Genomic DNA, 106,945 nt, shown 5'->3' with positions numbered 1-106,945 from the left:
GGCCCGCCCCGGCGACCCACCGACCGAGCGGCCCAGCCACCCCGGTAACCCAGCCGCCCCAGCGACCCACCGACCGAGCCACCCAGCCACCCCGGTAACCCGGCCCGCCCCGGCGACCCACCGACCGAGCGGCCCAGCCACCCCGGTAACCCAGCCGCCCCGGCGACCCGCCGGCCGAGGACCCGGCCTCCTCAGCGTTCCGCCCGCCTCAGTGATCCGCCCGTCGGAGCGACCAGCCCGCCTCCGCCGCGCACACGCCCCAGTGACCCGCCCGTATCAGCGTTCCGGCCGCCTCAGCACCCCGCTCGCCCCAACAGCCCCGCCATCCCCACGGCCCCGTCCACCTCAGCGTTCCGCCCGGCGGGCCTCGCGGACGCGGCGCAGGCGGTTCACCGTCACCGGGTCCGCCGCCAGGGCCCGGGGGTCGTCCAGGAGGGCGTTGAGGAGCTGGTAGTAGCGGACGGGGGCGAGGCCCAGCTCCTCGCGGATCACGCGCTCCTTAGCGCCGGGGCCGGAAAACCCGCGGCGCTCCAGCGCGAGGACGCGCCGCTCCCGCTCCCCCAGCGGCTGCTGCTCGCCTTCATCCATGTCCGCACCGTAACGCCGGGCGCCGACAGCGGGCGACGGCGCCGTCCCGCGCTACCCGGCGCTCTCGGCCTGGTTCGCGGTGGTCTCCAGCAGCCGGAGCACCGCCTCCGGGTCCCCGTCGGAGGTGACCGCCTTGCCGATGTTCTTCTTGATCTGCGCGCTGACCGTGGCCCAGGAGGTCTCGCCGACCGGGTACAGCTCGGAGGTCAGCAGCTCGTCGAGGAAGGGCTTCAGGTGCTCGTCCTCGTCGGCCGCGGCCATCGTCTCGGAGGCGGAGGCGGTGACCGGCAGCAGGTCGTAGCGGCGGGAGAAGTCGAGGACGTTGTCGTCGTCGTAGACGAAGTCGAGGAAGTCGCCGACCTCCTCCTGGTGGCCGTTCTTCTTGAACGCGGTCATCCAGTCGGTGACGCCCAGCGTGCTCCCGCTCTCCCCGTCGACGCCGGGGGTGGGCACCATGCCGTACTTCACGCCGTTCTTCTCGGCCATCGCCATCAGCGACGGGTGGCCGTTGAGCATGCCGACCTCGCCCTTGGCGAACGCGGCGAAGGCGTCCGCCCGGTTGAGCTTGCCGGGCGCGACCGGGCCGGTCAGGTCCTTGCCGACCAGCTCGTCCTTGAGCCAGGTGAAGGTGGCGACGTTCTGCGCGGAGTCGATGGTGTAGGTGCCGACGGTGTCGGTGTAGCCGCCTCCGCCGCTGAGCAGCCACTGCATGGTCTCCGCCTGCGCCTCCTCGGGCCCGAGCGGCAGCGCGTACGGGTACGTCACCCCCTGCGCCTTCAGCGCCTCGGCGGCCTCGGCGAGGTCGTCCCAGCTCTTGGGCGCGGAGAGGCCGGCTTTGGCGAAGAGGGTCTTGTTGTAGAAGAGCACGCGCGTGGAGGCCGCGAACGGCAGTCCGTACTGCACTCCCCTGACCTGGCCCGCGGCGGCGAGCTGGGAGACGAAGTTGGCCTGGGTGGGGATGGAGAGCAGGTCGTCGGCCCGGTAGAGCAGGCCCTCGTCCGCGTAGTCGGCGTAGGCGCCGATCTGGGCCAGGTCGGGCGCCTTGCCGGCGTCGACCATCTCGCGGACCTTCCGGTCGACGTCGTTCCACGAGTAGACGGTGACCTCGACGTTCACGTCGGAGTGGCCGGCCTCGTAGGCCTCGGCCAGTTCGTCCCAGTACCGCTGGGAGCTGGTGGAGTCGCTGTCGCCGTAGTCGGCGGCGACCAGGCGGAGGGTCACCTCGTCCGACCCGCCCGAGCCGCAGCCGCCGAGGACCACGGCCATGCCCAGTGCGGACACCACCGCGATCGTCCCTTTTCCACGCCGCTGCACTGTTCGCTCCCCGCTTCGCCGACCGGATAGCGCCGATCGTTGTCCGTTTAACGGATCAAGGTCTACACCACCCCAGTGGACTAGACCTCTCGCGGGTCAGCGGGCCACACTGTTCCCCGTGAGACATGTCATCGCCCTGGACGTGGGCGGCACCGGGATGAAGGCCGCCCTGGCCGGGCCGGCCGGCGAGCCGCTGCACCGGGCCCGCCGGCCCACCGGCCGCGACCGCGGGCCCGAGGCGGTCGTCGAGGCCGTCCTGGAGTTCGCCGCCGAACTGAGCGTCCTGGGGGCGGAACGGTTCGGCACGCCGCCCGCGGCGGCCGGCGTCGCCGTCCCGGGCATCGTCGACGACGCGCACGGCACCGCCGTCTACGCCGCCAACCTCGGCTGGCGCGACGTCCCGCTGCGCGCCCTGCTGAGCGAGCGGCTCGGCGGCATCCCGGTCGCCCTCGGCCACGACGTGCGCACCGGCGGCCTCGCCGAGGGCCGCGTCGGCGCGGGCCGGGGCGCCGACCGCTTCCTCTTCGTCCCCCTCGGCACCGGCATCGCGGGCGCCATCGGCATCGACGGCCGGGTGGAGGGCGGCGCGCACGGCTTCGCGGGCGAGATCGGCCACGTCGTCGTACGCCCCGGCGGCACCCCCTGCCCGTGCGGGCAGCGCGGCTGCCTGGAGCGGTACGCCTCCGCGAGCGCCGTCGGCCAGGCGTGGGCGGCGGCCTCGGGCGACCCCGGCGCGGACGCCGCCGACTGCGCCAAGGCCGTCGTCTCCGGGGACGTACGGGCCGCGCGGGTGTGGCAGGAGGCGGTGGACGCCCTGGCCGACGGCCTGATCACCGCGCTCACCCTGCTGGACCCCCGGACCCTGATCATCGGTGGCGGCCTGGCGGAGGCGGGGGAAACCTTGTTCACACCGCTGCGGGAGGCCGTCGCGCGCCGGATCACCTTCCAGACCCAGCCGTCCATCGTCCCCGCGGCCTTGGGCGACACGGCGGGATGCCTCGGCGCGGGGCTCCTGGCCTGGGATCTCCTGAACACCACCGACGGTACGGAGGAAACGTCCTGATGGCAGCCGACCCAGGGGCGCGGGACAGCGCCGGCACGCGACTCCGTCGCGGGGCACGACCAGCCACCACGAACCCGCACCCCGTGCCGGACAAGACCCCCCTGGTGCTGTCCGGCGCCGACGTCGTCCTCCCCACCGGAACCGTCCGGGGCGGGCAGGTGGCCGTCGACGGTACCCGCATCACCGCCGACGTTCCGGAGAACGCCCAGGTCATCGATGTGAAGGCGCACTGGATCGTCCCCGGCTTCGTGGACCTCCACAACCACGGCGGCGGCGGAGCCTCCTTCGCCGGCGGCACCGCCGAGGACGTCCTCAAGGGCGTCGAGACCCACCGCCGCCACGGCACCACCACCCTCGTCGCCTCCGCCGTCACCGGCGACCTGGACTTCCTCGCCCGGCACGCCGGGATGCTCGCCGAACTGGCCCAGCAGGGCGACATCGCCGGCATCCACTTCGAGGGCCCGTTCATCTCCCCGTGCCGCAAGGGCGCCCACGACGAGCAGCTGCTGCGCGACCCCGACCCGGCCGAGGTCCGCAAGCTCGTCGACGCGGCCCACGGCCACGCCCGGATGATGACGCTCGCCACCGAACTGCCGGGCGGCCTGGACTCCGTACGCCTGCTCACCGAGCACGGCGTGATCGCGGCGGTCGGGCACACGGACGCCACCTACGAGCAGACGCGCCAGGCCATCGACGCGGGCGCGACCGTCGCCACCCACCTGTTCAACGCGATGCCGCCGATCGGCCACCGGGCCCCCGGTCCGATCACGGCCCTGCTGGAGGACGAGCGGGTCACCGTCGAGCTGATCAACGACGGTGTCCACCTGCACCCGGCCGCGCTCCGGCTCGCCTTCCACCACGCGGGGGCCGGCCGCGTCGCCTTCATCACGGACGCGATGGACGCGGCCGGTTTCGGCGACGGCCGCTATCTGCTCGGTCCGCTGGAGGTGAAGGTCGAGGACGGCGTGGCCCGGCTGGTCGAGGGCGACTCGATCGCGGGCTCCACGCTCACCCTGGACCGCGCCTTCAAGCGGGCGGTGACGGTGGACGGGCTGCCGGTCGAGGACGTGGTCGCGGCGATCTCCGCCAACCCGGCGCGGCTGCTCGGCCTCGACGACCGGGTGGGCTCGCTGGAGCCGGGCAAGGACGCCGATCTGGTGGTGCTGGACGCGGACTTCACCCTCAGGGGCGTCATGCGGCGGGGGGAGTGGGTGGTAGATCCCCGACTGGGCTGATCCGTCCCGCCGTCACCGGACGGTGGCCGGTCCGAGGGGTGGGCCGACCGCCGTCCGTTTGGCATGATCGTGACCACGGGTTCCACGGCAGGCGCAGCCACAAAGGGGGAGGTCGGTCCGGTGATCCTCACGGTCACGCTGAACACCGCTCTCGACATCACCTATCGCGTACCGTCCCTTCGGCCGGGGACCTCCCACCGGGTCGCCGAGGTGACGGAACGCCCCGGTGGCAAGGGCGTCAACGTGGCCCGGGTGCTCGCCGCCCTCGGTCACGAGGTCACCGTCACCGGCTTCTCGGGCGGCACGACGGGCCGGATCCTGCGGGACCGGCTCACCGGGGTCCCGCGCCTGGCGGACGCTCTGGTCCCGGTCTCCGGCACGACCCGGCGCACCGTCGCGGTCGTCGACGAGCACTCCGGCACCACGCAGCTCAACGAGCCCGGCCCGGTGATCACCCATGCCGAGTGGTCCGCCTTCCAGGAGGTGTACGAGGGCCTGCTGGCCGGCGCCTCGGCGGTGGCCCTGTGCGGCAGCCTGCCCCCGGGCGTCCCGGTGGGCGCGTACGCGGGACTGATCCGCACGGCACGCGCGGCCGGGGTCCCCGCCCTCCTCGACACCAGTGGCGCGGCACTGCGCCGAGGGGTCGCCGGACGGCCCGACGTCCTCAAGCCGAACGCCGAGGAACTGGCCGGACTCACCGGTTCCCACGAGCCGCTGCGCGCCACTCAGGAGGCCCGTCGGCGCGGCGCGGGCGCGGTGGTCGCCTCCCTGGGCCCGGAGGGCCTGCTCGCGGTGACCCCCGAGGGCCGCTGGCGCGCGGCCCCTCCGCGGCAGCTGCGCGGCAACCCGACCGGCGCCGGTGACGCGGCCGTCGCGGGCCTGCTGTCCGCCCTGGTGGAACGCCGTCCCTGGCCCGACCGCCTCGCCCGGGCGGCGGCCCTCTCGGCGGCGACGGTCCTGTCCCCGACCGCCGGCGACTTCGACCGGGCGGCCTACGAGGAGCTGCTCGGGCGCGTGACGATCACAGGGGAGGCCAGCGCGGCCTGAGGCAATGCGGTGCGCAGTCGGCAAGGAGCGACCGTCGGGCAGCCCCGGCCGCCGGGAGCGCTTGGCGGCCGGAGCACCTGTACGGCTCCGGGGCCCCTGCCGCACGACGTGAGGACGGCTGGAACCGTCTTCCCGTGGACGCCGGTCGACGTTCACGGTATACAGGCGTGTCTGGCCCCGAGAGGCTTACTTCGCGTAAACGGCGATTCCGTCAATGATGCCGGGGTTGTCCGAGTATGTGCCTGGCTGCAGAGTGACCCGCTTGGTGCCGGCACCGCAGCCGGTGGTGATGTCCCAGAACTCTATCTTGTAGGACGTCTGGTTCGAGACAGACCGAGCGGTCTTGAAGGGGTAGCAGCCAGGTGTTACTGACATGGCGGTCCTGGTTCCGGTCCTGTCCTTCCCCGACCATCCGCACACCTTCCCCTTCGGGCAGGTGTTGGGATCAGCCGCCGCGGCCGGCGTGACGAAGACGCCGCCCAGCAGCGCACCGGCCACAGCCACCGTCGTCAGGCTCTTCTTGAGTATGCTCACAGGAAGCTCCCTACGTTCCGTGATCAACAGACATCGGAACGGTGACCAAGAGGGCACGGCGTCACCAGCGACCAAGGCGCCATCAACTGGCTTGTTCTGTCCTGGCCTGTCTTCGAGGCGCCCGCCGCCTTGCTGTCACCGGCAGGGGCCGACCACCGTTGTCCCCGCGGTCAGCTCGGCGGCTCCTCCGTCAGCCAGAACTGGTCGAGGACGGCGTTGCACTGGTTGCCCTCGTTGCAAGCCAGCTCGATGATGTTCGTGCCGTCGTTCAGGTTCACGTTGGCCCAGGAGGTCTGCCAGCCCTTTTCCCAGTCCCCCTCGGGCGTTCCGCCGAAGTTCTTCATGTTCAGGGGACGGGTCGCGGACTTGCCGTTGACCACCACGGTCGCGTTGGCGTCCTCACCTGGGATGCCGTAGCCCACGTAGAACCGGTAGGTGCCTTCCTTCATGCCGTTGACGGTCCAGGTGACCTTCGCCCCGACCTTGTTGAAGCCCGTCACATAGACGCCGCCGTCGGCCTTCGCGCCCTCGAACTCGGAGGCCGTGACCGCGCCCCCGCTCAGGCTGAGCGTCTGCGCGTCGACGGTCGGCAGCTCCGCGTCGCTCTGCGCGCTGCCGCTGGCGGACGGGCTGGGCTCGCCGCTGCTCTGGGACTGGGTCGGGCCGGCCCCGCCGGCCTGGTCGGTGCTCTTGTCCTCGTCGTCGCCGCCGGTCATGGCGATGCCGATGCCGATGACGACGGCGGCGACCACCGCGATGGCGCCGATCAGCAGGCCCTTGGTGTTGGGACCGCGACGCCCGCCGCCGTGTCCGCCCCCGTGCCCGCCGCCGTGTCCCGGCTGCTGGTGGGGGGCGGTGGGGGCGCCGCCGGGGAGCGTCTCCGGGGCGGCGTAGTGCGGGTTCTGGCCGTAGGGCGGGGTCTGGGCACCGGAGGGGGCGTTCGGCCGGCCGTAGGCGCCCTGCTGGGGCGGGGCGGCTTGCTGGCCGCCGTACTGGCGGGTACCGACCGGGCGCACGCGGTTGACCGAGTGGGGGTAGCCGTAGCCACCGGACGGCGGCTGGGCCCCGTTGGCCTGCCCGTCGGCGTACAGGTAGCCGAAGGGGTCGTCGTCCTCGGGCGTGCTCGCGCCGTTGTTGCCGGGCGTCATCCCTAGGTCTCCTAACCAGGTGCGGTGCGGGTGCGGTGTGCGTGGTGAGAGGCCGAGCCTACCCGGTGCCGGTGACCCGAACGGGTGACGCGGACCGCATCAACTCGCTGACCTGGGGATCAACCCGCCCGCCGATGTTGTTTGGGACGAGATCGTTTCTCGATGTACATCCGCTCGTCCGCGGACTTCAGCACTTCGTCGGCGGTCATGCCGCAGTGCGCCCACCCGATGCCGAAGCTGGCGCCCACCCGCACGGCCCGTCCCTCGGCCCGGATCGGCTGGATGATCTCGTTGCGCAGCCGTACGGCGAGGTCGGCGGCGTCGGCCCGGCCGAGGCCGTCGGCGAGGATGACGAACTCGTCGCCGCCGAGCCGGGCCACCGTGTCGCCGTCCCGGACGCCGCCGGAGAGCCGCCGGGCGACCTCGATGAGCACGGCGTCACCCGCGTTGTGCCCGAACCGGTCGTTGATCGACTTGAACCCGTCGAGGTCGCAGAAGAGCACCGCGAGCCCTTTGGTGCCGTCGTCCCGGTCGCCCTCGGGGGTGACCGCGTGCTCGTGGTGGTCGTGCCCGCCGTACGGGTCCGGGTGGGGCGGGAAGTCGAAGTAGTGGCCGCCGGAGTCGAAGACGGGGTCGGCGGCCGGGGCGTCCCCGTAGGCGGCGTCCATGGCGTCGACCGCGGGGTGCGCCGACTGGGGGCGGGTGCACAGCCGGGCGGAGAGGCGGGAGCGCAGTTCGGCGGAGTTCGGCAGGCCGGTGAGGGAGTCGTGGGAGGCGCGGTGGGCGAGGGCCAGCTCGCGGCGCTTGCGCTCCTCGATGTCCTCGACGTGGGTGAGCAGGAAGCGGGGCCCGTCGGCGGCGTCGGCGACGACGCTGTTGCGCAGCGAGGTCCAGACGTAGGAGCCGTCCCGGCGGCGCAGCCGCAGCTCGGCCCGGCCGCCCTCGGCCGAGGTGCGCAGCAGGGTGCCTATGTCCTCGGGGTGGACGAGGTCGGAGAAGGAGTACCGGCGCATCGCGGAGGCGGGGCGGCCGAGCAGGCGGCACAGCGCGTCGTTGGTCCGCAGGATGCGGCCGTGCTGGTCGCCGCCCATCTCGGCGATGGCCATGCCGGAGGGGGCGTACTCGAAGGCCTGCCGGAAGCTCTCCTCGCTGGCGCGCAGGGCCTGCTGCTCGCGCTCCAGGCGGACCAGGGCGCGCTGCATGTTGGAGCGGAGCCGGGCGTTGCTGATCGCTATGGCGGCCTGGAACGCGTACATCTGCAAAGCCTCGCGGCCCCAGGCGCCGGGCCGGCGGCCGTTGCGCGGGCGGTCCACGGAGAGGACGCCGATCAGCTCGCCGCTGGTGCCGCCGCCCTGCGGGCCGGGGGCGTACATGGGGGCGAAGAGGCGGTCCGAGGGGTGCCACTCGTCCTCGAAGCGGGGCGCGGGCCCGTCGGTGTACCACTGCGGTACGTCGTCGTCGTCGAGGATCCAGCCCTCGGTGTGCGGGATGAAGATCAGGTCGCCCCAGCGCTCGCCCATGTTCAGGCGGCGCTCCCAGGAGGCGCGGGGGCCGACGCGGCCGGTGATGAGGGCCTCGGCGGCCGAGTTCCCGGCGAAGGCGGCGACGACGAGGTCGCCGTCGGGGCGGACGAGGTTGACGCACGCCATCTCGTAGCCGAGGGCGTGGACCACGCCGTCCGCGACGGTCTGCAGGGTGTCCGCCAGGCTGCGGGCCGTGTTCATGTCGGCCATGGCCTGGTGCAGTTGCCGAAGGGACGCAAGGCGGACGTACGGCTCCGACTCGGTCTCCATGCTCGCCCTCCCCCCGAGACCTCGCAGCGAATCAAGGGTCATCTTCGGCGCCATTGCCGGATCATGCGGTTCGATGCTCGTCGTGCTCGGTGACGCGCCGTCCCGGCGGTGCGATCTCGATGGCGCGTCGATGATGCTCTTGCAGCTTCCCGCCACTGAATCACAGCGCGCTGCCCACTCGGTACACAGGGTCAACAATTCCTAGCTCTTGTGACTCAAGTCACAGCGGAAGATGAACAATTGCGTGACGTTTCCGCACTTTCCGCGTGCGTTTCCTGAACGCAAATCTCGTGTAGTGCGCCTCTCCCCTGGTCCTAGGTCTCCCGTCCGGGACCGGAGCCCGATGCGGGCGCCGCGGGGCGGCCGTTAGCGTGGCGGCGTGTCCCACACCAGCCCCGCCACCGTGTCCTCTCCCTCCCCCGCCGCCGCCGTGCATGCTGAGGGAGTGAGCAACGACGAGTTCCGTGCCGCCATGTCCCGGCTGGCCTCGGGCGTGGTCCTGGTGACCGCGCAGGAGCCGCCCCTGGACCCGGACGATCCCGGCGCCCCGGCCGGGGAGGACGCGGGGATGACGGCGACGGCCTTCCTCTCCGTCTCCCTCGACCCGCCCCTGGTCATGGTGAGCGTGCGGGAGGGCTCCCGCATGGACGACCTGCTGGCGGAACAGCCCCTGTGGGCGGTCTCGGTCCTCTCGGAGAGCCAGCGGCACATCGCGGGCCGCTTCGCGATGAAGGGCCGCCTCAGCGACCGCCTCCTCTTCGAGGACATCCCCTACGTGCGCGGCGAGCAGTCGGGCGCGCCGCTGGTCGGCGGGGCGCTGGCGACCCTGGAGTGCCGCACCGAGCAGCGGGTGAGCGCCGGGGACCACACGCTGGTCATCGGCCGGGTGCTCACCGCGCGGGTACCGAGCGCGGAGGGCGGTCCGCTGACGTACTTCCGGGGGCGGTACCGGCAGTTGGGCTGAGCGCCGGCCCCTTCCCCCGCCGGGCTACTCCCAGCCCTTCCCGGAGCGCCCCCGCTTGGTCTGCGCGCGCTGCTTCTTCTCCCGCAGCCGGCGCTCGTTGATGCCGCGCGGGACGCGGGTCGGGCGGCGCGGCCGGGGCGGCGGCGCGGTGGCCTCGGCCAGCAGGGCGGCCAGGCGTACGGCGGCGGCCTCGCGGTTGCGCCACTGGGAGCGGTGCTCGGAGGCGCGGACGGTGACGACGCCGTCGGTCAGCCGCCCGGCCAGCCGCTCCAGCGCCCGCCGCTTCCACACCTCGGGCAGCGCCTCGGTGCGGGCCAGGTCGAAGCGCAGCTCGACCTGGGTGTCGGTGGTGTTGACGTGCTGCCCGCCGGGCCCGGAAGAGCGCGAGAAACGCCACATCAGCTCGGCCTCCGGGACGGACACGGAGCCTCTGACGACCAGGGGTGCGGACATGTCCCCCATGGTCCCGCGCCTGTCCGGTCCACGTCACCCGAATATCCGAGGTAAAGAAAGTAAAGCGAGCTGGAACCTTGTGTACCCCCCTCGTCGTTCCTGGGGGTAGCTGTAGCTTTCTTGCCGTACTGCCGTACGCACACGAGGGAAGGGACTCCCAACAATGGCTGTAAGCCTGTCCAAGGGTGGCAACGTCTCGCTCACCAAGGAGGCTCCGGGCCTGACCGCCGTCACCGTGGGCCTCGGCTGGGACGTCCGTACCACCACCGGCACCGACTTCGACCTGGACGCCTCCGCGATCGCGGTCAACACCCAGGGCAAGGTCTACTCGGACGCCCACTTCGTCTTCTTCAACAACAAGCAGACGCCGGACCAGTCCATCGTCCACACCGGCGACAACCGCACCGGTGAGGGCCAGGGCGACGACGAGGCGATCAACGTCAACCTGGCCGCCCTCCCGGCCGACATCGACAAGATCGTCTTCCCGGTCTCGATCTACGACGCGGAGAACCGCTCGCAGAACTTCGGCCAGGTCCGCAACGCCTACATCCGCATCGTCAACCAGGCCGGCGGCGCGGAGATCGCCCGCTACGACCTGTCGGAGGACGCGGCCACCGAGACCGCCATGGTCTTCGGCGAGCTGTACCGCAACGGTGCGGAGTGGAAGTTCCGCGCGGTCGGCCAGGGCTACGCCTCCGGCCTGGTGGGCATCGCCCAGGACTTCGGCGTGAACGTCTGACGCCGGTTGCCTTCTTGCCCCTCGGCCCCGTGGAGCTTCGGCTCGGCGGGGCCGAGGGCTGTGTCATTCCGGCACCGGCCGGGCCACTGCCCCCACCTCGCACCAGAGCACCTTCCCGGCGCCACGCCGGCCGGGCAGCGCCTCGCCCAGCGACCACGCACCCCATGTCCCGGCGCACTCCTGCACGAGGTGCAGCCCGCGTCCGCCGGTGGCACCGGGAACGGCGCGGACCAGGGGGGAACCCGGCTCGGCGAAGGGTGGGGGAACGTACGGGTGACTGTCCCGGACACCGACCCGCAGCCGCCCGTCACCGAGTGCGCTGATCCGCACCGAGCAGGGCCCGCCCGCATGCCGGTAGGCGTTGGTGACCAGCTCGGACGCCATCAGCTCGACGTCATCGACGAGTTCATGCCGCCCGTGCCCGGCGAGAGCGGCCCGCACGGTCATACGTGCGACGCGTGCGGCTCTGGGGTCATGGGGGAGGCGGAGGGCGTAGGACCAGGTGTGGGGTGGGGATACGGTGCGCAGCCACCACGGCAACCCTGCGCCAGCAACGCCTCGGGGCGGAGCTGCGAAAGCTCCGCGAGCGTGCCGGGCTCACAACAGTTGACGGACTACCAGCGCCACCAGTTTGCTTGGGGGATTCCCGGCAACATCGGCGCGGGGGAGGACGTCCGCGTCCTGGACGTGACCCAGGACGACTACGGACTTCCACTGTCAGGTCCTGACTGGTGGATGTTCGACGAGTCGAAGGTGGTCCTTCTGCGCTTTCGGCCGGACGGCACGCAGATCAACCGGGAGTTGTCCGCAGGCGACATCACTTCCTTCCTGGAGTGGAAGCGCATCGCCCTGGCACATTCCGTACCGTTCGCCGATTACGCGCGAGTAGCCGGGTGATGTCCGGGGCAGCCGGCCCGTGGTTTCCAGAAGTGGAAACCACGGGTCCTTGCGATGGGCGCGGCTCCGACGCGACGATCGATCCTGACGCTGTCCCTGGCAGGAAGGACTGGTCGGTGGTGCAACTGACACGGCTGGTGGGTGAGTGCGAGGACGGTGAATGCCCGACCTTGTACGCCAGCGACCGGGGGTCCCTCGTCGTCCAGGGCGGTCTCCTCATGGACCGCCCCAGCAACGTTCCCGCGCACGAGGGTCTCGTCGAGATCCCTGTCGATCTGATCCGGAAGGCCGTTCGTGGCAACTTCATCTAGTCGGTCGCTCGGCGAGTGGTTCACGGTGTTCGAACGAGAGGCGTTTCGGCTGGAGACGCTGGACGACTATGGCCAGTCCGGCGGGGTGGACGCCTATCAGGCTTTCCTGGCCGGGGAGGAGCAGCCGGAGTCGTACCAGAAGGCCGCGTGCTGACGACAGTGGGAGACGCCACGAGGTCCGGCAAGCGTGCATACCGCGTGCACATCCTGTCCCGGCCGCTGACCGACTACCTGCGGTTCGAGTTGTCCTGGGGGTATCACCGGAACATGACCGCCGGTGAGGAGTTCTTCATCCTCGACACCACGGAGCAACCCAACCCGATCCCGCAGGCACCCGACTTCTGGATGTTCGACGACCGGGTGACGGGAGTAATGGCGTACGACGACTCCGGGAAATACCTCGGAAGCGAGTTCCCGGCAGACGACCGGGTGGCCGAATTCCAGGCGTGCCGGGACACGGCCCTCGCTCATGCCGTTCCGTTCACGGAGTGGTGGGCGCTGCACGGCGAGTGAACAGAGCTGAGATCGGGGCGGCGCTGCGGGCACTGCGGCAGGCATCCGGGAAAGAGGCCAAGGTCGTTGCCCGCGGCGCCGCCATGTCCGCGTCGAAACTGTCGAAGATCGAGAACGGCAGTGTCATACCGAGCGTCGTGGACGTAGAACACATCCTCGCCACCTTGGGCGTCTCCGCCGAGGTCAAGAGTCAGTACATGTCGGTCGCTCGGGCAGCAGCGACGGAGGCGACGGCCTGGCGCCTGTACCGAAGGCTCGGTTATCACCGGAAACAGCAGCAGATTCAGGCCATCGAAGCACGTACGAAACAGTTGCGCCTGTTTCAGCCTGCCCTCATCCCTGGCCTGCTACAGACTCCCGAGTACGTGCGGGCCGTACTCGGCCGGAAACAACTCGGTGAGGACCAGCTTGCGCGCACCATGGGTGCGAGGCTGGCACGGCAGCACATTATTCACGAGTCGGGCCGAAGGCTTCATTTCATACTGACCGAACAGGTACTGCGTTGGAGAATCCTGCCGTCGTTGATGATGGCAGGCCAGCTCGACAAGCTCGTCACTGTGTCACAGCTACCGAGTGTCGATCTCCGTATTGTTCTCTTTTCGGCCCGGCAGGATGACATCGCCAGCCATTCCTTCTCGATCAAAGATGACCGAATGGTGACGGTGGAGGGATGCGGCTGCTCCTGGACCGTGCCGGGCTGGTCGTCGAACCGTCGGCCGCACTGGGTGTCGCGGCGGTCCTGGAGGACCGGGGGCGGTTCGCCGGGCGGCACGTCGTCACCGTGGTGTGCGGCGGGAACGTGGACATGGCAGCGTGCCGGCAGTGGGTCGGCCTGGGATGACGCCGTGGCCGTGGCTCACCGCAGCAGTCGCTGCTCCTTGGCGACCGCGACGGCGCCCGCGCGGGTGTCGACGCCGAGTTTGCCGTAGATCCGGCGCAGATGGGTCTTGACGGTGGCCTCGCTGATGAACAGGGCGCGGGCGATCTCGCGGTTGCCCAGGCCCCGGGCGAGCTGGGCGAGGATGTCGCGTTCGCGGTCGGTGAGGGTGGGGCGGGGGCTGCGCAGACGGGCCATGACGCGGTCGGCGACCGGCTCGGAGAGGGCCGTGCGGCCCTGCGCGGCGGCGTGCACAGCGGCGAACAGCTCCTCGGGGCGTTCGGCCTTGAGGAGGTAGCCGGTGGCGCCCGCCTCGATGGCGCGGGTGATGTCGGCGTCCGTGTCGTAGGTGGTCAGGACCAGGACGCGGGGGTGCGGGGCGGGGGCGGTGGTGAGGCGGCGGGTGGTTTCGACGCCGTCGATGCCCGCGCCGAGCTGGAGGTCCATCAGGACCACGTCCGGGGCGAGTTTCGCGGCCAGGGCGAGCGCCTCCTCGCCGGTGCCGGCCTCGCCCGCGACCTCGATGCCGGGGGCGCTGTCCAGCAGGGCGAGCAGTCCGGCGCGGACGACCACGTGGTCGTCGCAGACCAGGACGCGGACCGGGGAGGGGGGATGGGTCATCGGCGGTGCTCCAGGGGGACGGCGGCGGAGACGACGGTGCCTTCGCCAGGGGCGGACTCCACCGTCAGCGTGCCGCCGAGCTGCCGGAGGCGGGCGCGCATCGCGGGCAGGCCGTGGCCCCGGGTCCCCGTGGGGGCGGTGGACGCCGGGTCGAAGCCGTGGCCGTCGTCGGTGATGTCCAGGACGGCTTCGTCGTCCAGGAGGGTCAGGGTGAGGGTGACCTCGGTGGCGTCCGCGTGTTCGCGGACGTTGGCCAGGGCGCCCTGCGCGACGCGGAGCAGGGACGACTGGACGCGGTCGGGGAGGTGGGGGGAGCGTCCGCCGCCGTCCACCCGCACCCGCACGGTGAGGAAATCGTCCGCCTCCCGTCCGGCCAGTGCGCGCAGGGCGGCCGGGAGGTCACCGCCCCGGGCCAGGTCGGCGGGGGCGAGGTCGTGGACGAAGCGGCGGGCCTCGGTGAGGTTGTGCTCGGCGACGGACCCGGCGGAACGCACGTGGGTACGGGCCTTGCCCGGGTCGCTCTCCCAGATCCGGTCGGCGGCCTGGAGCAGCATCCGCTGGCTGGACAGGCCCTGGGCCAGGGTGTCGTGGATCTCCATGGAGAGGCGCTGGCGTTCGGCGAGGGTGCCCGCGCGGCGCTCGGAGGCGGCCAGTTCCCGGCGGGTGCGGACCAGGTCGTCGATGAGGGCGCGCTGGCGGTCCGACTGCCGCTCGGCGCGCAGGAACACGGCGGTGGCCAGGGCGGCGACGGCGGGCGGGGCGAGCAGCAGGTTGGGATCGACGGCGGCGGCCAGCCGGAGCTGGGCAGCGACCACGAACGCGGTCAGTACGGCGACCAGGGCGAGGGCGGCACGGGTGGGCAGGGTGCGCAGGCCGGTGTAGAGGAGCGGGACCGCGCACCAGGCGAAGCTGGGGGCGAGGACGACCAGGACCATCCAGACGGCGACGACGGCGGCCAGGCGTACTCCGCCACGGTCACGGTCGTCGCGCGTGCCGGTACGGCCCAGCAGGTGCAGCGCGGCCAGGGTGATCGACAGGGCGATGATCCAGGGGGTGCGGGGTTCGCCCGGGTGGCGGAGCAGGAAGCGGGCCAGCGCGCCGCCCAGCAGGAGGAGGAACGCCGCGTGCACGACGGCGCCGAAGCGGCGGGCGTCCGGGTCCACGGGTCCTCCTGACAGCAGGTACGGGTTCAGGTTCATTGTCGCCGCGCTCGGCGGCCCGGGGGTCAGCCGATCGGATGACCCCCGGGTCGTCCGTCCCGCACGTCCTGAGCAGCCGGAACGGCGACCGGGCGGGGCGGGGTGCGGGCGGAGGGTGGAGATCACAAGGCGCCGGGCCGCAGCAGGCCGCCCGGCCCCGGACCGAGGAGCCAGCCCCCATGTCCCACGCGAAGAAGTCCCTCTCCCGTCGTGCCCGGATCGCCACCGGTGCCACCGTGCTCGCCGCAGTCGCCGCCACCGCCTTCGGGGCGGTCGCCGCGAACGCCGCCGCGCCGGCCGCCGCGCCCGCCGCGAGTGCCGTGAAGTCCGGGACGACCACCACCGTCACCCGGCTGACCGTGGACGCCGCCGCCGAGGCCGCGCAGGCCGCGCTTGACGCCGCCGAGAAGGAGGGCCAGAAGGTGACCGTCGCCGTCGTCGACCGGGACGGCGACACCGTGGTCACCCTGCGCGGCGACGGCGCCGGCCCGCAGTCCTACGAGTCGGCCGAGCGCAAGGCGTACACCGCCGTCTCCTGGAACGCGGCCACCTCCGAGCTGGTCAAGCGCCTGGAGTCGGCGCCGAACCTGAAGGACATCCCGGGCACCCTGTTCCTGGCCGGCGGTGTCCCGGTCACCGCGAAGAGCGCGCCGGTCGCGGGCATCGGCGTGGCGGGCGCCCCCTCCGGCGACCTGGACGAGAAGTACGCCCGAGCGGGCGCCGCGGCGCTCGGCCGCTGACACCCGCCCGGGACGGTCTCCGTCCGGTGGTCCCTCCGGTGGTCCCTCCGGTGGTCCCTCACCTCGGGTCGCCGTTGAACCTGGCGGCCGACCAGAAGTAGCCGAGGACCGCCAGGCCCAGGCACCAGCCCAGTGCCAGCCAGCCGTTGTGCCCGATCTCCGTGCCCAGGAGCAGGCCGCGCAGGGTCTCGATGGCCGGGGTGAACGGCTGGTACTCGGCGATCGGGCGGAACCAGCCCGGCATCGACTCCAGCGGGACGAAGGCGCTGGAGAGGAGGGGCAGCAGGATCAGCGGCATCGCGTTGTTGCTCGCCGCCTCGGCGTTGGGGCTGACCAGGCCCATGCCGACCGCGATCCAGGTCAGCGCCAGGGCGAAGAGGACGAGCAGGCCGAGGGCGGCCAGCCACTCCAGGGCGGTGGCGTCGGTGGCGCGGAAGCCGATGGCCACGGCGACCGCGCCGACCAGCACCACGCTGGCCACCGACTGGAGCACGCTGCCGACGACGTGCCCGACGAGGACCGAGCCGCGGTGGATGGCCATGGTGCGGAAGCGGGCGATGATGCCCTCGGTCATGTCGTTGGAGACGGAGACCGCCGTGCCGATCGTGGTGGAGCCGATGGTCATCAGCAGCAGGCCGGGGACCAGGTAGGCGATGTAGGCGGAGCGGTCCGCCTGCCCGCCGCCGATGCCGGCGCTCATCACGTCGCCGAAGACGTAGACGAAGAGCAGCAGCAGCATGATCGGGGTGAGGAGGAGGTTCAGGGTGAGGGAGGGGTAGCGGCGGGCGTGCAGCAGGTTGCGGCGCAGCATCGTGGACGAGTCGCGCAGGACCAGGCTCAGGGGGGTGCTCATCGGACGGTCTCCTTGGCCGCGTCGGTGGTGGTGCCGGTGAGGGCGAAGAACACGTCGTCGAGGTCGGGGGTGTGCACGGTGAGTTCGTCGGCCTCGATGCCGGCCGTGTCCAGCCGGCCGAGGATCGCGCGCAGCTCCCGCTGGCTGCCGTCACTGGCCAGCCGCAGCGCCAGCGCGTCGTCGTCGCGGGTGCTGTCGCGCAGGGTGCCGGCGGCCCGGCCGTAGGCGACCGGGTCGGAGAAGCGGAGCCGTACGTGGCCGCCGGGGATCTGTCGTTTCAGTTCGTCGGCGGTGCCCTCGGCGGCGATCCGGCCGTTGTTCAGCACCGCGATGCGGTCGGCGAGCTGGTCGGCCTCCTCCAGGTACTGGGTGGTGAGGAAGACGGTGACGCCGCCGGTGACGAGTTCGCGGATGATCTGCCACATGCCGTGCCGGGCGCGCGGGTCGAGGCCGGTGGTGGGCTCGTCGAGGAAGATGATCCGCGGGTTCCCGACGAGGGTCATGGCGATGTCCAGGCGGCGCTTCATGCCGCCGGAGTAGGTCGAGGCGGGCTTCTTCGCCGCGTCCGTCAGGTCGAACCGTTCCAGCAGTTCCCCCGCGACCCGTCGGCCCTCCGCCTTCGGCAGGTGGTGCAGGTCGGCCATGAGGAGCATGTTCTCCTCGCCGGTGATCAGCCCGTCCACGGCGGAGAACTGTCCGGTGACCCCGATCGCGGCCCGCACCGCCTGCGGCTCGGCGGCCAGATCGTGCCCGCCGACCCGCAGCTCGCCGGCGTCGGCGGTGACGAGGGTGGAGAGGATCTTGACGGCGGTGGTCTTGCCGGCGCCGTTCGGGCCGAGCAGGGCGAAGACGGTGCCCTCGGCGACGGTGAGGTCGATGCCGTCGAGGACGGTCTGGTCTCCGTAGGACTTGCGCAGTCCACGGGCCTGGATGGCCATGCTGGTCATGTCGGGGTCCCCCCAGTGGTGAGTCGGCCGGATCAGAGGCTGGTGGCGGTGATGTCGCCGTGGCCGGTGGTGGCGTGGATGGTCAGGCCGGCGGCGGCGCCGTCGGTGTTGCGCAGGGCGTTGTGGACGCGGCCGTAGCCGGTGCCGGCGTCCAGCGAGGCGGAGACGTCCCGGGCGGCGCCCACCTCGATGGCGCCCGACCCGGTGTGCAGCGTGACCGTGCCGCGCACGGCCTCGGTGACGCGGAGGTCGCCCCGCTGGGTGCTGATCTCGGCGGGACCGCCGAGGCGGCCGACGGTGACGTCGCCGTCGAGGACGGTGAGGCGGGCGCTCGCGGTCTCGTCGAGCTTGACCGGGCCCCGCGCGCCCTCGATGGTGACGTCGCCGAGCCGTCCGACGCCCCGGAACTCGGCGGCGGCGGCCGTCGCCTCGACGTGGGAGCCGGTGGGCAGCCGGACGGTCACCTCGACGGCGCCGGAGGGGCCGAGGACGCGGTTCGCCCGGTTCTTCGCCGGGGCGGCCGCGATGCGCAGGACACCGTCGCCGTACTCGACCGTGGTCTCCTCGGCCGCCTTCACGTCGCGGCCCTTCGAGGCGTCCGCCGGGAGGACCTCGACCGTGGTGTCGGCGCGGTCGGCGGCGATGAAGCGGATGCGGCCCGCGGGGATGTCCAGGACGGCGGAGACCGGGGCGGGGGTGGCGAACGTCTGCATGGTGCTCTCCTTCGGTGCGTTCCTTGTTTCCGACATGAGAAAAGCTACGTTGCGTTCATGGATCGCGCAATCGATTCGTTGCACATGTCCGCTGTTTGCGCTGGTCATAGCAGCTATTTCATTGCAACGAGTGCGCTAGTAACGCAACGACAGCCCTCCCTGGTCGTTGCAATGGGGTGCAGGTGAAGCTATGGTGGGGCGCACCACGGAGCACGAAGGAGACGCCCGATGCCGGGAGGCAGGCTCACTCAGCAGGAACGCCAGCAGATCGCGCTGGGGCTGGCCGACGGCCTCGCCTACGCCGAGATCGCCCGGCGTCTGGACCGGCCGACCTCGACCGTCACCCGTGAGGTGATGCGCAACGGCGGCCCCACCGGCTACCGCGCCGACCTGGCCCACCGCGCCACCGAGCACCGCACCCAGCGGCGCCGGCGGGCCGCGCCCCGGGGGACGGAGGCGGCGCCGCAGCCGCACGGGCGGGACGGCGAGGCGGTGCGCGCGTACGAGGAGATGTTCACCACCGTCCTCATGCAGGCGGGCACGCCCAAGATGATGGCGCGGGTGCAGGCCGCCCTCTACATGACCGACACCGGCAGCCTCACCGCGGCCGAGCTGGTCCAGCGGCTCGGGGTCAGCCCGGCGTCCGTCTCCAAGGCGATCACGTTCCTGGAGAGCCAGGGCCTGGTGCGCCGGGAGAAGGACGAGCGGCGCCGGGACCGTTATGTCGTGGACGACGACATCTGGTATCAGGCGATGATCGCCAGCGCCCGGTCGCTCGTCCAGGTCATCGAGGTCTCACGGCAGGGCGTCGGCGTCCTGGGCCCCGGCACCCCGGCCGCCGTGCGCCTGGAGAACATCGCCCGCTTCCTCGACTTCGTCGGCGAGAGCATCACCCGCGCCGCCGAGCAGGGCCGGGAGGTGCTCCACACCAAGCCCGCCGGCACCCCCTGACCGGCCGATTCCCGCGAGCCGTCCACCCGCCTGCTCCCCATAGGCTCACGACGTGCGCACACCCCGCCCCCGCCCCCTCGTGGCCGCCGTCCTCTCCCTCACCGCGCTCACCGCGTGCGGCGGGGTGGACGGCGGGCCCGGCGGCAGCGGTGTGCGCGACCCGTATTTCCCCAAGGCGGGCAACGGCGGCTACGACGTCACCCACTACGGCCTCGACCTCGCCTACGCCCCCGACGACCACCGCCTCACCGGTACCGCGACGGTCACCGCGCGGGCGACCGGGGACCTGTCGGCGTTCAACCTCGACCTCGACGGGCTGCGGGTCGGCACGGTCGAGGTCGACGGCCGGGACGCCCGCTTCCAGCGCGCCGGGCAGGAGCTGACCGTCCGGCCGCCGGAGGAACTGGACGACGGCGACACCTTCCGGGTGACCGTGCGCTACGACGGCGAGCCGGAGACGATCACCGACCCCGACGGTTCGAAGGAGGGCTGGCTGCGCACCGCCGACGGCGCGCTGGCGCTGGGCCAGCCCGTGGGGTCGATGGCGTGGTTCCCGGGCAACCACCACCCCTCGGACAAGGCGGCCTACGACATCACGGTGACCGTGCCCGAGGGGCTGCGCGCCGTCTCCAACGGCGAACCGGCCGGCGAGCGGACCGCGAACGGGCGGACCACCTCCACCTGGCGGACCACCGAGCCGATGGCGAGCTACCTCGCCACCGTGGCCATCGGCGAGTGGCGCGTCGACCGCTCCCGCACCGAGGACGGACTGCCGGTGTTGACGGCCGTCGACCCGACGCAGGCGGCGGCGAGCGAGGACGTGCTGAAGCGGGTCCCCGAGGTCCTCGACTGGGCCGGCGACCTCTTCGGCCCGTACCCGTTCTCCTCCGCCGGCGCGATCGTCGACCGTCCGTCCGACGTCACCTACGCCCTGGAGACCCAGAACCGGCCCGTCTTCCCCGGCGCCCCCGGCATCGTCCTGCTCGTCCACGAACTCGCCCACCAGTGGTACGGCGACTCCGTCACCCCGAAGACCTGGCGGGACATGTGGCTCAACGAGGGTTTCGCGACGTACGCGGAGTGGCTGTGGCAGGAGGACCACGGCGGCGACACGGCGCAGGAGACCTTCGACGCGCTGTACACCGGGCGCTACTTCGCCGGTACGGAGGCCGATGCCGCGATCTGGGCGTTCCCGCCCGCCGATCCGCCGGACGCGGCGCGCGTCTCCGGCGCCCCCGTCTACCAGCGCGGCGCGATGGTCCTGCACAAGATCCGGCAGCGGGCCGGCGACACCGCCTTCCGCGCCCTGCTGCGCGGCTGGGCATCGGCGTACCGGCACGGCAACGCGGACACCGACGACTTCACGGCGTACGTGGGGCGACGGCTGCCGGACGAGGACTTCACGGAGATCTGGGAGGAGTGGCTGTACGGGGACGGGAAGCCGGAACGGCCGTGACCGGCGACGCCGCGCGCCGTGACACCATCAGGGCGTGCTCGACATCGGCTACGCCCTCTCCCCCCGCTTCCCCGACCCGCCGCAGACCGACTACCGGCGGGCGGATGTGCGCGCGCTGCGGCACGACCTGTTCAGCGGGGACGTGTACCTCGCCGACACCGAGGCCGACCGGGAGATCTCCACAGCCTGGGGATGGGTGCCGGTGCTGGACTTCGCCTGGGCGCTGTGCGACATCGTGGAGCGGATCGACCGGGACCCGGCGGGCTCCCGGGCGGCCCGGCCGCAGCGGGCGGAGCTGGACTTCACCGAGTCCAGCGACCGACTGCTGTTCGAACGCCGGTTCGGCTGGGTCGACATCGAGGCGGAGTGGCTGCCGGTGAGCGAACCCCCGCTGTCCTTCTCCCACGCCGCACTGCGCCGGGAGGCCCGGGACTTCCTGCACGACCTGATCGCCGACCTGACCGACATGCACGAGGACCTGGCGGACAATCCGGCCGTCTGGACCCTTCAGGCCCGCTTCCCCCGTATCTAGGGGCCGGTGGACGCCCAGGGCCGCCGGTCCCCCCTTCCCCCCCTCGCACGCCCCTACGCCACCACCCGCACCCCCAGTTCCGCCGCCAGCACCGGCGCCAGGTCCAGCAGCTGGGCGGGGCTGATCACCGCGCCGGAGAGCCGGTCCACGCCCCGGGCGATCTCCAGCGGCTCGGCGCCGCGCAGGTCGACGTCGACGAGGACGGCGGCGCTGAAGTCGGCCTCCTTCAGGGCGCAGCCCACGAACTCGACCCGCTCCAGGCGGGCACCGCCGAAGTCGGGCTCGACCAGCACACAGCCCTCGAAGACGACGTCCTTGAGCCGTGCCCGGCGCAGGTTCAGGAAGTCGATCTTGCCACCGCGGATCAGCACCCGCTCCAGCACCGCCCCGTGCAGTTGCGTCCCGCCGAGCCGGGCGTCGAACAGCTCGACGTCGCGCAGGGTGGCCCCGGAGAGGTCGGTGCCGACCCCGCGTACGCCGGTGAGGACCGAGTCCAGCAGCCGCGCGCTGCGCAGCGACGTCCCGTCCAGCGCGCAGCCGGTCAGGGCGCAGTCCATGAAGCGGGCGCCCGCGCCGTCCTGCCCGGCGAGGTCGGCGTCCCGCACGTCCAGTCCGTCGTAGTCGCCGTCCGGTTCCAGTCCCCCGCCGTCGTACTCCGCCAGCGCCGGCAGCCGTACGCCGGGCCGCCGCGCCGCCCTCACCTTCGTCCCCGCACCGTCCGCCGCTCTTCTCGCCATGCCCCCATGCTGCACCCGGCCACTGACAACGCCCTGTCACATCCGCGGCGCCCCGGGCGTCGTAAGGGAGAGGAAACGGGAACAGAAGGAGAACCGGACCGAGCCGAGGGAGTACCCCGCATGCACCGCATCACCATCGTCGGCGGCGGCTTCGCCGGGCTGACCGCGGCCATCTCCGCCGCCGAGGCCGGCGCCCGGGTCACCGTGCACGAGGCCCACCACACCCTCGGCGGCCGGGCCCGGACCGCCGAGGGGCCGTACCGGACCAACGAGGGCCCGCACGCCCTCTACAACGGCGGCCCGCACTGGACCTGGCTGCGCAAGCGCGACCTCATCGGGCCGCTCGCGCCCATCCCGCCGCTGGAAGGGGCCCGGCTCCGGTTCCGGCACCGGGGCGCGCTGCGCCGTACCCCGCCCCTCGCGCTGCTGAGGCTGCTGCGGCGGCGCGCGGGCCGGGCCCCCGTCGACGTGGACTTCCTGACCTGGGCGACCGGTGTCGTCGGGGAGGACGGGGCGCGGGCCGCCGCCCACTACTGCGCGGTCGCGCTCTTCCACCACGACCCCGGCTCGCTGTCCGCCGCGTTCGTACGGGAACGGCTGCGGCGGGCCGCCAAGCTGCCGCCCGAGGCGCACTACCCGCGCGGGGGCTGGTCCGCGCTGATCGACCGGATGGCCGCCCGCGCCTGGGACCTCGGGGTACGGATCGAGACCGGCTCCCGCGTCGACGCCCTCCCGGAGGACCACGCGGTCGTCGTCGCCACCTCCCTCGACGCCGCCCGACGGCTGCTCGGGGACGAGGCGCTGACCTGGCCGAGCGGGGGCGCCGCCCTGGTCGACATCGCCGTACGGACGCGGCGCGGGGACGCGTTCGCGGTGTCCGACCTGGACGCGCCGGGGTGGATCGAGCGGTTCACCGCCCAGGACCGGACGCTGGCGCCGGCGGGCGAGCAGCTGATCCAGGGGCAGTTCCCGATCGCGCCGGACGAGCCGAAGGCGGCCGGGGTCGCGCGGGCGGAGGAACTGCTCGACCTGGGGTTCCCGGGGTGGCGGGAGCGGGTCACCTGGCGGCGGGAGGCCGTGGCGCGGGGCCGTACCGGCGCGGTCGACCCGCCCGGCAGCACCTGGCGGGACCGGCCCGCCGTCGACCGCGGCGACGGGGTGTACCTGGCGGGCGACCAGGTGGCGGCGCCGGGGCTGCTGTCGGAGGTGTCCTTCAACAGCGCGCTGACGGCGGTGTCGCTGGCGCTCGGGCTGCGGGAGCTTGACCTCAAGCACGCTTGAGGACGTTGGCTGGGGCACGACACGGCTTCGCACCGCAGCGAGGGGACCCCATGCACGCCATCCGTCTGCACGCCTTCGGCCCGGCCGAGAACCTCACCTACGAGCGGGTTCCGGACCCCGAGCCGGGTCCCGGCCAGGTCAGGATCGCCGTACGCGCCGCGGGCGTCCATCTGCTGGACACCGCCCTGCGCGAGGGCGAGCGGGGCCCGGCACCCGCCCTGCCCGTACTGCCCACCGTGCCCGGCCGCGAGGTCGCGGGCGTGGTCGACGCGGTGGGGGACGGGGTGGCGGCGGAGTGGGTGGGCAGGCGGGTCGTCGCGCACCTCGGGTTCGCGCCCGGCGGGTACGCCGAGCTGGCCGTGGCCGACGCGAACCGCCCGCACGAGATCCCGGACCGGCTGGACTTCGCCGAGGCCGTCGCCATGATCGGCACGGGCCGTACGGCGATGGGGATCGTGCGGTTCGCCGAGCTGGGCCCGGAGTCGGTGGCCGTGATCCCGGCCGCCGCGGGCGGCATCGGCACCCTGCTCACCCAGTACGCGCGGCACGCCGGCGCCACGGTGATCGGACTGGCGGGCGGCCCGGAGAAGGTGGCCCGGGTGGCGGCGAACGGCGCCTCGCTCGCCGTCGACTACACGCTGCCCCACTGGCCCGCCGAGGTCCGCTCCCACCTCGGCGGCCGGGCGGCCACCGTGGTCTTCGACGGGGTCGGCGGCGACGTGGCCCGCGAGGCGGTCGCGCTGCTCGGGCCGGGCGGCAGGCACCTCGTCTTCGGCTGGTCCGGGGAGGGGATACGCGACGGCGGGCCCTACCTCGTCGAAGGGGTCTCCGAGCAGGTGCTGGGCCCGGCGATGCTGGCGCGGGCGGGCGGTCCCGACCCGGTGCGCACCCTGGAACTGCACGCCCTCGCCGAGGCCGCCGAAGGGCGGCTGCGCCCGACCGTCCAGCGGTTCCCGCTCGCCGAGGCCGCCGCGGCGCACCGGGCGCTGGAGACGCGGGGGACGGTGGGGAAGGTGGTTCTGGAACCCTGACCCACGCCGCCGGCGCCTGGGTGCGGAACGCCCCGATCCATGGTGTCCTGTCCGGGTGACTCCCGCCCGGACAGGTGAGGAAGCCGTCCGCTCGGCCACCGGTGCCCGGCGCTGGTGGGCCCTGGTCGTGATCGCGCTGGCCCAGCTGATGGTCGTCCTCGACGCGACGATCGTGAACATCGCGCTGCCCTCCGCCCAGCGCGACCTGGGCATGTCGGACGGCAACCGGCAATGGGTGATCACCGCCTACACCCTCGCCTTCGGCGGGCTGCTGCTGCTCGGCGGGCGGATCTCCGACCTCGCCGGCCGCAAGCGGAGCTTTGTGACCGGGCTGATCGGGTTCGCGGTCGCCTCGGCGATCGGCGGTGCGGCCGGCGGCCCGGGGATGCTCTTCGCGGCCCGCGCCCTCCAGGGCGTCTTCGCCGCCGTCCTGGCCCCCTCCGCGCTGTCGCTGCTGACGACGACGTTCACCGATCCCGGGGAACGCGGCAAGGCGTTCGGCATCTACGGGGCGCTGGCGGGCAGCGGCTCCGCGATCGGCTTCATCGTCGGCGGGGTGCTCACCGAGTACCTGAACTGGCGCTGGTGCCTGTACGTCAACATCCCCATCGCCGCCGTGGCCGTACCGGGCGCCCTCGCCCTCCTCCACGACCGGCCCCCCGGGCGCGCGGACGCCCGGCTCGACGTCCCCGGCGCGCTGCTGGGCTGCGGGGGCCTGGTGGCGCTGGTCCACGGCTTCAGCGAGGCGGAGGCGCGGGGCTGGACCGACGCGCTGGTGCTGGCGCTGTTCGCCGCCGCCGTCGTACTCCTCGTGGCGTTCGTGCTGTGGCAGACCCGGGCGCCGAGCCCGCTGCTGCCGCTGCACATCGTGCGGGACCGCGACCGCGCGGGCTGCTTCCTGACGATGGCGCTCGCGGTCATCGGCATGTTCGGCCTGTTCCTCTTCATGACGTACTACCTCCAGGTCGTCCTGGGCTACTCGCCGCTGAAGACCGGGCTGGCGTTCCTGCCGCTGACCGCGGCGATCATCGTCGGGTCCACGCAGATCTCCGCGAGGCTGCTCCAGCGCGTGCCGCCGCGGGCGCTGATGGTGCCGGGGATGATCCTGGCGGCGGGCGGGATGGTGATCCTGACGCGGATCACCGTGCGCTCGGAGTACGCCGCCGAGGTCCTGCCGGCGCTGGTCCTGATGGGGCTCGGCATGGGCCTGACCTTCATGCCGGTGTTCGCGACCGCCACGGCGGGGATCGCCGCGCGGGACGCCGGGGTGACGTCGGCGACGGTGAACACCGCGCAGCAGGTGGGGGGTTCGATCGGGACGGCCCTGCTCAACACCATCGCCACGACCAGCAGCGCGTCGTACGTCGCGGCGCACCTGACCGGTCCCTCGCGGCGGGAGGCGGTGCTGCGGGAGGGGATCGTGCACGGCTACACGGTGGCCATCTGGGTGGCGGCCGGGGTGATGCTGCTGGCGGGGGTGGTCGCGGGGGTGCTGGTGACGGCGCGGGCGCCCCGGCACGGTGCTCCGGCCGGCCCGGCGGCAGCGGAACGGACGGCCGACGGACGCCCCCGGCGGTAACCTCACCCCGTGTTCCGCGTTCCGGACGCTTTCGCCGCCTCACAGGTCCGATGGCACGGACAGGCCGGGCGGGCCTTCCTCGACGCCTTGCCCGCGCTGGTGGCCGGCCGGCTGGACCGGTGGGGGCTCCGGGTCGACGGCCCCCCGATGCACGGGGCCGTCGCGCTCGCGCTGCCCGTCGTGCGACGGGCGGACGGGGTGCCGGCCGTGCTGAAGCTCCAGGTCGTCGACGAGGAGACCGAGGGGGAGCCGGTCGCCCTGCGGGCCTGGGGCGGGCACGGGGCGGTACGGCTGCTGGAGCACGACCCGGGCAGCGGCGCGCTGCTGCTGGAGCGGCTGGACGCCGCCCGCACGCTCGGCCGGGTCGCGGACTCCCGGGCGGCCGTCCTCGTCGTCGCCCGGCTGCTGGACCGGCTGACGGCGTTCCCCGCGCCGTCCGGGCTGCGGCGGCTCGGGGACATCGCGCGGGGCATGCTGGAGCGGACGCCCCACGTCCTCACCCGCGTCCCCGATCCGCGGCTGCGCCGGCTCATCGGCGACTGCGCCGCCGCCGTACGCGAGGTCGTGGACGAGCCCGGGGACCGGCTGCTGCACTGGGACCTGCACTACGGGAACGTCCTCGGCGCCGGCCGGGAGGACTGGATCGCCATCGACCCCAAGCCGCTGGCCGGCGACCCGGGTTTCGAGCTGCTGCCCGCGCTCGTCGACCGCTTCGACCCCGGCGAGGTGCGGTGGCGGTTCGACGCGCTGACCGGCGTACTGGGCCTGGACCGGGAACGGGCGCGGGCCTGGACGCTGGGCCGGGTGCTGCAGACCGTCCTGTGGGAGGTGGCGGGCGGGCAGCCGCCGGGGGCCGAGCGGCTGGAGGTCGCCCGTCTGGTGCGCCGTCGTCCGGGCGTCGCCGGGGGCGGGCGGACGGACGGAGGGGGATGACCACTGCCGGGTTCAGTCCCGGCGTCCCCGGCCCTGACCCTGGCACTGGGGTTCGAGCACCGCGCGCAGTTCCACCCGGCGGCGTATCCGCAGCTTGCGGTAGGCGCTGGTGAGGTGGGTCTCCACGGTGCGGCGGGCCAGGTGCAGCAGGTCGGCTATCTCCGCGTTGGTCCGGCCGTCCGCCGCCAGTTCCGCTATCCGGCGTTCGCTGCCGGTCAGGGCGTCGCTGCCGGTGCGGTCGGTGCCGGTCCGGCGGGCGCCGCCGTCGCGCAGGGCCGCCCAGGCCAGGGCGCGCAGCCTGAGGGCTCCCTTGTCCTCGGCGCGTTCGGCGGCCTCCCGCAGCAGGGTGCGGGCGCGGACCCGTTCGCCCGCGTCGATGAGCTGGCGGCCCCGGGCGAGCAGCGCCTCGGCCAGCTCCATGCCGGTGTCGGCCGGCGCGTCCCGCAGGACCCGTACCGCCTCCTCGGTCAGTTCCAGGCCGTGCCGCCCGCCGGTCGCGGTGCCCAGTACCCGCAGCGCCCGGCCCACCGTGCGGGGCGTGTTCCACACCCGGGCCAGGCGCAGTTCCTCCGTGGCGATGTCCAGCGCCTCCCGGGTGCGGCCCAGGGCGATCCGGCACTCGGCGACCGCCGTGCGCCACGGGGTGACGACGGGGCTGAACACCTCGCGGGCCGACTGGCGGCGTCCGCACTCCAGGAAGTCGTGGAGGGCACCCGTGTGGTCGCCGGTGGCGGCCCGCAGCGCGCCGCGCGCGTACAGGAACCGGTTCAGCTCCCAGGAGCCGGGCTCGTCCCGCAGGTCGAAGCCGTCGGCGAAGCGGCGCGCCTCCTCCAGGCGGTCGGTGTGCACGAGGGCCAGCAGGGCGTGCGCGTCGGTGTTGAGGGGGGCGCCGCGGGCCCACGGGGCGCGCCGCGCGGTGCCGTCGGTGAGGTGGGCGAGCAGCGCCGCGTGGTCGCCGCGGGCGGCGGCGATGTCGGCGCGGGTGTCGAGCAGGGCGTGCCGCATCGGGTGCAGCAGGGACAGGCGCTGTCCGGCCAGGCCGCGTTCCACCAGCTGTTCGGCCTCGTCGAGTTCGTCGGCCCACTGGGCGACGGTGGCGGCGGTGCCCAGCAGGAACGGTTCGGAGAGCGGGTCGCCGGGTTCCGCGAGCAGCTCCCGTACCCGCTTCATCGCCTCGTCGGCGGAGATCCGCCCGGCCGTCGCCTCGTACCGGACGAGCAGGGCCCGCCCGGCGGTGCCGGCCGTCTCCGGGGAGCGGGCGGCGGCCTCGCTCAGCAGGCGGTACGCGTCCTGGCGGCGCGCGGGGTCGTGGTCGGACAGCAGCACGGAGGCGGTCCGCACGGTACGGGCCAGGCCGGGGTGCCCGGTGAGGTGGCCCTCGGTGCGGCGCAGTACGCCCAGGGCGGTACCGGTTTCGCCGCGGCCGGCCAGGGCGGTGCCCAGGGCGATGGCGGTGCGTGCCCGGTCGCGGGGGGCGGCCGGCAGGTGCAGGGCCTCGCCGAGGCGGGCGATGGCCGAGGCGGTGTCGGCGGCGGCGTACTCCAGGGAGCCCAGCTCGGTCAGCATGCGCTGGCGCAGGTCGTCGGCGACCGGCTCCTCCAGGGCCCGGCGCAGATAGGCGACGGCGTCCTCGGGGCGGGACTCGTCGACGGCGGCGGTCACCGCGTCCCGCAGCACGCGCAGCGCCCAGGGCAGGCCGACGGCCGGGGTGCGCACCAGGTGCCGGGCGACCGCCTCGACCCGGCCGCCGCGGCGCAGCATCGCCTCCGCCGCCACCCGGTGGGCCCGTTCCCGCCGCGCGGTGGGCCAGCCGGTGAGCACGGCGTCGCGCAGCAGCGGGTGGGCGTAGCGGGGGCGTCCGGCGGGGTCGGGGCGCAGCAGGCCGAGCCGGGTCATCGCGGTGAGCCAGCCCGCGACCCGGGCCGGGTCGGTGCCGGTCGCCTCGGCGAGCAGGCCCGCCGGGTCCTCGGTGGTCTCCGTCGTCCAGGCCTGTTCCAGGGTGGCCAGCGCCCGGGCCACCTCGGCGGTGGCCGTCCCGGCGTTCTCCAGCCACCAGGAGACGGCGGCCGGGTAGGCGCCCGGATACAGCGCGGCGCAGCTGTCCGGCACGGGCTGCGGCACCTGCCGGGCGGGGACGGCGCCGGGACCGACGGCGACCGCCTCCCCGGCCGCGGCACGCCGGACACCGGCCGACGGAGCCCCCGCGGCCCAGGCCCCGCCCACACCGGCCGACGGAGCCCCCGCGGCCCAGGCCCCGCCCACACCGGCCGACGACGACTCCCCCGCCGCGATCCCCCGCACACCGGCCGACGACGACTCTCCCGCCACCGCCCCGCACACACAGGCCGACGACGACTCTCCGGCCACCGCCCCGCACACACAGGCCGACGACGACTCTCCGGCCACCGCCCCGCACACACAGGCCGACGGCAACTCGCCGGCCACCGCCCCCTGAGGGCCGGCCGGCGGCAGCCCCCCGGACGCCGTACCGCCCAGGTCGTCCAGGAGGGCGCGCAGCAGCAGCGGGCTGCCCGCGCCGGCGTGGACGCACTCCGCCGTCCAGTCGGGGCCGGCCGCCGGGAACGCGGCACGCGCCAGCGCCGCCGCGGCGACGTCGCCGAGCGGGGCGAGGGTGTGGACGCTGACCAGGGAGGAGGGCAGGGCGTGCGTGAGTCCGGGCGGGCCCGGTTCCACGTCGTACTGACTGCGTTCGGTGGCGACCAGCAGGATCGGTAAACGGCCGACCCGGCGGGCCGCCTCCACCAGCCAGCGCCGGGAGGCGGAGTCGGCCAGGTGGACGTCGTCGACGGTGACCATCACCGGGGACTCGGCGGCGTACGCGCACAGGCACCGCCACAGCCGGACGGCGGTCTCCCGGTCGTCACGGCCGGGGTCCGGTTCCGCGAAGTCCGGTACGTAGCTGAGGCATTCGCGGACCGCCGAGAAGGGTATGTCGCTGTCCTGCGGGGAACAGTGCACTCGTAGCACCTTCAGTCCGCGGGCCTCGGCGTGCTCGGCCGCGGCCTCCAGGACGGCGGTGCGGCCGGTGCCGGTGGCGCCGCGCAGCAGGACGAGGCGGCCGTTGCCGGCGCGGGCGCGCTCGGTCGCGGCCGCGATCAGCGCGTGCGCGTCGTCGCGTTCGCACAGCGGTCGGAACATGGCTGCCTCCCGGGGTGGACGGTGCGCCTCGGCCTGTAGGACGGAGTGGAGTGGTTCGGGTTGCGTGGCCGCCGCATCGCCGTAGTGATGCTCACCACGGTGCGCGTCCGGCGGCCCGGAGACCGCCGGACGGCCGCGAACACCGCTGACCTGCGGTGACGTTGGCCTTTCCGGAGCGACTCCGAGAGTTTGCGGGCTGGTCTCGTGGTGTACCTCGTGGTGCTCCACGATTGCGTGCGTCACGGCAGACACAGAAATCTGGAGCATGCCCATCCGCCTCCGCCCCTCACCGGACGTGCGGACACGTGAACTTGGGGGAAACGGTTGCTCAACTCACCCCGGACCACAGACACCGGCCGCACGGCCGGCACCGGGCGCAGGACACCCGTGTCGGTCACCGCTCCGGACCCGATCAGCCGCGAGGGCGCGATCAGCCAGCTGCGCCGGCACCCGGAGATCGAGCTGCGCGAGGAGACCGGCCCCGGCACGGTCGCCCTGCTGATCGAGGACGCGCTCGACGACGCCGGGCTCACCCGGCTGCGCCGGCTCGTGCGCAGCGAGGGCGCCCACGCCGTGCTCGTGGTGGGCACGATCCGCGAGAACGAACTGCTGGACGTCATCGAGTGCGGCGTCGGGGCCATCGTCTGGCGCCGGGAGGCCACCGACCACCGTCTCGTACAGGCAGTGCTCGCTGCCTCCAGGGGCGACGGCGATCTGCCCTCGGATCTGCTCGGCCGGCTCATCAACCAGGTCGGCACGCTGCACCGGGGAGCGGCGGGCCGGGCCGGCTCGCCCGCCCTGGGCCTCGCGGCGCGCGAGGTCGACGTACTGCGGCTGGTGGCCGAGGGACTCGACACCGGTGAGATCGCCAGCAAGTTGTCCTACTCCGAACGCACGGTCAAGAACGTGATGCACGGCCTGACCACACGCCTGCATCTGCGCAACCGGGCGCACGCCGTGGCCTATGCCCTCAGGGAAGGCTACATCTGACCGAACGGGCAACCGAAGGCGGACTCCCGGGCAGCATCCGCTGCCCGGTCCCCGTCCCCGCCGCGCGTGCGGTACGGGCGGCCCGCCGGGCACCATCGAGTCCGGCGACCGGGTGACGGAACGGCACAGCGAGCGGGCGAGGCAGGAGCACGACGGTGATCCACGAGGTGGACGAGGTCCTCAAGGACCTGCTCGGTAGTGGGACACTGGCCGGTTCCGGCATCGACGTGTCCTTTGACGCCCCGACCCGTGACTGGGCGGCCCGGCGCAACGGACCGGGCCTCAACGCCTATCTGTACGACATCCGCGAGGACCTCTCCCGGCGCCACCGCGGCCAGATCCCCGTGCACGACGAGAACGACATCGTGATCAAGCGCCGTACGCCGGTCCGCTGGTTCCGGCTGGCCTATCTGGTCACCGCCTGGACCAAGCAGCCGCGCGACGAACACCGGCTGCTGTCCGCGGTGATGGCCACCCTGATCCCGCGCGAGACGATCCTCCCCGCTCAGCTGCCCGGTTCGCTGGGCGAGCTGGGCCTGACGGTCCAGGTGGTGCTGGCCGGTCACCAGACGGAGGCCCGTTCGCTGGCCGAGATCTGGTCCGCGCTCGGCGGCGAGCTGAAGCCGTCCCTGGACGTCGTGATCACCGCGCCCTTCCCGGCCTTCCGCGAGTACGACGCCGGACCGCCGGTCACCGAGGGCGCGGCGGTGCGGGTCCGGGCCTACGACAGCGGAGAAGCCGACTGGGCCGACCGTACCGAGCGCCTCACGGACGAACGGGCCCACCGGCCGCGGCAGGTCACGATGGCCAAACGGGCGCGGCGCACCCGGCACATCGCGGAACAGGACGACGAACGGTCATGACCCTCCCCACCCCGCCGGCCTCCCCCACCCCGGCCGCTCTGCTGGACCGGCTCGCCCGGCTGCGGGAACGGGTGGCCGCGCTGGTCGAGCACCGCGCGGCGGCCGACCCCACGGCCGACGACCCGCTGCGCGGCCTGTACCTCTCCGAGGACGCGGTACGGCACCTGCTGGCCCGCCCCGCCGGTCTCGGCCCGGCCCCGGCGGCAGCCGCGCCGGCCACCCCCGACGCCCCCGGCCCGGCCCCGGCGGCGGCCCCGCCGCTCCAGCGGGCCGCGCCCGGCGACCCGCTGGACGCGCTGGCCGCCCGGCTCGGGCTCACCGACACGGACGCCGCCGTCCTGCTCATCGCCCTCGCCCCGGACCTGGACCGCTCCTTCGAGTCGCTGTACGGCTACCTCAACGACGACGTCAGCCGCCGCCGCGCCACCGTCGCCCTCGCCCTGGAGCTGTGCGGGCTGCCGGTGCACGACGCGGCGGCCCGGGCCCGGCTGCACCCCTCGGCGCCGCTGACCGCGCTCGGCCTGCTGGTGCTGGAGGAGCCCGAACGCCCCTTCCTCAGCCGGTCCCTGCGGGTCCCCGACCGGCTGGCGTCCCATCTGCTGGGCGACGACACCCCGGACGCCGCGCTCGCCGGGCACATCCGCCCCCTGACGTCGCCCGTCGTGCCGTACGACGACGAGGGCGAGGACGGCGCCGAGGCACCGGACGCCGTGTTCGTGCGCCGGCTGGCCGCGCTGCTCGCCGACGCCCCGCTGACCGCCTACGTCCGGGAACGCCGCGAGGGCGACGGCCTGGCCTGCGTGGCCGCCGCCCTGCACGCCGCGGGCGTCCCGGCGCTGCACTTCACCGGCCCCGAGGACCACGTCCCCGACCTGCTGCGCGAGGCCCGGCTGACCGGCCGGGCAGTGGTCCTGACGGGGCTGCCGGAGAAGCCGGCGGCCCTGGTGCGTGCGCTGACCGCCGCCCCGGACGTCCCGGTCCTGATCGTCTCGCAGGGCCCCTACGACCCCCAGTGGTGCGAGCGGGACCCGCTGGTCCTGGAGGCGCCCGCCCGGCGCGCGGGCGCGGTGGACACCTGGTCGGCGGCGCTCGGCCCCGCCGACGGCACCGACCCCGGCCTGGACCTGGCGGCCACCGTCGCCCCGTACCACCTCGGCGGGGAGCGTGTGGTGCGCGCCGCCCGGGCCGCGCGGGCGCTCGCAGCGTTCGACGGCGCCCCGGTCGGCGCCGGCCACCTGCGCCTCGCCGCCCGCCAGCAGTCGGCCTCGGGCCTGGAACAGCACGCCCGGCGCATCCGCCCGGACGTGGACTGGGGGGACCTGGTACTGCCCGAGAGCCCCTTGACCCAGCTGCGCGAACTGGCGCTGCGCGCCCGCCACCGCGACCGGGTCCTCGGTGACTGGCGGCTCAGCGCGGGCGGCGGACGCGGCCGGGGCGTCCTCGGTCTGTTCGCGGGCGAGTCCGGCACCGGCAAGACCCTGTCGGCGGAGGTCGTCGCGGCCGACCTCGGCCTGGACCTCTACGTCGTCCAGCTCTCCTCGGTCGTGGACAAGTACGTCGGCGAGACCGAGAAGAACCTGGAGCGGATCTTCTCCGAGGCCGACCGGACCGACGCCGTGCTCCTCTTCGACGAGGCGGACGCGGTCTTCGGCAAGCGCGGCGAGGTCAAGGACGCGCACGACAAGTACGCCAACATGGAGAGCGCCTACCTGCTCCAGCGCCTGGAGGCGTTCGACGGGATCGCGCTGCTCACCACCAACCTGCGGGCCAACATCGACGAGGCGTTCACCCGCCGGCTCGACCTGGTCGTCGACTTCCCGTTCCCGGACCCCGAGCAGCGGCTCGCGCTGTGGCGGCACGGGCTGAAGCACGTACCGACCGTCGAGAACATCGACGTGGCCCCGCTGGCCAAGGAGTTCGAGCTGGCGGGCGGTTCGATCCGCAGCGCCGTGGTGACCGCCGCCTACCTCGCCGCCGGGCGCGGCTCCGCGGTGACGGCGGCCGACCTGCTGGAAGGCGCCCGCCGCGAGTACCGCAAGGCGGGGCGCCTGGTGCCCGGCGAGGGAGCCTGGTGACTCACCCGTCCGACGGGTTGACGATCTTCCATTCCTCGTCACCGATGTTGGTGCACTCGGAGATGTCCAGCTTGGCGAAGAGGCCGCCTCCGGTGCCCTCCACGGCGAGGCACAGGTTGTCGCTGGCGACGTTGCGGATCCAGTAGTCGCCGCTGTCCTGCTTCTCGACCCACCACAGCTGGTTGTCGGTGTTGTCGACGCTGTCGCAGGTGAACTCGGTGACCGGCGTGCCGGCGCCGGCCGGCCCGTGGTCCGGCAGGTCCATGCAGTACTGGTCCTTGGTGTTGCGGATCTGGAAGAGCGGCGTCCCGCCGGGGCCGTCCTTCGGGTACAGCACTTCCAGGTTCCACATCTGGTTGTCCTGGTCGCCCGCGGCGCACACGGCCTGCTGGGTGGGCCCGTCGGTCGTTCCCTCTTCCCGTCCGGGAAGTTCGGCGCACATGTCGCTGGTGGTGTTGCGCAGCATGATGTTCTGCGCGGGCACGACACTCGCCTCCGTCTCCTCGGTCTTCTTCTCACCGCCGCCACCGCCACCGCCGCCGCCACCGTCGCCCGTGTCCTGCGACTCCCCGGACTCCGGCTGCCCGGCTCCCGCCTCGGGCGACTCGGCCGGCACACTGGGAGCGGCCAGCTCCTGGGTCGCACTCGGAGACGGAGCCAGCGCGATACCGGCCTCATCGGTCAACTCCGTGGCAGCCGTACGCACCTGTGGCTTGTAGGCGATCCAGATCAGCACGAACGCGATCGCCAGAGCCAGGAAGACACTCAGGAAAGTCGCCAGCCAGCGCGGCAGGAAACCCCGCTGGACGAACGTGCCGGGAACCTCCAGCGGATCCACGCCCGAGCGCTGGAGGGTGAGCGCGTACGGCCGGTCCTCCTTCGACCCGAACCAGGTGATCTGCTTGGGCCGCAGCGTCCCCTTCACGAACGCCGCACGCCCCGGCTCGATCTGCACGTTCGCCGGGTGCAGGTCATAGGAGAGGTGATCGCCCTGGTCGGTGCCGGCGATCGACGCCGTCACCTTCGTATTGCCCAGGTTGTCCACCGCGAGCCGCGGCTTGCCCCGGAACCGCCCCTTCACCGTCGTCGGCACCAACTCGGCCCGCACCTCGGTGAACGGAGTGATCGTCACGTTCCCCTCGGGAACCGTCACCGCGTCCGGGTGCTCCGTCGGCGTGATCCGCACCCCGTACGGGTTCGGACCCGCCACCGCGTCGGGGGTGCGGGGCGGGGAGAAGGTGAGTTCCACCGTCCCCGTCGTCCCCGGGTACAGACGCATCGTCGGCGGCTCGATCACCGTCCACGGAGCCAGGTCCCCGACCGGCTCGAACCGGTACTCATCGACCACGTCACCCGTGTTGCGCACCCGCAGCCGTACGCGCGTACTGCTGCCGGGGTCCACGGTGGCGGAAGCGGGCTCAAGAGAGGTCCAAAGGCTCACACTACGACGATACGGAGTCGTACCGGCGTACGGAGGGGACTGCCGGGCAGATCCGCTTGCCCCAGCGGCCCTCCGGGATGCACGGCGGTTCCGGTCGCACGGCGCGGCGGACCGTTTTTCGAGCCGGAGCTCGGGAGGTGCCGGCCGTCGCTGCGGGCGGCGGTCTCCCTCACCGCGGTGGTCGCGGTCCGCTCCGGCTCCTCGGCCCTCTTCTCCCCGCCGCCGTCCCCGCCACCGGCGCAGCGGCCGCACGCACCTGCGGCTCGTAGGCGATCCAGATCAGCACGAACGCGATCGCCGGGGCCAGGAGACCGGATGGTCTGCTCGGGCCGCGGCGTCACCTTGCCGTCACCTTCGTATCGCCCAGGTCGTCCACCGCGAACCGCGGCTTGCCCCGGAACCGCCCCTTCACCGTCGTCGGCACCGATTCGGCCCGAACCTCGGTGAAAGGAGTGGCTCCGGGGCAGCTTGGACTGCCTGTCGGGGCAGTGACGTCTACGGGAGGAAACCCCGGGCCAGCTGCGCGCCGACCTGCGCGGCCTCGATCTCCTCGGAGTGGTCCGGACTGGAGACGGACTCGCCGAACCCGTTGTCGGTGCCGGCCACCGCGCCCTGGGACTGCTGCCAGATGTGGTGGGTCTCGTGGTAGAAGTTCTCGTCACTCGTGGTCGAGCGCTGGAGGACGATGTGCTCGCCCGTGGTGTAGGCCTCCGCCTGCTGGTTCCTCGCGGACTCCTGCGCCACCGGGTTGTCATGCACCTTGACGTGCCCGAAGCTCGTCCCGTACACCTGCTCCGCGGTGCGCTGGATGTGCGACGGCAGCGACCTGTAGGGCGTGTTGATCGCGTCGTTCACCGACACCCGCGGCCCCTCGAAGTCAGGTGCTCCCGGGTCCACCCTGCGCTGCACGTCCTGCTCCGGGTCCGCGTGGCCGCACCCGGGGCCGTGCTCGTGCCGGGACCGCTGGACGGCCCGGGTCACCGCCGCGTTCCCGGCCAGCCGCTGGAGGGACAGCATCCGGGCTGCGGTACCGCCCGGGCCGCCGGGACGACCGGCCGTGCTCTGCTCGCCGGCCTGTCGGGCGGGCTGTGTTCCGTGTGCGCGCACGACGCTCCTTGGGGGATGCTGTATCCGGCACGTAGATAGGGCTGCTACAGGTCTACCCCCGCGGCATCCCCTGCCGCAACGGCCATGAGGGCAGCCGTCGGGGCAGGGTTCACCGGCGCCGGCCCGCTCAGGAGGCGAGCTGCTTGGCGATCGACCCTTCCCACTCCTTCTGCAAGTCGGGATCGTTGAGCGACGCCTCCCACTCCTTCTCCTTCTGCTTGTGCTGGTCGGGGCCGCACTTGAGTTCCCTGAGCATGTCGCGCGTCAGATCGCGGATGTCCTGGGGAACGTGCCGGCTCGCCGGGACGGCCGGCCCGGCCGCGAGCGCGTAGAACTCCTGCGCCATGCGCTGACGCTCACCCTGCTCGATGGATTTCAGCACCTTCAGGAACTCCAGGACCGCGGCCCGCGACCGGAGGTCGCCGGTCTCGTCCACCGAGCCGCCCTGGGCGTTCTCTGCGCCCTGGGTGTCGTTCACGGTGCTCGGGGTGGTGGCCTCGGTGCTCTCGGTCTCGTCCTGCGCCAGAGTGGTCCGTGCCCACTTCTTGGGGTGCCGCATCACCTCGACACGCTTCCGGCCCTTCCGGCCTGCCTTCCAGGCGGCGATGAGACCCAGGGCTCCGGCTCCCAGACCCCCGACGATCGCCGGGGCGATACCGAGGGTGGCCCCGGAGAGGGCCGCGATCGACAGGGTGGCTCCCGCGATGCGCACCACGTTGCCGCCCAGGTTGGCCCCGCGCTTGAAGATCTTCCGGTTCTGCTTGCGCACCGCGTAGTCCTTGAGGAAGGCGAGGTGGGCCAGGAGCGTGCTCCGGTAGTCGTCGATCTCCCGTCTATGCACACCGATGGCCGCGATCGTCTCCTCGCTCGGGACCTCGTGCGGGACTGCCGTGTTCGCACTGTGCCGCGCGAGCTTCGCACTCGCCGCGCCCAGCCCGTGGAGCACCTCCTGGAGGTTCCCCGCGTGCGCGGGCTCCACGTTCTCCAGGCGTGCCTCCAGCTTCCGGCGCTTCTCGACGGCGTTGGCGATGGCCTTGCCGTCCCGGGCGGCGATGACCGTGGAGAACACCACGGTGGCATCGCTGGAGACGTGCCCGAGAGCCGCCAGCCCGCCCGTGGTGCCCCCGTTCCGCACCGCGTTGTCGACGATCTTCGACACGTCGCCGACCCCCATGGTGACGTTCGTGGCCGCGCCGGCGGACTTCCCCCGCACGTCCTTCCTCGCCTGATGGGAATCCGGTCCTGTTCCGCCGTGCTTCTTGAGCCCGGCCGCGAGCCCCTGGAGGTCCGTCGTGAGGTTGAAGCCGGTCGCCACGGCGTTCATGCCCGACTCGAACTGCCCCTGCTGCGCGGTCCCGACCAGTTTCGCGGTGTCGTGGTCCCGCGTGGCTTCGGTCCGGACGCCTCCTCCGACGGGCGAGGTGATGCGGAGGTTCAGCGTGTCGGGCACGTCGAGCACTCCCTTGATCTTGGCGGGGAGTTGCTTGATCCGTTCCCTCACGCCCTTCTTGCCGGTGTCGGGCCGCGCGGCCTCCTGCGACTGCGCGGCCTGTTCGGCCGCTTCGGCCGCCTCCTTCTTCGCCGTGGCCAGAGCCGTCCGTGCCGAGGTCTCGGTGTCTCCCGCCGCCAACTGCCGGCGCGCCGCGGCGGCCGCCCGGTGCTGCGCGTCCCGGGCCGCCCGCCAATGGCCCTCCGCCTGCGCACCGGCCGTGCGCGCCTTCTCCTCCGCCTCGGCCCGGGTCCTCTCGTGCTCCCTCCACGCGTCCCCGGCCCGCTCCGCCTTGCCCCGCGCCTCGGCCTCGACGGATGTCCGCGCCTTCAGCTCGCCTTCCGCCTCCTGACGCTGCCGCGTCGCGACCGCCAGTTTCTCGGTCCGCTCCCGCATCGTGGCATCGGCGCGTTCGGAGCGGCGGTGGGCGTCCGACAGGGCCTCGGCGCACTTCTTCACCGTGCTGTCGGCCTTCTCCCGCTCCTCGTCCGCGGTCCGGGCCATGTCCGTCCGCTGCGCCGCCGTCGCCTCGTCCTCGGCCGCCCGCGCCACGGCTTCTCGCGCTGCCACGTCAGCGGCCTGCGCCTCGGCCAGCGCCTGTCGCGCGGCCTGCTCGGCCTGCTTCCGCACCTCGGCCTCGGCCCGCGCCCGTTCCCGCACCTCGGCCTCGGCCCGCTCGGCCTTCCGCGCCAAGTCGTCGGCCTGCTCCTGACAGGTCTCCGCCTTCTCCTTGGCCTCGGCCGCGGCCTTCTCCGCCTCCTCGGCCTCCTTGCGGTACCTCTCCGCCTTCTCCTTGGCCTCGGTCGCCGCCTGCTCCGCCTCCTCGGCCTCGGCCTGGCACCTGCTCACCTCGGCCCTGGCCTCGTCGGCCCGCTGCCGCGCCGCCGCCTCCTGCTGGGCCGCGTCGGTCTCGGCGTCGTTCCGTGTCCGTACGTCGCGTTCGGCCTCCTCGCGCCGCTGCTGGGCGTCGTCGGCCTTCCGCGTCCACTCACGTTCCTCGTCGACGGCCTGGTCCCGCTTCCGCCTCGCGTCCTCGGCCTCGTTCCTCGACGTGGTGGCCCGGCCGTCGGCCTCGGTCGCCCGGCCACGCGCCGCGGCCGCCTCCGCGGTCCGGTCCCACACCTCGGCCTCGGCCTCCGCCCGCTCCCGTGCCGCGTCCGAGACGCCGGCCTTGAGCTGCTTCGCCTCTTCCGCGGAGCCCTTGTCCTCGGGGTTCTTGTTTCCCGCGTCCTTGTTTCCCGCGTCCTTGTTCTCGGAATCCTTCTTCCCAGAGCCCTTGTCCCCCGAGTTCTCGTCCCGAGCCTCCGAGGGCCCGGCCTGCCGGCTCGGGCCCGCGGTCTCCTCCTGCGTGGCGGTCGCGCGCTGGATCGCCCTGGCGACGGCCCTGTTCCCGGCGCTGGCCTGCAAGGAGGCGAGCGGGCGGTGCACCGCCCAGGGGCCGGGCCGTACCGGAACGGCCGGGTTCGTGCGACGAGCGTGCGGTTCGTACAAGCGGTCCGACACGGACAGCCCCTCCTGACGTCCGTCACCGTTCGGGAGCACGCAGCACCGCGCCCGGTGCGGCGGGACGGCGTACCCCGGTCAGGGGCGTGACCACGAGATGACATCCTGGCGAACTGACACCCAACAAGTGCTGTTCAAACAGAAACGGCGGGCCGCCGCCAGGGGAAAACCAGGATTTTGCCCCAACGGGCACGATCCAGGGCAGTCAAGATGCCCCCGGTCCGGCACCAGAGGCCGTTTCGACAGGGGCAACGCGCGCGTGAGGCTGAGGGGCGTCCTGTCTCGTACCCCGAGGAGAGCAGAGCATGCCGTCCTACCTGTCGCCCGGCGTCTACGTCGAGGAGGTGGCCAGCGGCTCGCGCCCGATCGAGGGAGTGGGCACGTCCGTGGCGGCCTTCGTCGGGCTCGCGCCCACCGGGCCCCTCAACGAGCCGACGCTGGTGACCAACTGGACGCAGTACGTCGCGTCCTTCGGTGACTTCACCGACGGCTACTACCTCGCGCACTCCGTCTACGGCTTCTTCAACAACGGCGGTTCGGCCGCGTACGTCGTACGCGTCGGCGGCTCCGCCGATGGCGCCGGCGCGGGCGCCACCGCTTCCCCCGCCGCCGTGAACGGCTCCGCCGCCCCGGCCGCGCTGCCCGCCGCCGAGCCCAAGCAGCTCGGCACCTTCGCCGTGACGGCAACGACGGCCGGCCAGCACGGCCCGCTCACCGTCGAGGTCGCCGACCCCGAGGGCGAGGGCCCCGCCGAGCGCTTCAAGCTGATCGTCAAGGACGGCGAGAAGCCGGTCGAGACGTTCGACGTGAGCGCCAAGAAGGGCAACCGCTCCTACGTCGTCACCCAGGTGAAGGAGCGCTCCAAGCTCATCACCGTCACCGAGGCCGCCCCGGCCGCGCAGCTGGCCCGTCCGGAGAACCAGACGGTGACCCTGGCCACGCCGCCCGCCCCGGCCGCCCCCGTCGAGCAGGTCCCGGACGAGATCGCCCAGCCCGGACCCGCCCAGTACCTCGGCGACAGCTCCGACCGCACCGGCTTCGGTGGTCTGGAGGCGATCGACGAGATCTCCATGGTCGCGGTGCCCGACCTGATGGCCGCCTACCAGGCCGGCGCCATCGACCTGGAGGCCGTCAAGGCCGTCCAGCTCGGCATGATCGCCCACGCCGAGCTGATGGGCGACCGCGTCGCCATCATCGACCCGCCGCCGGGACTCAACGCCCGCCAGATCCGCGTCTGGCGCCAGGAGACGGCCGGTTACGACTCCAAGTACGCCGCCCTGTACTACCCCTGGATCAAGTCCTTCGACCCGGCCACCGGCCAGGCCCGCCTGGTCCCGCCGAGCGGTCACATGGCCGGCATCTGGGCCCGCAACGACTTCGAGCGCGGTGTGCACAAGGCCCCCGCCAACGAGGTCATCCGCGGCGCCGTCGACCTGGAGCTGCAGATCACCCGCGGCGAGCAGGACCTGCTCAACCCGATCGGCGTCAACTGCATCCGCTCCTTCCCGGGCCGCGGCATCCGCGTCTGGGGTGCCCGCACCCTCTCCTCCGACCCGGCGTGGCGCTACCTGAACATCCGCCGGTACTTCAACTACCTGGAGGAGTCGATCCTGATCGGCACCCAGTGGGTGGTCTTCGAGCCGAACGACCACAACCTCTGGGCCCGCATCCGGCGCAACGTCTCGGCGTTCCTGGTCAACGAGTGGCGCAACGGCGCCCTCTTCGGACAGAGCCCCGAGCAGGCCTTCTACGTCAAGTGCGACGAGGAGACCAACCCACCGGAGTCCGTCGACCTCGGCCGGGTCATCTGCGAGATCGGCATCGCGCCGGTCAAGCCCGCCGAGTTCGTCATCTTCCGGCTGGCCCAGTTCTCCAGCGGCAGTGGCGAGCTGGAGGAGTAGGCGCGCCGCGTTCCCGCGGCCCCTCCCCCACTTTTCCTAGAAGGACAGCGAACCCATGGCTCTCCCCAAAGAAGAAGATGTCCTCGTAGCACCGAATTTCGGTCTCCAGATCGACGGTGTGATGGTCGAGTACCTCAACTCGGTCAGCGGCCTCCAGGTCGAGCAGGACGTCATCAAGTACCAGCAGAACGCGGGCGCGACCGGCCGCAACAACGTCACCCTGATGCCGGGCGTGGCCAAGGACGGGCAGGTCCAGGTCGAACGCGGCGCGAGCATGTCGCCCGCGTTCACCCAGTGGATCGACGACTCCCTGAACGGCCGGATGGCCACCGCCCGCAAGAACGCCTCGATCATCCTGATGGACTACGAGGACAGCCCGGTCAGGCGCTGGAACCTGCGCAACGCCTGGTGCAGCAAGATCGTGATGGGCACGCTGAAGGCGGGTGACACCAATCCGCTCACCGAGACCGTGACCATCGTGTTCGAAGAACTGGTCGTCGAGTAATGCGGCGTTCGGCTGTCGGCGCGCCAAGTGCGAGCAGGGTTGCCGAGGCGCCCGCGGCCGACCGGTCCGCGGCGGCGGGAGCGGAGGTCACCTCTCCGGCTCCCGCCGCCGCGCCGCCGGCGGACGTGGCCTCGCGGCAGACGCTGCGTACCGAGTTTCCCTTCGAACTGCCCCGCGGCTACGTGGACGACAACGGCACGGTGCACCGCAAGGGTGTGATGCGCCTGTCGACGGCACGGGACGAACTCGTGCCGCTGCGCGACGTCCGCGTCCAGCAGAACCCGGCGTACCTGTCGGTCGTCCTGCTCGGCCGGGTCATCACCCAGCTGGGTACGCTGCCGTCGGTGCACGACGGGATCGTGGAGAGCATGTTCGCCTCCGACCTGGCGTTCCTCCAGGACTTCTACCGCCAGATCAACGCCGAGGGCCACACCCGGGCGGCGGTGGAGTGCCCGCACTGCTCCGAGCCCTTCGAGGTGGAACTCGGCGGGAGCCGCCTGGGGGAATCGTGACGTACGCGACCGACCGGCTGCAGGAGGAGATCGCGTACGTCGCCTACCACTTCCACTGGAGCCTGGAGGCGATCCTGGACCTGGAACACCATGACCGCCGCCAGTACACGGAACAGATCGCGTCCTTCGTGACGCGCGCCGAGGCGGAGGGCTAGACGTGGGCTTCCTGGACCGTTTGCGGAGCCGGGGCGAGCGTCCCGCCGCCACGGCCGCGACACCGACGGGGACACCGGCGGCGGCAGAACCGGCGCCGGTGTCCGAGGCGACCCCCGCGCCGGCCCCGGCCGCGGCCCCCGCGCCGGGGCCGGGGCCGGTGGTGCGGGCCGCGTGGTCGGCGCTGCCGCCGATCCAGCGGTCCGCGGCGGCCGGTCCCCCCGGGGTCGCCGACAACCGGTTCGGCGGACGCCTGCCGACCTGGCAGAACCCGTCGTTCGCGGAGCCCGTGACCGTCGGCGTCCTGGACACCTCTCCGCACCGTCTGCTGCCGCCCACGTCGGCGGTCGGCGGCGCGGGCGCCCCGGTCACCGGCCTGGAACGGCCGGCGCGCCCACTGCCCCCGGCCATCGCCTCGGCGGGCGGCCCGGCGGTGCAGCGCGTGCCGGTGGTACCGCTGCGGGCGGTTCCGGAGACGGACCCGACGGCTGCCGTGGGGGAGGCCGGAGGACCGGTGCCGGCGGCGTCCGCCACGCCGTCGGCGTCCTCGGTGCCGTCCTCGTCGGCCGCGCCGTCCGCGTCCGCACCGGCGGCGGGCGGTGGACCGGCCGTCCAGCGGGCGGCCACGTCCTCCGGGCCGGCCGCCGCCTCCGTGCCCCCGGTTCCGGTGACCCCGGTGCTGCCGCCGGCGCCGGCCCCGGTCCCGCAGCGCGGCGTCCGCGTGACCGCCGCGCCGCCGGCACCGGCCGTCCCGCGGCTTCCCCTGGTCAAGGCGCCGGTCGCGGCACCGGCCGTACAGCGCAGGTCACTGCCCACGACGCGCCGGGAGTCCGCGCCGTCGGGCGAGAGCCCTGCCACCGCGTCACGGCCGACGGACGGTGACGGCGGGGGAGGCGGTACGTCCGTCTCCCCCGCGCCCACGTCCCCCTCACCCGCGCCCGCGCCCGCGCCCGCATCCTCCGTACCCGCGTCCCCGCCGGCCGCCACGCCCGGCCGTGCCGCCGCGCCGTCCGAGGCCGCCCTGCCGATCCAGCGGGCCGTCACCCGCGACACCGCCGGCCCGGCGCCGCGCGGCGCGCTCGGCAGCCCGGTGACGCCCTCCGCTTCCTCCGCGGCCACGCCGCCGTCGGCACCGGCCGCCACGCCGGGCCGTACGTCCGCCCCCGCGAGCCCCTCCGCTACCGCCCCGGCACCCGCCGTCCAGCGCCGGGCCACCGACACCGCACCGTCGGCCCCGCGCGCGGCGGACCCCGTGCGCGACGCGAGCGCCTCCGGCACCGCCCGGCCCGCCGTCCAGCGGCAGAGCGCCGACCCGGTGCGGCCCGACCGGCCGGCGCCCGCACCGGGTCCGGACAGCGCCGCGACCCCGCCCGCCGTACGGCCCCTGCCGGCCGGCGAGCCGGCACCGCCCGCGCGCGGCGCCGGTGCCGCCGACACCACCCCGGCGCCCGCCGTCCAGCGCCGGACGAGCGGCGACCCCGTACCGCCCGGCCTGCCGATCGCCTCGAAGGGCGCCGGCGCTCCGGACCGGGACACGCCGCCCGCGGTCCAGCGCCGTACGGCCGAACCCGCGCAGCCGAGCCGTCCGGCTCCCGCGCCCGCCGCCGACACGCCGAGCGCCGCCCCGGCGCGGCCGGACCGTCCCGCGGCCACCTCCCCGGCCGGCCCGCCCGCCGTGCAGCGCCGGACGGCCGAGCCCGCGCAGCCCGCCCGGCCGGCCCCCGCGCGCGACGCGGCCGCCGGCGGCGCCTCCCCCGCCACCGGGACGTCCAGCGCCGCCACGCCGCCCCCCGTCCAGCGCCGGACGTCCGCCACCCCGGTGCCGCCCGCCCTGCCGATCGCCTCGAAGGGCGCCGGCGCTCCGGACCGGGACACGCCGCCCGCGGTCCAGCGCAGGACCGCGACCGGTGACCCGGCGCAGCCGAGCCGGAGCCCGAGCACCCCCGGTACCGCCACGCCGTCGGTGCCGCAGTCCGCCCCCACCGCGCCCGCGGCCTCCCCGGTCCAGCGGCAGGCCACCCCGGCCGCGGCCCAGCCGGCCCGCCCGAGTACGCCCCCGTCGGCACCGGCCGCGCCCGGCACGCCGGCTCCCGCGCCCGCCGTCCAGCGCCGTACCCCGGACACCGCCCGCACCGACGCCCCGCCCGCCCTCCCGGTCGAGCACAAGCGCCCCGCGTCCGCCTCTGCGGCGCCCTCCGCCACGCCCGTGCCGGCCCCGGCGGCGCCCACCGCCTCCGGACCGGCACCGTCCGTCCCGTCGGACCCCGCGCCCGCCGTCCAGCGCCTCGCCTCGGACGCCGCCCGCCCCGACGTGCCGCCCGCCCTCCCGGTCGAGCCCACGCGTCCCGCGCCGCCCGTTCCCGGCCAGGTGCAGCGCGCCACGGCGCCGACGGCACCCTCGTCCGGCACGACGCCCCGGCCCACCCCGCCGAAGTCCCCGGTACGGCAGTCCGCCGCCGAGGCGTCCGCCGGGCACCTGCCGGTCCAGCGGGCCGCCGCCGCCCCGGCGCCCGCCCGCCGTCCAGGACTCGGCGCCCCCCTGCCCGCCTCCCCGGCCGGCCCGCCTGCCTCCCCCTCGGCCCCGGCACCCCGCTCCGCCTCGGCGGGCACGGGCACCCCCGCCGCCACGCCCACCGGACCCGCCGTACAGCGTCTGCCGCTGTCCTCGCCCCCGGCCGCGCCCGCACCGGCGCCCACCGCCGACGAGCCCTCCGCTCCCCCGGTGCGGCACGCGACCCCCGCCGGGCCGCCGGCCCTGCCGGTCGCGTCCGCCGCGCCCGGCGAGCCCCGCGTCCAGCGCGCCGTCGAGTCCGGGCACGCCCCGGCTCCCGCACCCGCGCCCGTCCCCGTCGTGGCCCCCGTCCAGCGGGCCGTCGCCCCCACGCCCCGGACCGCGAGCACCGCACCCGCCGTGCAGCGCGCCGTGCTGCCCGTCGCCTTCGGCCCCCAGTCCCGCCGGTCCGACGCGCCCTCGACCGCCTCGGCCGCCTCGGCCACCTCGGCCACCCCTGCCGTCCCGGTGGTCACGACCTCCCTGTCGTCTCCGCCGCCCCCCGCGCTGCCCGCCCCGGCCCCGCTCCCGACGGCCACCCCGGCCCACACCCCGGCCCCGGCCCCCAGCGTCCAGCGCGTCCCCCTGGACACCGCCCCCACCCCCGTACCCCTGCGCGCCTCCCAGAGCCCCTCGGGTCCCGCGGGCCGCACGAGCCCCGCCGGCCCCGCCACCCCGCTCCCCGTCGCCTCCCTCACCCCGCCCCCCACGGCACCGCCCGCCCCGCTGCCGCGGCCCGCCGCGGCCTCCGGGACCGAGGCGGCCTCCGTGCAGCGCGCCCCGGCACGGTCGGCCACCAGCGCGCTCGCCGCCGCCGCGGCGGCCACCGTCTCCGCCACGCTGGGCCGGTTGCAGCCGCACCAGAACACCCACGGACAGCACGGACAGCACGGGCACGAAGGACACCACGGCAACGGCCCCGAGGACCCGCCACCGCCCTACACCCCCGCGCCCACCGCCCAGGCCGCCCGGCCCTCGCCGACGGCCGCGTCCGCCCGGGTGCCGGCACCCGCGTGGAACCCGAAGGAGCTGACCGACCCCCAGCTCGACGAACTCGTGAACCGGATCATCGGCCGCGTGACCCGTCTGGTCCGCACCGAACTGCGGATGGACCGTGAACGGATCGGCCGACTCCGCGACGACCGCCGCTGACGTCCCCGCCCCGACCGCCCCCGACGCCTCCGACAGAAAGGCCGACCCCCGATGCCCCGCCAGGACCCGGGTTCCACCATCTGGTTCTCCCTCTCGATCGACGGCCAGAGCCTGGGCTACTGGAACGGGTGCGACGGCCTGTCGTCCCAGGTCGAGGTCGAGCAGCGCCAGGAGGGCGGCAACAACGGCTTCGTCTGGCAGCTGCCGACCCGCGTGACCTTCTCCAACATCCGGCTGACCCGTCCGCTCACCCCGGACACCACGAAGGTCGCCAAGTGGATCTCCTCCGTACAGACCGGCATCAAGCGGCCCACCGCCACGATCGTGGCCCGGCGCGCGGACGGTTCGGAGGTCGCCCGCTGGGGGCTGCTCGACGTGCTGCCGGTCAGCTGGCAGGGACCGTCCTTCGACGCCGGCAACCCGGCCGTCGCCACGGAGGTCCTGGAGATCGCCCACCACGGCTTCACCGACTGAAAAGCCCCAGCGGAACCACCGGAACCACCGGAAGCAGCGGAACGAAAGGAGCGGCCCACCCCATGGCCAAGAGCAGCGCCGGCAAGAGCCTCGTCCACGCCACCCTCGCCATTCACGAGCCGCCCACCGGCGACAGCACGTCGCCGGGCGCCCTCATCCAGAACTTCTCCTTCCAGTTCAACCCGGCGCAGCTGAGCCTGTCCCGCCGCGCCGAGTGGAAGGAGGGGCACGCGGCGAGCACCCGGAACGCCGCCATACCCGAGTTCATGAGTCCGGTGGCCCGCGAGATGTCCGTGGAGATCTTCCTGGACACCTCGGACCAGCCCAGCAGCAACAAGGTGCTCAAGCAGGTCGACGCCCTGCTGGAGTGCTGCGTGGTGACGTCCAAGAGCCTGGCCGCCGACCGGCCCTCGCCGCCCTGGGTGATCTTCCAGTGGGGTTCGTTCTCCACGGCACGGTTCACCTCGTACGTCAGCTCCGTCGACGTCTCGTACACGCTGTTCGGCACCTCCGGCGTCCCGATCCGCGCCACCTGCCAGCTCCAGCTGCACGAGCTGCCGCAGGCCACCGAGGGCCAGAACCCGACCTCGGGCGCGCTCACCGCCCAGCGTGTGCACCGCGTCGTCGCCGGGGACTCGCTCCAGTCGCTGGCCTGGCAGGAGTACGGCGACGCCTCCGCCTGGCGGGCCATCGCCGAGGCCAACGGGATCGACGACCCCGGGCAGCTGCCCAACGGCACCGACCTGCTCCTCCCCGCCACCGGAGAGGTGCACCGCTGATGCCGCCGTTGACGTATTCCAACATCATCAAGGTCAAGATCAACGGCGTCGATCTGCGCAAGACGATCGCCCCGCTGCTGGTCGGGGGCTGGGTCGACCAGGGCGTCGGCGTCCCCGCCGCGTTCCGCCTCACCTTCCGCGACCCCAACCGGACCCTGCTGACCCGGCTCGGAGTCAACATCGGCAGCAAGGTGGTCCTGACCCCCGTCGCCAACGGCAAGGGCGTCTCCGACCCGCTGCTGACCGGCGAGGTCACCGCCCTGGAGGCCGACTACGACGGCACCGGCTCCTTCACCGTGATCCGCGGCTACGACCTCGGCCACCGCCTGCTGCGCCAGCGCCGGGTGGCCGCGTACACCAACGAGACCGCCTCCTCGATCGTGCAGAAACTGGTCCGTCTCAACGGGGTGCCGGTCGGCCGGATCGAGTCGACGAAGACGCCGTACGAGTTCATCAGCCAGGGCAACGTCACCGACTGGGACTTCATCGCGCGGCTCGCCGACGAGAACGAGATGGTCATGTCCCTGGACGCCAAGGGCAAGTTCAACTTCGTCTCGCCCAAGCCGTCCTCCGGCGCGCCCTCCCCGGAGACCGACGGCGACAAGAGCCCGTTCGTGCTCCAGGCCCGGCACGACATCCTGCGGCTGCGCACCGCCGTCACCGCCGCCGACCAGGTCGCCAAGGTGGAGTCGCGGGGCTGGGACGTCAACCTCGCCAAGGAGATCGTCGCCACCGCCCCGGCCGTCACCAACCCGGGTTTCGAGATCGGCGCCACCCCCGGCAGCGCGGCCCGCTTCTTCCCGCCGGCCAAGCGGGTGGAGACCACCACGCCCTACGACAAGCAGGCCGAGGTCACCTACGCCGCGAAAGCCCTCGCCGACGACGTCACCTCCGCCTTCGCCGAACTGGAGGTCGCCGTCCGCGGCAACCCCAAGCTGCGGCCCGGCGTCCCGGTGGCGCTCGCCGACACCGGCAAGCCCTTCGAGGGCAAGTACACCGTCACCTCCGTCCGCCACAGCTTCGGCAGCGGCGAGCACTACGAGTCCGCGCTCACCGTCAGCGGACGCCAGTGGCGCTCCCTGTACGGCCTGGCCTCCGGCGGCACCGAGACCGCGCCCAAGCTGCCCAGCGTCGCCAACGCCGTCGTCACCGATGTCACCGACCCGCTGAAACGAGGCCGGGTCAAGCTCAAGTTCCCGTGGCTGGACGACACCTACGTCAGCGACTGGACGCGCTCGGTGCAGCTCGGCGGCAAGGGCGGCGGCGGCTTCTTCCCGATGGACGTCGGCGACGAGGTGCTCGTCGCCTTCGACCGGGGCGCCCTCGACCACCCCTTCGTCATCGGCGGGCTCTACAACGGCCGCGACCAGGAGACCAAGAACGACGTCCAGCTCTACGCCGGTGCCCGCAACCAGGCCAGCCGGCACACCATCTCGGACCGCACCGGCAACCGCGTCGACCTGCTCAGCGCGAAGCTGGCCCGCAAGCAGGGCGTACGCATCCAGTCCGGCGACGACAAACTGATCATCAACCTCGACCGGGCCAACACCGCGATCACCGTCGACAGCAAGGGCACGGTCAGCATCACGGGCAGCCGCTCGGTGTCGGTGGAGGCCGGCACCAGCATGTCCCTGACCGCCGGACGGTCCCTGACCATCAAGAGCGGCGGCCCGCTCACCCTGCAGAGCGGCAGCCTGATCAACATGCGGGCCGCCACGCAGATCGGCGTCAACGCGGGAGCCGCGCTGAACCTGACGGCGGGCGCGGTCGCGAACCTGACCGGCGGGGCGATGACGAACGTCACCGGCACCGCCGGCCTGAACCTCACCTCCCCCGTCCAGACCAGGGTCACGGGCGCGCAGTTCACGGTCATGTCCCCGATCTTCAAGGTGGCCACGATCCCCATACCGGGTGCGTCATGACCCGCAGTCCAGGAAGGCAGGTGGCCCGCTGATGGCCGAACAGTTCGTAGGCTCCGGCTGGTCGTTCCCGTTGCGCATCGGGCCGACCGGCGGCATCGCCCTGGTCAGCGGCGAGAAGGAGATCGAGGAGGCCATCCGGCTCATCCTGTCGACCGCGCCGGGCGAACGGCCCATGCGCCCCGAGTTCGGCTGCGCCATCCACGACCTGGTCTTCGCCCCGGTCAACGAGCAGACCGCGGGCCGCATCCAGCACGAGGTCCACCTCAGCCTGGACCGCTGGGAGCCGCGCATCGAGGTGCACGACGTCGAGGTGTCGGTGGGCGCCGAGGAGAGCACCCTCCTCATCGACGTCCGCTACTCGATCCGCGGCACCAACAACCCGCGCAGCCTCGTCTTCCCGTTCTACGTCATCCCCTCCCACGAGGAACCGGGCGCACCGGCCCCGTCCGGCGGCCCCGGCACCCTCCCCGAAAGCGACCGCTGATGCCCCTGCCCTCCCCGAACCTCGACGACCGCCGCTTCCAGCAGTTCGTCGACGACGCCAAGCGCTACATCCAGCAGCGCGCCCCGGAGTGGACCGACCACAACGTCTCCGACCCCGGCGTCACCCTCGTCGAGACGGTCGCGCACATGGCCGACCAGATCGTCTACCGGCTCAACCGGGTCCCGGAGAAGAACCACCTGGCCTTCCTGGACCTGGTCGGCATCACCCTCTTCCCGCCCAGCGCGGCCCGCACCGACGTCACCTTCTGGCTGTCCGCGCCGCAGGAGGAGGCCGTCTCCGTACCGGTGGGCACCGAGGTCGCCACCCTGCGCACGGAGAACGAGGACGCGGTCGTCTTCGCCGTCGACCGGGACCTGCGCATCGCCCCCAGCGCCCTGCGGCACCTGGTCGTCCAGCAGCGCGGCGAGGCCGTCGCCGACCGCACCCACGACCTCGCCGAGGGCACCGACATCCTGTGCTTCGCCGAGGCGCCGAGGCCCGGCGACTGCATGCTGCTCGGCCTCACCGCCGCCGTGCCGCACTGCGCCGTGGTCCTGGAACTCGACAGCCGCGTCGACGGCGTCGGCGTCGACCCCCGCCAGCCGCCCCTGGTCTGGGAGGCCTGGACGGAGGACGGCTGGCAGCCCTGCGAGGTCGACCGCGACAGCACCGGCGGTCTCAACCGCCCCGGCGAGGTCGTCCTGCACGTCCCCGGCACCCACGTGCTCTCCCGCACCGGCGGCCACGAGGCGGGCTGGCTGCGCTGCCGGGTCACCGAACCGCTGCCCGACCAGCCCTTCTACACCACCTCCCCGACGGTCCGCTCCGCCGAGGCCTGCACCATCGGCGGCACCACCAGCGCCATCCACGCCGAGACCGTCTACGACGAGGCGCTCGGCGAGTCCACCGGCCTGCCCGGCCAGCGCCTGCGCCTGGAGCACGCCCCCGTCGTCGGTGACACCCCGCCCGTCCTGCTGCAGAGCGCCGAGCACGACGGCTGGATCGACTGGGACGTCGTACCGCACTTCGCGGGCTCCCGCCCCGACGACCGGCACATCACCCTCGACCCCACCACCGGCGAGATCGCCTTCGGCCCCTCCGTCCGCGAACCCGACGGCAGCCTGCGCCAGTACGGCATGGTCCCCCCGAAGGGCGCCGTGCTGCGCGCCCGCCGCTACCGCACCGGCGGCGGCCGGGCCGGCAACGTCGCCCGCGGCGCCGTACGGATCCTGCGCACCTCCATCCCGTTCGTCAGCGAGGTCGTCAACCGCGAGGCCGCCCGCGGCGGAGTCGACGGCGAGACCGTCGAGGAGGCGAAGGTCCGCGCCCCCATCACACTGCGCGCCCAGGAACGCGCCGTCACCCTGCGCGACTACGAGGAACTCGCCCGCCGCGCCGCCCCGGAGACCGCCCGCATCACCTGCCTGGAGGGCGAGGAGAGCGAGCACGGCGCCTACGCCGTCCGCGTCCTCGTCGTCCCCCAGGCCGTCCCCGACCCCGGCGGCCGGCTCCGCTTCGAACAGCTCGTCCCCGGCGACGCGCTGCTCGACCGCATCACCCGCTACCTGGACGAACGCCGCCTCATCGGCACCCGACTGGCCGTCGGCCCGCCGTTCTACCAGGGCGTCACCGTCGTCGCCACGCTGCACGCCTTCCGCGCCGCCGACACCGACAAGGTGCGCCGCCAGGCCCACGACGCCCTCTACCGCCACCTCGACCCGCTCACCGGCGGCGCCGACGGCAAGGGCTGGCCCTTCGGCCGCCCGGTCCAGGCCGGCGAGATCTTCGCCGTACTCCAGCGCGTCCCCGGCGTCGAACTCGTCGACGAGGTCATACTCCACCCCGCCGACCCGCTGACCGGCAAGCGCGGCGACGCCACCGACCGCATCGACCTCAGCGCCCCGTCCCTGGTCTTCTCCTTCGACCACCGGGTCCGCGTGATCGGAGACGACCGGTGAGAGGCTCCGTCGACGGCCTCGGCTCCTCCGCGCCCATCGGCATGATGCTCCCGGCCGTCTTCGCCGACGATGACCTCGCGCTGCGGTTCGTCGGCGGCCTGGACGACGTCATGGCGCCGATCCTCAACGTCCTGGACTGCCTGCACGCCTACTTCGTCCCGTCCCTGGCCCCCGCCGACTTCACCCGGTGGCTCGGCGACTGGATCGGCGCGGAGACCGACGGCACGGAGACCGAGGACCGGCTGCGCGCCGCCGTCGCCGCCGCAGCCGCCCTGCACCGCGTGCGAGGCACCCGGCGCGGCCTGTCCGAGACCGTCCGCCTCGCCTTCGGCGTCGAACCCGAGATCACCGAGAGCGGCGGCGCGGAGTGGAGCGCCCGCCCGCTCGGCCCGGTTCCCGGCGACCGGCGCCCGCGCCTGCACGTCAGCATCCGCCTCGCCGACCCGGTTCCGGCGGACACCCACCGCCTGGACGCCCTCGTGGCGGCCGCCCGCCCCGCTCACATGCCCTACACGGTCCAGGTGACCGCCGCCGAAAGGACTTCGGAGAGATGACCACGCAGAACTGCGCGGAGTGCGGCACCCGTGCGGAACCGGGCCAGTCGTTCTGCGACGCCTGCGGCTCCGTCCTCAGCTGGGAGTCGTCCTCCCGCTCCCGTTCCACCCCGAACGCCGAGTCCACGGCCGCCGCCCGCACCAACGGCTCCACGCCGACGGCCACGGCCGCCCCGACGACCGCGCCCCCGGCCGGACAGGGCCCCCGGGGCTCCCAGGAACCCCAGGGCGACCAGCGCGGACCCGCCGCTCAGGACACGTCCACCCCGTCCGAGCCCCCGGCCCCCGCCACGTCCTCCGAAGGAGCCCCCACCGCGCCCACCCCGGCCACCACCCCGGCCCCCGACCACAGCGACTCGGCGGCCACCACCGCCCTGCCCGCCGCCGCGGCGGCCCCCGCGCCCGCGGCCCCCGCCGCCCCCGACATGGGCGACACCATGGCCCACCGCGCCCGTTCCCTCCTCGTCCCCGTCGCCGACCCCGAGGCCCGCACCGTCCCCTCGGACCCGGCCGTCGCCCCCGTCCTGCCCGGCGTCCCGATGGCCGACCGGCCCCAGGTACGGCCCGTGGGACCGCAGGACGGCGAGAGCGGCCCGCCCTGCCCCTGGTGCGCCACGCCCAACCGCGTCGACCGCCACTTCTGCATCCGCTGCGCCATGCCGCTGGCCGGCGACGAACGCCAGGACGCCCGCCCCCTCCCCTGGTGGCGCCGTATGTTCCGGGGCACCCAGGAGACCCCCTGGGCCGGCGACCGCCCCCGCCTGCGCCGCACCTTCGACCGGATCGGCACCTGGATCTGGGCCGCGATCACCATCACCGCGGTGATCCTCGCCATCATCTACATCCCCGACGGCTACCAGGCCACCCGCGACCACTTCGCCAAGCGCGCCCCGGTCGCCCCGGACTCGGTGAAGGCGTCCCGCTCCTACCCCGGCCACAAGCCGGAGCTGGTCTTCGACAAGGTCAGCAACACCTGGTGGGGCCCGGGCGTGGCCCAGTCCGGCAAGGGCGAGTGGATCGAGGCCCGCTTCAGCGAGCCGGTCCGGCTGCTCGACGTGATCGTCACCTCGGGCGTCTCCAGCCGCGCCGACAAGCTCCAGGAGCAGGCGCTGCCGCACCGCGTCAAGGCGACGATCACCATGAGGGACGGCACCAAGAAGACCCGCGACCTCACCCTGGACCAGGCGGCCGGCGGCCAGCGCCGCGCCTTCCGCGTCGGCGAGGTCACCGCGGTCCGCTTCACCATCGAGTCCGCGTACGGCACCTCCGACAAGAAGCAGGTGGCGATCGCCGAGGTCGAGTTCTTCAGCCGCTCCACGGGGGACAGCTCCTGACCCGCCCCGGAACCCGGAACGGCCCCCCGCCCGCCGGCGGGGGGCCGTTCTCCTTCAGGTGCCGCGTCGTCATGCGGGTTTCACCGTCCGCGCCGGCCCAGGACGAGACGACCGAGGGGAGTCGGCACCACCTCCACGCCGGTGAAGCCGCCGGCCCGCAGTTCTTCGGCCAGGTCCTCCGCGCTCACGACGGGCGGGACCCCACGGCAGTCGGCGACGAGCGCGTCGAGGGACGCGCTCAGGCGGGCGGACGTCGAGTCGTCCGCCGACGGGGCGAGTTCCTGTACGAGAAGCAGTCCGCCGGGGGCGAGGGCGCGCAGGATGGTGGCGAGGGTGGCCTTCCGGGTGTGGCTCGGGAAGAACGCCTGTGCCCAGTAGCAGACACCGTGGACGGCTTCGTCGTCGAACTCCCGGGCGTCGATGTGCCGGATCTCCAGCCGGGAGGCGACACCGGCGGCTTCCGCCCGTTCCCGCAGTTCCTCGACGACGTCGCCGGCCCGCTCGATGCCGACCGCGCGCAGCTCCGGGTACGCCGTCAGAGTGCTGAGCAGGGCTCCGCCGACCCCGCTGCCGACATCCAGGAGAGGGCCGCCCGCGGCCAGCCGGTCGCGGTACTCCGGTATCTCCGCGTAGGCCATCCCGAACAGGGCGCGCGACGCGTCGGAGGGCCGCATGCCCCAGTCCCGGGCCACGACGAGCGCGTCCTCCCGCCAGTCGTCCGGCGTGCGTGGTGACAACGCCGAGCGGACCCGGTCGCGTGCCGCGTCGACGGCGTCGAGCGCGATGTCCGTCCGTACCCCGGACGGTCCGGCCTGGAGCGAGGCGAATTCCTCGGCCAGCACGAAGGAGGGTGCCACGTCCCCGGTCTCACGGACCACCCCGGCGGCGAGGAGCACCTCGACGACCCGAGAGGCACGCTCGGCGGGGACGCCGCTGATGCCCGCGAGTTCCTCGACGGTGACGGGCCGGGCCAACGCCTCCAGCCATCCCTTCGCCGCCGCCGCGTGCAGCAGGTCGAGCAACTCCGCGCTCTGCGCCCACTGCCGAAGACGCGCGCGGGCAGCCAGGGCCGCCTGGAGGACCTCAAGGTCCGGCTTCTCTCGACCCACCATGACTCCTCCGCTCGCCCCGGCCGACCGTGCACAGGACACGACTTAACCATGTTAAGGAAGAGGTGTTCAACAGCCCCGCCCCACCGGCCGGACCGCTCGCGGACGAAGTCTTCGGCCCACGCCATGAAAAAACCCCAGCTCACGGCGAGTGAGTCCTGGGGTTGATCCGAGCCCCCTGTCGGATTCGAACCGACGACCTACGCATTACAAGTGCGTTGCTCTGGCCATCTGAGCTAAGGAGGCACCGCGCGCGTACCCGCGCGGAGGCTGCTCCACTGTACACAGACCCCGTTTCGCTGAGCCAGGAAGTTCCCCGTCACCCCAGCTCGTACGTGAACGCGTACGCCACCGACGCCTCCCCGTGCCGGGCGGTGAACTCCCCCGTCCCGCGCAGCCCGGTCAGCTCCCCCGTCCCCGACCCGGCGATCACCTCGAAGGCGCAGTGCACGGTCCCGTCGGCGTCGAAGCGGCCGCGCTCCTCGACCGCGAAGGTGCCCTCACGGCCGTCGAGCCGGCCGGTCAGCAGCTCCACGCCGGTGAAGGTGCCGGTGGCGCCGGGGACGTGGACGACGACGTACTCGCAGACCGTGCCGGACGCCTCGATGCCGCCGGTGAAGCTGTTGGTCACGGACGCGCGGGCGACGCGGGGGCTCTCGTCGGCCGGGGTGAGCGGGTGCTCCTTCCAGTCGGCGGCGGTGAAGTGGCCGGTGGTGCGGGTGCCGGGCATGGCGGTGTCCTCTCCGTCGGTACGACGCGGTGCGGGACGACTCTGGACGCCGTACCTGACACCTCCTGTCAGGTACGGCCCCGCTCCGCCCACCATGGCCGCCATGCGCGCCGGCCGGCTCCTCTCCCTGCTCCTGCTGCCGCAGAGCCGCGGCCGGATGACCCGCGCCCGAACTCGCCGCCGAACTGGAGGTGTCCGTCCGCACGGTCTACCGGGACGTCGAGGCGCTCGGCGCGGCCGGTGTCCCGGTGGCCGCCGACCGGGGGCCCGCCGGCGGTTACCGCCTGATGGACGGTTACCGCACCCGGCTGACCGGCCTCACCGGCGCCGCAGCCACCTCCTGAGCGCTTCCACCTGGACGCCCCGGCGTGGTTCCGGGACGCCGACCCGGTGCCGTACCTAAAGGCGGTCGCGGGGGCGGTGTGGGACCAGCGCGCTGGGCCGGGGAGGTGGAGCGGGAGCTGCGCCCGCTGGGCCTCGTCCTCAAGGGCGGGATCCGGTACCTGGTGGCGGAGCAGCAGGAGGGGACGGTCCGTACGTACCGCGTCTCCCGGTTCCTGGACGCCGAGGTGACCGGCGAGGTCTTCGACCGCCCCGCCGGCTTCTCGCTCGCCGCCCACTGGGCGGAGTCCTCCCGCCGGCTGGAGGCCCGGCTGCACCGGGGCACGGCCCGGCTGCGGATCTCCCCCCGGGGCCGCACGCTGCTGCCGATGCTGTTCGGGGCGGCGGGCGCACGGGCCCTGGAGGGGGCCGGGCCGGCCGGCGCGGACGGCTGGGCGGAGGTGGAGCTGCCCGTCGAGACGGAGGCGGTCGCGGTCGGCGACCTGCTGCGGCTCGGCACGGAGGCGGAGGTGCTGGGTCCCGAGCCGCTGCGCCGGGCCGTGGTGGACACCGTGGCCGCACTGGCCCGGCGCTACGCGGGCCGCCCGCCGGGTTCCCCTGAAGTTCACACCGCCTCAGGTACTGACAGACCAGGTGAACGCGGGGTACCGTCCTGACCCAGTTCACCTGTGTGGCCTACACCAGGCACGAACCCGCACAACTGAACATCCACGGACACCGCGACGGCCCCGATCAGGGACCCCCGTCGTGGCACCACCTTCCTACAACGGATCGTCCGGCACGTTCCTGCCGGTAGAAGGGGGCCTTCCACCATGGCCACTGTCACGTTCGACAAGGCGACCCGGGTCTACCCGGGTTCCACCAAGCCCGCCGTCGACGGCCTCGACATCGAGATCGCGGACGGCGAGTTCCTCGTCCTCGTCGGTCCGTCCGGCTGCGGCAAGTCCACCTCCCTGCGCATGCTCGCGGGCCTGGAGGACGTCAACGGCGGCGCCATCCGCATCGGTGACCGCGACGTCACCCACCTGCCGCCCAAGGACCGGGACATCGCCATGGTGTTCCAGAACTACGCGCTCTACCCGCACATGACCGTCGCCGACAACATGGGCTTCGCGCTCAAGATCGCCGGCGTCAACAAGGCGGAGATCCGGCAGAAGGTCGAGGAGGCCGCGAAGATCCTCGACCTGAGCGAGTACCTGGACCGCAAGCCGAAGGCGCTCTCCGGCGGTCAGCGCCAGCGTGTCGCGATGGGCCGCGCGATCGTCCGTGAGCCGCAGGTCTTCCTCATGGACGAGCCGCTGTCCAACCTGGACGCCAAGCTCCGTGTGTCGACGCGTACGCAGATCGCCTCGCTCCAGCGCCGCCTGGGCATCACCACCGTCTACGTCACCCACGACCAGGTCGAGGCCATGACGATGGGCGACCGGGTCGCCGTGCTGAAGGACGGCCTGCTCCAGCAGGTCGACACCCCGCGCAACATGTACGACAAGCCCGCCAACCTCTTCGTCGCCGGCTTCATCGGCTCCCCCGCGATGAACCTCATCGAGGTGCCGATCACCGACGGCGGCGTGAAGTTCGGCAACAGCGTGGTGCCGGTCAACCGGGACGCGCTCAAGGCCGCCGCCGACAAGGGCGACCGCACGGTCACCGTCGGCGTCCGCCCCGAGCACTTCGACGTCGCCGAGCTGGGCGGCGGTGCCGCCGCCGGCCTGGCGAAGGCGGCCGCGGACGCCCCGGCCGGCCTCGCGGTCACGGTCAACGTCGTCGAGGAGACCGGCGCCGACGGCTACGTCTACGGCACGGTCCAGGTCGGCGGCGAGACCAAGGACCTGGTGGTCCGCGTCAACAGCCGCGCGGTGCCGGAGAAGGGCGCCACCGTCCACGTCGTGCCGCGGCCGGGCGAGACCCACGTCTTCTCGACCTCCACGGGCGAGCGCCTCTCCGACTGACGAGGTTTCGCGGGGAACATTCACCCGCGTTGACGAAAAGGGCCCTGCGGCCTTGCCGCGGGGCCCTTCCCGTTGTCGACAAATACCCCGGCACACCCGACGTTTCGACCCCCGTTCGTCAACCTCCCGCCCCCGCGGACCCCCTTCCCCGTCCCTCGAACCGGTGACTAAATGTCGCCAAATCATTACCGGACGCTACCCTCACTCGCGTGAAGCACTCCGTGAAGCACTCCACCGCCCTTAAGACGCGACGCGGCCGGGGACCCGCCCGCCGGATCGGCCGCTCCCTCGCCTTCGTCCTGCCCGTCGTCCTGGTGCTCTCCGGGACCCTCGCGGTCACCCGGGTCAACTGGTCGGGGGCACCCTCGAACTCGGTGCTCACCGCGTCGGACGTCACCGCCCCCGAGGCGTCCTCGCCCGCCGCCGCCCGCGCCCCGCAGGAGGTGCTGCGCGACCGGCTGCTGACCGAGTTGCAGGAGGAGGACCCGGGCGTCGCCCTCACCCACCTCCAGGAGGCCGTCGACGAACGCCCCGCCCTCGCCCGGCACTGCGCCTCCATCGCCCGCGCCCTCGGCCGGGCCGCGGTCCGCGTCTACGGCCCGACCCGTGCCCAGTCCTACTCCCGCCCGGTCTGCGACACCGCCTTCGCCTCGGGCGTCCTGTCCGCCCACAGCTGACCCGCGGGCGGGCCGGGTGCCCGGCGTCGCCCCCGGGGGCGCGGGGCCGTGACACCACGCGGCTCCGGCCGCCCGGACACGACCGGTCACGTACCGCCCGCCCCGCCGGACCCCGCGCCCCCTTGCCGGACCACGGCGTACGTCCCCGAGCCGCACCCCCGTAAAGTGCGGCTCATGACCGACCCGACCGTGTCCCGCCGCCCCACCCAGGCCGTCGTCCTCGCCGGCGGCCAAGGCTCCCGGCTGCGTCCGTACACCGACGACCGGCCCAAGCCGATGGTCGAGATCCCCGGCACGGGGACGCCGATCATCGGTCACCAGCTCGCCTGGCTCGCCGAGGAGGGCGTGACGGACGTGGTGGTCTCCTGCGGCCACCTCGCCGAGGTGCTCCAGAAGTGGCTGGACGACACCGACCTGCCGGTCTCCGTGACGACCGTCGTGGAACCCGAGCCGCTCGGCCGCGGCGGCGGCCTGAAGTACGCCGCCGCCCGCCTGCCCCACCCGGACCGCCCCTGGTACGCCACCAACGGCGACATCTGGACCCGGTTCTCGCTGCGCGACATGGCCGACTTCCACACCGAGCGGGACGCCGTCGCCACCCTCGCCCTGGCCCGCCCGCGACTGCCGTGGGGCGCCGTGCAGACGGACGGGTTCGGCCGCATCACCGACTTCATCGAGGCGCCCCCGTCGACGTTCGAGATCAACGCGGGCGTCTACGTGTTCTCCCCGGCGTTCGCCGCGATGCTCCCGGAGCGCGGCGACCACGAGCGGACGACGTTCCCCCGGCTGGCCCGCGAGCGCCGGCTGTCCGGCTTCCCGATCCCCCAGGGCTCCTACTGGCGGGCGATCGACACCGCGAAGGACCTCACGGAGGCGGCGAAGGAACTGGCCGCGCTGAGCCGTTGACCACCCGTCCGTAAAGCGCGGACGACAAGCCCGAGGGCCCCGCACCTCCGTGATCCCTGGAGGTGCGGGGCCCCTGTGTGTACGTCCGTCCCGTGCGGTCAGCCCAGCAGGCCCCCGACGAGACCGGGCCGCCCGGAGGAGGTCGTCCCGCCGTCGCCGCCGCCACCGGTCTCCGTGCCGGAGCCGGTGCCCGTACCACTGGTCGCGGCGGAGCCGCCGCCCGTGGTGGCGCCGCCGCCCGTCGGGCCGGCGCTGGTGCTCGGGGCCTGTCCGGCCGGGTCGGACCGGGGCGGCGGGGCCTGCCCGCCCGTGGCTCCCTGGGTCTGGCTCGGCGCACTCCCCGTCGCGGCACCGTCGGTGGTGCGGGTCGCGCCCGGCGTGGCCGCCGCGCCGCTGGGGCCGGTCGTCGTCCCGGAGGTGGCGCCCTGGGTCGGCGAGGTGGACGCCTCGGGGCTGCCGTCCCGCCGCTCACCGGGCTCCTCGGGCAGCGGCGAGCCCGGCAGTTCGTTGCGCGGGCTCTCGCCCGGCCCGGGGACGACCACCCGGTCCGCGTCCCGCACGGCACCGCCGAGGAGCGAGCCGACCAGCAGGGTCACGCCGGTGACGAGGAAGGTGATCAGGGCACCGCGGCGCAGCACGTAGCGGCGCAGGTCCCAGATGTCGGAGCGCGGGCCCAGCCGCCGCCAGGCACCGCCCGCGAGCCGGCCGTCGACCGAGTACACCGGCGCCCCGGCGATGACCAGCGGCGACCAGGCGGCGAGGTAGATGATGTCGGGGGCGTCGTAGACGGGGACGCTCTTCCAGCTCACCGTGAGCAGCAGGGCCGCCGACAGGAACGCGCCGACCGCCGCGACCACCCGCTGCCAGCAGCCGAGCACGGTCAGGACGCCGACGATGACCTGGAGGAAGGCGATGACCAGCCCGGAGCCGACCGGGTGGGCGAGGGCGAACTGGCGCAGCGGCTCGGCGACTTCCCACGGGTGCAGCGTGTTCAGCCACTTCACCATGGAGCCGCGTTCGCCGCCGTCGAAGTAGACCGGGTCGCAGAGCTTGCCCATGCCGGCGTAGACGGAGATGAAGCCGAGGAAGACGCGCAGCGGGAGGAGCACGACGCCCAGGTTCATCCGGCGGCCGGGATAGTAGGCGTGCCGCGCGGGGTCGTCGGCGTACCGCCCGGAGCGGGGTCCGGCCGGTTCGAGGCCGTCGTCCGCCTCGTCCTCGTAGGCGCCGTACTCGTCGTCCGGGTAGGGCGGTCGCCCGAAGCCGGGTTCGTCGTAGGCGCTGCCGACGGTGCGCATGGCGGGGAGCAGCCGGGTGCCGTCCGTACCGCCGCCGGTACTGCCGCCGGTACTGCCGCCGGTGCGCTGGGCGCCGACGACGGGGGTCGGGAGCGTCTGGGTGGAGCGGTCGTCGTACTCGCCGTACTCGCCGTACCCGTCGTCGTAGCCGTCGCCGGGCGGGCCGCCGGCGTCGACGTGCGGGATGACCTGGGTGGCGCCGGTGTCGGCCGGGGCGGCGCCGGCCCGTACGGCCTGGAGCAGCCGGTGGGCACCGGTGTCGTCCGGGTCGGACCGGCCGCTCCAGACGACGGGACGGCGGCGGGCGGGCGCGGCCGGGGCGCCCGTCCGCCCGTCCTTGCCGACGACGGGGATACGGGCGGTGTCCTGGGTGGCGCTCAGATGCCGGGTGATCCGCGCGGACCTGGTCCGCCCCGCCGAGGTACCCAACTGCACGCGGAAACTCGCGTGGTTGACGATGACCTCGGCCGGATCGCTCGGCACCTTCACCATGCTCAGCGCGGGAGCGTCGTCGATTCCCGACGAGCGGTCCCCCGTGGGTGTGCGGGGTGTTCTGGTGTCCACACTCATCTAACCGAGTGACGTGACGTTAGGACACTGCTTTGACCCGCCGAGTCTGTCCGGACCCCGTCAAGATCACCCGCACCACCGGCACCACCCGGTGCCCGTCAGGAACGCCTGCGGGCCGCCTCGTAGAGCACGACGCCCGCCGCCACACCGGCGTTGAGCGACTCGGCGCCGCCCGGCATCGGGATGCGCACCCGGAAGTCGCAGGTCTCGCCGACCAGCCGGGACAGTCCCTTGCCCTCGCTGCCGACGACGATGACGACGGGCCCCGCCAGGGCCTCCAGCTCACCGACCTCGACCTCCCCGTCGGCGGCCAGTCCGACGACCGTGACACCGGCCTTCTTGTACTGCTCCAGCGCGCGCGTCAGGTTGGTGGCGCGGGCGACGGGCGTACGGGCGGCCGTGCCGGCGGACGTCTTCCAGGCGCCCGCGGTCATCCCGGCCGCGCGCCGCTCGGGCACGACCACGCCGTGCCCGCCGAACGCGGAGACGGACCGGACGACGGCGCCGAGGTTGCGCGGGTCGGTGACCCCGTCGAGGGCGACGATCAGCGCGTCCTCGCCGTCGTCGGCGGCGGCGTCGAGCAGGTCCTCGGGGTGGGCGTACTCGTAGGGCGGCACCTGGAGCACGAGCCCCTGGTGGTTCAGCCCGTTGGTCATGCGGTCCAGCTCGGGCCGCGGCGCCTCCATGAGGTTGATCCCGCCGCGCTCGGCGGCGAGCTGGAGCGCCTCGCGTACCCGCTCGTCGCTGTCGATGAACTGCTGGACGTAGAGCGTGGAGGCGGGCACGCCCCCGCGCAGCGCCTCGACGACGGGGTTGCGGCCGACGACCATCTCGGAGGCCGACCTGCCGCCGCGCCGCGCCTGCGTGCGCCCCTGGGCGCGGCGGCTCTTCGCGGCGGCGGCGCGCTGCTTGACGTGTCCCTTGCGCATCTCGGCGGGCGGCGTGGGCCCCTTGCCTTCCAGGCCCCGGCGCCGCTGGCCGCCACTGCCGACCTGCGCGCCCTTCTTGCCGGACATGCGGCGGTTGTTAGCGGCCATGAGTACGTGTCTCGCTCTCTGATGTCTGTCAGTACGTCTTATGCAGTGTGCCGCCCGGGGGGCCGGGCGGCACAGTCGATCTTCGGTTGAGGGTGCCGGTCAGCGGGGTCCGACGCTCCAGCGCGGCCCCTGCGGGCTGTCCTCGATGACCAGCCCGGCCTGTCCGAGCCGGTCGCGGATCGCGTCCGCGGTGGCCCAGTCCTTGCGGGCGCGCGCCGCTTCCCGCTGGTCGAGCACGAGGCGTACGAGGCTGTCGACCACGCCGTTCAGGTCCTCGCCGCTCTCGGTCTCGCCGGCCCAGCGGGCGTCCAGCGGGTCCAGGCCCAGCACCCCGAGCATGGCCCGCACCTCGGCGAGCCGCGCGACGGCGGCGTCCTTGTCGTCGGCGGCCAGCGCGCTGTTGCCCTGCCGGACGGTGGTGTGCACGACGGCGAGCGCCTGCGGGACGCCGAGGTCGTCGTCCATCGCCTCGGCGAAGGCGGGCGGCACCTCGGCGGCGGGCTCGACGGTGGTGCCGGCCAGTTCGGCGGCGCGCTGCACGAATCCCTCGATCCGGGCGAACGCCGTCTCGGCCTCGCGCAGCGACTCCTCGCTGTACTCGATGGTGGAGCGGTAGTGCGGGGTGCCGAGGTAGTAGCGCAGCACGATGGGCCGCCACTGCTTGACCATCTCGCTGACGAGCACGGAGTTGCCGAGCGACTTGGACATCTTCTCGCCGCTCATGGTGACCCAGGCGTTGTGCACCCAGTAGCGGGCGAAGGCGTCGCCGAACCCCTTGGCCTGGGCGATCTCGTTCTCGTGGTGCGGGAAGATCAGGTCGATCCCGCCGCCGTGGATGTCGAACTCGCGGCCCAGGTACTTGTGCGCCATGGCCGAGCACTCCAGGTGCCAGCCGGGCCGCCCCCGGCCCCACGGCGTCTCCCAGCTCGGCTCCCCGGGCTTGGCCGCCTTCCACATGGCGAAGTCCCGGGGGTCGCGCTTGCCGGACTCGCCCTCGCCGGAGGGCTGGCGCAGGTCGTCGAGGTCCTGGTTGGACAGCGCCAGGTAGCCCGGCAGCGACCGTACGTCGAAGTAGACGTTGCCGTCGGCCTCGTAGGCGTGGCCGCGCTCGATCAGGCCGCGCATCATCTCGACCATCTCGGTGATGTGGCCGGTGGCGCGCGGTTCGTAGGTGGGCGGCAGGCAGCCGAGGGCGGCGTAGGCGTCGTTGAACGCCCGCTCGTTCTCGTAGCCGATGGACCACCAGGGGCGGTTCTGCTCGGCCGCCTTCTTGATGATCTTGTCGTCGATGTCCGTGACGTTGCGGATGAACGTGACGTCGTAGCCGCGGTGGGCGAACCAGCGGCGCATGATGTCGAAGTTCAGCCCCGACCGGATGTGCCCGATGTGCGGGGCGGCCTGCACGGTGGCGCCACACAGGTAGATCGAGACGCAGCCCGGCGTGAGGGGGGCGAAGTCACGGATCTGCCGGGCGCTGGTGTCGTACAGCCGAATAGTCACGAGTCCAGGGTAGTGGCCCGCGGGCAGTGCCCCAGGACTTTCGGGAACCCCGACGGCCGGCCTGGCCGGCGGCGGGCGGGCGGGGCCCCGCCCGCCCGGGGCGGGGACCCCTTCTGCCGGCCGGGTCAGGCGGGCGGGTGGGCGGCGGCCGGGTCGGAGACGACCAGTGCCGTCGCGACCGCCATCAGCCCCTCCCCCCGGCCCGGGAACCCGAGGCCGTCCGTCGTCGCGCCGGACACCGACACCGGCGCCCCGACCGCGTCCGACAGCACCTGCTCCGCCTCGGCCCGGCGCTTGCCGACCTTGGGCCGGGCGCCGACGACCTGGACGGCGACGTTCCCGATCCGGAACCCGGCCGCGCGCACGATCCGCGCGGCCTCCGTCAGCAGCGTCACCCCGGACGCCCCGGACCACTGGGGCCGGCCGGTCCCGAAGTGCTGGCCCAGATCCCCGAGCCCGGCCGCCGAGAAGAGCGCGTTGCACGCCGCGTGCGCGACCACGTCCGCGTCGGAGTGCCCGGCCAGTCCCGGCCCCTCGCCCTCCCACTTCAGCCCGGCGCACCACAGCTCGCGCCCGTCCTCGAAGGCGTGGATGTCGGTCCCGACGCCGACCCTCGGCAGGACCGGGAGGGTCTCCCGCACGGCGTCAGAAGCCATCGTTCAGCCTCCTGCGCGCCACGACCGCCTCGGCCAGCACCAGGTCCAGCGGGCGCGTCACCTTGAACGCCTCCTCGTGGCCCGGCACCACCATCACCGTCAGTCCGAGCTGCTCCACCATGCTGGCGTCGTCGGTCACGTTCTCCGTCACCTCCGCGTGGGCCCGCACCAGCACCCGCCGGTCGAAGCCCTGCGGCGTCTGCACCGCCCGCAGCCGCGCCCGCTCGGGCGTCGCCACCACCGGCTCGGCGCCGCCCGGCGCCTCGGCCGGCGCGACCTCCTTGACCGTGTCGGCGAGCGGCAGCGCGGGCACCACCGCCGGGGCGCCCTCGCGCACCGCCTCGATGACGGAGTCCACCGTGTCGACGGGCACCAGCGGCCGGGCCGCGTCGTGGACGAGGACGACGTCGTACTCGGGCGGCAGCGCGTCGAGGCCGAGCCGTACGGACTCCTGGCGGGACTCACCGCCCGGGACGACCACGAAGTCGGTGCGCTCGGGCAGGGCGTGGGCCGCGAGCAGGGTCTTGACCTCGACGGCTCCTTCGGGCGGCGCCACGACCACGACCAGGGAGACCGCGCGGGAGGCGGCCATCGCGCGGACCGCGTGGATGAGCATCGGCGTGCCGCCCAGCGTGCGCAGGGCCTTGGGGGCGCCGGGCCCGAGGCGCACGCCCCGTCCGGCAGCGGGGATGACGGCGGCGGTACGGGCCCCGGCGGGGCTGGTCACAGGGGTGTCCGCGGGCGAGGGACGCGATTCGTCAGACATCGGTTCCTGTCAGGTTTGTGTGCTGGCCTGGCGTGGGTATGGCCCTGGGAGTGCCGGGCGCGACGCCTTGACCGGACCCTTCCGTGACACTGGTCGAGGCAGCTGCCCGGGCCCGGCACACCAGGACTCGGGGGAGGTCTCAGGAATTCCCCCGGGGTGAGCGTACGGAAAGCACCGTGCGGAAGGCACCTGGGTACGGACATGCCGCAGTGCCCGCGACGGCAAAGACGTCATCGGGCACCGCGGCATTTCATGTGCGGAACCGAGTGGTTCCGCCGTGCTTCAGGAGCCGTACTTCAGGAGGAGTGCCTCAGGAGGCGAGCACCTCGTCGAGCAGGGCTTCGGCCTTGTCCTCGTTGGTGTTCTCCGCGAGAGCCAGCTCGCTCACCAGGATCTGGCGGGCCTTGGCGAGCATGCGCTTCTCACCGGCGGAGAGTCCGCGCTCACGCTCCCGGCGCCACAGGTCGCGTACCACCTCCGCGACCTTGATGACATCGCCGGAGGCGAGCTTCTCCAGGTTTGCCTTGTAGCGACGCGACCAGTTCGTGGGCTCCTCGGCGTACGGCGCGCGCAGCACCTCGAAGACCCGGTCCAGCCCGTCCTGACCGACCACATCACGCACGCCGACGAACTCCGCATTGTCCGCTGGCACACGTACCGTCAGGTCGCCCTGGGCGACCTTCAGCACCAAGTAGGTCTTGTCCACGCCTTTGATCTGGCGAGTTTCGATAGCCTCGATCAGCGCGGCCCCGTGATGGGGATAGACCACGGTGTCGCCAACCTTGAACGTCATGTGACAGGTACCCCTTCCGTGGCTATCCAGGGTAACACGGAAACGGCGGGTTCTGAATGGCGTTTTCGCAGGTCAGGGCATATCTCGGGGCTTGACAACAGCAACCGGGACGTGCTGCGCGGGCCGACCGGAAGAAGGTATTCGCAGGTCGGAGCGGCTCTTCGGGGCGGGCGAAACACCGGCGTCACACACCTCCGGAGGCCCCGCCGAGCGGCCGAACGTCCCCTTATGTCCGGTTCCATGCGTGCGACTTCCGCTACTCCGTTCGGTGCCCCGGGGTGCTTCCGGACGAATCCAGAATTGATCACGACACGTTCGCACTACCCGGCCCGTGATCAATTTCGCCGTCGCCCGCACATTCCTTCACGGAAAATGTGTGGTCCGTTCGGCCGGTGGTATGCCGGGAGGGTTCTCCGGGGGCTTCTTATGTGAATGACGGGGCGCGGATGGCTCAATGTGACTGGTGTGGCCGGTGTGGCGCGGGTGGTCTCGCGGGCCCTCAGGTGGCCTCCGTGATCCGGGGCACCGAAGGACCGCCGGGCCGCCCTCCGGGCGAAGCCGGAGCCCAGGGGGGAGGGTCGGGTGCGGCGGCGGGCGACCCGGTCGGTAACCTGAAGCCGCTGACCATCACTTAGGGCGGCTTTATCCGTTGCCGCCGCCTCGACGAGTCAAGGAGTTGCCGCCGCCGTGAGCAGCAGCCTTCGACGCGGCGCCCTCGCCGCCGCCGCCATCGCGTTCTCGATCGCCTCGCTCGCCGCGTGCGGTGCCGGCAACAACGCCCAGACCTTGCAGATCAAGCCGGACAACGCGGCGACGACCGTCGGCGACATCAAGATCCAGAACGCCATCGTCATCACCCAGCCCGACCCCGAGTCGACCGGCCCGGCCGCCGTCTCCGCCACCCTCTTCAACAACGGCTCCACCGAGCAGACGCTGGAGTCGGTCCGCGTCGACGGCACCGGCAAGACCGCGGAGCTGAAGCCGGTCGAGGGCAAGGAGCTGACCGTCCCGGCCGGGGGCTCCCTGATCATCGGCGGCGAGAACAACGCCGCCGCCGTGCTGACCGACGGCGGCGAGGCCGTCCAGGACGGCGACGCGCAGAAGATCACCTTCACCTTCAGCAAGTCCGGTGACGTGAGCCTGAAGGCGTTCGTCGTCCCGGCCGAGAGCTACTTCACCTCGTGGGGCCCGAGCGAGGTCCCGACCGCGCCGGACGCCACCGAGAACCCGGCGACGTCGTCCGCCTCCCCCGACGAGGAGACCTCCGAGCGCCAGGACGGTGACGCGTCGGGCGACCCCGGAGCCGAGTCCTCCGTGTCGGGCACCCCGACGGACTCGGCGTCCGCCAGCGTCTCCGCGGACGCGGACGCTGACACGGACGCGGACACCTCCGGCCACTGAGCGCCGTACGCCGAAGGGCGGGACACCCGGCACCGGGAGTCCCGCCCTTCGGCGTGGCGCGTGGTCCGTGGCGGTTTACGGCTCGAACTTGTAGCCGAGGCCGCGGACCGTCACCAGGTACCGCGGCGCGCCCGGGTCCGGCTCGATCTTGGCGCGCAGGCGCTTGACGTGGACGTCGAGGGTCTTGGTGTCACCGACGTAGTCGGCGCCCCAGACCCGGTCGATGAGCTGCATCCGGGTCAGTACCCGGCCGGCGTTGCGCAGCAGCATCTCCAGCAGGTCGAACTCCTTCAGCGGCAGGTCGACCTTGGCGCCGGCCACGGTCACCACGTGCCGGTCGACGTCCATCCGGACGGGCCCGGCCTCCAGGGCGGCCGGGGTGACCTCCTCCGGCTCGCCGCGGCGGCGCAGTACGGCGCGGATACGGGCGACCAGTTCGCGGGTGGAGAAGGGCTTGGTGACGTAGTCGTCGGCCCCTATCTCCAGGCCGACGACCTTGTCGATCTCGCTGTCCTTGGCGGTCACCATGATCACGGGGACGTTGGAGCGGGACCGCAGCTGACGGCAGACCTCGGTGCCCGGCAGGCCGGGCAGCATCAGGTCGAGGAGGACGAGGTCGGCGCCGTTGCGCTCGAACTCGTCGAGTCCGTCGGGGCCCGTGGTCGCGACGGCGACCTCGAAGCCCTCCTTGCGGAGCATGTACGACAGGGCGTCGGAGAAGGACTCCTCGTCCTCGACGACGAGCACACGGGTCACGGAAGGACCTCCGGGGCGGGAAGCGTTTGGTACGGGGATGGAGCAGGGGGTGTGGCGGGTGCGGCGGGTGTGACTGGTCCGGCGGGTGTGGCGAGTGCGGCTGGTGCGGCGGGGGACGCGACGGAGGAAGCGGTGGACCGGTCGTCCGCCGGGCCCTCCCTGTCCTGCCTCTCCTGCGTGTCCTCCGCGGCCTCAGCACCCTCCGTGTCGGCCGGGTCGGCCGGGTCCGCCATGTCCTCGGCGTCGTCGGTGTCGTCGTCGGCGAGTCCGAAGCGGTCGGGACGCTGCCGCGCGCGGACGCGGGCCGAGCCCGCTTCCGGCAGCCGCAGGGTGAAGGTGGAGCCCTGGTTCTCGGCGCTCCACACCGTGACCTCCCCGCCGTGCGAGGCGGCCACGTGCTTGACGATCGCGAGACCCAGGCCGGTGCCGCCGGTGGCGCGGGACCGGGCCGGGTCGACGCGGTAGAAGCGCTCGAAGATGCGCTCCTTGTCCTTGTCGGAGATGCCGATGCCCTGGTCGGTCACGGCCACCTCGATCATGTCACCGCCGGAGGCGGAGACGCGACGGGCGGCGATGCCGACGCGGGTGCGGGCGGGCGAGTAGTTGACGGCGTTCTCGACGAGGTTGCCGAGGGCGGCGGCGAGCTGGCCGCGGTTGCCGTGCACCCGCAGGTCCGCGGTGCCGCCGGCGGCCATGGTGATCTGCTTGGTGCCCGCGGCGTGCCGGCAGCGGTCGATGGCCTCGGCGACCAGTTCGTCGACGCGGACCGGCTCGGCGTCCTCCAGCGGGTCGTCGTTCTGGACCCGGGAGAGGTCGATCAGTTCCTGCACGAGGTTGGTGAGCCGGGTGGCCTCGATCTGCATGCGCCCGGCGAAGCGGGTCACGGCCTCGGGGTCGTCGTAGGCGTCCATGACGGCCTCGGACAGCAGCGAGAGCGCGCCGACGGGCGTCTTCAGCTCGTGGCTGACGTTGGCGACGAAGTCGCGCCGTACCGCCTCGATGCGCCGGGCCTCGGTGAGGTCCTCGACGAGGAGCAGCACCAGGCGGGAGCCGAGGGGGGCGACGCGCGCGGAGACGGCCAGGGCCTCGCCCCGTCCGGTGCCGCGCCGGGCCAGGTCCAGCTCGACCTGGCGTATCTCGCCGTCCCGCCGGGTGTCGCGCGCCATCTGGAGCATCGGGTCGACGGCGAGCTTGCCGCCGCGGACCAGGCCGAGGGCGTACGCCGCCGAACTGGCCTTGACCACCGCGTCCTCCTCGTCGAGCACGACGGCGGAGGACCTCAGGACCGACAGGACGGTGTCCACACCCGGCGGGAGCACCGGGTCCGTGTGCAGCGAGGTGCGGGTGGGGCGCTTCTGGTCGCGCTCGCTCCAGCGGAACGCGAGCGTGGCGATGACGCCGGTGAGTGCTCCGGCGATCGCTGCCATTGCGGCGACCGCCGCGTTCACGTCCATGCGTCCAGGTTAGGCATGGGGTGTGGCCCGGCCGAAGCCATCGGGGTGCGACCTCGAACACTCGTCGCCCAGAGTTCACCTTGCAGCCAGTGCCGATTCATTTGAGATGCCGGAAACGGACGCGTACGAGCCGGAACGTGGCAGCGTGGGAGTCAGGACCCCCTGACAGGAGCCCCCTGACAGGACGTACGAGAGGGAACCGAAGATGCGGGACGCGTACCACGAGGAACTGGATTCGATCGGCGACGGACTGGTGGAGATGGCCCGGCTGGTCGGGTCGGCGATCGGGCGCGCCACGACCGCCATCCTCGACTCGGACCTGAAGCTCGCCGAGAACGTCATCGAGGGCGACCAGAAGGTCGACGACCTCCAGCACGACCTGGAGGCCAAGGCGATAACCCTGCTGGCCCGGCAGCAGCCGGTGGCGACGGACCTGCGGATCGTCGTGACGTCGCTGCGGATGTCGGCGGACCTGGAGCGCTCGGGCGACCTGGCGCAGCACGTCGCGAAGCTGGCCCGGCTGCGTTACCCGGAGCGCGCGGTCCCGCAGGACCTGCACGCCACCATCCTGGAGATGGGCCAGCTCGCGCAGCGCCTGATGGCGAAGGCGGCCGAGGTCATCATCACCAAGGACGTCGACCTGGCGCTCCAGCTGGAGCAGGACGACGACGAGATGGACCTGCTGCACCGCACGCTCTTCCAGCACCTGATGGAGGAGAAGTGGAAGCACGGCATCGAGACGGCCGTCGACGTGACGCTGCTGGGCCGCTACTACGAGCGGTACGCGGACCACGCGGTGGCCGTGGCCAAGCGGGTGGTGTACCTGGTCACCGGTGAGCACGCGGACGAGATTCAGCCGGACATCCAGCCGGTGACGGGGGTGGAAGGGGCCTGAGCCCCCGGTGGATCGGCGCGCGGTGGGGCGTGCCGGCGGCTGGGACGCGCTCCTGACAGGGCGTGCGGGGGCCGCGCCGGGGCGTGCGTCGGCGCCTCTGTGCGCCGTTGATGCGACCGCCGCCCCGGGCTTCCAATGGGCTCAGGCACCACTCTCAGGAGGGACCATGGCCGAATCCCCCAGCACGACGCCCGACCCCGCGCGGGAACGCCGGACCGAGCAGCCCACCGACATCAGGAGCCTGCCCCTGATCGCTTCCTGCGGCTGCGGCTCGGGCTGCGGCTGCGGTTGTCAGTCGGGCAATCCCTGCCAGTGCGGCTGACGGTACGGAAGTGAAGGCGGAGGGCCCCGGTGGACGCCGGGGCCCTTCGCCGTACGGCGTGGGGGGGCGCCCCGGCCTCCGTAGGGACGCGTCGGGGAAGAGAGCGCACCATGGAAGAGGGGCGAACGGGAGAGGGACGAACGGAACAGGGGACGACCGCACACGGACGCAGGAGGTGCGAGGCCATGGCTCGGTTCATGGACGTCCATCACGGGATGCACGGCATCACCGCCGACCAGCTCCACCAGGCACACCAGGCGGATCTGGCCATCGAGAAGGACGAGGGCGTGCACTTCGCCCGGGCCTGGGCGGACCCGGACTCCGGCACGGTCTACTGCCTCTCCGAGGCGCCGTCCGCGGACGCGGTCCAGCGCGTCCACACCAGGGCGGGCCACCGCGCCGACGAGATCCACGAGGTGCCGCTCACGGCGTGACGGGTACGGGAAGGCGAGTAGTGCTGTTTCAGGCCTTCCACGCGGGCGGCGGGCCCGGCGTCGACGATGGGATCAGATCTGGGTCCGCGTCCGGGGCCGCGGCTGGGTCTGGGTCTGGGTCTGGGTCTGGGTCTGGGGCGGGAAGGACGCCGGCTCCTCGTCCGCCGGGAAGGTCCAGTCCTCCTCCGGGCCCAGGTCCGGAGTCAGGAAGGGGTTGGTCACCGGCGGCGGCGAGGCCGCGGTGGCGTGGCTGTACGCTCCCTCGGGAGCGGAGAACAGCGAGGTCGAGTCGATGAGAGTTCTCCCGTTCGTGTAGCGGTCGGTCGCCGCGGTCCTAGAGCTTGCTCATCTTGGCGTAGGGGCTCAGGATGCGCTGCCGGGCGGAACCGAAGTCCACGAGCGCCGCGATTCCGTCTTCGATGCCGATGACCCGGCCGAGGCCGTACATGTCGTGTGTGACCTGGTCGCCGACGGCGAACTCCTTGAGCGGCGGTGCGACCGGTGCCTTGAAGGGACTGGTGGGCAGATGGCGCTTCAGTGGCTTTGTCATTGACCTCAGTATGACCCGACCCCACGGGCTGCGGGGCCCCGGCGGAGCACGGGAACGCCTCAATCGCCGTCGATCAGCCCGGTGACCTGGCCTCGACGGCGTGACATCGGGGTGGTTTCCGCCGTCCGAGGCCGGTCACGTCCGTGGTCAAGTTCCGCCGGGTCACAGCTCCGTCCCAGCGGGGCACCGGGTCCGGGCCCCGTCACCCAGGGCCGGCCAGGGCCGCCCGGGAACTTTGTCACAGGGATGTCCTGACGGGCGGCCGGGTGGAACGCGGCTACGGGTCCGACGACTCCTCGTTGTCAGAAACGCCCGCTCGTACCGGCTCCGACTCCGACTCGGACCGAGCAGCGCCACCGCGTCCCACCGAGACCGAGGAAGAAAACGATGCGCGTTCGCAAGCTCACCTTCACCGCCCTGGCCCTCGCCGCCGGCCTCTCGCTCACCGCCTGCAACGGCGACGACAGCGCGGCACAGAGCAGCGGGACGTCCACGTCCTCCGCGTCCACCGCGGGCGGCGGTTCCGCCGAGGGGAGCGGGCAGGGCTCCGCCGGGAAGTCCGCCACGGACCAGGGCACGGCCACCGGGACCGGCTCGGACACGAGCGCGGCGTCCGGGAACTGCGGCACCGACGCGCTGGAGATCACCGCGTTGGACGCCACCAGCACCGGTGACCCCGAGGGAATGGTCGCGGTCACGTTCAAGAACGGCGGCGGCCAGGACTGCACCCTGTCCGGCTACGCGGGCGTCGACCTCAAGACCAACGCGGGAGACCTGTCAGCCGAGCGCACCGGCCAGGACTCCGACCCCGTGACCCTCGCGGACGGGGAGTCGGTGTCCTTCGGCATCACCTACCCGGTCAACGACTCGGGCGGCTCCGGCGTCCGTATCACCGGCCTCGTGGTGACCCCGCCCAACGAGACCAAGTCGGTCACCCTCGACTGGCCGGGCGCCGCCTCCCTGCCCGTCACCGACGGCTCCGGCGCCACCGTCAAGGTCGGCCCGATGGGCAGCGCGGGCCAGGGCGGGGCGAGCTGAGGCGAAGTCCCTGAACTCCCCGTCCCGGCCACTGCCCGCCGGGGCGGGGAGGAAGCGGAAGGGGCCGCTCCCTTCCTGCAACGCTTCCTAGGACGCTTCCTACGACGCCGAAGCGTCCGTCCGCCGGCGTGCCGGGGTGGAGAAGGCGGCGAACGCGGTGTCCAGCAGCGCACCGAGGTCCTCTTCGCCGCCGCTCGCACTCCACTTCCCGAGCACGATCCACAGACACTCGAGCGCCGCCGCGGCGCGCACGTCGGCGATGACCGATCCCCCTCCGGCGCCCGCGTCGGCGTCGTCACCGTCACCGGCATCGGCACCGTCACCGGCATCGGCACCGGAGGTCGTCTTCCGCAGCCGGGCGACGATCTCCGGTCGCCATCCGGTCTGCTTCTCCCGCAGCCGCGCGCACAGAGCCGGGGTCCGGTCGATGAGACCGAGGATCGTCACAAGCTCCTGGACCTCGCGCACGAGGAACGTCACGGCCGCCTCCAGAGCGCCGCGCAGCCTGCCCCAGTCGTCCTCGCCGGCCCGGTCGGCGTCCAGCGCGTCGGTGATGACGTCGCCGACCGGGTCGAAGACGAACAGGACCACGTCCTCCTTGGTCCCGAAGTAGCGCAGGAAGGTGCTGCGCGACACTCCGGCGGCCTCGGCGAGGTCGGCGAAGGTGACCTGGTCGAAGCCGGTGAGACAGAACCGGTTGAACGCCACGCGGGCCAGCTCCGCCCGCACCGCGTGCCGGCTGATCTCTCGGGTACCGACGGGTGCCGCACTCATGGACCCAAGCGTACTCCGTCACACTCGTTTGCCTATCTGCACCCAAGTTCCTAGGCTGATACTCAGTGTCAGCCGCGATGCCGAGCGTCGCGGCGCCTTCACGGCCGACGGCCCGTCACGCGCCGGCCCACGCGACAATGGAGCAGCCCCATGAGTTACGACGACCTCTCCGCCCTGACGATCGATGTCTCGGACGGCGTCGCGACGGTGACGATCGATCACCCGCCGCTCAACCTGATGGACGCGGTCCTGCTGCCGTCCCTGCGGGCGTTCCTCGCCCGGGTGCGCGACGACGCCGGCGTCCGCGTCATCGTCTTCGAGAGCGCCGACCCGGAGTTCTTCGTCGCGCACGGCGACATGGCCTACCTCACCGACCCCGACGCCCTGCCCGCGGCCACCCGCGCCGCGCTCGCGGCCGCACCGGACACGCCTCTTCCCGAGGACCTGAACATCCTCCAGGCGATGAGCGAGGAGGTCCGCTCACTGCCGCAGGTCACCATCGGCAAGCTCGCGGGCTTCGCTCGCGGCGCGGGCAACGAGTTCTTCATGTCCCTGGACATGCGCTTCGCGGCGATCGGCAAGTCGGGGCAGGCGCAGCCGGAGTCCTTGATGGGGATCCTCCCCGGAGGCGGCGGCACGGTGAACATGACGCGCCTGGCGGGCCGGGCCCGCGCGCTGGAACTCATCCTCGGCGCCGAACTCGTGGGCGCGGAGCTGGCGGAACGATACGGCCTGATCAACCGCGCGCTGCCCGCCGATGAAATCGACGCGTTCGTCGACACCCTGGCCCGGCGGATCGCCGGCCTGCGACCGCAGGTGATCTCCATCACCAAGGCCGCGGTCGACGCGGTCGCGCCTCCGATCCCTCACGCGGCGTACGCCGTGGAGAACGAGGGCCTGTTCGCGGCGTTCGGCGACGAGGTCACCGAACTCGCCCACAAGCTGGTCGCCGCCGGCATCCAGACCCGCGAGGGCGAACGGCACCACGAGCGCATCGCCAACAGCATCTGACACGACGGCCGGCGGACGGCCCAGGAACACGAACAGGCCCCCTGCCTGCGGAGAACCCGCAGGCAGGGGGCCTACACGCGTCTATGCGTGGGCGGTTACTTCTTCTTGCCCTGGTTCTTGACCGCCTCGATCGCCGCCGCCGCCGCGTCCGGGTCGAGGTAGGTGCCGCCGGGGTTGACCGGCTTGAAGTCGGCGTCCAGTTCGTAGGAGAGCGGGATGCCGGTGGGGATGTTGAGGCCCGCGATGTCGGCGTCGGAGATGCCGTCGAGGTGCTTGACCAGGGCGCGGAGCGAGTTGCCGTGGGCGGCGACCAGGACGACCCGGCCGGTCAGGAGGTCGGGGACGATCGAGTCGAACCAGTACGGGAGCATCCGCGCGACGACGTCCTTCAGGCACTCCGTCTGCGGGCGCAGCTCGGGCGGGAGGGCCGCGTAGCGCGGGTCGGAGAACTGGGAGTACTCGGCGTCGTTGGCGAGCGCCGGCGGCGGGGTGTCGTAGGAGCGGCGCCACAGCATGAACTGCTCCTCGCCGAACTCCGCGAGGGTCTGGGCCTTGTCCTTGCCCTGGAGGGCGCCGTAGTGGCGCTCGTTCAGGCGCCAGGAGCGGTTGACCGGGATCCAGAGGCGGTCGGCGGACTCCAGGGCGAGCTGCGCGGTGCGGATGGCGCGCTTCTGGAGGGAGGTGTGCACGACGTCGGGGAGCAGGCCGGCGTCCTTCAGCAGCTCACCGCCGCGCGTCGCCTCCTTCTCGCCCTTCGGGGTGAGGTTGACGTCCACCCAGCCGGTGAACAGGTTCTTCTCGTTCCACTCGCTCTCGCCGTGGCGGAGGAGGATCAGCTTGTACGGTGCGTCGGCCATGGGTCCGAGCGTAATCGACGCCCTGCGGCGACCGCCCCCGGTGCCCGGTGGGCGGACGGCCCGGGGCGGGTGTTAATCCAGTGGTCGCCGGGACGACGGCTGAGTAAGGTGTGCTTGCTGCTGCGGTGCTTACATCTGCTCTACGGGGGGTCCATGCCAGCCGCCGGTCCGATACGTGCCGTCCGGGAGTCCGTCTCGGGGCTCCCCCGCGAGTTCTGGTGGCTGTGGACCAGCACCCTCGTCAACCGGCTCGGTGCCTTCGTCGCCACGTTCATGGCGCTGTACCTGACGCTGGACCGCGGCTACTCCGCCTCGTACGCCGGTCTCGTCGCCTCCCTGCACGGGCTCGGCGGGGTGATCTCCTCGCTGGCCGGCGGGGTGATGGCCGACCGGCTGGGGCGGCGGCCGACGCTGCTGGTGGCGCAGACGTCGACGGCCGCGTCCGTCGCGCTGCTCGGGTTCATGCAGCACCCGGTGGCCATCGCGGCCGTCGCCTTCCTGGTGGGCGCGGCCTCCAACGCCTCGCGGCCGGCCGTGCAGGCGATGATGGCGGACATCGTGCGGCCCGAGGACCGGGTGCGGGCCTTCTCGTTGAACTACTGGGCGATCAACCTCGGGTTCGCCGTGTCGTCCATGGCGGCCGGGTTCATCGCGGAGTTCAGCTATCTCGCCGGGTTCCTGATCGAGGCGGGGATGACGCTGGTCTGCGCGGTCGTCGTCTTCCTGAAGGTGCCCGAGTCCCGGCCGAAGCTCCGGGCGGCCACGGCCGACGAGGTTCCCGTATCGCTGGGCACGGTGCTGCGCGACGGGCGGTTCATGGGTGTCGTGGGGTTGTCGTTCCTGGTGGCGCTGATCTTTCAGCAGGGGTCCGTGGGGCTGCCGGTGGCGATGGGGAACGCCGGGTTCTCGGCGGCCGACTACGGCCTGGCCATCGCCGTCAACGGCGTGCTCATCGTCGTACTCCAGATCCCGGTGACCCGCTTCATCGAGCACCGCGATCCCCGGCGGTTGCTGATCGTGTCGTCCCTGCTCGCCGGGTACGGGTTCGGGCTCACCGCCTTCGCCGGGTCGGTCGGCGTCTTCGCCCTCACGGTGTGCGTCTGGACCCTGGCCGAGATCGTCAACGCGCCGACCCAGACGGGGCTGGTCGTCCAGCTCTCCCCGGCGCGGGGGCGCGGCCGGTACCAGGGCATGTACAGCATGTCCTGGTCCGTCGCCGCGCTGGTCGCGCCGCTGATGAGCGGTTTCGTCATCGACCGGTACGGCGCCGCGTGGCTGTGGGGCATGTGCGCGGTGATCGGCACGGTGGCCGGGCTCGGGTACGCGGTACTGATGCGGCGCCTGCCGGCGGAGGCGTCCGCGATCGCCGAGGGCACCGCGACCGGTACCGAGCAGGAGGTCAGCCGGGCCTGAGGGGACCCTGTCGCACCACGCGGTGGCGGAGATAAACGACCCCCGACCCGAAAGTGCGGGTCTCGACCAGTTCGAGGTCGACCCGGCGTTCGTGCCGGGGGAAGAACGGGATGCCGCCGCCGAGCAGCACCGGACAGACCAGGGTGCGGTACTCGTCGATCAGGCCCGACGCGGCCACGTCGGCGGCCAGGGTCGCGCCGCCGATCGCGATGTCGCCCTCCCCCGGCTCGGCCCGCCACCGCTCGATCTCCTCCGCCGGACTGCCGGAGGCCAGGCGGGCGTTGCCCTCCACCGCCGTGAGGGAGTGGGAGAACACCACCTTGGGGAGCGGCTTCCACAGCGCGGCCCATTCGAGCGACGGCTCGTCGAGCGACGGGTCCTGGTCGGCGGTCTCCCAGTACAGCATCGCCTCGTACAGCCGTCGTCCCAGCAGGTGGACGCCGATGTCCCGGGTCTCGTCGAGCCAGAAGCGGAAGACGTCCGGGTCGGGTTCCGACCAATCGATGCCGCCGTCCGGCCCGACGATGTAACCGTCGAGCGAGACGTTCATCGCGTAGGTCACGCTGCGCATCGGGGGGCCTCCTCGGTGACGGTTTCAACGATTTCGACGGTTTCGACGTTTTCGATGGTTTCAACCGTAATACCCCCCCCTTGAGGGCCTCCCGAGGCACTCACGGATGCATCCGCGCCCCCTTCAGCACCTTGTCCACCGCGTTCCTCGGCCCGTACACCGCGAGGCCCACCAGGTCCAGGTCGGCGGTGGGGACGGCGCGTACCGCCGCGCGGTTGTCGCGGTCGTTGCCGGTGGTGAAGAGGTCGGCGGTGAAGACGGAGCGGGGCAGGGCGCGGGTCAGGGCGCGGGTGTGGGCCGTCCTCAGGGTCTCCTTCGTGCCCTCGAAGACCAGGACCGGCTGCCGGAACATGGGGAGGTAGGGGACGCCGTCCGCGTCCTCGTACGGCTCGCCGACCACCTCGGGGACCTGCGGGCCCAGGCCGCTGACCAGGAACGCGGTCACGTTCAGGCGCTGCCAGGTCTCCAGGTCCGCGCGAAGCAGTACGGCGATCTTGGTGTCGAAGCGGACGGGTCCGGTGTCAGTCGTGCCTTCCATGATCCGAGCATGGCGGCCGGCCCGCCGACCGGTCTTGTACGTTTTTTGCATGGCCGCACCCAGGAGCGCACACCGGGACGGCACCGCCGTCTCCGCCTGGCGTCCGCGCGTCCCGGGCGTCGTGGAGGTCTTCCACGCCCGGTTCACCGAGTACGCCTACCCGATGCACGTGCACGAGGCGTGGACGCTGCTGATCGTGGACGACGGGGCCGTACGGTACGACCTGGACCGGCACGAGCACGGCACCCCGCACGACACAGTGACCCTGCTGCCGCCGCACGTCCCGCACAACGGCTCCCCCGCCACGCCGGGCGGCTTCCGCAAGCGGGTGCTGTACCTCGACGGCTCCCGGCTGGGGGACGATCTGATCGGGCCGGCCGTGGACCGGCCGGACCTGCGGGACCCGGTGCTGCGGCGGCGGGTGGGACAGCTGCACGGCGCGCTGACGCAGCCCGGGGAGGAACTGGAGGCGGAGAGCCGGCTGACGCTGATCGGCGAGCGGCTGCGTACGCATCTGCGGCCGGCGGGCGCGCGGCCGGTGCGCCGGGACCCGGCGCTGGCGCGGCGGTTGCGGGAGCTGCTCGACGAGCGGCTGGTCGACGGGCTCAGCCTGGCGGAGGCCACCGGTCTGCTGCCGGCCCATCCGGCCCACCTGGTACGGGCGTTCAGCGGGGCGTACGGGATCGCGCCGCACCAGTACCTGATGTCCCGCCGGGTGGACCGGGCCCGGCGGCTGCTGCTCGCGGGCGACGCCCCGGCCGACGTGGCCACCGCCACCGGCTTCTACGACCAGGCCCATCTGACCCGGCACTTCAAGAAGCTGGTGGGGGTGACCCCCGGCCGCTACCGGACCAGTACGGCCACGGCGCTCACCTGACGTCGACGTAGTCCCCGGCGGCCGTCGCGCCGCCGGTGGTGGCCGTCTCGCCGAACGTCCAGCGCCAGTAGCCGTCCGTGGCCGCCTTGACCGTGGTCTTCAGGGCGCCGGTGGAGTTCGCGCGGACCGTCTTGACCGTGCTGTAGCCGCTGGTGCCGGCCTCGCGGAACTGGAGCTTGGCCAGCTTGTCGCCGAAGCCGGTGTACTTGTGCTTGACCCAGTCGGCGCGGGTGGCGGTGCCGGTGACGGTGAGGGTCTTGCCCTTGGCGACCGGTTCCGGGGCGGCGTTGACGGTGACCTTCGCGGCCCGCTTGACCGCGACGCTGCCCTTCCCGGTCAGGTACTCCTCGGACTTCACCTGGCCGGACTTGGTCCACAGCATGGCGTGGAAGGCGAGCTTCCAGGTGGTGGCGTCGTTGTTGGAGTCCAGCCGGTAGGGCGGGTCGATGTAGAGGGTGCCCTCGCAGTCGGCGGCGCGGGTGCCGTCCTCGTAACAGGTGTACGAGCCCGCGTAGATGCCGCCGGACTCGGCGCCCTTGGCGGCGGTGGTGCCGTGGTACAGGAACGGGCTGAAGTCCACGGTGCTCATGGAGTAGCCCGCCGGCCAGCTGACGTGGAAGCTGATCGTCGGTTCGACCTCGGCGGTGGTGCCCACCACGATGGGCTTGCCCTTGTTCAGGACCACCTGGGACACCGATATCCCGGTGTCGGCGGCCTCCGCGGCCGGGGCGGTGAACGCCGCGAGGGCGAGCGCTCCCGCGAGCGCCGCGGCCACGGTGCCGGTTCTGCCTGTGCTCATGCACGGCCTCTCAGTGGAGAAGGGAGTGAACCGCCGCACATTAACAGGCTGTTCAGCCGGCGTCGTCCCCGGTGGGGCGCTGGGTGAGCGACTTGAACGCGTCCAGGTTGCGGGTCGGCTCACCGCGTGCCGTGCGCCACTCGTACTCCTTGCGGATCGCGCTCGCGAAGCCCAGCTCGAGCAGGGTGTTGAAGGCGCCGTCGGCGGCCTCCAGGACCTGGCCGAGCAGGCGGTCGATCTCGTCGGGGGTGACGGCGGGGAGGGGGAGGCGGGCGGTGACGTAGATGTCGCCGAGGCGGTCGACGGCGTAACTGACGCCGTAGAGCCTGAGGTTGCGCTCCAGCAGCCAGCGGTGGACGCCCGGCTCGTTCTCGTCGGGGTGGCGGATGACGAAGGCGTTGAGGGAGAGGGAGTGGCGGCCCGCGATCAGGGAGACGGTGGTGGAGAGCTTGCGGGTGCCGGGGAGCGTGACGACGTAGCTGCCGGGCTCGGGGCTCTCCCACTCCAGGCCGGCGTCCCGCAGGGCCTCCTCGACGGTCCGCGCCGCCGTCCGCTGTGCATCGTCAGCCATGGTGGGAGGGTACGCGACGGCGGTGGGACTGCATCGCGGCCGCGTAGACGTCGGCGGTGGCGGCGGCGGCCGTGTCCCAGCCGAAGGACCGCGCGTGCCGGGCGGCGGCGTCGCCCATGCGGGGCACGAGTTCGGGATTGTCGGCGAAATCGCGCAGTACGCGCGCGTACGCGGCCGGATCGTGGCCGTTCACCAGGAAGCCGGTCCGTCCGTCGCGCACCGCGACCGGCAGACCGCCGACCGCCGCGGCGAGCACCGGAGTGCCGGCCGCCTGCGCCTCTATGGCGACCAGGCCGAAGGACTCGCTGTAGGACGGCATCACCAGCACGGACGCGGCCCGGAACCAGTCGGCGAGCTGGTCCTGTCCGACGGGCGGGCGGAACCGTACGACGTCCGCGATGCCGAGCCGGGCCGCCAGCTTCTGCAGGCCCTCCGGTTTGGCGAGGCCGCTGCCGCTGGGACCGCCGACGACGGGGACGACGACGCGGGAGCGCAGCTCGGGGCGTTCGGCGAGCAGGACGGCCACGGCGCGCAGGAGCACGTCGGGGGCCTTGAGGGGTTGTATACGGCCCGCGAAGAGGGGGATCAGGGCGTCCTGGGGCAGGCCGAGGCGGGCGCGGGCGGCGGCGCGGCCGTCGGCGGGGCGGAACCGGTCGAGGTTGACGCCGGGGTGGACGACGGCCACGCGCGCGGGGTCGGCGGCGTAGTGCCGGACCAGCTCGCCGGCCTCCTCCTCGGTGTTGGCGATCAGCCGGTCGGAGGCGGTGACGATCTGGGTCTCGCCGATGACGCGGGCGGCGGGTTCGGGGGTGTCGCCCTCGGCCAGGTTGGCGTTCTTGACCTTGGCCATGGTGTGCATGGCGTGCACCAGGGGGGCGCCCCAGCGCTGGGCGGCGAGCCAGCCGACGTGGCCGGAGAGCCAGTAGTGCGAGTGGACGAGGTCGTAGTAGCCGGGGCGGTGGCCCGCCCACGCCTGCATCACGCCGTGCGTGAAGGCGCACAGCTGGGCCGGGAGGTCCTCCTTGGCGAGGCCCTCGTAGGGGCCGGCGTCGACGTGCCGGACCAGGACGCCGGGGGACAGCTCCACGGTCGGCGGGAGGGTGGCGGTGGTGGACCGGGTGAAGACCTCGACCTCGATGTTGATCGCGGCCAGGCGCTGCGCCAGTTCCACGATGTAGACGTTCATGCCGCCGGCGTCGCCCGTGCCGGGCTGGTGCAGCGGTGAGGTGTGCACGGAGAGCATGGCGACGCGACGGGGCCTGCGGCGGGGCCGCAGGCGCGCGGGGGCCGCCGCCGAACGACGCCCGAGCCTGCCGGCGTACTGGCTCACGGGGCGTTCCTCCTTGCTGCGGGCGGCCGGTCCGGAGGGCGCGCCTCGCCCTCCACCGGAGTGGAACGCGGGAGCGCTGTGCCTCATTCCGGTTTCCTCGCTTTTACCGAATCATTGCCATTGATCGCTCAACCGTTCGATGCGTGGCTGCGTACGCGTACCTCCGGACAGCGCGGTCCGGCTCCGGCCCGCCGCTTACCCTCGTAGGCATGCCACCCCGCGCCGCGCCCGTCCCTCATTCCCGGATCCGTTCGGCGAGCGGGGGGTCCCGCGCCGTGGGCACGGTCACGCGCGGGACGACCAATCCGAACCGGCTGCGCCGCATGGACCGGTGGATCGCGGCCACCCACGGCGCCGAACTGCGCCGGGCCGGCGACCCCGTCGCCGTCGACCTCGGGTACGGGGCGGCCCCCTGGACCGCCGTCGAGCTGCTGCACCGGCTGCGGGGCGTGGCGCCACGCGCGCGTGTCGTGGGCGTCGAGATCGACCCGGCGCGGGTCGCGGCGGCCCAGCCGTACGCGCGCGAGGGCCTCGGCTTCCGGCACGGCGGCTTCGAGATCCCGCTCCCCGGGCGGCCCCTGCTGGTCCGCGCGGCGAACGTGCTGCGCCAGTACGACGAGGCCGAGGTCGCCGCGGTGTGGCGGCGGCTGTGCGCGCGGCTCGCCCCGGCGACCGGACACTCCCGGGGCGGACTGCTGGTCGAGGGCACCTGCGACGAGATCGGGCGGCGGCACGTGTGGGTGGCGCTGGGGCCCGAGGGGCCGCGCACGGTCACCTTCGCGACCCGCCTCGGCTCCCTGGACCGCCCCTCGGACCTGGCCGAACGGCTGCCGAAGGCGCTGATCCACCGCAACGTCCCCGGCGAGCCGGTCCACGCCTTCCTGCGCGACTTCGACCGCGCCTGGGCCGCCGCCGCGCCCTACGCCTCCTACGGCGCCCGCCAGCGGTGGATGCGCGCGGTGCGGGACCTCACGGCCGACTGGCCGGTGACGGACGGGCCGGTGCGATGGCGGCAGGGGGAAGTGACGGTGCGGTGGGGGGCGTTGGCGCCGCGCGGGTGACTTCTGCGGGGCGGCGGGGCGCTGGGGCGCTGGGGCGCTGGGGCGCTGGGCTGCCGGGAACGATCGTTTCGTGCCGTTCGTCACCTGGGCGGGAGGTGCGGTGCGGCTCGGCGGGAGGTGTGGTGCGGCTCGGGGGTCAGGTGCGCCTGGGGGGCGAGGTGCGCTCGGGGGACGAGGTGTTCCTGCGGGACAACGGGGAAAAGAACGGCTTCTGTCGGTCTCTGACTGCCTCTGTCGCTCCGCGATCCGACATGGCACGATCCCCGGGGAAACGGGGCGTTACCGACGGTTGACCAGCGTGGGGGCACAGATATGGGTTCGGGGAAGCGTGGCCTGATCACCGCGGCCGTGGCCGTGGTCTGCGCGGTGACGGTGCTGACCACACCGGGCACGGCGTTCGCGGACCCGGGCCCCGTCCCGGCCCCGGCGGTCACCGTCACCCCGGACGAGGACCTGGAAGCCGTACGCGACAAGCTCGACCGGCTCTACCGGGAGGCCGCCGCCGCCACCGACGCGTACAACGCGGCCGAGGAGCGGGCCGAGCAGCAGTCCGCGCAGGTCGTCGAGCTGGCCGAGAAGATCGTCGAGGGCCAGGAGGAACTGGACGGCCTGGAGGCGCGCGCCGCCGCCTCGGCCCGTGCCCAGTACCGCACCGGTGGCCTGCCCGACGAGGCCAGGCTGATGCTCAGCGACGACCCGCAGGAGTTCCTGGACGGCGCGGGCCGGGTGCTCCAGGGCCAGCGCGCCACCAAGGGCCTGCTCGGGGAGATGAAGCGCGCGCAGGCGGCCCTGAAGACCTACACGGCGGACGCCTCCGAGCAGTGGGAGCGGATGGAGGCCAACCGCGCGGCGAAGGCCGCCGCGCGGAAGACGGTGGAACAGCGGATCGCGGCGGCCGAGAAGCTGGAGTCCGCGCTGGAGAAGGAGGAGAAGAAGCGCCTCGCCCGGCTGGAGCGCGAGGCGGCGCGGCGGGCGCAGAGCGCCTGGCTCGACTCCGGCGTCCTCGACGGGATCGGCGAGGAGGCCACCGAGCGGGGCGCGAAGGCGGTGCGGTACGCCACGGCCCAGATCGGCAAGCCGTACGTGTGGGGCGCCGAGGGCCCGGCGTCCTTCGACTGCTCCGGGCTCACGTCACAGGCCTGGGCCTCGGCCGGCCAGGGCATCCCGCGCACCTCGCAGGAGCAGTGGCGGCAGCTCAGGCGCGTGGCCGTGGAGGACATGCGGCCCGGCGACCTGATCATCTACTTCGACGACGCCAGCCACGTGGGAATGTACGTCGGCGACGGCAAGGTCGTGCACGCCCCCCGGCCGGGGCGCTCGGTGACGGTCGCGGGCGCGGGCACCATGCCGATCCTCGGGGTGGTCCGGCCCGAGGAGTGAGGGCGCGTGACACGGGCGGGCGTGAGGCACACCACGTGACCGACTCCACGCCGCCGCCCGGTACCGCCCGCGCGGCGACGTGACGTTCGTCATCCCCCGGAGCCCGGACGGCTGTCCAACTGCGTTACGGAACGCGGCATATGACAGTGGACGTTGGCAAGCCGACGTGCCGCGCGCCATTCCGCTGCCCGCCCGGCACCCGCTATGGTCCCCGTCGGTGGGTCGAGGTCCCTCGCCCCGCCGTGCCCTCGGGGGGAGGGAAGGAACCAAGACGATGCCCGTACCCGTACCGCGGCAGAGAGCGATCCCGGCCGCGGAGAGTGGTCAGGCGCAGGCCGCGTCCCATGACGGCGGCCCTTCAGTCGAACAGGCCCCACCACGGAAGGACACCGCCCGAGACACCGGCAGCGGCGCAGGCACCGGCACCGGCGCAGGCACCGGCGGGCAGGACTCCCGCCAGGAGCCGGCCGCCGCCGAACCCGCCGCGCACACCAACCTCACCCTGCTGCTCATCGAGGACGACCCGGCCGGCTCGCCCATCGTGCCCGACCTGCTGGACCAGACCGGCAAGCCGATCCGCGTCCGCACCGCCCGCAACCTCACCGAGGCCGAGCGGCTGCTGACCCACGACGTCCACTGCATCCTGCTGGACCTCGCCCTGCCCGCCCCCGGCGGCGCGGACGACGACGAACTGGCGGTCCTCAAGCACGTACTGGAACTCGCGCCCCGGCACGCCGTCCTCGCCCTCACCTCGTCGTCCGACGCCGAGCGCGGCGCCGAGGCGGTGGCGGTCGGCGCCCAGGACTACCTCTTCCGCGACGAACTGGACGGACGGCTGCTGAGCCGCGCCATCCGGTACGCCGTCGAGCGCAAGCGGTCCGACTCCGCCGAGCGGCGGCTGGCCGAGGGCAGGCTGCGCGCCCAGGAGAACCGCCGGCTGGAGCGCGGCCTGCTGCCGACCCCGCTGCTGGACGGCTCCCCGCTGCGGTTCGCCGCCCGCTACCGCCCCGGCCGCTCCCGCGCCCTGCTCGGCGGCGACTTCTACGACGTCGTCCGCACCCCCGACGGCACCGTGCACGCCATGATCGGCGACGTCTGCGGGCACGGCCCGGACGAGGCGGCGCTCGGCGTGGAGCTGCGGATCGCCTGGCGGGCGCTGACCCTGGCGGGGCTCTGCGGCGACCAGTTGCTGGGCACGCTCCAGGAGGTGCTGGAGCACGAGCGCGGGGACGACGAGATCTTCGCGACGCTGTGCACCGTGGACATCGCGCCGGACGGCCGCCGGGCCGGGCTGTGCCTGGCCGGGCACCCGGCACCGCTGATCGCCCGTCCCGGCGTACCCGCGCGGCTGCTGCCGTACGACAACAACGGCCCGGCGCTCGGGCTGCTGCCGGGGGCGCGCTGGCCCCGGACGCAGGTGGAGCTGGGGGCCGAGTGGAGCCTGATGCTCTACACCGACGGGCTGATCGAGGGCCATGTCGGCGAGGGCCGGGAACGGCTCGGGCAGGACGGCATGGTGGAGCTGGTGCGCCGGCAGCGCGAGGAGGGCCTGCGGGGGGAGGCGCTGCTGCGGGCCACCGTCACCGAGGTCCGCCGGCTGAACGGCGGCGAGCTGGCGGACGACGTGGCCGTGGTGCTGCTGGACCGGGTGGCCTGAGCCGTCGGCCCGCGCGGGGGTCAGCGGCCCCCGTTGTACGGCCCGTACGGACCGTCGCTGCTGCTGCCCCGGCGGGTGTTGCGGCCGCCGCCCGGCAGGCCGCGCAGCGCGGGGCGTACGTCGACCATGTACACGATCGTGGCGATGAGGCCGATGACCGGCAGGAACGACAGGATGTTGAAGATCAGGTTCACCACGAAGGCGAGGCCGAGGATGATCAGCCAGAACGGCTTGGTCTTCTTGTCGGCCGCGCGGTAGGCGTCCTCACGGCGCGTGGCCGCGTCGATCAACGCGAAGCCGCTGAACACGATCAGGGCCATGCTCAGCAGCCACATGAAGCCCGCGAACCCCTGCATCAGCACAACGTCCACCACCAGACTCGGGTCGTCCCTACGCCGTCACCGTACCCGTACAACGGACCGGGCACCCCGAGGGTGCCCGGTCCGTCGCCCCCGCCGTCGTCACTTGGCGGACGGCGTGGACTTCTTGGTGCCGGCGGTCGTGCTGGTGGTGGCGGTCTTCTTCGCCGGGGCCTTGCGGGCGGCGGGGGTCTTCTTCGCCGCGGCGGCGGCGGTCGCCGGAGTCGCCACCGGGGTGGCCGTGGCGGACTTCTCCTCCTCGACCTTGACCGGCTCGGCCTTCGGCTCGACGGCCACGGCCAGCTCCTCGACCTCCTCGGCGACGTCCTCGATGCCCTCGGCGGCCTGGCCGCGCCAGGTCCGCACGGCCTGCTCGCCGTGCTCGGCGACCTTCTCGTAGGTCTCCTTGGCCTTCACGGCGTACTCGGCGGCCACGCCGACCGAGCGCAGCGCGAGGTCCTGGGCGGTCTCACCGAGCTTCTTGAGGTCGGTGTCGAGGGAGCCGATGAACTCGTTGACCTTGGTCTGGAGCGTCCCCTGCGTCTCCTTGACGCGGGCGCTCGCCTTCTCCTGGACGGCCTTGGGGTCGGTGTTGCGCACGGCCTCGATACGGGCGGGGGCCTCGGTGCGCAGCTGGTCCACCAGGACGGGCACCTTCTTGGCCTGCTGCCAGGCCAGGTCGGCGGTGCCCGCGGCGAAGTAGAGCGGCGTGGGGTCGCTGAGGGTCTTGCGCAGATCGTCGGTGATGGCCATGGTGACGGTCCTCCCGGATCACGTTCGGCTGAGGGTTTTCGGAGCGTTGTACGGGTCTCCCGCGCGGGGCCGGCGGCCGGTGGCCGCTTCCTACCCGGCCGTCCGCCGCGGGGCGGCGTCGTCGCCGCCGGTCCCGCGGGTACGCGCGTCGGCCGCGCGCGGGCCACGTATGGAGGTGTCGTCGCGCACGTCGTCGCGCACGTCGTCGCGGGCAACGCCGGGGGCACCGCCGGGGGCGCCGTCGCCCCCCTCCGCGTCCTGAGCCTCCGCCGTGTCCCGCGCGCCGGCCACGAACCCGTTCTCCTTGCGGAAGGACTCGTAGATCTGGAGCAGCACCTGCTTCTGCCGCTCGGTGAGCGTGGGATCGGCGAGGATGACGGCCGTCGTCGCGCCGTCCCGTCGGTACTCCTCCCGGTCCCGCTCGGCATCCAGGATCCCGGCCCGCACGTACAGCGTCTCGGCGGAGATCCGCAGCGCCTTGGCGACCTGCTGGAGCACCTCCGCGCTCGGCTTGCGCAGCCCGCGCTCGATCTGGCTCAGGTACGGATTGGACACCCCCGCGGCGTCGGCGAGCTGCCGCAGCGACAGCTGCGCACTGCGCCGCTGCTCGCGCAGGTACTCACCGAGACTGCCGACGTTGAGCGATGCCATGCCTCCACGATGCACGACTCTGCTAACTATTGCAAGCAAGCTGCTTGCAACAGTCGCCCCCGCCCCGCGCCCCCGGGCCGCGCGCGGCGGCCCCGGCCCGCTACCGTGAGCGCCCGTGATCGTATGGCTCAACGGCACCCACGGCGTGGGCAAGACCACGACCGCCGCGCTCGTGCAGCGGCTGATCCCGGACTCGCGGGTGTTCGACGCCGAGAAGGTCGGCGAGACGCTCATGGACATCAAGCCGCAACTGCCCGGCGCCGGGGCGGAGAACTTCCAGCACTGGCCGCCGTGGCGACCGCTCGTCGTCGAGACCGCCCGCCGGGTGCTCGACTACACCGGCGGCACCCTGGTGGTGCCGATGACGGTCCTGGTCGAGCAGTACTGGCGTGAGATCAGCACCGGCCTCGACCGGCACGGCGCCCCGGTACGGCACTTCGTCCTCCACGCCGACCGGGCGGCCCTGCGCGAGCGCATCGCGGGTGACACGGCCGTCGGCCCGGACTCCTCGTTCCGTCTCCAGTACCTGGAGCCCTACGCCGAGGCCGCCCGCACCTGGCTGCACGCCGAGGCCGAGGTCGTCGACACCACGCGCCTCACCCCGGCCGAGGCAGCGCGGCGGATCGCGGAGGCCGTCAAGGGCTGAGGCCGGCGGGGTGCGGGGACTGCCCGGCCCCACCGGACTGGCCGGCCCCACCGGACTGCCCGGCCTCGGGGCTAACCGGCCGATCCCGGTGCGCGCAGTCCCGCCGTCAGCATGCGGATCAGCAGGTCGTAGCTGTCGTCCATGTCCTCGGGGAGTCCGAAGCCGCCCTGGGCCTCCAGTACGGCGAACCCGTGGACGGCCGCGCGCAGGCAGCGGATGGCGTGGACGGCGGCGGAGTCCTCCAGGCCGTAGGCGCGCAGGGCGGCGGCGATGATGCCGATCAGCCGGTCGCCGACCTCGGTGGTGCGCGGGTCCGGGCTCTGGAGGGTGGCCGTGTAGCGGTGCGGGTACTGCTGGACGTAGCGCCGCCAGGCCGTCAGCAGCGCGCGGACCGCCTCGTCGGCCGAGCGGCCGAGGACCGCCTCCCCGACCTGGTCGGCGAGGTCGCCGATGACGCGGGCGGAGACCAGGGCGCGCAGTTCGGCGAGGTTGCGTACGTGCTTGTACAGGGACGGGGTGGCCACCCCGGCCCGGGCGGACACCGCCGCGAGGGTGAGCGCCTCGGGCCCCTTCTCGTCGAGGATCGCGAGGGCGACGTCCACGACCGCGCCCGGGGACAGCGCCGCCCTAGCCACGCCGCACCTCCGCCAGGAAGTCCAGGACGAGCGCGGCGACCGTGCCGGGGAACTGGGTGTGGGGGTAGTGGCCCGCGCCCTCGACCAGTTCCAGGCGGCCCAGCCCGGCCGGCAGGGCGGCCACGACGCCCTCCCCCTCCGCCCGGGGGTCGGGCCAGTCGGGATCGAGCGTGCCCATCACCACCAGGGCGGGGCAGCGGACGTCGGCGAGCCGGGCGCCGGCGTCGCCGGGCGAGGCCATGCCCACCTTGCCGAGCACGGCCATCCGGCCGGGCCGGCGCAGATCGGCCTCCAGCGCGGCGAGGTGCGCGTCGAACCCGGCGGGCCTGGCGCCGGGGCAGGCGTGGCGCAGGTAGCGCTTCCACAGCCGCACGCTGCGCAGCAGGCCCGCGCCCATCAGCAGGGCCATGCCCTTGCGGTACCGGGCGTTCGAGAAGAGCGCGCGGACGTCGGCCTTCTGCGGGCGGGTGAACGGGCCGATCTCGACGACGCCGTCGACCAGACCCGGCTCCTCGGCCGCGGCGACGGTGGCGGCACCGCCGCCGAAGGAGTGCCCGACGACGACGGCGGGACCGCCCAGGTGCCGGATCAGGGCGAGGACGTCGCGAGCCGTGTCGGTACGGGTGTACGACGCCCAGCCGGCGCTGGACCCGCCGTGCCCCCGCAGATCCGTCGCGGCGACCCGGTACCCGCCCGCGACCAGCCGGGCGGCCACCTCCCGGAAGGCCGCCCGGTTGTCCCCCATCCCGTGCACCAGGACCACCAGCGGTCCGCTGCCGGCCACCTCGTACGCCAGCCGGCCGCCGTCGACGTCGAGGAACGCGGTCTCGCCCACACCTTCGCTATTACTCATAACCTAAAGGCTAATACTATTAGCCGCCCCGCGCCACCCCGATGCGCCCCCGGCTCCAGCAGCCGGGCGCCGGTCTCCGCCAGACCGACGTCGACCTCACCCCGTTGCCTAAAGGGTTTAGGCAATGCCATACTGTTTTAGGCAAATGAAAGGACCCTCATGGCAAGAGCCGGACTGACCAGGGAGCGGCTGATCTCAGCCGGTGCCGAGCTGGCGGACGAGGCCGGCTTCGCGCAGGTGACCGTGTCGGCGCTGGCCAGGCGGTTCGACGTCAAGGTCGCGAGCCTCTACTCCCACCTGAGGAACTCCCAGGAGCTGAAGACCGGCATCACCCTGCTCGCCCTCGACGAGCTGGCCGACCGGGCCGCCGACGCGCTCGCCGGACGGGCCGGCCGGGACGCCCTGACCGCCCTGGCCAACGTCTACCGCGACTACGCCCGCGAGCACCCCGGCCGCTTCGCCGCGGCCCAGCTCCGGCTCGACCCGGAGACCGCCGCCGCCAGCGCGGGCGTCCGGCAGGCCCAGCTGACGCGGGCGCTGCTGCGCGGCTACGACCTGACCGAACCCGACCAGACCCACGCCGTCCGTCTCCTCGGCAGCGTCTTCTACGGCTACGTCAGCATGGAGCTGGGCGGCAGCTTCAGCCACAGTTCCCCCGGCCCCGACGAGTCCTGGACCCGCGTCCTGGACGCCCTCGACGCCCTGCTGCGCAACTGGCCCGCGGCCCCCGCCCCCTCACCGACAGGTCACTGACCATGCACACCATCGCCCTCGACACCCCAGGTCTCCTCCGCGGCGCCCTCGACCTCGAACGCACCCCGCACGGCCTGCTGCCGCACCGGCTCCCCGCCCGCGCCCGCGCCCAGTGCGCCGACCCGCAGCTCGCCCTGGCCGAGAGCCAGCCCTCCGGCGTACGGCTGGCCTTGCGCACCCGCGCCACCACCGTCGAGCTGGACACCCTCCCCACCAAGCGCCTCTACACCGGCGCCCCGCCCCGCCCGGACGGCGTCTACGAACTCCTCGTCGACGGCGTCCCGCACGCCCGGGCCACCGCCACCGGCGGCCACACCCTCACCGTCGACCTGAGCACGGGCAGCACCGAGCACCGCACCGGCGCCCCCGCCACCCTGCGCTTCACGGACCTGCCGGACCGCGACAAGGACGTCGAGATCTGGCTGCCGCACAACGAGACGACCGAGCTGGTCGCCCTGCGCGCCGACGCCCCCGCCGAGCCCCTCCCCGACCGGGGCCGCAAGGTCTGGCTGCACCACGGCAGTTCGATCAGCCACGGCTCGGACGCCGCGCACCCCACCGGCACCTGGCCCGCCCGCGCCGCCCTGCGCGCCGGGGTGGAGCTGGTCAACCTGGGGCTGGGCGGCAGCGCCCTGCTCGACCCGTTCACCGCCCGCGCGATGCGGGACACCCCCGCCGACCTGATCAGCGTCAAGATCGGCATCAATCTCGTCAACGCCGACCTGATGCGGCTGCGCGCCTTCGGCCCGGCCGTGCACGGCTTCCTGGACACCATCCGCGAGGGCCACCCGACGACCCCGCTCCTGGTGATCTCCCCCCTCTACTGCCCCCTGCACGAGGACACCCCCGGCCCCACCGCCTTCGACCCCGCCGCGCTCGCCGAGGGCCGGCTCGGCTTCCACGCCGCCGGCGACCCCGCCGAGGTCGCCGCCGGAAAGCTCACCCTCACCGTCGTCCGCGCGGAACTCGACCGCATCGTCCGCGACCGCGCGGCCGACGATCCGCACCTGCGCCACCTCGACGGCCGCACCCTGTACGGCGAGACCGACCACGCCGAACTCCCGCTGCCCGACGGCCTGCACCCGGACGCCGCCACCCACCTGCGCATCGGTGACCGCTTCGCCGAGCTGGCCCTCTCCCCGGGCGGCCCGCTCACCTGAACCGCGCTCAGAACGGCAACGGCCGCCCGTGCACCACGTCCAGCCGCGACACCGCCCGGGTCAGGACGACGTACAGCCGGTTGAGCCCCCGCTCCTCCGCCGCCGCGATCGCCGCCGGTTCGACGGCGACGACATGGTCGTACTCCAGCCCCTTGACCGCACGCGCCGGGACCACGGCCGGGCGGGCGCCGGGGTCCTCGGGGCCGGCCGCCGCGATCCCGGCGGCGGCGAGGGCCGCGCGCACCCGGTCCACGTCCGCGTCGGCCGCGATCACCCCGACCGACCCCTCCCGGACGAGCGCGGCGCGCACGGCGGCCACGACCGCGTCCGGTACGTCCCCGGGTCCGGCGACCGGCCGCATCGTCAGCTCACCGTCCCCGCGCAGGGAACGGGCCGCCGGGACGTCCACGTCCAGCCGCCCGAGCAGCCGGTTGGCGAGGCCGACGACCGCCTTCGGCACCCGGTGCCCGGTGGTCAGCTCCGCCACGGCCGCGTCGGGCCGGCCGAGGTGGCCGAGGACCGTCCGCCAGGACCGCGCCGCCCACGGCGTGGTCCCCTGCGCCAGGTCCCCCAGGACGGTGAGCGAACCGAAGGCGGCCCGGCGGGCGATGGCCCGGCACTCCATCGGGGAGAGGTCCTGCGCCTCGTCGACGACGACATGGCCGTACCCCTCGGGGCGGTCGAGGAGCCCGGCGGCCTCGTCGAGGAGGACCAGGTCGGCGGCGGACCACCGCGCCGACCGCCACGACCGCGGCGGACGCCGCCACAGCAGCGCCGCCCGCTCCGCACCGTCCAGCACCCCCTCGGCCGCCTCGGCCAGGGCCACCGGGTCGGTCAGCAGCCCGGCGACGACCTCCTCGGGCCGCACCCGGGGCCATACGGCGTCCAGGCAGGCGGCGAGGGGCCGGGACCGCCCGGTCCGCCGCACCCAGGCCGCGCCACAGGTCTCCCCGCGCCGTTCGGCCCGGTCCTGGAGGTGCCGCACGATCCGGGCCCGTACCCGCTCCCGCCCGGTGTCGTACGGGGGTTCCTCGGCCCGTACGTCCGCCACGATCCGCGCCAGCTCCTCGGCCGGCACCCGCCGGCGGACGGACCCGTCCGGCACCTCCAGATCCCGCGCGGCCCCGGCGCGCACCCGCCCGTACAGCGCCCGGCGCAGCACCTCGGCCATCCGGGCGTCGTGCTTGACGGCGGCGGTCCGCGCCTCGTCGGTGCCGGTGACCGGGTGCCGGGCGATCTCCTCCGTCAGCGTCGACTGCCGTACGCCGCTCTCCCCGAGGGCGGGCAGGACCTCCTCGATGTAGCCGAGGAAGGCACGGCTGGGCCCGAGGACCAGCAGCCCGCCGCGCCGCATCCGGCGCGGGTGGGTGTAGAGCAGGTACGCGGCCCGGTGCAGCCCGACGGCGGTCTTGCCGGTGCCGGGGGCGCCCTGCACGCAGAGCGACTCCGTCAGGGCGGCGCGGACGAGGTCGTCCTGCTCGGGCTGGATGGTCGCGGCGATGTCCCGCATGGGTCCGACCCGGGGGCGTTCGATCTCCCGGACGACGATCTCGCTCGCCCGGGACTCGCCCCGGCCGAGGTGCTCGTCCTCCAGACCGGTGAGGTCGGCGGAGTCGCCCCGGCTGCCGGGCGCCCAGCCGAACCGGCGGCGGGTCTCCACACCCTGTGGATCGCGGGCGGTGGCCTGGTAGAAGGCGCGGGAGACGGGGGCCCGCCAGTCGACGACCAGCGGCGGGGCGGCCGGGTGCTCGGAGATCCGCAGCCGCCCGATGTGCAGCGGGCCCTCGGCGAGGTCCAGCCGCCCGAAGAACAGCGGCCCCTCGGGCAGTTCGCGCAGCGCCTTGGCGCGGCTGCGCAGCCGGTGTCCGAGGACCTCGGCGTCGGCACCGGAGGCGGAGACGTCCTCGTCGGTGACGACGTGGTCCCGGGCACCGTCGACCATCCCGGCGAGGGCGGCGCGGCAGTGCTCGTGATGGGCGCGTTCCCGGGCGAGGGCGGCCCGGAGGGCGGGTTCGGGTGACGTCATTCCACCGAGCGTACCGGAATGGCGTTACCGAGTTAAATAATTTACCGCCTATCAAAATCGGGGAGTCCAGCGGCCAGCCGTCCGAACGCCCGCCCGGCCGCGGCCACGGCGTCCTCCCGTACGTCCGCGAGCCGTTCCCCGGCCGCGATCCGCCGCCAGTTCTCCAGCGCGAGGACGCGCTGTACGGCGATGATCTGGGCCGCCGCCAGCCGGGCCTCCAGGTCGCCGCCGAGGGCGTCGGCGAGCGCGGCCTCGGAACGTTCCTGGTAGGCGTGGATCCGGGCGGCGAGGGCGGGGGTGCCGTAGAGCAGGCGGTGGAAGGCGAGCACCTCGGGGTCGTCGTTCAGCCCGGTCACCGGGTCGCACCGCTCCAGCCCCGCCAGGAAGTGCCGCCACAGTGCCGTCACCGGGTCCGGCCCCTCGGCCACCACCCGCGCGGCCTCGCCCTCGTGGTCGGCGATCCGGTAGAGGACCAGGTCCTCCTTGGCCGGGAAGTACCGGAACAGCGTCGGCTTGGAGACCTCGGCCGCGGCGGCCACCTCGGCGACCGACACCGCGTCGAAGCCCCGCTCCAGGAACAGCCGGACGGCGGTGTCGGACAGGACGCGGTACGTCCGCTGCTTCTTGCGCTCGCGCAGGCCGGGCTCGGTCATGGGGCGAGCGTACGCAGCCGTCGCCGCACATCCGTACTCAGGCGGCCCGCCGGCAGGCCGAGCGCGCCGGTGGCCACCGCCAGGGTGACGGCGTAGGAGTCGACGGCCCGGCGGACGTTGGGCGCGTCGAGCCCCTCTCCGGTGACGATGCGGTCGAGGTCGATGTACGCGGACCGCACCGCCTCCAGCCGGCGGTACGCCTTCCAGTCCTGGCGCCAGCCACGGGTGTGCCCGGACGGCAGGGAGCGTTCCCAGCGGCGGAACATCCGGGCGCGGATCTCCGGGCGGGCCGGGGTGAGGTGCAGGTGCCGGACCAGGTCGTAGAGGGGGTCGCCGACCACCGCCAGCTCCCAGTCGATGATGGTCAGCGCCGGCTCGTCGTCGCGGCGGACCAGGTTCCACGGGTTCAGGTCGCCGTGCAGGAGGGAGGGGCCGCGTTCGGTCACCGTCTGCCGGGACAGGATGTGCCGCAGCCGGTCGGCGTCGGGCAGGCCGAGCAGCCGGGCGTGGCGCCGGGACTCGGCGGGCAGTCCGGCGACGAGCGACGCGAGCCGCTCGACCAGCCGGCCGTGGAAGTCGTTCTGCCCGGCGACCGGGTCGAGCTGCCGGTAGTCCACGCGGGTCAGCGCGCGGAGCTGGTCGACGAGCCCGTCCGCCTCGTGCGGGAGGAGGCCGTGCACGGGGTGGCGGGGGGTCCGGTCGATGTCGTCCGGACCGACGTACGTGTGGATCGCGAACCGGTCCCGGGAGCCGCTCTCGCCCAGGGCCAGCACCCGGGGGGCCGCCACCTCCACGGACGCCTGCTCGATGGCCCGCAGCACGGAGTGCTCGCTGAGGAAGCTCCGCTCCCGGCGGCGGTCCACGGGGAGTTCGCGCCGGACCACCACGGGGGTGCCGGCGCCCGGCACCCGTACGACGGTGTTCAGGTGGCCGGTGCCCTTGAAGACCCGGTGCGCGGGGGCGGCGCCCTCCGCGCGCAGCGCCTGCTCCACGTACGCGTCGGGGAAGTCCGCCCGCTCGGGCACCCGCCGGTCCCGGCGCCAGCGGTGCGCGGGGGCGGGCGGGCGCCGTCCGCCCCCGTCCCGGGCCGCCCACCACCGGAAGAGCGCCCGCTCGATCTCGCCGCCGCCGGGCACCCGGGGCAGCCGGAGCGGCTCCGCCGCCGCGTCCAGGGCCCGCGCCACCGTCTCCGTCGCCGCCGCCAGCCGCTCCCCGCTGAACGACTCCTCCAGGGAGCGCGCGGCGCGGACGGTGTCCGGGTAGACCGACTGGGCGCGTTCGAAGGCGACGTAGTGCGGCAGGTCCCGGTCCAGCCCGTGCGCGGCCGCCGGCCGCACCGCCCGCACGGCCGCCGCCCACGCCTCGATCACCTCGGGCCACTGACCGGCCGGGTACCGCATCCGTACGAGGTGTGTCGCCAGGTCGTGCAGGGGGTCGCCGTAGCCCGCCGGCTCCCAGCCGACGCAGGTCGGGCGGGGGCCGTCCGGGCCGTCGGAGACGATCACGTTGGCGCGGTGCAGGTCGGTGTGGAGCAGGCCGAACGGGCGGCGCGTCAGGGAGGGCGTCCGCTCCCCCAGCCGCCGCAGGGCGTCCTCGGGCAGCCCGAGCGCCGTGAACAGCCCGCCGAAACCGGGCCAGTTGGCCTGCCGGATCTGTACGTCGGCGCAGTGGGCGAGGGTGCGCAGGAAGCCCTGGCCGTCCGTGTGGCCGCGGTGCCAGGGCGGCAGCGGCGGCAGCGCGGCACGGCGCACCAGGGCCAGCCGCGCGAGCCGATCGGCCAGCGCCTCGACGAGGACACGGTCGACGGGCTTGCCGTCCGGGCAGAGCTCCCCGAGGGCGACGCCCTCCACATGGGTATGGACCGTGCCGCCGTCCCACCGCGCCAGGCACTCCGGCACACCGGGCAGCACCTCCCGTACGGCCTTCAGGACGGCCGTCTCGTCCGACCAGGTCCGGATCACCACGGGCGGGGCACCGGCCCGCCGCACGCGCACGGTGACTCTCTCGCCGGGAGCGCGGCCGAGCAGCGCGGCCGCGCGGGGCGGCAGGAGCGTGACGTGGTCGCGGTGGTCGTGGCCCTGGCCGGACGTCCCCCGACCGACGGCCGACCGCACGAGGTCGCGCAGCGGACCGGGAGGGGAAGGCACGGGGGAAGGCACGACGAAAGGCACGACGAAAGGTACGGCGGGAGGTACGACCACTGGTCGCTCCGGTGCGAAAAGGGCTGGTGTGACGACGGTAGAGGCAATGCCGGGGCGGTGCAGGGCGGGGTGTCACCCGCACGGCCGCGACCAGTGGTGTGCCGGGGACCTTACCGCATCAGGATGTTCCCTCCGGGGCGGGACGGCCGCTCCCGGAGGGCGGCGCGAAGGGGCCCCGGGCGAGCAGCGCGGCCCGTACGTCCGACAGGTCCGTGACGACACACGGCTCGGCGGCGCCCGGGTCCACCAGGGCGGCGGCCGTCTCCTCGCTCCGGGCGTACCCGAGGAACGGGACCCCGGCGGCCCGCGCGGCCGCGAGGTCGGACGGCGAGTCGCCGATCATGAGGGCCTGGGACGGATCGGCGCCCATGACGGTCAGCGCCCGCAGCAGCGCGTGCGGGTGGGGCTTCATGAGGCCGAGGTCCCCGGTGCGGCCGTGGAAGGAGGAGAAGCAGCCGGTCAGCCCCCGGGTCTCCAGGTACGCCGCCGCCACCCGCGCCGAGTTGTTGGTGGTGACGGCCGAGACCGCGCCCAGGGCGGTCCACGTCCGGATGAGCGGATCGGCGTAGGGGGTGGGGCGGGCTCCCGGGACGGCCGCGAGTTCCTGCCGGGTCAGCCACTCCTCCAGTTCCCCGACCAGGTCGCTGCCGGGGTGCCGCTCGCTGACCCGCAGCAGTACGGCCTGCGGGTCGCGGTGGGCGCGTTCCCGCTCGGTCAGCGATCCGCCCAGCCCCCGGGCGTCGATCTCGGCCACCAGGTCACGGGCGATCACACCCGCCGGGTGCCCGGCGAACAGCCGGCAGATCGGCCCGTCCAGGTCCCACAGGACGTACCGGACGGGGGCCGTCAACTTCCGCAAGTACTCGGCCGACGCGGTCACCGGAGTGCTCTGCTGCGTATCAGAAGTCACTAGGAGAGTGTCAGGTCCGTCGTGATGGTTTCCCAGAGGGCGTCGAACCACTTCTGGGATTCCTCGACGAACGTCCCGTCCCGGTGGCCGTCCCGCTTCAGGAACGCGAACAGCAGGGATTCGAAGCCGAGGACGTCGTACATCTCCAGCGTCCGGCTCTGCCACTCCTCCTCACGCCTGGTCAGCATGTAGTAGCCGATCAGCGCCTCCTCCCCGTTGAGCAGGTACAGCTTCATCGGCGGGGTGAAGGGCAGCGCGCGGAAGGCGACGCTGACATCGACGCGCTGGGTGGACCGTACGGCGTTCAGGTTGTGCTGGAGGACCCGGGCCTGGGCGTCGCGCATCTGGAGCCACCGCTCGTGCACGGGATCGGCCCCGCCGGTGCTGTCACCGGCGGAGCTGTCGACCAGCACCGGGAAGGCGAGGTTGATGTTCCGGGACGGCAGCAGGACCCGGAAGGAGATGGACCGGGGGCGGATACGGCCCTCGTGGATCATGCGGAGCGGCTCGCTGAGGGCGAGCATCAGCGTCTCGGAGGTGTGGCAGACCACGTCGATCCGCACCTCCGGCTCCCCGAACGCCCGTGTCAGCCGCGGCGCCAGCGCCACCATCGTGGGCTGCGGCTCGCCGTGCGCCGGGGCCGGGACGGCGATCCGGGGCGGGCTGCCCTTGCTGACGTTGCTGAGCAGCCCGTCCTCCTGGAGCGACCGCAGCGCCTGCCGGACGGCGCCGCGCTCCACGCCGAACTCCTCGGACAGCTCCGCCTGCGTGGGCAGGCGGTCGCCCGCCTTGAGGTCACCGGCGCGGATCCGCTCCCGCAGGATGTCTGCGATCTCCTGGGGAGAGGGCCTTTCACTGCCGTCCACCGCAACGTTCTCCTGAGTCACGTCCGAAAACTACAACTGTGATCCATCTTAGGGGAGTTGCCGGGAAGTTGTTTATAGCTGACCGCCAAGTGGGACTAGATAGAAAGAGTTGGTCGCCAACTCGGCGAAGTTGGCAACGGACTTGTCACCTCCGCCCTGCCGAGGAGGAATCCCATGCCCGCCTTCTCCACCGTCGCCACCATCGCCACCGACGCCACCACCGCCTTCGTGATCGCCTTCGAGGAGTTCCTCCACTGGCGGTACGGCGCCACCGGCCTCCTCGGCCTGCTCCTGCTCACCGTGGGCATCACGTCCCGCAGGCCCTCGGTCAGCTCGGCCGGCGCCGTGGTGCTCGCCCTGCTGGTGTCACGTCCCGCCCTGTGAGGGCGGCGTCAGACCGTGAGCACCAGTTCCGAACTGATCGTCCCCCACAGCGCGTCGAACCAGCGGCGTGACTGCTCCACGAACCCGGCGTCCCGCGGACCGGCGCCCTGCTCGAACGCGAACAGCACCGACCTGGTGCCCTCGGTGTCGTACATCTCCACGCTCCCGTCGTCGGTCTCCTGCTGCCGCCGGCCGATCGTGTAGTAGGCGAAGAGCGCCTCCTCGCCGTTGAGCAGGTACAGCTTGACCGGCGGCGTGAAGGGCAGGGCGCGGAAGGTGACGCTCACGTCGATGCCGTACATGGAGCGCAGCGACAGCAGGTTGTGCCGCAGCACCTGCCCCTGGGCGTTGCGCTGGGCCAGCCACCGCTGGTGCACGGGGTCCTCGGGGTTGTTCCCGGGGTGCCCGGCGACCGCCACCGGGAACGCCAGGCTGATGTCGCGGGAGGGCAGCAGGACCCGCAGGTCGACCTTGGCCGGTTTCAGCCGCCCGGCGTGGATCTCGCGCAGCGGCTCCCCGATGGCGAGGGTGAGCGAGACCGAGGTCAGGCAGAGCGCGTCGATCCGCACGTGCGCGGTGTCGAAGGCGGCGGCGATCCGCGGCGCCAGGGCGACCGTGGTGGGCAGGGGCGCCGCCAGCGGCCCCGTCGCCGCCTTGCCGGAGTCGGGGGCGACGGTCGCGGGGCTGCCCTTGGAGACGTTGGTGAGCAGGTGCTCGGACTGGAGGATGCGCAGCGCCTGGCGGACCGCGCCGCGCTCCACGCCGAACTCGTCGGCCAACTGCGCCTGGGTGGGCATCCGCTGACCCGCCCGCAGCTCACCGGACCTGATCCGGGCGCGCAGCTCGTCGGCCACCTCGCGGTGGGTCCGCTGCGGCCGCTGTGACCTCTTCCGTCCATCGACGGTGGCGTGTTCCGGCTCCACGCACGAACCCTACAACTTCTCGCCATCTTCAGACAGTTCGAAAGAAGGTGGTTATGAGCCGCATCCAAGCGGAGATAAGTATGGAAGAGTTGGCAGCCAACTTGCACAACATGGTCCGACCTCACGGGGGTTGGCCAACAGGATGTCAGTGGGGACCATGTCCCGCGGGGGGACGTCCCGGAGGGGGGAACCATGCCGCTCGTCGCCATCGTCATCGCAGCGCTCGCCATCGGGTTCGAGCAGCTCGTCCAGTGGAAGTACGGGCCGATGGGCATCATCGCGTTCGTCGCGCTGTCCATCGGCATCAAGGCGAAGAACACCACGATCGGCGGCATCGGCGCGGTGATCCTCGTCATGCTGCTCGCCCAGTCGGGCTGAGCCCCGCGACGCGCCCGCCGTCCGGGCTCCCTTCCGGAGGGGAGCCGGGAGTCCGGACGGACCGGGCCGGCACCACCGCACGTCAACCACAACCACAACCACAACTGAAGAGCACGCTACGGATACGCACGACACAGCACAGCCCGGCAACACCGTGACGGTCACCGTCACCGCCACCGTCAGCGACCGGAAGGAGGCACCTCAGAACATGTCCGGGCACCAAGGCCGCCCGGCAGTACGCAGCAGGGCGTCGGCCACCAGGGCGGCGCCCGCTCGTTCTTCCCGGACCCGGCCCAGTGCCGCCAGCCGGACCGCCGACTCGTCGCCCAGCCACAGCCGGGCCAGGTCGCCCACGTCGAGGACCAGGTCAGCGCCCTCGGCCGTCGCCCGGCAGGTCGCCCGGCCCCCGGACGCCTCCAGCCGCCACCGCCCGCCGGCCGGCCCGTCCCCGTCCACCACGTCCAGCACCAGGGCGCCCTCACCGCCGTACGTCCGCGCCTCCAGCGCCCGTACGACGTCCAGGATCCGCACCCACAGCCAGTCGGCCTGGGTGGTGATCCGGGCGGCGCGCGGGTCGGGCAGGAAGTGCGGGAGCAGATCGTCGGGGGAGCGCCGGCCGCTCTTCACCGTCACCACCCAGTCGATCGAGCACAGGAAGTGCCACAGGGCGCGCTCGGCGGCCGGTGTCGTCCCGAGCAGCCAGTCCACGGTCGCCGTGTTCAGCGGCTGCTTGGCGTCGCCCCAGGTGCCGTCCGCGCGGTAGGCGGCCATGCCCTCGACCTCCCCGGACGCCGAACGGTGGACGGCGTAGTAGGGCTCGGTCCAGGACGCCTCGAAGCGCAGGTCACCGGTCCGCGCCCGCCACCACAGCTCGTCACGGCTGACCGCGCCCGGCTGTGCCCGGCGCAGCCGCTCGTGGAACCGGGGCCCGAGCGCGCGCACGTCCGCACCGTCCACCAGGTCGATCCGGCCGCCGTCCGCGGGACCGGCCCAGCGGGGGTCGAGGCCGGCCCGGGGCACGTCGACGGTCCACTCGGTCATCGTGGTGGCGGGGCCGAACCCGTACCGTCCGTAGATCGGGTACTCGGCCGCGATCAGCGTGGCGACCACGTCCCCGCGCTCCTTCGCCGCCGCCAGGTCCCGGGCCATCATGCGGGTCAGCAGGCCGCGCCGGCGATGGGTCGGGGTGACGGTGACGTGGGAGATCGCGTTCGCCGGTACGAAGGCGCCGCCGACGGCCGTGACCTCCTGCGCGAAGGAACGGAACGTCGCCACGCACCGCCCGGCGTCGAAGGCGCCCAGCAGCCGCCCCGGCACGAACTGCTCGCGCCGGGCGGCCGACTGCTCCTCGTCGGAGGTGGGCTCCCGCAGGAACCCGGTGTTCAAGGCCCGGTCCCAGTCCGGGAGTTCGGCTTCGGTGACGGGGCGTACGTCCATGGCGGCGCGGCTGCTCATGCGCTCACCGTAGGCCGGGCGCACGGCGGACGTCACGGCGTCTGCACCGCCCCGGCCGGGCCCGGCCGCCCCCGGCCGGCTCAGAACGCGGCGCGGATCTCCCCCACCTCGCGGCCCCCGCCGAGCAGCGGTGACCGTCCGATCCGCTCCCGTACCGGCGCGTCCACGCCGAGCAGGGTCAGCGCGCGGGCCAGTACCGGGCCGAGCGCCCGGGTCGCCCCGTCCTCGATCTTGAAGGCGAGGGCGCGGCCGTCGGGCAGGGCCACCGCCTGGACCGCCTCGGCGCCCATCTTGGACAAGGTGCCCGGCACCTCCCGCATCAGCCAGGTGTCGGCGCGGCGGGTGCCGGCGACGTACTCGGGGTGGGCCCGCATGGCGTCGGCGACCCGGCGTTCGGCCGAGCCCGGCGCGGCGAGGACGAAGGAGCGGAAGGCGCGGGCCAGCCCGGTCAGCGAGATCGCCATCAGCGGCGCACCGCACCCGTCGGTGCCGACGGCGTCGACGGGTTCCCCGGCGGCCTCCTCGACCACCTCGTGGATGAGCCGCTGGAGCGGGTGGCCGGGGTCCAGGTAGCTCTCCAGCGGCCAGCCGCGCCGGGCGCAGACGGCGAGCATGGCGGTGTGCTTGCCGGAGCAGTTCATGGTCAGCCGGTCCGGTACGGCGCCCGAGGCCAGGTACGCGTCCCGCTCCTCGGGGTCGAGCGGCAGGTCGGGCGGGCACTGGAGCTGAGCCGCGTCCAGTCCGTACTCGGCGAGCAGCGTCCGTACGAGATCCAGGTGAAACGATTCCCCGGAGTGGCTCGCGGCGGCCAGCGCCAGCCGCTCCCCCGCCAGCTCCAGCCCCGCGCGCAGCACGCCGGCGGCCTGCATCGGCTTGTTGGCGGAGCGCGGGAAGACGGGGGCGGCCGGGTCGCCGAGCGCCAGGTCGACCGCCCCGTCCGCGCCCAGCACCACCAGGCTGCCGCGATGCCGGCCCTCGACGAACCCGGACCGCACGACCTCGGCGAGGACGGGCGGCACGGCGGGTCCAGGCCCGGCCCCGGCCCCGGACCGGGGCTCGGACGGGGACGGGGACGGGGACCCGGACGTGGGCTGCTGGGGCGCGGGCATCGGCGGTCGCCTTCCGACAGGGGACCCGCCGGACGGTCGGCCGAGCCGTCGGCCCGGGGTCACCGGGCCGGCCCGTCACGCCAGCAGGTCGTCTACTTGTGCTTCCCCTTCACGGTACCGGCGCGCGATCTCGGCGCTGCAGCCGTCCGCCGTGCGCTGGAGCCGCTGGCGCCGCCGGGACACCTGCTGCTCGTAGCCCACCAGCCGCCCCATCGCCGCCGTCAGCTCCGGATCGGTGCGCGCCCGGAGGTCCGACAGCTCGACCTCGCCCAGCATCTCGGCGGCCAGTTGCCGGTACTCCTCGCTGCGCGGCGTGCCCAGCGTCACATGCCGGGCCGAGGAGCGGTGCCGGGCCGGACCGTCCGTCAGGATCTCCGACAGCCGCTCCACCACCGACTGCTCCCGGGCCACCACGGAGGCGGGCCCGCGCCGGGCCAGTTCGGCCCGCAGGATGTCGATCCGCCCCTGCAACAGCCGTCGTACATAACTCAGGTCTGCCTCCTCCCGCTGGGCTTCCCTGCGCAGCGTGCGCAGCTCGGGCAGACTCAGTACGGTCAGGTCGTTCTTCCCCGTCGCCCCCTGTGCCGTTGTCCGCGCCGCCTCCGGCGCGGTCTGTGTGTTCCCCCCGGGCGGTGTGCTCGCGGGCGGATCCGCGGGCAGCTCCGGGCTGTCCGTGCGCTGCACGGGCGGCCGGATCCTGTCTGTGCCGACCGCATAGGTCAACGAGACAGTCCTCGACGGCTGCCCGGTACTCGGTGTGCTCATGTGCCTCAACCGTCCCCTCGACCGGCGTCTGGGAGCATCGTGCCACCCCGTCCGGCCGCTATGTGACCGAGTGCCCCCGATCGGCCCCAGATGGGGGGTTCGGGGACGAAAAGAAACCCGTACGGGGCCGCCCGCCGGCGCCCGGGGGGCGCACGGCATCATGGCCGCATGCGAGCGGTGGTACAGAGGGCGGACGGCGCGAGCGTCGTCGTGGACGGCGAGACGGTGGGCGCGTTCGAGGGCGAGGGCCTGTGCGTCCTGGTCGGGGTCACCCACGGCGACACCGCGGAGAAGGCCGCGCAACTGGCCCGCAAGCTCTGGTCGGTCCGGATGCTGGCGGACGAGAAGTCCTGCAGCGACATCGACGCACCGCTCCTCGTGATCAGCCAGTTCACTCTTTACGGCGACGCCCGCAAGGGACGCCGCCCCACCTGGAACGCCGCCGCCCCCGGCGACGTCGCCGAACCCCTCGTCGACGAGGTGGTCGCCCGGCTGCGCGCACTGGGCGCGACCGTGGCGACGGGCCGCTTCGGCGCGCACATGCGGGTGACGCTGACGAACGACGGCCCGTTCACCGTACTGCTGGAGATCTGACCGTTCAGGGCGCTACGACGGTCTCCTGGGCCGCCGCCGTGTCCCCGGCCACCAGCCGCGCGTCCACCGGCACGTTCCGCTTGACCAGGGCGAGGGCGACCGGGCCCAGCTCGTGGTGGCGTACGGAGGTGGTGATGAAGCCGATCTTCCGCCCCTCCGCTCCCTCGTCCGCGAGCCGGATCTCCGTCCCCGCCACCGGCAGATGCACCTCGCTGCCGTCCAGGTGCAGGAAGACCAGCCGGCGCGGGGGCTTGCCCAGGTTCTGCACCCGGGCCACGGTCTCCTGCCCCCGGTAGCAGCCCTTCTGCAGATGGACCGCGCTGCCGATCCAGCCCAGCTCGTGCGGGATGGTGCGGTGGTCGGTCTCGAAACCGAGCCGGGGCCGGTGCTGCTCGACCCGCAGCGCCTCGTACGCCAGCAGCCCGGCCGGCGGCCCGGCCTGCGCGGCGTACGCCTCCAGTTCGTCGCGCGGCAGGAAGAGATCACGCCCGTACGGCGTCTCCCGTACGGCGACGCCCTCGGGGACGGGGGCGATGGACCCGGCGGGCAGGTGCACGACCGCGATGTCCTCGGTGCGGTCGGCGACCTCGACCCGGTAGAAGAACTTCATCGACTCCAGGTAGGCGACCAGCGCCTCGCGGGTGCCGGGCTCGACGTGCGCCCAGACCGTCTCCCCGTCGTCGACCAGGTACAGGGCGTGCTCGATGTGTCCGTTGGCGGAGAGGATCAGCGCCTCGGTGGCCTGGCCGGCCGGCAGGTCGCTGACGTGCTGGGTGAGCAGCAGGTGCAGCCAGCTCAACCGGTCGTCGCCGGTGACGGTGACGACGCCGCGGTGGGAGAGGTCGACGAAACCGGTGCCGTCGGCAAGGGCACGCTGCTCGCGGAACAGGTCGCCGTAGTGGGCGGCGACGCCTTCGTCCACCCCCTCGGCGGGTACGGCGCCGGGCAGGGACAGCAGGGGGCTCTTCATGGTTCCAGCCTACGACCGGACCACGGCCGCTCTACGACTCGGTAGTTGAACCCTTGAGCGAACAGTCCTCGCACCGGCCGAAGATCGCGAAGTGCTTCATGTCGGTGTCGAACCCGAACTGCTCGCGCAGCTTGTCGGTGAACTCGGCGGCCACCGACAGGTCGGCCTCGATGACGTTGGCGCAGTCCCGGCAGACCAGGTGGATGTGGTGGTGCCGGTCGGCCAGGTGATAGGTCGGCGCCCCGTGCCCGAGGTGGGCGTGGCTGACCAGGCCCAGCTCCTCCAGCAGCTCCAGCGTCCGGTAGACCGTGGAGATGTTGACCCCCGACGCGGTCTTGCGCACTTCGCCGAGGATGTCGTCGGGGGTCGCGTGCTCCAGGGTGTCCACGGCCTCCAGCACCAGTTGCCGCTGCGGGGTCAGCCGGTAACCGCGCTGCCTCAGGTCGCTCTTCCAGTCGGTGCTCACCACACCCCTGAGTCTAGGACTACTTGAAGAAAGCGATCCCGTCGTCCGGCATGTCGTCGGGGAGGGCCTTGGCCCAGCGTTCGACGTCCTCCGGGGTGACGACCTTCTTCAGGTGGGCGGACATGTAGGGGCGCAGTTCGACCTCGGGGGTCTGCTTCTCGCCGACCCACATCAGGTCGCTCTTGACGTAGCCGTACAGGCGCTTGCCGCCGGTGTACGGCTGGGAGGCGGCGGTGCGGGCCACCGCGTCCGTCACCAGGTCGATCTGCGGCTTCTGGGTGGCCATCTCGCCGTACCAGATCTCGATGACGCCGTCGTCGCGGGTCATCGTCACCTCGACCTTGCGGTCGGCGTCGATGCGCCAGAAGCCGTGCTCGGACTCCAGGGGGCGGACCTTGTTGCCGTCGTTGTCGAGCACCCAGGTGTGGGAGGCGTACTCCAGGAAGTCACGTCCGTCGTGGGTGAAGGTGACCTCCTGACCGAAGTTGCACTTCTCCGCGCCGGGGAAGTCGTGCACGCCCGCGCCGGCCCAGTTGCCGAGCAGGAAGGCGAGCGGGACGAGGTCCTTGTGCAGGTCGGACGGGATCTCGATCATGAGCGGAACTTACTTCCTGACGTGCTTCCTGGCGTGGGGGTCAGCGCTGGCCCTGGAACAGCTTCTTCACGGTCAGTCCGGCGAAGGCGAGAACGCCGACGCAGACCAGGACCAGCAGGGCTTCGAAGAAGATCTCCACGGGGTGCTCCTTGAGCGGGGGTGCGGTGGTGTGCACAGGGCCGGGGCCCAGCTTACGCGGCCGGGGCCCGGCCCTGTCGGGTGAGGTGCGTCCTGCCGGATCAGGCGAGCAGCCGGCTCTGGAGGGCGACGGTCTGCTGGAAGGGGACGGCGGGCGCGGTGCCCTCGCGGGACTGCACGACCAGGGCGAGGACGTCACCGGCGGTGAGGTAGCCCTGCCGGACGTGTTCGGCGCCGTAGGGCTCGGCCTCGGTGTACACCATGCGGGTGACATCGGTGGCCGTGGCCTTCTCCGGGAAGTCCTCGTCCCAGACGGACACGCCGGCGCCGCGCAGGGTGTGGGCGGGGCTGCCGACCTTGGCGATGTCGTTGCCGCCCAGCTCGTCCACGACGGCCGCGGTGCCGAACCGGAGCAGGTAGATCCGGGTGCGGGTGCCGTCGTCGGTGGTCCAGCCGCGGGCGGCGATGTGCCGCAGGCCGTGGTCGGTGAGCTGCCGGCGCAGCTCGTCCCGGTCGTCCTCGGCGTACTCCGCCAGCAGGTCCTTCGTCGCCAGCCAGCCGTCGTCGCCGCGCAGCGCCTTGTCCTCCGTCGCCCCCTCGGGCGCGGGCAGCACCAGCTCGCGCAGGTCCGCGTAGTGGGCACCGGCCGGGTTGGTCTCGGCGAACGGCCCGGGGCTGCCCTCGGGCAGCGGCGGCGCGGTGAGCTCGGGGTAGGCCCAGCGGCC

At 73.3% G+C, this 106,945-nt stretch carries 105 protein-coding genes, 1 tRNA gene and 2 pseudogenes (1 of these 108 running past the window's edge); 52 read left to right on the top strand and 56 right to left on the bottom strand.

What is annotated here, in order from left to right; translation table 11 throughout:
- Positions 1 to 345: 345 nt before the first annotated feature.
- Positions 346 to 588 (bottom strand): DUF3263 domain-containing protein, encoded by a 243-nt coding sequence (locus ACZ3IG_RS31480; RefSeq protein ID WP_467436328.1) that lies wholly within the window; start codon positions 586 to 588, stop codon positions 346 to 348.
- A 51-nt stretch (positions 589 to 639) separates the two neighbouring features.
- Entirely contained in the window at positions 640 to 1,902 is a 1,263-nt protein-coding gene (locus tag ACZ3IG_RS31475; RefSeq protein ID WP_467436326.1) for an ABC transporter substrate-binding protein, read from the bottom strand.
- Positions 1,903 to 2,020: 118 nt separating this feature from the next.
- On the opposite strand from ACZ3IG_RS31475, the gene ACZ3IG_RS31470 reads away from it, so the two are divergent.
- The 3 genes from ACZ3IG_RS31470 to ACZ3IG_RS31460 all read left to right on the top strand — a co-directional run bounded on the left by ACZ3IG_RS31470 (position 2,021) and on the right by ACZ3IG_RS31460 (position 5,247).
- On the top strand, positions 2,021 to 2,965 hold the full coding sequence (locus ACZ3IG_RS31470; protein ID WP_467436324.1) for an ROK family protein: 945 nt from the start codon (positions 2,021 to 2,023) through the stop codon (positions 2,963 to 2,965).
- Positions 2,965 to 4,200, top strand: a complete 1,236-nt coding sequence (gene nagA, locus ACZ3IG_RS31465) for an N-acetylglucosamine-6-phosphate deacetylase (protein ID WP_467436322.1) — start codon at positions 2,965 to 2,967, stop codon at positions 4,198 to 4,200. The genes ACZ3IG_RS31470 and nagA overlap by 1 nt, the downstream gene beginning before the upstream one ends.
- A 120-nt stretch (positions 4,201 to 4,320) precedes the next feature.
- The gene (locus ACZ3IG_RS31460; protein ID WP_467436320.1) at positions 4,321 to 5,247 is read left to right on the top strand and encodes a 1-phosphofructokinase family hexose kinase; all 927 of its coding nucleotides are present in this window, start codon (positions 4,321 to 4,323) and stop codon (positions 5,245 to 5,247) included.
- 186 nt (positions 5,248 to 5,433) lie between these two features.
- Here the strand turns inward: ACZ3IG_RS31460 and ACZ3IG_RS31455 are convergent, their stop codons facing one another.
- The 3 genes from ACZ3IG_RS31455 to cdgB form a co-directional block, all read right to left on the bottom strand.
- Entirely contained in the window at positions 5,434 to 5,781 is a 348-nt protein-coding gene (locus ACZ3IG_RS31455; protein WP_467436318.1) for a peptidase inhibitor family I36 protein, read from the bottom strand.
- A gap of 170 nt (positions 5,782 to 5,951) precedes the next feature.
- Positions 5,952 to 6,929: a carbohydrate-binding protein gene (locus ACZ3IG_RS31450; RefSeq protein WP_467436316.1), complete on the bottom strand. Its 978-nt coding sequence runs from the start codon at positions 6,927 to 6,929 to the stop codon at positions 5,952 to 5,954.
- Between the two features lie 119 nt (positions 6,930 to 7,048).
- Entirely contained in the window at positions 7,049 to 8,722 is a 1,674-nt protein-coding gene (gene cdgB / locus ACZ3IG_RS31445; RefSeq protein ID WP_467436314.1) for a diguanylate cyclase CdgB, read from the bottom strand.
- A 445-nt stretch (positions 8,723 to 9,167) separates the two neighbouring features.
- On the opposite strand from cdgB, the gene ACZ3IG_RS31440 reads away from it, so the two are divergent.
- Complete coding sequence (locus ACZ3IG_RS31440; RefSeq protein ID WP_467436333.1) at positions 9,168 to 9,686, top strand: flavin reductase family protein; 519 nt, start codon at positions 9,168 to 9,170, stop codon at positions 9,684 to 9,686.
- A gap of 24 nt (positions 9,687 to 9,710) precedes the next feature.
- On the opposite strand, the gene arfB is transcribed toward ACZ3IG_RS31440, so the two are convergent.
- Positions 9,711 to 10,148, bottom strand: a complete 438-nt coding sequence (gene arfB, locus ACZ3IG_RS31435; protein WP_467436312.1) for an alternative ribosome rescue aminoacyl-tRNA hydrolase ArfB — start codon at positions 10,146 to 10,148, stop codon at positions 9,711 to 9,713.
- Between the two features lie 154 nt (positions 10,149 to 10,302).
- Here arfB and ACZ3IG_RS31430 point away from each other — a divergent pair, with 154 nt between their 5' ends.
- Entirely contained in the window at positions 10,303 to 10,878 is a 576-nt protein-coding gene (locus ACZ3IG_RS31430; protein ID WP_467436310.1) for a TerD family protein, read from the top strand.
- Between the two features lie 63 nt (positions 10,879 to 10,941).
- On the opposite strand, the gene ACZ3IG_RS31425 is transcribed toward ACZ3IG_RS31430, so the two are convergent.
- On the bottom strand, positions 10,942 to 11,406 hold the full coding sequence (locus ACZ3IG_RS31425) for an ATP-binding protein (RefSeq protein WP_467436331.1): 465 nt from the start codon (positions 11,404 to 11,406) through the stop codon (positions 10,942 to 10,944).
- Positions 11,407 to 11,484: 78 nt separating this feature from the next.
- On the opposite strand from ACZ3IG_RS31425, the gene ACZ3IG_RS31420 reads away from it, so the two are divergent.
- The 4 genes and pseudogenes from ACZ3IG_RS31420 to ACZ3IG_RS31405 all read left to right on the top strand — a co-directional run bounded on the left by ACZ3IG_RS31420 (position 11,485) and on the right by ACZ3IG_RS31405 (position 13,528).
- On the top strand, positions 11,485 to 11,775 hold the full coding sequence (locus tag ACZ3IG_RS31420) for a DUF6879 family protein (protein ID WP_467436309.1): 291 nt from the start codon (positions 11,485 to 11,487) through the stop codon (positions 11,773 to 11,775).
- Between the two features lie 119 nt (positions 11,776 to 11,894).
- On the top strand, positions 11,895 to 12,086 hold the full coding sequence (locus ACZ3IG_RS31415) for a hypothetical protein (protein WP_467436330.1): 192 nt from the start codon (positions 11,895 to 11,897) through the stop codon (positions 12,084 to 12,086).
- Positions 12,070 to 12,599: pseudogene (locus tag ACZ3IG_RS31410) on the top strand (DUF6879 family protein). The gene ACZ3IG_RS31415 and the pseudogene ACZ3IG_RS31410 overlap by 17 nt, the downstream one beginning before the upstream one ends.
- On the top strand, positions 12,596 to 13,528 hold the full coding sequence (locus tag ACZ3IG_RS31405; protein ID WP_467436308.1) for a helix-turn-helix domain-containing protein: 933 nt from the start codon (positions 12,596 to 12,598) through the stop codon (positions 13,526 to 13,528). The pseudogene ACZ3IG_RS31410 and the gene ACZ3IG_RS31405 overlap by 4 nt, the downstream one beginning before the upstream one ends.
- Here the strand turns inward: ACZ3IG_RS31405 and ACZ3IG_RS31400 are convergent.
- Both ACZ3IG_RS31400 and ACZ3IG_RS31395 read right to left on the bottom strand, forming a co-directional pair.
- Positions 13,456 to 14,097, bottom strand: a complete 642-nt coding sequence (locus ACZ3IG_RS31400) for a response regulator (RefSeq protein ID WP_467436306.1) — start codon at positions 14,095 to 14,097, stop codon at positions 13,456 to 13,458. The genes ACZ3IG_RS31405 and ACZ3IG_RS31400 overlap by 73 nt on opposite strands.
- The gene (locus tag ACZ3IG_RS31395) at positions 14,094 to 15,296 is read right to left on the bottom strand and encodes a sensor histidine kinase (RefSeq protein ID WP_467436305.1); all 1,203 of its coding nucleotides are present in this window, start codon (positions 15,294 to 15,296) and stop codon (positions 14,094 to 14,096) included. The genes ACZ3IG_RS31400 and ACZ3IG_RS31395 overlap by 4 nt, the downstream gene beginning before the upstream one ends.
- A gap of 179 nt (positions 15,297 to 15,475) precedes the next feature.
- Between ACZ3IG_RS31395 and ACZ3IG_RS31390 the strand changes: the two genes are divergently transcribed.
- Positions 15,476 to 16,036, top strand: a complete 561-nt coding sequence (locus tag ACZ3IG_RS31390) for a GlcG/HbpS family heme-binding protein (RefSeq protein WP_467436304.1) — start codon at positions 15,476 to 15,478, stop codon at positions 16,034 to 16,036.
- Between the two features lie 58 nt (positions 16,037 to 16,094).
- Here ACZ3IG_RS31390 and ACZ3IG_RS31385 read toward each other — a convergent pair whose 3' ends face one another.
- The 3 genes from ACZ3IG_RS31385 to ACZ3IG_RS31375 are packed head-to-tail and all read right to left on the bottom strand — an operon-like array spanning position 16,095 to position 18,549.
- Complete coding sequence (locus ACZ3IG_RS31385; protein WP_467436302.1) at positions 16,095 to 16,889, bottom strand: ABC transporter permease; 795 nt, start codon at positions 16,887 to 16,889, stop codon at positions 16,095 to 16,097.
- Positions 16,886 to 17,836 (bottom strand): ATP-binding cassette domain-containing protein, encoded by a 951-nt coding sequence (locus tag ACZ3IG_RS31380; protein WP_467436301.1) that lies wholly within the window; start codon positions 17,834 to 17,836, stop codon positions 16,886 to 16,888. The genes ACZ3IG_RS31385 and ACZ3IG_RS31380 overlap by 4 nt, the downstream gene beginning before the upstream one ends.
- 32 nt (positions 17,837 to 17,868) lie before the next feature.
- On the bottom strand, positions 17,869 to 18,549 hold the full coding sequence (locus tag ACZ3IG_RS31375) for a DUF4097 family beta strand repeat-containing protein (protein WP_467436299.1): 681 nt from the start codon (positions 18,547 to 18,549) through the stop codon (positions 17,869 to 17,871).
- A gap of 228 nt (positions 18,550 to 18,777) precedes the next feature.
- Here ACZ3IG_RS31375 and ACZ3IG_RS31370 point away from each other — a divergent pair, with 228 nt between their 5' ends.
- From ACZ3IG_RS31370 to ACZ3IG_RS31360, 3 genes are read left to right on the top strand one after another with little or no spacing between them, the layout of a single operon-like run.
- A complete protein-coding gene (locus tag ACZ3IG_RS31370) occupies positions 18,778 to 19,500 on the top strand; it encodes a GbsR/MarR family transcriptional regulator (RefSeq protein WP_467436298.1) in 723 nt (240 codons plus the stop codon).
- 52 nt (positions 19,501 to 19,552) lie between these two features.
- Positions 19,553 to 20,956, top strand: coding sequence for a M1 family metallopeptidase (locus ACZ3IG_RS31365; protein WP_467436297.1), 1,404 nt, complete (start codon positions 19,553 to 19,555; stop codon positions 20,954 to 20,956).
- 34 nt (positions 20,957 to 20,990) lie between these two features.
- Complete coding sequence (locus tag ACZ3IG_RS31360) at positions 20,991 to 21,488, top strand: hypothetical protein (protein ID WP_467436295.1); 498 nt, start codon at positions 20,991 to 20,993, stop codon at positions 21,486 to 21,488.
- A 53-nt stretch (positions 21,489 to 21,541) separates the two neighbouring features.
- Here ACZ3IG_RS31360 and ACZ3IG_RS31355 read toward each other — a convergent pair whose 3' ends face one another.
- On the bottom strand, positions 21,542 to 22,225 hold the full coding sequence (locus tag ACZ3IG_RS31355) for a pentapeptide repeat-containing protein (RefSeq protein ID WP_467436294.1): 684 nt from the start codon (positions 22,223 to 22,225) through the stop codon (positions 21,542 to 21,544).
- 120 nt (positions 22,226 to 22,345) lie between these two features.
- Here ACZ3IG_RS31355 and ACZ3IG_RS31350 point away from each other — a divergent pair, with 120 nt between their 5' ends.
- From ACZ3IG_RS31350 to ACZ3IG_RS31335, 4 genes are read left to right on the top strand one after another with little or no spacing between them, the layout of a single operon-like run.
- Complete coding sequence (locus ACZ3IG_RS31350) at positions 22,346 to 23,506, top strand: FAD-dependent oxidoreductase (RefSeq protein ID WP_467436292.1); 1,161 nt, start codon at positions 22,346 to 22,348, stop codon at positions 23,504 to 23,506.
- 50 nt (positions 23,507 to 23,556) lie between these two features.
- The gene (locus ACZ3IG_RS31345) at positions 23,557 to 24,537 is read left to right on the top strand and encodes a zinc-binding dehydrogenase (RefSeq protein WP_467436291.1); all 981 of its coding nucleotides are present in this window, start codon (positions 23,557 to 23,559) and stop codon (positions 24,535 to 24,537) included.
- A gap of 55 nt (positions 24,538 to 24,592) precedes the next feature.
- The gene (locus ACZ3IG_RS31340; RefSeq protein WP_467436290.1) at positions 24,593 to 26,116 is read left to right on the top strand and encodes an MFS transporter; all 1,524 of its coding nucleotides are present in this window, start codon (positions 24,593 to 24,595) and stop codon (positions 26,114 to 26,116) included.
- Positions 26,117 to 26,125: 9 nt separating this feature from the next.
- Positions 26,126 to 27,049 carry an aminoglycoside phosphotransferase family protein gene (locus ACZ3IG_RS31335; RefSeq protein ID WP_467436288.1) on the top strand — a complete coding sequence of 308 codons (924 nt, stop codon included), beginning with the start codon at positions 26,126 to 26,128 and terminating at the stop codon, positions 27,047 to 27,049.
- 12 nt (positions 27,050 to 27,061) lie between these two features.
- Here the strand turns inward: ACZ3IG_RS31335 and ACZ3IG_RS31330 are convergent, their stop codons facing one another.
- Complete coding sequence (locus ACZ3IG_RS31330; protein WP_467436287.1) at positions 27,062 to 30,208, bottom strand: helix-turn-helix transcriptional regulator; 3,147 nt, start codon at positions 30,206 to 30,208, stop codon at positions 27,062 to 27,064.
- Between the two features lie 324 nt (positions 30,209 to 30,532).
- Between ACZ3IG_RS31330 and ACZ3IG_RS31325 the strand changes: the two genes are divergently transcribed.
- The 3 genes from ACZ3IG_RS31325 (at position 30,533) to ACZ3IG_RS31315 (ending at position 34,136) form a co-directional block, all read left to right on the top strand.
- The gene (locus ACZ3IG_RS31325; protein WP_467436285.1) at positions 30,533 to 31,198 is read left to right on the top strand and encodes a helix-turn-helix transcriptional regulator; all 666 of its coding nucleotides are present in this window, start codon (positions 30,533 to 30,535) and stop codon (positions 31,196 to 31,198) included.
- A gap of 155 nt (positions 31,199 to 31,353) precedes the next feature.
- Entirely contained in the window at positions 31,354 to 32,061 is a 708-nt protein-coding gene (locus ACZ3IG_RS31320) for a Pvc16 family protein (RefSeq protein ID WP_467436284.1), read from the top strand.
- Positions 32,058 to 34,136: an AAA family ATPase gene (locus ACZ3IG_RS31315; RefSeq protein ID WP_467436282.1), complete on the top strand. Its 2,079-nt coding sequence runs from the start codon at positions 32,058 to 32,060 to the stop codon at positions 34,134 to 34,136. The genes ACZ3IG_RS31320 and ACZ3IG_RS31315 overlap by 4 nt, the downstream gene beginning before the upstream one ends.
- Position 34,137: 1 nt before the next feature.
- Here the strand turns inward: ACZ3IG_RS31315 and ACZ3IG_RS31310 are convergent, their stop codons facing one another.
- The 3 genes from ACZ3IG_RS31310 to ACZ3IG_RS31300 all read right to left on the bottom strand — a co-directional run bounded on the left by ACZ3IG_RS31310 (position 34,138) and on the right by ACZ3IG_RS31300 (position 39,676).
- Positions 34,138 to 35,577 carry an RICIN domain-containing protein gene (locus ACZ3IG_RS31310; RefSeq protein WP_467436281.1) on the bottom strand — a complete coding sequence of 480 codons (1,440 nt, stop codon included), beginning with the start codon at positions 35,575 to 35,577 and terminating at the stop codon, positions 34,138 to 34,140.
- 495 nt (positions 35,578 to 36,072) lie between these two features.
- Positions 36,073 to 36,684, bottom strand: a complete 612-nt coding sequence (locus tag ACZ3IG_RS31305) for an eCIS core domain-containing protein (RefSeq protein ID WP_467436280.1) — start codon at positions 36,682 to 36,684, stop codon at positions 36,073 to 36,075.
- Between the two features lie 127 nt (positions 36,685 to 36,811).
- The gene (locus tag ACZ3IG_RS31300; protein WP_467436278.1) at positions 36,812 to 39,676 is read right to left on the bottom strand and encodes a hypothetical protein; all 2,865 of its coding nucleotides are present in this window, start codon (positions 39,674 to 39,676) and stop codon (positions 36,812 to 36,814) included.
- Between the two features lie 305 nt (positions 39,677 to 39,981).
- Here ACZ3IG_RS31300 and ACZ3IG_RS31295 point away from each other — a divergent pair, with 305 nt between their 5' ends.
- The 12 genes from ACZ3IG_RS31295 (at position 39,982) to ACZ3IG_RS31240 (ending at position 53,955) form a co-directional block, all read left to right on the top strand.
- Positions 39,982 to 41,577 (top strand): phage tail sheath subtilisin-like domain-containing protein, encoded by a 1,596-nt coding sequence (locus ACZ3IG_RS31295; RefSeq protein ID WP_467436277.1) that lies wholly within the window; start codon positions 39,982 to 39,984, stop codon positions 41,575 to 41,577.
- Between the two features lie 55 nt (positions 41,578 to 41,632).
- On the top strand, positions 41,633 to 42,082 hold the full coding sequence (locus ACZ3IG_RS31290) for a phage tail protein (protein WP_215173251.1): 450 nt from the start codon (positions 41,633 to 41,635) through the stop codon (positions 42,080 to 42,082).
- Positions 42,082 to 42,594, top strand: coding sequence for a hypothetical protein (locus ACZ3IG_RS31285; protein ID WP_467436275.1), 513 nt, complete (start codon positions 42,082 to 42,084; stop codon positions 42,592 to 42,594). Before ACZ3IG_RS31290 ends, ACZ3IG_RS31285 begins: the two co-directional genes overlap by 1 nt.
- Positions 42,591 to 42,749 carry a DUF6760 family protein gene (locus tag ACZ3IG_RS31280; RefSeq protein ID WP_215173255.1) on the top strand — a complete coding sequence of 53 codons (159 nt, stop codon included), beginning with the start codon at positions 42,591 to 42,593 and terminating at the stop codon, positions 42,747 to 42,749. Before ACZ3IG_RS31285 ends, ACZ3IG_RS31280 begins: the two co-directional genes overlap by 4 nt.
- 98 nt (positions 42,750 to 42,847) lie before the next feature.
- Positions 42,848 to 46,450: a hypothetical protein gene (locus tag ACZ3IG_RS31275; protein ID WP_467436272.1), complete on the top strand. Its 3,603-nt coding sequence runs from the start codon at positions 42,848 to 42,850 to the stop codon at positions 46,448 to 46,450.
- Between the two features lie 51 nt (positions 46,451 to 46,501).
- Positions 46,502 to 46,924, top strand: a complete 423-nt coding sequence (locus ACZ3IG_RS31270; protein ID WP_467436270.1) for a phage tail protein — start codon at positions 46,502 to 46,504, stop codon at positions 46,922 to 46,924.
- Between the two features lie 62 nt (positions 46,925 to 46,986).
- Positions 46,987 to 47,703 (top strand): CIS tube protein, encoded by a 717-nt coding sequence (locus tag ACZ3IG_RS31265; RefSeq protein WP_467436268.1) that lies wholly within the window; start codon positions 46,987 to 46,989, stop codon positions 47,701 to 47,703.
- The gene (locus ACZ3IG_RS31260; RefSeq protein WP_467436266.1) at positions 47,703 to 49,625 is read left to right on the top strand and encodes a VgrG-related protein; all 1,923 of its coding nucleotides are present in this window, start codon (positions 47,703 to 47,705) and stop codon (positions 49,623 to 49,625) included. Before ACZ3IG_RS31265 ends, ACZ3IG_RS31260 begins: the two co-directional genes overlap by 1 nt.
- Before the next feature lie 31 nt (positions 49,626 to 49,656).
- Complete coding sequence (locus tag ACZ3IG_RS31255; RefSeq protein WP_467436265.1) at positions 49,657 to 50,109, top strand: GPW/gp25 family protein; 453 nt, start codon at positions 49,657 to 49,659, stop codon at positions 50,107 to 50,109.
- Entirely contained in the window at positions 50,109 to 52,067 is a 1,959-nt protein-coding gene (locus ACZ3IG_RS31250; RefSeq protein ID WP_467436263.1) for a putative baseplate assembly protein, read from the top strand. The genes ACZ3IG_RS31255 and ACZ3IG_RS31250 overlap by 1 nt, the downstream gene beginning before the upstream one ends.
- Positions 52,064 to 52,621 (top strand): phage tail protein, encoded by a 558-nt coding sequence (locus tag ACZ3IG_RS31245; RefSeq protein ID WP_467436262.1) that lies wholly within the window; start codon positions 52,064 to 52,066, stop codon positions 52,619 to 52,621. Before ACZ3IG_RS31250 ends, ACZ3IG_RS31245 begins: the two co-directional genes overlap by 4 nt.
- Positions 52,618 to 53,955, top strand: a complete 1,338-nt coding sequence (locus ACZ3IG_RS31240) for an NADase-type glycan-binding domain-containing protein (RefSeq protein ID WP_467436261.1) — start codon at positions 52,618 to 52,620, stop codon at positions 53,953 to 53,955. Before ACZ3IG_RS31245 ends, ACZ3IG_RS31240 begins: the two co-directional genes overlap by 4 nt.
- Before the next feature lie 80 nt (positions 53,956 to 54,035).
- On the opposite strand, the gene ACZ3IG_RS31235 is transcribed toward ACZ3IG_RS31240, so the two are convergent.
- The 3 genes from ACZ3IG_RS31235 to ACZ3IG_RS31225 form a co-directional block, all read right to left on the bottom strand.
- Positions 54,036 to 55,067 carry a methyltransferase domain-containing protein gene (locus ACZ3IG_RS31235; RefSeq protein ID WP_467436259.1) on the bottom strand — a complete coding sequence of 344 codons (1,032 nt, stop codon included), beginning with the start codon at positions 55,065 to 55,067 and terminating at the stop codon, positions 54,036 to 54,038.
- A gap of 169 nt (positions 55,068 to 55,236) precedes the next feature.
- A tRNA-Thr gene (locus tag ACZ3IG_RS31230) sits at positions 55,237 to 55,310 on the bottom strand.
- A gap of 73 nt (positions 55,311 to 55,383) precedes the next feature.
- Positions 55,384 to 55,794: a DUF3224 domain-containing protein gene (locus ACZ3IG_RS31225; protein WP_467436258.1), complete on the bottom strand. Its 411-nt coding sequence runs from the start codon at positions 55,792 to 55,794 to the stop codon at positions 55,384 to 55,386.
- Positions 55,795 to 55,897: 103 nt separating this feature from the next.
- On the opposite strand from ACZ3IG_RS31225, the pseudogene ACZ3IG_RS31220 reads away from it, so the two are divergent.
- The 4 genes and pseudogenes from ACZ3IG_RS31220 (at position 55,898) to ACZ3IG_RS31205 (ending at position 59,668) form a co-directional block, all read left to right on the top strand.
- Positions 55,898 to 56,792: pseudogene (locus ACZ3IG_RS31220) on the top strand (helix-turn-helix transcriptional regulator).
- Positions 56,793 to 56,948: 156 nt separating this feature from the next.
- Positions 56,949 to 58,085 (top strand): diacetylchitobiose ABC transporter ATP-binding protein MsiK, encoded by a 1,137-nt coding sequence (msiK, locus tag ACZ3IG_RS31215; RefSeq protein ID WP_467436256.1) that lies wholly within the window; start codon positions 56,949 to 56,951, stop codon positions 58,083 to 58,085.
- 221 nt (positions 58,086 to 58,306) lie between these two features.
- Positions 58,307 to 58,762 (top strand): hypothetical protein, encoded by a 456-nt coding sequence (locus ACZ3IG_RS31210; RefSeq protein ID WP_215166172.1) that lies wholly within the window; start codon positions 58,307 to 58,309, stop codon positions 58,760 to 58,762.
- A gap of 174 nt (positions 58,763 to 58,936) precedes the next feature.
- Entirely contained in the window at positions 58,937 to 59,668 is a 732-nt protein-coding gene (locus ACZ3IG_RS31205) for a nucleotidyltransferase family protein (protein ID WP_467436254.1), read from the top strand.
- A gap of 98 nt (positions 59,669 to 59,766) precedes the next feature.
- Here ACZ3IG_RS31205 and ACZ3IG_RS31200 read toward each other — a convergent pair whose 3' ends face one another.
- The 6 genes from ACZ3IG_RS31200 to ACZ3IG_RS31175 all read right to left on the bottom strand — a co-directional run bounded on the left by ACZ3IG_RS31200 (position 59,767) and on the right by ACZ3IG_RS31175 (position 66,288).
- Entirely contained in the window at positions 59,767 to 61,536 is a 1,770-nt protein-coding gene (locus ACZ3IG_RS31200; protein WP_467436252.1) for a DoxX family protein, read from the bottom strand.
- 98 nt (positions 61,537 to 61,634) lie between these two features.
- Positions 61,635 to 62,573: a 23S rRNA (guanosine(2251)-2'-O)-methyltransferase RlmB gene (rlmB, locus tag ACZ3IG_RS31195; RefSeq protein WP_215166165.1), complete on the bottom strand. Its 939-nt coding sequence runs from the start codon at positions 62,571 to 62,573 to the stop codon at positions 61,635 to 61,637.
- 99 nt (positions 62,574 to 62,672) lie between these two features.
- Positions 62,673 to 64,073: a cysteine--tRNA ligase gene (gene cysS, locus ACZ3IG_RS31190; RefSeq protein WP_467436250.1), complete on the bottom strand. Its 1,401-nt coding sequence runs from the start codon at positions 64,071 to 64,073 to the stop codon at positions 62,673 to 62,675.
- A gap of 125 nt (positions 64,074 to 64,198) precedes the next feature.
- Positions 64,199 to 64,729, bottom strand: a complete 531-nt coding sequence (gene ispF / locus ACZ3IG_RS31185) for a 2-C-methyl-D-erythritol 2,4-cyclodiphosphate synthase (protein WP_467436248.1) — start codon at positions 64,727 to 64,729, stop codon at positions 64,199 to 64,201.
- Positions 64,719 to 65,495, bottom strand: a complete 777-nt coding sequence (gene ispD / locus ACZ3IG_RS31180) for a 2-C-methyl-D-erythritol 4-phosphate cytidylyltransferase (protein ID WP_467436246.1) — start codon at positions 65,493 to 65,495, stop codon at positions 64,719 to 64,721. The genes ispF and ispD overlap by 11 nt, the downstream gene beginning before the upstream one ends.
- 310 nt (positions 65,496 to 65,805) lie before the next feature.
- Positions 65,806 to 66,288 carry a CarD family transcriptional regulator gene (locus ACZ3IG_RS31175; protein WP_003953493.1) on the bottom strand — a complete coding sequence of 161 codons (483 nt, stop codon included), beginning with the start codon at positions 66,286 to 66,288 and terminating at the stop codon, positions 65,806 to 65,808.
- Between the two features lie 687 nt (positions 66,289 to 66,975).
- Here ACZ3IG_RS31175 and ACZ3IG_RS31170 point away from each other — a divergent pair.
- The gene (locus ACZ3IG_RS31170) at positions 66,976 to 67,689 is read left to right on the top strand and encodes a copper chaperone PCu(A)C (protein WP_467436244.1); all 714 of its coding nucleotides are present in this window, start codon (positions 66,976 to 66,978) and stop codon (positions 67,687 to 67,689) included.
- 75 nt (positions 67,690 to 67,764) lie between these two features.
- Here the strand turns inward: ACZ3IG_RS31170 and phoP are convergent, their stop codons facing one another.
- Entirely contained in the window at positions 67,765 to 68,445 is a 681-nt protein-coding gene (phoP, locus tag ACZ3IG_RS31165) for a two-component system response regulator PhoP (protein WP_215166158.1), read from the bottom strand.
- Positions 68,442 to 69,899, bottom strand: coding sequence for a sensor histidine kinase (locus tag ACZ3IG_RS31160; protein ID WP_467436242.1), 1,458 nt, complete (start codon positions 69,897 to 69,899; stop codon positions 68,442 to 68,444). Before ACZ3IG_RS31160 ends, phoP begins: the two co-directional genes overlap by 4 nt.
- A 205-nt stretch (positions 69,900 to 70,104) precedes the next feature.
- Between ACZ3IG_RS31160 and phoU the strand changes: the two genes are divergently transcribed.
- Both phoU and ACZ3IG_RS31150 read left to right on the top strand, forming a co-directional pair.
- Positions 70,105 to 70,794 carry a phosphate signaling complex protein PhoU gene (gene phoU / locus ACZ3IG_RS31155; RefSeq protein WP_467436241.1) on the top strand — a complete coding sequence of 230 codons (690 nt, stop codon included), beginning with the start codon at positions 70,105 to 70,107 and terminating at the stop codon, positions 70,792 to 70,794.
- A gap of 507 nt (positions 70,795 to 71,301) precedes the next feature.
- Positions 71,302 to 71,550 carry an SCO4226 family nickel-binding protein gene (locus ACZ3IG_RS31150; RefSeq protein WP_467436240.1) on the top strand — a complete coding sequence of 83 codons (249 nt, stop codon included), beginning with the start codon at positions 71,302 to 71,304 and terminating at the stop codon, positions 71,548 to 71,550.
- Between the two features lie 72 nt (positions 71,551 to 71,622).
- Here ACZ3IG_RS31150 and ACZ3IG_RS31145 read toward each other — a convergent pair whose 3' ends face one another.
- Both ACZ3IG_RS31145 and ACZ3IG_RS31140 read right to left on the bottom strand, forming a co-directional pair.
- Positions 71,623 to 71,772: a hypothetical protein gene (locus ACZ3IG_RS31145; RefSeq protein ID WP_467436239.1), complete on the bottom strand. Its 150-nt coding sequence runs from the start codon at positions 71,770 to 71,772 to the stop codon at positions 71,623 to 71,625.
- Between the two features lie 112 nt (positions 71,773 to 71,884).
- Positions 71,885 to 72,100, bottom strand: a complete 216-nt coding sequence (locus tag ACZ3IG_RS31140; protein ID WP_215166151.1) for a hypothetical protein — start codon at positions 72,098 to 72,100, stop codon at positions 71,885 to 71,887.
- A 387-nt stretch (positions 72,101 to 72,487) separates the two neighbouring features.
- Between ACZ3IG_RS31140 and ACZ3IG_RS31135 the strand changes: the two genes are divergently transcribed.
- Entirely contained in the window at positions 72,488 to 73,138 is a 651-nt protein-coding gene (locus ACZ3IG_RS31135) for a DUF4232 domain-containing protein (RefSeq protein ID WP_467436238.1), read from the top strand.
- A 99-nt stretch (positions 73,139 to 73,237) separates the two neighbouring features.
- Here the strand turns inward: ACZ3IG_RS31135 and ACZ3IG_RS31130 are convergent, their stop codons facing one another.
- Entirely contained in the window at positions 73,238 to 73,912 is a 675-nt protein-coding gene (locus tag ACZ3IG_RS31130; protein WP_467436236.1) for a TetR family transcriptional regulator, read from the bottom strand.
- Between the two features lie 150 nt (positions 73,913 to 74,062).
- On the opposite strand from ACZ3IG_RS31130, the gene ACZ3IG_RS31125 reads away from it, so the two are divergent.
- Complete coding sequence (locus ACZ3IG_RS31125) at positions 74,063 to 74,923, top strand: enoyl-CoA hydratase/isomerase family protein (RefSeq protein WP_467436235.1); 861 nt, start codon at positions 74,063 to 74,065, stop codon at positions 74,921 to 74,923.
- Between the two features lie 95 nt (positions 74,924 to 75,018).
- Here ACZ3IG_RS31125 and ACZ3IG_RS31120 read toward each other — a convergent pair whose 3' ends face one another.
- Entirely contained in the window at positions 75,019 to 75,780 is a 762-nt protein-coding gene (locus ACZ3IG_RS31120) for a phosphoglyceromutase (protein WP_467436234.1), read from the bottom strand.
- 153 nt (positions 75,781 to 75,933) lie between these two features.
- Here ACZ3IG_RS31120 and ACZ3IG_RS31115 point away from each other — a divergent pair, with 153 nt between their 5' ends.
- Positions 75,934 to 77,193, top strand: a complete 1,260-nt coding sequence (locus tag ACZ3IG_RS31115) for an MDR family MFS transporter (RefSeq protein ID WP_467436232.1) — start codon at positions 75,934 to 75,936, stop codon at positions 77,191 to 77,193.
- Here ACZ3IG_RS31115 and ACZ3IG_RS31110 read toward each other — a convergent pair.
- Positions 77,180 to 77,764 carry a dihydrofolate reductase family protein gene (locus ACZ3IG_RS31110; protein WP_467436231.1) on the bottom strand — a complete coding sequence of 195 codons (585 nt, stop codon included), beginning with the start codon at positions 77,762 to 77,764 and terminating at the stop codon, positions 77,180 to 77,182. The genes ACZ3IG_RS31115 and ACZ3IG_RS31110 overlap by 14 nt on opposite strands.
- A 100-nt stretch (positions 77,765 to 77,864) precedes the next feature.
- Entirely contained in the window at positions 77,865 to 78,302 is a 438-nt protein-coding gene (locus tag ACZ3IG_RS31105) for a DUF2000 family protein (RefSeq protein WP_467436229.1), read from the bottom strand.
- Between the two features lie 49 nt (positions 78,303 to 78,351).
- On the opposite strand from ACZ3IG_RS31105, the gene ACZ3IG_RS31100 reads away from it, so the two are divergent.
- Positions 78,352 to 79,179, top strand: a complete 828-nt coding sequence (locus ACZ3IG_RS31100) for an AraC family transcriptional regulator (protein WP_467436228.1) — start codon at positions 78,352 to 78,354, stop codon at positions 79,177 to 79,179.
- Here the strand turns inward: ACZ3IG_RS31100 and ACZ3IG_RS31095 are convergent.
- Genes ACZ3IG_RS31095 through mshA form a run of 3 tightly spaced genes read right to left on the bottom strand, consistent with a single transcriptional unit; the run spans position 79,172 to position 81,879 of the window.
- A complete protein-coding gene (locus ACZ3IG_RS31095; RefSeq protein ID WP_467436227.1) occupies positions 79,172 to 79,978 on the bottom strand; it encodes a hypothetical protein in 807 nt (268 codons plus the stop codon). The two genes, ACZ3IG_RS31100 and ACZ3IG_RS31095, sit on opposite strands and share 8 nt — an antisense overlap.
- A 52-nt stretch (positions 79,979 to 80,030) precedes the next feature.
- A complete protein-coding gene (locus ACZ3IG_RS31090) occupies positions 80,031 to 80,549 on the bottom strand; it encodes a type III secretion system chaperone family protein (protein WP_467436226.1) in 519 nt (172 codons plus the stop codon).
- Complete coding sequence (gene mshA, locus ACZ3IG_RS31085) at positions 80,542 to 81,879, bottom strand: D-inositol-3-phosphate glycosyltransferase (RefSeq protein ID WP_467436225.1); 1,338 nt, start codon at positions 81,877 to 81,879, stop codon at positions 80,542 to 80,544. Before mshA ends, ACZ3IG_RS31090 begins: the two co-directional genes overlap by 8 nt.
- Before the next feature lie 275 nt (positions 81,880 to 82,154).
- Between mshA and ACZ3IG_RS31080 the strand changes: the two genes are divergently transcribed.
- The 3 genes from ACZ3IG_RS31080 (at position 82,155) to ACZ3IG_RS31070 (ending at position 85,977) form a co-directional block, all read left to right on the top strand.
- A complete protein-coding gene (locus ACZ3IG_RS31080; RefSeq protein WP_467436223.1) occupies positions 82,155 to 82,940 on the top strand; it encodes a methyltransferase domain-containing protein in 786 nt (261 codons plus the stop codon).
- Between the two features lie 312 nt (positions 82,941 to 83,252).
- The gene (locus ACZ3IG_RS31075; RefSeq protein ID WP_467436222.1) at positions 83,253 to 84,320 is read left to right on the top strand and encodes a C40 family peptidase; all 1,068 of its coding nucleotides are present in this window, start codon (positions 83,253 to 83,255) and stop codon (positions 84,318 to 84,320) included.
- A gap of 274 nt (positions 84,321 to 84,594) precedes the next feature.
- Positions 84,595 to 85,977 (top strand): PP2C family protein-serine/threonine phosphatase, encoded by a 1,383-nt coding sequence (locus ACZ3IG_RS31070; protein ID WP_467436220.1) that lies wholly within the window; start codon positions 84,595 to 84,597, stop codon positions 85,975 to 85,977.
- Positions 85,978 to 85,997: 20 nt separating this feature from the next.
- On the opposite strand, the gene ACZ3IG_RS31065 is transcribed toward ACZ3IG_RS31070, so the two are convergent.
- From ACZ3IG_RS31065 to ACZ3IG_RS31055, 3 genes are all read right to left on the bottom strand, one after another.
- A complete protein-coding gene (locus ACZ3IG_RS31065) occupies positions 85,998 to 86,333 on the bottom strand; it encodes a DUF2516 family protein (protein WP_215170612.1) in 336 nt (111 codons plus the stop codon).
- 105 nt (positions 86,334 to 86,438) lie between these two features.
- The gene (locus tag ACZ3IG_RS31060; protein ID WP_467436219.1) at positions 86,439 to 87,089 is read right to left on the bottom strand and encodes a hypothetical protein; all 651 of its coding nucleotides are present in this window, start codon (positions 87,087 to 87,089) and stop codon (positions 86,439 to 86,441) included.
- 90 nt (positions 87,090 to 87,179) lie between these two features.
- Positions 87,180 to 87,740, bottom strand: coding sequence for a helix-turn-helix domain-containing protein (locus ACZ3IG_RS31055; RefSeq protein WP_467436218.1), 561 nt, complete (start codon positions 87,738 to 87,740; stop codon positions 87,180 to 87,182).
- Between the two features lie 115 nt (positions 87,741 to 87,855).
- Here ACZ3IG_RS31055 and ACZ3IG_RS31050 point away from each other — a divergent pair, with 115 nt between their 5' ends.
- Positions 87,856 to 88,386: a P-loop nucleotide/nucleoside kinase family protein gene (locus ACZ3IG_RS31050; RefSeq protein ID WP_467436216.1), complete on the top strand. Its 531-nt coding sequence runs from the start codon at positions 87,856 to 87,858 to the stop codon at positions 88,384 to 88,386.
- A gap of 71 nt (positions 88,387 to 88,457) precedes the next feature.
- On the opposite strand, the gene ACZ3IG_RS31045 is transcribed toward ACZ3IG_RS31050, so the two are convergent.
- Positions 88,458 to 89,021 (bottom strand): TetR/AcrR family transcriptional regulator, encoded by a 564-nt coding sequence (locus ACZ3IG_RS31045; RefSeq protein ID WP_467436215.1) that lies wholly within the window; start codon positions 89,019 to 89,021, stop codon positions 88,458 to 88,460.
- The gene (locus tag ACZ3IG_RS31040) at positions 89,014 to 89,874 is read right to left on the bottom strand and encodes an alpha/beta fold hydrolase (protein ID WP_467436214.1); all 861 of its coding nucleotides are present in this window, start codon (positions 89,872 to 89,874) and stop codon (positions 89,014 to 89,016) included. The genes ACZ3IG_RS31045 and ACZ3IG_RS31040 overlap by 8 nt, the downstream gene beginning before the upstream one ends.
- 159 nt (positions 89,875 to 90,033) lie before the next feature.
- Here ACZ3IG_RS31040 and ACZ3IG_RS31035 point away from each other — a divergent pair, with 159 nt between their 5' ends.
- Together ACZ3IG_RS31035 and ACZ3IG_RS31030 are read left to right on the top strand one after the other, a co-directional pair.
- Positions 90,034 to 90,627: a TetR/AcrR family transcriptional regulator gene (locus ACZ3IG_RS31035; protein ID WP_467436213.1), complete on the top strand. Its 594-nt coding sequence runs from the start codon at positions 90,034 to 90,036 to the stop codon at positions 90,625 to 90,627.
- A 2-nt stretch (positions 90,628 to 90,629) separates the two neighbouring features.
- Positions 90,630 to 91,787, top strand: a complete 1,158-nt coding sequence (locus ACZ3IG_RS31030; RefSeq protein WP_467436212.1) for an SGNH/GDSL hydrolase family protein — start codon at positions 90,630 to 90,632, stop codon at positions 91,785 to 91,787.
- Positions 91,788 to 91,794: 7 nt separating this feature from the next.
- On the opposite strand, the gene ACZ3IG_RS31025 is transcribed toward ACZ3IG_RS31030, so the two are convergent.
- The 5 genes from ACZ3IG_RS31025 to ACZ3IG_RS31005 all read right to left on the bottom strand — a co-directional run bounded on the left by ACZ3IG_RS31025 (position 91,795) and on the right by ACZ3IG_RS31005 (position 98,443).
- Entirely contained in the window at positions 91,795 to 93,813 is a 2,019-nt protein-coding gene (locus ACZ3IG_RS31025) for a HelD family protein (RefSeq protein WP_467436210.1), read from the bottom strand.
- 41 nt (positions 93,814 to 93,854) lie between these two features.
- Positions 93,855 to 94,466: a TetR family transcriptional regulator gene (locus ACZ3IG_RS31020; RefSeq protein ID WP_467436209.1), complete on the bottom strand. Its 612-nt coding sequence runs from the start codon at positions 94,464 to 94,466 to the stop codon at positions 93,855 to 93,857.
- Positions 94,463 to 96,613, bottom strand: a complete 2,151-nt coding sequence (locus tag ACZ3IG_RS31015; protein ID WP_467436207.1) for a phosphotransferase family protein — start codon at positions 96,611 to 96,613, stop codon at positions 94,463 to 94,465. The genes ACZ3IG_RS31020 and ACZ3IG_RS31015 overlap by 4 nt, the downstream gene beginning before the upstream one ends.
- 172 nt (positions 96,614 to 96,785) lie before the next feature.
- Complete coding sequence (locus ACZ3IG_RS31010) at positions 96,786 to 97,577, bottom strand: HAD family hydrolase (RefSeq protein ID WP_467436206.1); 792 nt, start codon at positions 97,575 to 97,577, stop codon at positions 96,786 to 96,788.
- Positions 97,577 to 98,443 carry a winged helix-turn-helix domain-containing protein gene (locus tag ACZ3IG_RS31005; RefSeq protein ID WP_467436205.1) on the bottom strand — a complete coding sequence of 289 codons (867 nt, stop codon included), beginning with the start codon at positions 98,441 to 98,443 and terminating at the stop codon, positions 97,577 to 97,579. Before ACZ3IG_RS31005 ends, ACZ3IG_RS31010 begins: the two co-directional genes overlap by 1 nt.
- 174 nt (positions 98,444 to 98,617) lie before the next feature.
- On the opposite strand from ACZ3IG_RS31005, the gene ACZ3IG_RS31000 reads away from it, so the two are divergent.
- Positions 98,618 to 98,827, top strand: a complete 210-nt coding sequence (locus ACZ3IG_RS31000) for a hypothetical protein (RefSeq protein WP_467436203.1) — start codon at positions 98,618 to 98,620, stop codon at positions 98,825 to 98,827.
- Positions 98,828 to 98,835: 8 nt separating this feature from the next.
- Here ACZ3IG_RS31000 and ACZ3IG_RS30995 read toward each other — a convergent pair whose 3' ends face one another.
- A complete protein-coding gene (locus ACZ3IG_RS30995; protein WP_467436202.1) occupies positions 98,836 to 99,750 on the bottom strand; it encodes a FadR/GntR family transcriptional regulator in 915 nt (304 codons plus the stop codon).
- Positions 99,751 to 99,942: 192 nt separating this feature from the next.
- Between ACZ3IG_RS30995 and ACZ3IG_RS30990 the strand changes: the two genes are divergently transcribed.
- Complete coding sequence (locus ACZ3IG_RS30990) at positions 99,943 to 100,128, top strand: hypothetical protein (RefSeq protein WP_467436201.1); 186 nt, start codon at positions 99,943 to 99,945, stop codon at positions 100,126 to 100,128.
- 201 nt (positions 100,129 to 100,329) lie between these two features.
- On the opposite strand, the gene ACZ3IG_RS30985 is transcribed toward ACZ3IG_RS30990, so the two are convergent.
- The 3 genes from ACZ3IG_RS30985 to ACZ3IG_RS30975 all read right to left on the bottom strand — a co-directional run bounded on the left by ACZ3IG_RS30985 (position 100,330) and on the right by ACZ3IG_RS30975 (position 103,457).
- Positions 100,330 to 101,583 (bottom strand): GNAT family N-acetyltransferase, encoded by a 1,254-nt coding sequence (locus tag ACZ3IG_RS30985; protein WP_467436199.1) that lies wholly within the window; start codon positions 101,581 to 101,583, stop codon positions 100,330 to 100,332.
- An 80-nt stretch (positions 101,584 to 101,663) separates the two neighbouring features.
- Complete coding sequence (locus ACZ3IG_RS30980; protein ID WP_467436198.1) at positions 101,664 to 102,692, bottom strand: asparaginase; 1,029 nt, start codon at positions 102,690 to 102,692, stop codon at positions 101,664 to 101,666.
- A 75-nt stretch (positions 102,693 to 102,767) separates the two neighbouring features.
- Positions 102,768 to 103,457 carry an RsiG family protein gene (locus ACZ3IG_RS30975; RefSeq protein WP_467436196.1) on the bottom strand — a complete coding sequence of 230 codons (690 nt, stop codon included), beginning with the start codon at positions 103,455 to 103,457 and terminating at the stop codon, positions 102,768 to 102,770.
- A gap of 168 nt (positions 103,458 to 103,625) precedes the next feature.
- Here ACZ3IG_RS30975 and dtd point away from each other — a divergent pair, with 168 nt between their 5' ends.
- A complete protein-coding gene (gene dtd / locus ACZ3IG_RS30970; protein ID WP_467436195.1) occupies positions 103,626 to 104,051 on the top strand; it encodes a D-aminoacyl-tRNA deacylase in 426 nt (141 codons plus the stop codon).
- 4 nt (positions 104,052 to 104,055) lie between these two features.
- Here dtd and ygfZ read toward each other — a convergent pair whose 3' ends face one another.
- From ygfZ to ACZ3IG_RS30945, 5 genes are all read right to left on the bottom strand, one after another.
- On the bottom strand, positions 104,056 to 105,021 hold the full coding sequence (gene ygfZ / locus ACZ3IG_RS30965) for a CAF17-like 4Fe-4S cluster assembly/insertion protein YgfZ (RefSeq protein WP_467436194.1): 966 nt from the start codon (positions 105,019 to 105,021) through the stop codon (positions 104,056 to 104,058).
- Between the two features lie 31 nt (positions 105,022 to 105,052).
- A complete protein-coding gene (locus ACZ3IG_RS30960) occupies positions 105,053 to 105,490 on the bottom strand; it encodes a Fur family transcriptional regulator (protein WP_467436193.1) in 438 nt (145 codons plus the stop codon).
- 16 nt (positions 105,491 to 105,506) lie between these two features.
- Positions 105,507 to 106,082, bottom strand: a complete 576-nt coding sequence (locus ACZ3IG_RS30955) for a heme-binding beta-barrel domain-containing protein (RefSeq protein WP_467436192.1) — start codon at positions 106,080 to 106,082, stop codon at positions 105,507 to 105,509.
- Between the two features lie 40 nt (positions 106,083 to 106,122).
- Entirely contained in the window at positions 106,123 to 106,257 is a 135-nt protein-coding gene (locus ACZ3IG_RS30950) for a hypothetical protein (protein WP_285442785.1), read from the bottom strand.
- A 64-nt stretch (positions 106,258 to 106,321) separates the two neighbouring features.
- Positions 106,322 to 106,945, bottom strand: the 3' portion of a protein-coding gene (locus ACZ3IG_RS30945; RefSeq protein ID WP_467436191.1) for a hypothetical protein. Its footprint extends 246 nt past the window's final position; 624 of the gene's 870 nt are visible here — the last part of the coding sequence; its start codon lies beyond the right edge, outside the window; its stop codon occupies positions 106,322 to 106,324.

It is taken from the genome of Streptomyces sp. NPDC016677 (assembly GCF_055562815.1).
This window is presented reverse-complemented; position numbering and strand designations above follow the sequence as displayed.

Bases quoted from the DNA above. Each gene is read 5' to 3' on its own strand.
- arfB (WP_467436312.1), bottom strand. From the start codon at position 10,148: ATGGGGGACATGTCCGCACCCCTGGTCGTCAGAGGCTCCGTGTCCGTC.
- ACZ3IG_RS31135 (WP_467436238.1), top strand. From the start codon at position 72,488: ATGCGCGTTCGCAAGCTCACCTTCACCGCCCTGGCCCTCGCCGCCGGC.
- ACZ3IG_RS31255 (WP_467436265.1), top strand. From the start codon at position 49,657: ATGGCCGAACAGTTCGTAGGCTCCGGCTGGTCGTTCCCGTTGCGCATC.
- ACZ3IG_RS31095 (WP_467436227.1), bottom strand. From the start codon at position 79,978: ATGAGCACAGGCAGAACCGGCACCGTGGCCGCGGCGCTCGCGGGAGCG.
- ACZ3IG_RS30975 (WP_467436196.1), bottom strand. From the start codon at position 103,457: ATGAGCACACCGAGTACCGGGCAGCCGTCGAGGACTGTCTCGTTGACC.
- ACZ3IG_RS31295 (WP_467436277.1), top strand. From the start codon at position 39,982: ATGCCGTCCTACCTGTCGCCCGGCGTCTACGTCGAGGAGGTGGCCAGC.
- ACZ3IG_RS31175 (WP_003953493.1), bottom strand. From the start codon at position 66,288: ATGACGTTCAAGGTTGGCGACACCGTGGTCTATCCCCATCACGGGGCC.
- ACZ3IG_RS31480 (WP_467436328.1), bottom strand. From the start codon at position 588: ATGGATGAAGGCGAGCAGCAGCCGCTGGGGGAGCGGGAGCGGCGCGTC.
- ACZ3IG_RS31060 (WP_467436219.1), bottom strand. From the start codon at position 87,089: ATGGCCATCACCGACGATCTGCGCAAGACCCTCAGCGACCCCACGCCG.
- ACZ3IG_RS31395 (WP_467436305.1), bottom strand. From the start codon at position 15,296: ATGAACCTGAACCCGTACCTGCTGTCAGGAGGACCCGTGGACCCGGAC.
- ACZ3IG_RS31390 (WP_467436304.1), top strand. From the start codon at position 15,476: ATGTCCCACGCGAAGAAGTCCCTCTCCCGTCGTGCCCGGATCGCCACC.
- ACZ3IG_RS31250 (WP_467436263.1), top strand. From the start codon at position 50,109: ATGCCCCTGCCCTCCCCGAACCTCGACGACCGCCGCTTCCAGCAGTTC.
- cdgB (WP_467436314.1), bottom strand. From the start codon at position 8,722: ATGGAGACCGAGTCGGAGCCGTACGTCCGCCTTGCGTCCCTTCGGCAA.
- ACZ3IG_RS31375 (WP_467436299.1), bottom strand. From the start codon at position 18,549: ATGCAGACGTTCGCCACCCCCGCCCCGGTCTCCGCCGTCCTGGACATC.
- ACZ3IG_RS31380 (WP_467436301.1), bottom strand. From the start codon at position 17,836: ATGACCAGCATGGCCATCCAGGCCCGTGGACTGCGCAAGTCCTACGGA.
- ACZ3IG_RS31055 (WP_467436218.1), bottom strand. From the start codon at position 87,740: ATGGCATCGCTCAACGTCGGCAGTCTCGGTGAGTACCTGCGCGAGCAG.
- ACZ3IG_RS31350 (WP_467436292.1), top strand. From the start codon at position 22,346: ATGCACCGCATCACCATCGTCGGCGGCGGCTTCGCCGGGCTGACCGCG.
- ACZ3IG_RS31345 (WP_467436291.1), top strand. From the start codon at position 23,557: ATGCACGCCATCCGTCTGCACGCCTTCGGCCCGGCCGAGAACCTCACC.
- ACZ3IG_RS31035 (WP_467436213.1), top strand. From the start codon at position 90,034: ATGGCAAGAGCCGGACTGACCAGGGAGCGGCTGATCTCAGCCGGTGCC.
- ACZ3IG_RS31040 (WP_467436214.1), bottom strand. From the start codon at position 89,874: ATGAGTAATAGCGAAGGTGTGGGCGAGACCGCGTTCCTCGACGTCGAC.
- ACZ3IG_RS31330 (WP_467436287.1), bottom strand. From the start codon at position 30,208: ATGTTCCGACCGCTGTGCGAACGCGACGACGCGCACGCGCTGATCGCG.
- ACZ3IG_RS31200 (WP_467436252.1), bottom strand. From the start codon at position 61,536: ATGAGTGTGGACACCAGAACACCCCGCACACCCACGGGGGACCGCTCG.
- ACZ3IG_RS31285 (WP_467436275.1), top strand. From the start codon at position 42,082: ATGCGGCGTTCGGCTGTCGGCGCGCCAAGTGCGAGCAGGGTTGCCGAG.
- ACZ3IG_RS31110 (WP_467436231.1), bottom strand. From the start codon at position 77,764: ATGCGCAGCGTGACCTACGCGATGAACGTCTCGCTCGACGGTTACATC.
- ACZ3IG_RS31260 (WP_467436266.1), top strand. From the start codon at position 47,703: ATGCCGCCGTTGACGTATTCCAACATCATCAAGGTCAAGATCAACGGC.
- ACZ3IG_RS31115 (WP_467436232.1), top strand. From the start codon at position 75,934: ATGCCAGCCGCCGGTCCGATACGTGCCGTCCGGGAGTCCGTCTCGGGG.
- ACZ3IG_RS31065 (WP_215170612.1), bottom strand. From the start codon at position 86,333: ATGCAGGGGTTCGCGGGCTTCATGTGGCTGCTGAGCATGGCCCTGATC.
- ACZ3IG_RS31160 (WP_467436242.1), bottom strand. From the start codon at position 69,899: ATGGACGTGAACGCGGCGGTCGCCGCAATGGCAGCGATCGCCGGAGCA.
- ACZ3IG_RS31240 (WP_467436261.1), top strand. From the start codon at position 52,618: ATGACCACGCAGAACTGCGCGGAGTGCGGCACCCGTGCGGAACCGGGC.
- ACZ3IG_RS31400 (WP_467436306.1), bottom strand. From the start codon at position 14,097: ATGACCCATCCCCCCTCCCCGGTCCGCGTCCTGGTCTGCGACGACCAC.
- ACZ3IG_RS31450 (WP_467436316.1), bottom strand. From the start codon at position 6,929: ATGACGCCCGGCAACAACGGCGCGAGCACGCCCGAGGACGACGACCCC.
- ACZ3IG_RS31235 (WP_467436259.1), bottom strand. From the start codon at position 55,067: ATGGTGGGTCGAGAGAAGCCGGACCTTGAGGTCCTCCAGGCGGCCCTG.
- ispD (WP_467436246.1), bottom strand. From the start codon at position 65,495: ATGTCTGACGAATCGCGTCCCTCGCCCGCGGACACCCCTGTGACCAGC.
- ACZ3IG_RS30985 (WP_467436199.1), bottom strand. From the start codon at position 101,583: ATGAGCAGCCGCGCCGCCATGGACGTACGCCCCGTCACCGAAGCCGAA.
- ACZ3IG_RS31075 (WP_467436222.1), top strand. From the start codon at position 83,253: ATGGGTTCGGGGAAGCGTGGCCTGATCACCGCGGCCGTGGCCGTGGTC.
- msiK (WP_467436256.1), top strand. From the start codon at position 56,949: ATGGCCACTGTCACGTTCGACAAGGCGACCCGGGTCTACCCGGGTTCC.
- phoU (WP_467436241.1), top strand. From the start codon at position 70,105: ATGCGGGACGCGTACCACGAGGAACTGGATTCGATCGGCGACGGACTG.
- ACZ3IG_RS30990 (WP_467436201.1), top strand. From the start codon at position 99,943: ATGCCGCTCGTCGCCATCGTCATCGCAGCGCTCGCCATCGGGTTCGAG.
- nagA (WP_467436322.1), top strand. From the start codon at position 2,965: ATGGCAGCCGACCCAGGGGCGCGGGACAGCGCCGGCACGCGACTCCGT.
- ygfZ (WP_467436194.1), bottom strand. From the start codon at position 105,021: ATGAAGAGCCCCCTGCTGTCCCTGCCCGGCGCCGTACCCGCCGAGGGG.
- dtd (WP_467436195.1), top strand. From the start codon at position 103,626: ATGCGAGCGGTGGTACAGAGGGCGGACGGCGCGAGCGTCGTCGTGGAC.
- ACZ3IG_RS31105 (WP_467436229.1), bottom strand. From the start codon at position 78,302: ATGGAAGGCACGACTGACACCGGACCCGTCCGCTTCGACACCAAGATC.
- ACZ3IG_RS31370 (WP_467436298.1), top strand. From the start codon at position 18,778: ATGCCGGGAGGCAGGCTCACTCAGCAGGAACGCCAGCAGATCGCGCTG.
- ACZ3IG_RS31140 (WP_215166151.1), bottom strand. From the start codon at position 72,100: ATGACAAAGCCACTGAAGCGCCATCTGCCCACCAGTCCCTTCAAGGCA.
- ACZ3IG_RS31430 (WP_467436310.1), top strand. From the start codon at position 10,303: ATGGCTGTAAGCCTGTCCAAGGGTGGCAACGTCTCGCTCACCAAGGAG.
- ACZ3IG_RS31070 (WP_467436220.1), top strand. From the start codon at position 84,595: ATGCCCGTACCCGTACCGCGGCAGAGAGCGATCCCGGCCGCGGAGAGT.
- ACZ3IG_RS31205 (WP_467436254.1), top strand. From the start codon at position 58,937: ATGACCGACCCGACCGTGTCCCGCCGCCCCACCCAGGCCGTCGTCCTC.
- ACZ3IG_RS31150 (WP_467436240.1), top strand. From the start codon at position 71,302: ATGGCTCGGTTCATGGACGTCCATCACGGGATGCACGGCATCACCGCC.
- ACZ3IG_RS31020 (WP_467436209.1), bottom strand. From the start codon at position 94,466: ATGACCGAGCCCGGCCTGCGCGAGCGCAAGAAGCAGCGGACGTACCGC.
- ACZ3IG_RS31265 (WP_467436268.1), top strand. From the start codon at position 46,987: ATGGCCAAGAGCAGCGCCGGCAAGAGCCTCGTCCACGCCACCCTCGCC.
- ACZ3IG_RS31100 (WP_467436228.1), top strand. From the start codon at position 78,352: ATGGCCGCACCCAGGAGCGCACACCGGGACGGCACCGCCGTCTCCGCC.
- ACZ3IG_RS31315 (WP_467436282.1), top strand. From the start codon at position 32,058: ATGACCCTCCCCACCCCGCCGGCCTCCCCCACCCCGGCCGCTCTGCTG.
- ACZ3IG_RS31130 (WP_467436236.1), bottom strand. From the start codon at position 73,912: ATGAGTGCGGCACCCGTCGGTACCCGAGAGATCAGCCGGCACGCGGTG.
- ACZ3IG_RS31355 (WP_467436294.1), bottom strand. From the start codon at position 22,225: ATGGCGAGAAGAGCGGCGGACGGTGCGGGGACGAAGGTGAGGGCGGCG.
- ACZ3IG_RS31270 (WP_467436270.1), top strand. From the start codon at position 46,502: ATGCCCCGCCAGGACCCGGGTTCCACCATCTGGTTCTCCCTCTCGATC.
- ACZ3IG_RS31385 (WP_467436302.1), bottom strand. From the start codon at position 16,889: ATGAGCACCCCCCTGAGCCTGGTCCTGCGCGACTCGTCCACGATGCTG.
- ACZ3IG_RS31025 (WP_467436210.1), bottom strand. From the start codon at position 93,813: ATGACGTCACCCGAACCCGCCCTCCGGGCCGCCCTCGCCCGGGAACGC.
- ACZ3IG_RS31090 (WP_467436226.1), bottom strand. From the start codon at position 80,549: ATGGCTGACGATGCACAGCGGACGGCGGCGCGGACCGTCGAGGAGGCC.
- ACZ3IG_RS31125 (WP_467436235.1), top strand. From the start codon at position 74,063: ATGAGTTACGACGACCTCTCCGCCCTGACGATCGATGTCTCGGACGGC.
- ACZ3IG_RS31030 (WP_467436212.1), top strand. From the start codon at position 90,630: ATGCACACCATCGCCCTCGACACCCCAGGTCTCCTCCGCGGCGCCCTC.
- ACZ3IG_RS31120 (WP_467436234.1), bottom strand. From the start codon at position 75,780: ATGGCCGACGCACCGTACAAGCTGATCCTCCTCCGCCACGGCGAGAGC.
- ACZ3IG_RS31225 (WP_467436258.1), bottom strand. From the start codon at position 55,794: ATGCCCGGCACCCGCACCACCGGCCACTTCACCGCCGCCGACTGGAAG.
- ACZ3IG_RS31000 (WP_467436203.1), top strand. From the start codon at position 98,618: ATGCCCGCCTTCTCCACCGTCGCCACCATCGCCACCGACGCCACCACC.
- ispF (WP_467436248.1), bottom strand. From the start codon at position 64,729: ATGGCTTCTGACGCCGTGCGGGAGACCCTCCCGGTCCTGCCGAGGGTC.
- ACZ3IG_RS30955 (WP_467436192.1), bottom strand. From the start codon at position 106,082: ATGATCGAGATCCCGTCCGACCTGCACAAGGACCTCGTCCCGCTCGCC.
- ACZ3IG_RS30980 (WP_467436198.1), bottom strand. From the start codon at position 102,692: ATGCCCGCGCCCCAGCAGCCCACGTCCGGGTCCCCGTCCCCGTCCCCG.
- ACZ3IG_RS31290 (WP_215173251.1), top strand. From the start codon at position 41,633: ATGGCTCTCCCCAAAGAAGAAGATGTCCTCGTAGCACCGAATTTCGGT.
- rlmB (WP_215166165.1), bottom strand. From the start codon at position 62,573: ATGGCCGCTAACAACCGCCGCATGTCCGGCAAGAAGGGCGCGCAGGTC.